Annotated in this window: 120 protein-coding genes, 4 tRNA genes and 1 pseudogene; 52 read left to right on the forward strand and 73 right to left on the reverse strand. The window is 69.2% G+C overall.

Annotated features, from left to right (window positions below):
- From H7I41_RS17575 to H7I41_RS17585, 3 genes and pseudogenes are all read left to right on the forward strand, one after another.
- Nucleotides 1-348: pseudogene (locus H7I41_RS17575) on the forward strand (WYL domain-containing protein); the annotation flags it as partial.
- 41 nt (nt 349-389) lie between these two features.
- Nucleotides 390-2,039, forward strand: coding sequence for a DNA repair helicase XPB (locus tag H7I41_RS17580; protein ID WP_264013892.1), 1,650 nt, complete (start codon nt 390-392; stop codon nt 2,037-2,039).
- A 71-nt stretch (nt 2,040-2,110) separates the two neighbouring features.
- A complete protein-coding gene (locus H7I41_RS17585) occupies nt 2,111-2,686 on the forward strand; it encodes a hypothetical protein (RefSeq protein ID WP_264013893.1) in 576 nt (191 codons plus the stop codon).
- 18 nt (nt 2,687-2,704) lie between these two features.
- Here H7I41_RS17585 and H7I41_RS17590 read toward each other — a convergent pair whose 3' ends face one another.
- The 4 genes from H7I41_RS17590 to H7I41_RS17605 all read right to left on the reverse strand — a co-directional run bounded on the left by H7I41_RS17590 (nt 2,705) and on the right by H7I41_RS17605 (nt 5,607).
- Nucleotides 2,705-3,049, reverse strand: coding sequence for a cupin domain-containing protein (locus H7I41_RS17590; protein ID WP_264013894.1), 345 nt, complete (start codon nt 3,047-3,049; stop codon nt 2,705-2,707).
- Between the two features lie 24 nt (nt 3,050-3,073).
- On the reverse strand, nt 3,074-3,961 hold the full coding sequence (locus H7I41_RS17595) for a DUF8017 domain-containing protein (RefSeq protein ID WP_264013895.1): 888 nt from the start codon (nt 3,959-3,961) through the stop codon (nt 3,074-3,076).
- A gap of 81 nt (nt 3,962-4,042) precedes the next feature.
- Entirely contained in the window at nt 4,043-5,032 is a 990-nt protein-coding gene (locus H7I41_RS17600) for an LLM class F420-dependent oxidoreductase (protein ID WP_264013896.1), read from the reverse strand.
- An 11-nt stretch (nt 5,033-5,043) separates the two neighbouring features.
- Nucleotides 5,044-5,607: a TetR/AcrR family transcriptional regulator gene (locus tag H7I41_RS17605; RefSeq protein ID WP_264013897.1), complete on the reverse strand. Its 564-nt coding sequence runs from the start codon at nt 5,605-5,607 to the stop codon at nt 5,044-5,046.
- Nucleotides 5,608-5,684: 77 nt separating this feature from the next.
- Here H7I41_RS17605 and H7I41_RS17610 point away from each other — a divergent pair, with 77 nt between their 5' ends.
- Both H7I41_RS17610 and H7I41_RS17615 read left to right on the forward strand, forming a co-directional pair.
- Nucleotides 5,685-6,896 (forward strand): FAD-dependent monooxygenase, encoded by a 1,212-nt coding sequence (locus H7I41_RS17610; protein WP_264013898.1) that lies wholly within the window; start codon nt 5,685-5,687, stop codon nt 6,894-6,896.
- A 49-nt stretch (nt 6,897-6,945) separates the two neighbouring features.
- On the forward strand, nt 6,946-7,371 hold the full coding sequence (locus H7I41_RS17615; protein ID WP_264013899.1) for a pyridoxamine 5'-phosphate oxidase family protein: 426 nt from the start codon (nt 6,946-6,948) through the stop codon (nt 7,369-7,371).
- A gap of 12 nt (nt 7,372-7,383) precedes the next feature.
- Here the strand turns inward: H7I41_RS17615 and H7I41_RS17620 are convergent, their stop codons facing one another.
- From H7I41_RS17620 to H7I41_RS17645, 6 genes are all read right to left on the reverse strand, one after another.
- Nucleotides 7,384-8,859 carry a class I adenylate-forming enzyme family protein gene (locus H7I41_RS17620; RefSeq protein ID WP_264013900.1) on the reverse strand — a complete coding sequence of 492 codons (1,476 nt, stop codon included), beginning with the start codon at nt 8,857-8,859 and terminating at the stop codon, nt 7,384-7,386.
- A 104-nt stretch (nt 8,860-8,963) separates the two neighbouring features.
- Nucleotides 8,964-11,108, reverse strand: a complete 2,145-nt coding sequence (locus tag H7I41_RS17625) for a 3-hydroxyacyl-CoA dehydrogenase NAD-binding domain-containing protein (protein WP_264013901.1) — start codon at nt 11,106-11,108, stop codon at nt 8,964-8,966.
- 4 nt (nt 11,109-11,112) lie between these two features.
- Entirely contained in the window at nt 11,113-12,324 is a 1,212-nt protein-coding gene (locus tag H7I41_RS17630) for an acetyl-CoA C-acetyltransferase (RefSeq protein ID WP_264013902.1), read from the reverse strand.
- Nucleotides 12,325-12,473: 149 nt separating this feature from the next.
- The gene (locus H7I41_RS17635) at nt 12,474-13,574 is read right to left on the reverse strand and encodes an alkene reductase (RefSeq protein ID WP_264013903.1); all 1,101 of its coding nucleotides are present in this window, start codon (nt 13,572-13,574) and stop codon (nt 12,474-12,476) included.
- A 60-nt stretch (nt 13,575-13,634) separates the two neighbouring features.
- Nucleotides 13,635-14,450 (reverse strand): helix-turn-helix transcriptional regulator, encoded by an 816-nt coding sequence (locus tag H7I41_RS17640; protein WP_264013904.1) that lies wholly within the window; start codon nt 14,448-14,450, stop codon nt 13,635-13,637.
- 33 nt (nt 14,451-14,483) lie between these two features.
- Entirely contained in the window at nt 14,484-15,224 is a 741-nt protein-coding gene (locus H7I41_RS17645) for an SDR family NAD(P)-dependent oxidoreductase (protein ID WP_264013905.1), read from the reverse strand.
- 101 nt (nt 15,225-15,325) lie between these two features.
- Here H7I41_RS17645 and H7I41_RS17650 point away from each other — a divergent pair, with 101 nt between their 5' ends.
- Nucleotides 15,326-16,510 (forward strand): pyridoxal phosphate-dependent aminotransferase, encoded by a 1,185-nt coding sequence (locus H7I41_RS17650; RefSeq protein WP_264013906.1) that lies wholly within the window; start codon nt 15,326-15,328, stop codon nt 16,508-16,510.
- Nucleotides 16,511-16,513: 3 nt separating this feature from the next.
- On the opposite strand, the gene H7I41_RS17655 is transcribed toward H7I41_RS17650, so the two are convergent.
- From H7I41_RS17655 to H7I41_RS17680, 6 genes are read right to left on the reverse strand one after another with little or no spacing between them, the layout of a single operon-like run.
- The gene (locus H7I41_RS17655) at nt 16,514-17,431 is read right to left on the reverse strand and encodes a TIGR03564 family F420-dependent LLM class oxidoreductase (RefSeq protein ID WP_264013907.1); all 918 of its coding nucleotides are present in this window, start codon (nt 17,429-17,431) and stop codon (nt 16,514-16,516) included.
- A 54-nt stretch (nt 17,432-17,485) separates the two neighbouring features.
- Nucleotides 17,486-17,929 carry an SRPBCC family protein gene (locus H7I41_RS17660; protein WP_264013908.1) on the reverse strand — a complete coding sequence of 148 codons (444 nt, stop codon included), beginning with the start codon at nt 17,927-17,929 and terminating at the stop codon, nt 17,486-17,488.
- 54 nt (nt 17,930-17,983) lie between these two features.
- Nucleotides 17,984-18,730, reverse strand: a complete 747-nt coding sequence (locus H7I41_RS17665) for an alpha/beta fold hydrolase (protein ID WP_264013909.1) — start codon at nt 18,728-18,730, stop codon at nt 17,984-17,986.
- A 33-nt stretch (nt 18,731-18,763) separates the two neighbouring features.
- Nucleotides 18,764-19,204, reverse strand: a complete 441-nt coding sequence (locus H7I41_RS17670) for an SRPBCC family protein (protein ID WP_264013910.1) — start codon at nt 19,202-19,204, stop codon at nt 18,764-18,766.
- Between the two features lie 6 nt (nt 19,205-19,210).
- Nucleotides 19,211-19,657, reverse strand: coding sequence for an SRPBCC family protein (locus H7I41_RS17675; RefSeq protein ID WP_264013911.1), 447 nt, complete (start codon nt 19,655-19,657; stop codon nt 19,211-19,213).
- 34 nt (nt 19,658-19,691) lie between these two features.
- Nucleotides 19,692-20,138 carry an SRPBCC family protein gene (locus tag H7I41_RS17680; RefSeq protein ID WP_264013912.1) on the reverse strand — a complete coding sequence of 149 codons (447 nt, stop codon included), beginning with the start codon at nt 20,136-20,138 and terminating at the stop codon, nt 19,692-19,694.
- Nucleotides 20,139-20,160: 22 nt separating this feature from the next.
- Here H7I41_RS17680 and H7I41_RS17685 point away from each other — a divergent pair, with 22 nt between their 5' ends.
- Both H7I41_RS17685 and H7I41_RS17690 read left to right on the forward strand, forming a co-directional pair.
- Complete coding sequence (locus tag H7I41_RS17685; protein WP_264013913.1) at nt 20,161-20,514, forward strand: UBP-type zinc finger domain-containing protein; 354 nt, start codon at nt 20,161-20,163, stop codon at nt 20,512-20,514.
- 52 nt (nt 20,515-20,566) lie between these two features.
- Nucleotides 20,567-20,734, forward strand: coding sequence for a hypothetical protein (locus tag H7I41_RS17690; protein ID WP_264013914.1), 168 nt, complete (start codon nt 20,567-20,569; stop codon nt 20,732-20,734).
- A 3-nt stretch (nt 20,735-20,737) separates the two neighbouring features.
- Here the strand turns inward: H7I41_RS17690 and H7I41_RS17695 are convergent, their stop codons facing one another.
- A complete protein-coding gene (locus H7I41_RS17695; RefSeq protein ID WP_264013915.1) occupies nt 20,738-21,721 on the reverse strand; it encodes an NAD-dependent epimerase/dehydratase family protein in 984 nt (327 codons plus the stop codon).
- Between the two features lie 90 nt (nt 21,722-21,811).
- Between H7I41_RS17695 and H7I41_RS17700 the strand changes: the two genes are divergently transcribed.
- Nucleotides 21,812-23,185: a WS/DGAT/MGAT family O-acyltransferase gene (locus tag H7I41_RS17700; RefSeq protein ID WP_264013916.1), complete on the forward strand. Its 1,374-nt coding sequence runs from the start codon at nt 21,812-21,814 to the stop codon at nt 23,183-23,185.
- A 3-nt stretch (nt 23,186-23,188) separates the two neighbouring features.
- On the opposite strand, the gene H7I41_RS17705 is transcribed toward H7I41_RS17700, so the two are convergent.
- The 6 genes from H7I41_RS17705 to H7I41_RS17730 form a co-directional block, all read right to left on the reverse strand.
- A complete protein-coding gene (locus H7I41_RS17705; protein WP_264013917.1) occupies nt 23,189-24,748 on the reverse strand; it encodes a phytoene desaturase family protein in 1,560 nt (519 codons plus the stop codon).
- Between the two features lie 129 nt (nt 24,749-24,877).
- Nucleotides 24,878-25,477: a TetR/AcrR family transcriptional regulator gene (locus H7I41_RS17710; protein WP_264013918.1), complete on the reverse strand. Its 600-nt coding sequence runs from the start codon at nt 25,475-25,477 to the stop codon at nt 24,878-24,880.
- Nucleotides 25,478-25,507: 30 nt separating this feature from the next.
- On the reverse strand, nt 25,508-26,110 hold the full coding sequence (locus tag H7I41_RS17715) for a TetR/AcrR family transcriptional regulator (RefSeq protein WP_264013919.1): 603 nt from the start codon (nt 26,108-26,110) through the stop codon (nt 25,508-25,510).
- Nucleotides 26,111-26,140: 30 nt separating this feature from the next.
- Nucleotides 26,141-26,214, reverse strand: a tRNA-Phe gene (locus tag H7I41_RS17720).
- A 39-nt stretch (nt 26,215-26,253) separates the two neighbouring features.
- A tRNA-Asp gene (locus H7I41_RS17725) sits at nt 26,254-26,330 on the reverse strand.
- A gap of 39 nt (nt 26,331-26,369) precedes the next feature.
- Nucleotides 26,370-26,442, reverse strand: a tRNA-Glu gene (locus H7I41_RS17730).
- A 120-nt stretch (nt 26,443-26,562) separates the two neighbouring features.
- Between H7I41_RS17730 and H7I41_RS17735 the strand changes: the two genes are divergently transcribed.
- Nucleotides 26,563-26,638: transfer RNA gene (locus H7I41_RS17735), tRNA-Lys, on the forward strand.
- Between the two features lie 6 nt (nt 26,639-26,644).
- On the opposite strand, the gene H7I41_RS17740 is transcribed toward H7I41_RS17735, so the two are convergent.
- Genes H7I41_RS17740 through H7I41_RS17760 form a run of 5 tightly spaced genes read right to left on the reverse strand, consistent with a single transcriptional unit; the run spans nt 26,645 to nt 30,209 of the window.
- Nucleotides 26,645-27,301, reverse strand: coding sequence for a cation efflux transmembrane domain-containing protein (locus H7I41_RS17740; RefSeq protein WP_264013920.1), 657 nt, complete (start codon nt 27,299-27,301; stop codon nt 26,645-26,647).
- Nucleotides 27,301-27,645 (reverse strand): ArsR/SmtB family transcription factor, encoded by a 345-nt coding sequence (locus H7I41_RS17745; RefSeq protein ID WP_264013921.1) that lies wholly within the window; start codon nt 27,643-27,645, stop codon nt 27,301-27,303. The genes H7I41_RS17740 and H7I41_RS17745 overlap by 1 nt, the downstream gene beginning before the upstream one ends.
- A gap of 51 nt (nt 27,646-27,696) precedes the next feature.
- On the reverse strand, nt 27,697-27,966 hold the full coding sequence (locus tag H7I41_RS17750; protein ID WP_264013922.1) for a hypothetical protein: 270 nt from the start codon (nt 27,964-27,966) through the stop codon (nt 27,697-27,699).
- 29 nt (nt 27,967-27,995) lie between these two features.
- Nucleotides 27,996-29,171, reverse strand: coding sequence for a serine/threonine-protein kinase (locus H7I41_RS17755; RefSeq protein ID WP_264013923.1), 1,176 nt, complete (start codon nt 29,169-29,171; stop codon nt 27,996-27,998).
- A gap of 33 nt (nt 29,172-29,204) precedes the next feature.
- Complete coding sequence (locus H7I41_RS17760; RefSeq protein ID WP_264014106.1) at nt 29,205-30,209, reverse strand: oxygenase MpaB family protein; 1,005 nt, start codon at nt 30,207-30,209, stop codon at nt 29,205-29,207.
- Nucleotides 30,210-30,280: 71 nt separating this feature from the next.
- Between H7I41_RS17760 and H7I41_RS17765 the strand changes: the two genes are divergently transcribed.
- The 5 genes from H7I41_RS17765 to phoU all read left to right on the forward strand — a co-directional run bounded on the left by H7I41_RS17765 (nt 30,281) and on the right by phoU (nt 36,400).
- Nucleotides 30,281-30,865 carry a TetR/AcrR family transcriptional regulator gene (locus H7I41_RS17765; RefSeq protein ID WP_264013924.1) on the forward strand — a complete coding sequence of 195 codons (585 nt, stop codon included), beginning with the start codon at nt 30,281-30,283 and terminating at the stop codon, nt 30,863-30,865.
- Between the two features lie 150 nt (nt 30,866-31,015).
- Complete coding sequence (locus H7I41_RS17770; RefSeq protein WP_264013925.1) at nt 31,016-32,011, forward strand: acyl-ACP desaturase; 996 nt, start codon at nt 31,016-31,018, stop codon at nt 32,009-32,011.
- Entirely contained in the window at nt 32,008-33,174 is a 1,167-nt protein-coding gene (gene dusB / locus H7I41_RS17775; protein ID WP_264014107.1) for a tRNA dihydrouridine synthase DusB, read from the forward strand. The genes H7I41_RS17770 and dusB overlap by 4 nt, the downstream gene beginning before the upstream one ends.
- Before the next feature lie 236 nt (nt 33,175-33,410).
- The gene (locus H7I41_RS17780; RefSeq protein ID WP_264013926.1) at nt 33,411-35,627 is read left to right on the forward strand and encodes an LCP family protein; all 2,217 of its coding nucleotides are present in this window, start codon (nt 33,411-33,413) and stop codon (nt 35,625-35,627) included.
- Between the two features lie 104 nt (nt 35,628-35,731).
- Nucleotides 35,732-36,400 (forward strand): phosphate signaling complex protein PhoU, encoded by a 669-nt coding sequence (phoU, locus tag H7I41_RS17785; RefSeq protein ID WP_264013927.1) that lies wholly within the window; start codon nt 35,732-35,734, stop codon nt 36,398-36,400.
- Between the two features lie 47 nt (nt 36,401-36,447).
- Here the strand turns inward: phoU and H7I41_RS17790 are convergent, their stop codons facing one another.
- From H7I41_RS17790 to H7I41_RS17835, 10 genes are all read right to left on the reverse strand, one after another.
- Nucleotides 36,448-37,185 carry a winged helix-turn-helix transcriptional regulator gene (locus tag H7I41_RS17790; protein ID WP_264013928.1) on the reverse strand — a complete coding sequence of 246 codons (738 nt, stop codon included), beginning with the start codon at nt 37,183-37,185 and terminating at the stop codon, nt 36,448-36,450.
- A 59-nt stretch (nt 37,186-37,244) separates the two neighbouring features.
- Complete coding sequence (gene pstB / locus H7I41_RS17795) at nt 37,245-38,021, reverse strand: phosphate ABC transporter ATP-binding protein PstB (protein WP_264013929.1); 777 nt, start codon at nt 38,019-38,021, stop codon at nt 37,245-37,247.
- 7 nt (nt 38,022-38,028) lie between these two features.
- Entirely contained in the window at nt 38,029-38,940 is a 912-nt protein-coding gene (pstA, locus tag H7I41_RS17800; RefSeq protein ID WP_264013930.1) for a phosphate ABC transporter permease PstA, read from the reverse strand.
- On the reverse strand, nt 38,937-39,983 hold the full coding sequence (gene pstC / locus H7I41_RS17805; RefSeq protein WP_264013931.1) for a phosphate ABC transporter permease subunit PstC: 1,047 nt from the start codon (nt 39,981-39,983) through the stop codon (nt 38,937-38,939). The genes pstA and pstC overlap by 4 nt, the downstream gene beginning before the upstream one ends.
- A 13-nt stretch (nt 39,984-39,996) precedes the next feature.
- Complete coding sequence (gene pstS / locus H7I41_RS17810; RefSeq protein WP_264013932.1) at nt 39,997-41,130, reverse strand: phosphate ABC transporter substrate-binding protein PstS; 1,134 nt, start codon at nt 41,128-41,130, stop codon at nt 39,997-39,999.
- 218 nt (nt 41,131-41,348) lie between these two features.
- The gene (locus H7I41_RS17815) at nt 41,349-41,771 is read right to left on the reverse strand and encodes an arsenate-mycothiol transferase ArsC (protein WP_308214632.1); all 423 of its coding nucleotides are present in this window, start codon (nt 41,769-41,771) and stop codon (nt 41,349-41,351) included.
- Entirely contained in the window at nt 41,764-42,882 is a 1,119-nt protein-coding gene (gene arsB, locus H7I41_RS17820; protein ID WP_308214633.1) for an ACR3 family arsenite efflux transporter, read from the reverse strand. Before arsB ends, H7I41_RS17815 begins: the two co-directional genes overlap by 8 nt.
- On the reverse strand, nt 42,879-43,256 hold the full coding sequence (locus H7I41_RS17825; protein WP_264013933.1) for an ArsR/SmtB family transcription factor: 378 nt from the start codon (nt 43,254-43,256) through the stop codon (nt 42,879-42,881). The genes arsB and H7I41_RS17825 overlap by 4 nt, the downstream gene beginning before the upstream one ends.
- A 63-nt stretch (nt 43,257-43,319) precedes the next feature.
- Complete coding sequence (mshD, locus tag H7I41_RS17830) at nt 43,320-44,222, reverse strand: mycothiol synthase (protein WP_264013934.1); 903 nt, start codon at nt 44,220-44,222, stop codon at nt 43,320-43,322.
- Nucleotides 44,219-45,001 carry a winged helix-turn-helix transcriptional regulator gene (locus H7I41_RS17835; RefSeq protein WP_264013935.1) on the reverse strand — a complete coding sequence of 261 codons (783 nt, stop codon included), beginning with the start codon at nt 44,999-45,001 and terminating at the stop codon, nt 44,219-44,221. The genes mshD and H7I41_RS17835 overlap by 4 nt, the downstream gene beginning before the upstream one ends.
- Nucleotides 45,002-45,167: 166 nt before the next feature.
- Here H7I41_RS17835 and lmeA point away from each other — a divergent pair, with 166 nt between their 5' ends.
- The 8 genes from lmeA (at nt 45,168) to H7I41_RS17875 (ending at nt 49,379) form a co-directional block, all read left to right on the forward strand.
- Nucleotides 45,168-45,965, forward strand: a complete 798-nt coding sequence (lmeA, locus tag H7I41_RS17840; protein WP_264013936.1) for a mannan chain length control protein LmeA — start codon at nt 45,168-45,170, stop codon at nt 45,963-45,965.
- Nucleotides 45,962-46,384, forward strand: a complete 423-nt coding sequence (locus H7I41_RS17845) for a thioredoxin family protein (protein WP_264013937.1) — start codon at nt 45,962-45,964, stop codon at nt 46,382-46,384. Before lmeA ends, H7I41_RS17845 begins: the two co-directional genes overlap by 4 nt.
- 20 nt (nt 46,385-46,404) lie before the next feature.
- Entirely contained in the window at nt 46,405-46,506 is a 102-nt protein-coding gene (locus H7I41_RS30430) for an Ms5788A family Cys-rich leader peptide (protein ID WP_372503763.1), read from the forward strand.
- Between the two features lie 86 nt (nt 46,507-46,592).
- On the forward strand, nt 46,593-47,048 hold the full coding sequence (locus tag H7I41_RS17855; protein ID WP_264013939.1) for a DUF4395 domain-containing protein: 456 nt from the start codon (nt 46,593-46,595) through the stop codon (nt 47,046-47,048).
- Between the two features lie 33 nt (nt 47,049-47,081).
- On the forward strand, nt 47,082-47,915 hold the full coding sequence (locus H7I41_RS17860; protein ID WP_264013940.1) for a sulfurtransferase: 834 nt from the start codon (nt 47,082-47,084) through the stop codon (nt 47,913-47,915).
- 5 nt (nt 47,916-47,920) lie between these two features.
- The gene (locus H7I41_RS17865) at nt 47,921-48,223 is read left to right on the forward strand and encodes a DUF1416 domain-containing protein (RefSeq protein ID WP_264013941.1); all 303 of its coding nucleotides are present in this window, start codon (nt 47,921-47,923) and stop codon (nt 48,221-48,223) included.
- 221 nt (nt 48,224-48,444) lie between these two features.
- Nucleotides 48,445-49,116, forward strand: a complete 672-nt coding sequence (locus H7I41_RS17870) for a heme-binding beta-barrel domain-containing protein (RefSeq protein ID WP_264013942.1) — start codon at nt 48,445-48,447, stop codon at nt 49,114-49,116.
- Nucleotides 49,113-49,379: a YajG family lipoprotein gene (locus H7I41_RS17875; protein ID WP_264013943.1), complete on the forward strand. Its 267-nt coding sequence runs from the start codon at nt 49,113-49,115 to the stop codon at nt 49,377-49,379. Before H7I41_RS17870 ends, H7I41_RS17875 begins: the two co-directional genes overlap by 4 nt.
- Before the next feature lie 10 nt (nt 49,380-49,389).
- Here H7I41_RS17875 and H7I41_RS17880 read toward each other — a convergent pair whose 3' ends face one another.
- From H7I41_RS17880 to H7I41_RS17895, 4 genes are all read right to left on the reverse strand, one after another.
- Complete coding sequence (locus H7I41_RS17880; protein WP_308214634.1) at nt 49,390-50,139, reverse strand: amino acid ABC transporter ATP-binding protein; 750 nt, start codon at nt 50,137-50,139, stop codon at nt 49,390-49,392.
- Nucleotides 50,136-50,978: an amino acid ABC transporter permease gene (locus H7I41_RS17885; RefSeq protein ID WP_264013944.1), complete on the reverse strand. Its 843-nt coding sequence runs from the start codon at nt 50,976-50,978 to the stop codon at nt 50,136-50,138. The genes H7I41_RS17880 and H7I41_RS17885 overlap by 4 nt, the downstream gene beginning before the upstream one ends.
- A complete protein-coding gene (locus tag H7I41_RS17890) occupies nt 50,975-51,829 on the reverse strand; it encodes an ABC transporter substrate-binding protein (protein ID WP_264013945.1) in 855 nt (284 codons plus the stop codon). The genes H7I41_RS17885 and H7I41_RS17890 overlap by 4 nt, the downstream gene beginning before the upstream one ends.
- A 314-nt stretch (nt 51,830-52,143) precedes the next feature.
- Nucleotides 52,144-53,019 (reverse strand): aminodeoxychorismate lyase, encoded by an 876-nt coding sequence (locus tag H7I41_RS17895; RefSeq protein WP_264013946.1) that lies wholly within the window; start codon nt 53,017-53,019, stop codon nt 52,144-52,146.
- Between the two features lie 34 nt (nt 53,020-53,053).
- On the opposite strand from H7I41_RS17895, the gene ygfZ reads away from it, so the two are divergent.
- Together ygfZ and H7I41_RS17905 are read left to right on the forward strand one after the other, a co-directional pair.
- Nucleotides 53,054-54,139 (forward strand): CAF17-like 4Fe-4S cluster assembly/insertion protein YgfZ, encoded by a 1,086-nt coding sequence (ygfZ, locus tag H7I41_RS17900; protein ID WP_264013947.1) that lies wholly within the window; start codon nt 53,054-53,056, stop codon nt 54,137-54,139.
- A 135-nt stretch (nt 54,140-54,274) separates the two neighbouring features.
- Nucleotides 54,275-54,460, forward strand: coding sequence for a DUF3073 domain-containing protein (locus H7I41_RS17905; RefSeq protein ID WP_264013948.1), 186 nt, complete (start codon nt 54,275-54,277; stop codon nt 54,458-54,460).
- A gap of 9 nt (nt 54,461-54,469) precedes the next feature.
- Here H7I41_RS17905 and purM read toward each other — a convergent pair whose 3' ends face one another.
- On the reverse strand, nt 54,470-55,543 hold the full coding sequence (gene purM / locus H7I41_RS17910) for a phosphoribosylformylglycinamidine cyclo-ligase (protein WP_264013949.1): 1,074 nt from the start codon (nt 55,541-55,543) through the stop codon (nt 54,470-54,472).
- Nucleotides 55,544-55,650: 107 nt separating this feature from the next.
- Here purM and H7I41_RS17915 point away from each other — a divergent pair, with 107 nt between their 5' ends.
- The gene (locus H7I41_RS17915; protein WP_264013950.1) at nt 55,651-56,097 is read left to right on the forward strand and encodes a cupin domain-containing protein; all 447 of its coding nucleotides are present in this window, start codon (nt 55,651-55,653) and stop codon (nt 56,095-56,097) included.
- 73 nt (nt 56,098-56,170) lie between these two features.
- The gene (locus H7I41_RS17920) at nt 56,171-57,151 is read left to right on the forward strand and encodes an NAD(P)H-binding protein (protein WP_264013951.1); all 981 of its coding nucleotides are present in this window, start codon (nt 56,171-56,173) and stop codon (nt 57,149-57,151) included.
- Nucleotides 57,152-57,154: 3 nt separating this feature from the next.
- On the opposite strand, the gene purF is transcribed toward H7I41_RS17920, so the two are convergent.
- Both purF and H7I41_RS17930 read right to left on the reverse strand, forming a co-directional pair.
- Complete coding sequence (gene purF, locus H7I41_RS17925; RefSeq protein WP_372503764.1) at nt 57,155-58,732, reverse strand: amidophosphoribosyltransferase; 1,578 nt, start codon at nt 58,730-58,732, stop codon at nt 57,155-57,157.
- Between the two features lie 130 nt (nt 58,733-58,862).
- The gene (locus H7I41_RS17930; RefSeq protein WP_264013953.1) at nt 58,863-59,255 is read right to left on the reverse strand and encodes a sterol carrier family protein; all 393 of its coding nucleotides are present in this window, start codon (nt 59,253-59,255) and stop codon (nt 58,863-58,865) included.
- Nucleotides 59,256-59,271: 16 nt separating this feature from the next.
- Here H7I41_RS17930 and H7I41_RS17935 point away from each other — a divergent pair, with 16 nt between their 5' ends.
- Nucleotides 59,272-60,477 (forward strand): MCE family protein, encoded by a 1,206-nt coding sequence (locus tag H7I41_RS17935; protein WP_264013954.1) that lies wholly within the window; start codon nt 59,272-59,274, stop codon nt 60,475-60,477.
- Between the two features lie 49 nt (nt 60,478-60,526).
- Entirely contained in the window at nt 60,527-60,943 is a 417-nt protein-coding gene (locus H7I41_RS17940; RefSeq protein ID WP_264013955.1) for a PPOX class F420-dependent oxidoreductase, read from the forward strand.
- 6 nt (nt 60,944-60,949) lie between these two features.
- Here H7I41_RS17940 and H7I41_RS17945 read toward each other — a convergent pair whose 3' ends face one another.
- Genes H7I41_RS17945 through H7I41_RS17965 form a run of 5 tightly spaced genes read right to left on the reverse strand, consistent with a single transcriptional unit; the run spans nt 60,950 to nt 67,252 of the window.
- The gene (locus tag H7I41_RS17945) at nt 60,950-61,573 is read right to left on the reverse strand and encodes an Rv0804 family intramembrane glutamic endopeptidase (RefSeq protein ID WP_264013956.1); all 624 of its coding nucleotides are present in this window, start codon (nt 61,571-61,573) and stop codon (nt 60,950-60,952) included.
- Entirely contained in the window at nt 61,573-63,339 is a 1,767-nt protein-coding gene (locus tag H7I41_RS17950; RefSeq protein ID WP_372503765.1) for an alpha/beta hydrolase, read from the reverse strand. The genes H7I41_RS17945 and H7I41_RS17950 overlap by 1 nt, the downstream gene beginning before the upstream one ends.
- The gene (purL, locus tag H7I41_RS17955) at nt 63,336-65,645 is read right to left on the reverse strand and encodes a phosphoribosylformylglycinamidine synthase subunit PurL (RefSeq protein WP_308214635.1); all 2,310 of its coding nucleotides are present in this window, start codon (nt 65,643-65,645) and stop codon (nt 63,336-63,338) included. The genes H7I41_RS17950 and purL overlap by 4 nt, the downstream gene beginning before the upstream one ends.
- A gap of 9 nt (nt 65,646-65,654) precedes the next feature.
- Complete coding sequence (locus H7I41_RS17960; protein WP_264013957.1) at nt 65,655-66,875, reverse strand: cation:proton antiporter domain-containing protein; 1,221 nt, start codon at nt 66,873-66,875, stop codon at nt 65,655-65,657.
- A 29-nt stretch (nt 66,876-66,904) separates the two neighbouring features.
- Nucleotides 66,905-67,252: a VOC family protein gene (locus tag H7I41_RS17965; RefSeq protein WP_264013958.1), complete on the reverse strand. Its 348-nt coding sequence runs from the start codon at nt 67,250-67,252 to the stop codon at nt 66,905-66,907.
- An 88-nt stretch (nt 67,253-67,340) separates the two neighbouring features.
- Between H7I41_RS17965 and H7I41_RS17970 the strand changes: the two genes are divergently transcribed.
- Together H7I41_RS17970 and H7I41_RS17975 are read left to right on the forward strand one after the other, a co-directional pair.
- On the forward strand, nt 67,341-68,162 hold the full coding sequence (locus tag H7I41_RS17970; RefSeq protein WP_264013959.1) for a DUF3137 domain-containing protein: 822 nt from the start codon (nt 67,341-67,343) through the stop codon (nt 68,160-68,162).
- On the forward strand, nt 68,159-68,761 hold the full coding sequence (locus H7I41_RS17975) for a LemA family protein (protein ID WP_264013960.1): 603 nt from the start codon (nt 68,159-68,161) through the stop codon (nt 68,759-68,761). Before H7I41_RS17970 ends, H7I41_RS17975 begins: the two co-directional genes overlap by 4 nt.
- Nucleotide 68,762: 1 nt before the next feature.
- On the opposite strand, the gene H7I41_RS17980 is transcribed toward H7I41_RS17975, so the two are convergent.
- Nucleotides 68,763-69,806, reverse strand: coding sequence for an amidohydrolase family protein (locus tag H7I41_RS17980; protein ID WP_264013961.1), 1,044 nt, complete (start codon nt 69,804-69,806; stop codon nt 68,763-68,765).
- Between the two features lie 51 nt (nt 69,807-69,857).
- Nucleotides 69,858-71,156 carry a M18 family aminopeptidase gene (locus H7I41_RS17985; protein ID WP_264013962.1) on the reverse strand — a complete coding sequence of 433 codons (1,299 nt, stop codon included), beginning with the start codon at nt 71,154-71,156 and terminating at the stop codon, nt 69,858-69,860.
- A gap of 51 nt (nt 71,157-71,207) precedes the next feature.
- On the opposite strand from H7I41_RS17985, the gene H7I41_RS17990 reads away from it, so the two are divergent.
- Both H7I41_RS17990 and H7I41_RS17995 read left to right on the forward strand, forming a co-directional pair.
- Nucleotides 71,208-72,233, forward strand: coding sequence for a Dyp-type peroxidase (locus tag H7I41_RS17990; protein WP_264013963.1), 1,026 nt, complete (start codon nt 71,208-71,210; stop codon nt 72,231-72,233).
- On the forward strand, nt 72,230-73,027 hold the full coding sequence (locus H7I41_RS17995; protein WP_264013964.1) for a family 1 encapsulin nanocompartment shell protein: 798 nt from the start codon (nt 72,230-72,232) through the stop codon (nt 73,025-73,027). Before H7I41_RS17990 ends, H7I41_RS17995 begins: the two co-directional genes overlap by 4 nt.
- Before the next feature lie 16 nt (nt 73,028-73,043).
- Here the strand turns inward: H7I41_RS17995 and purQ are convergent, their stop codons facing one another.
- From purQ to H7I41_RS18010, 3 genes are read right to left on the reverse strand one after another with little or no spacing between them, the layout of a single operon-like run.
- Nucleotides 73,044-73,721, reverse strand: a complete 678-nt coding sequence (gene purQ / locus H7I41_RS18000; RefSeq protein ID WP_264013965.1) for a phosphoribosylformylglycinamidine synthase subunit PurQ — start codon at nt 73,719-73,721, stop codon at nt 73,044-73,046.
- Complete coding sequence (gene purS, locus H7I41_RS18005) at nt 73,718-73,957, reverse strand: phosphoribosylformylglycinamidine synthase subunit PurS (protein WP_264013966.1); 240 nt, start codon at nt 73,955-73,957, stop codon at nt 73,718-73,720. Before purS ends, purQ begins: the two co-directional genes overlap by 4 nt.
- A gap of 35 nt (nt 73,958-73,992) precedes the next feature.
- Nucleotides 73,993-74,652: an ATPase gene (locus tag H7I41_RS18010; protein ID WP_264013967.1), complete on the reverse strand. Its 660-nt coding sequence runs from the start codon at nt 74,650-74,652 to the stop codon at nt 73,993-73,995.
- Between the two features lie 46 nt (nt 74,653-74,698).
- On the opposite strand from H7I41_RS18010, the gene H7I41_RS18015 reads away from it, so the two are divergent.
- On the forward strand, nt 74,699-75,361 hold the full coding sequence (locus H7I41_RS18015; RefSeq protein ID WP_264013968.1) for an MBL fold metallo-hydrolase: 663 nt from the start codon (nt 74,699-74,701) through the stop codon (nt 75,359-75,361).
- A gap of 13 nt (nt 75,362-75,374) precedes the next feature.
- Here H7I41_RS18015 and H7I41_RS18020 read toward each other — a convergent pair whose 3' ends face one another.
- From H7I41_RS18020 to H7I41_RS18035, 4 genes are read right to left on the reverse strand one after another with little or no spacing between them, the layout of a single operon-like run.
- Nucleotides 75,375-77,018, reverse strand: coding sequence for an FAD-binding dehydrogenase (locus H7I41_RS18020; RefSeq protein ID WP_264013969.1), 1,644 nt, complete (start codon nt 77,016-77,018; stop codon nt 75,375-75,377).
- Between the two features lie 37 nt (nt 77,019-77,055).
- The gene (locus tag H7I41_RS18025) at nt 77,056-77,760 is read right to left on the reverse strand and encodes a DUF2334 domain-containing protein (RefSeq protein WP_264013970.1); all 705 of its coding nucleotides are present in this window, start codon (nt 77,758-77,760) and stop codon (nt 77,056-77,058) included.
- Between the two features lie 59 nt (nt 77,761-77,819).
- Nucleotides 77,820-78,317 (reverse strand): glutathione peroxidase, encoded by a 498-nt coding sequence (locus H7I41_RS18030; protein WP_264013971.1) that lies wholly within the window; start codon nt 78,315-78,317, stop codon nt 77,820-77,822.
- 26 nt (nt 78,318-78,343) lie between these two features.
- Nucleotides 78,344-78,898 carry a TetR/AcrR family transcriptional regulator gene (locus H7I41_RS18035; protein ID WP_264013972.1) on the reverse strand — a complete coding sequence of 185 codons (555 nt, stop codon included), beginning with the start codon at nt 78,896-78,898 and terminating at the stop codon, nt 78,344-78,346.
- 90 nt (nt 78,899-78,988) lie between these two features.
- On the opposite strand from H7I41_RS18035, the gene H7I41_RS18040 reads away from it, so the two are divergent.
- Entirely contained in the window at nt 78,989-79,435 is a 447-nt protein-coding gene (locus H7I41_RS18040; protein WP_264013973.1) for a DoxX family protein, read from the forward strand.
- Here the strand turns inward: H7I41_RS18040 and H7I41_RS18045 are convergent.
- Both H7I41_RS18045 and H7I41_RS18050 read right to left on the reverse strand, forming a co-directional pair.
- Nucleotides 79,364-81,502, reverse strand: coding sequence for a S9 family peptidase (locus tag H7I41_RS18045; protein ID WP_264013974.1), 2,139 nt, complete (start codon nt 81,500-81,502; stop codon nt 79,364-79,366). The genes H7I41_RS18040 and H7I41_RS18045 overlap by 72 nt on opposite strands.
- Entirely contained in the window at nt 81,499-82,392 is an 894-nt protein-coding gene (locus tag H7I41_RS18050) for a phosphoribosylaminoimidazolesuccinocarboxamide synthase (protein ID WP_264013975.1), read from the reverse strand. The genes H7I41_RS18045 and H7I41_RS18050 overlap by 4 nt, the downstream gene beginning before the upstream one ends.
- Nucleotides 82,393-82,421: 29 nt before the next feature.
- On the opposite strand from H7I41_RS18050, the gene H7I41_RS18055 reads away from it, so the two are divergent.
- Both H7I41_RS18055 and H7I41_RS18060 read left to right on the forward strand, forming a co-directional pair.
- Nucleotides 82,422-83,039, forward strand: coding sequence for a hypothetical protein (locus H7I41_RS18055; RefSeq protein ID WP_264013976.1), 618 nt, complete (start codon nt 82,422-82,424; stop codon nt 83,037-83,039).
- Nucleotides 83,040-83,139: 100 nt separating this feature from the next.
- Nucleotides 83,140-84,000 carry a PDDEXK-like endonuclease domain-containing protein gene (locus H7I41_RS18060; RefSeq protein WP_264013977.1) on the forward strand — a complete coding sequence of 287 codons (861 nt, stop codon included), beginning with the start codon at nt 83,140-83,142 and terminating at the stop codon, nt 83,998-84,000.
- Here the strand turns inward: H7I41_RS18060 and H7I41_RS18065 are convergent.
- Genes H7I41_RS18065 through purB form a run of 4 tightly spaced genes read right to left on the reverse strand, consistent with a single transcriptional unit; the run spans nt 83,975 to nt 87,998 of the window.
- Nucleotides 83,975-84,898 carry a tellurite resistance/C4-dicarboxylate transporter family protein gene (locus tag H7I41_RS18065; protein ID WP_264013978.1) on the reverse strand — a complete coding sequence of 308 codons (924 nt, stop codon included), beginning with the start codon at nt 84,896-84,898 and terminating at the stop codon, nt 83,975-83,977. The two genes, H7I41_RS18060 and H7I41_RS18065, sit on opposite strands and share 26 nt — an antisense overlap.
- Complete coding sequence (locus H7I41_RS18070; RefSeq protein ID WP_264013979.1) at nt 84,895-86,112, reverse strand: cytochrome P450; 1,218 nt, start codon at nt 86,110-86,112, stop codon at nt 84,895-84,897. Before H7I41_RS18070 ends, H7I41_RS18065 begins: the two co-directional genes overlap by 4 nt.
- Before the next feature lie 18 nt (nt 86,113-86,130).
- Nucleotides 86,131-86,529 carry a hypothetical protein gene (locus tag H7I41_RS18075; RefSeq protein WP_264013980.1) on the reverse strand — a complete coding sequence of 133 codons (399 nt, stop codon included), beginning with the start codon at nt 86,527-86,529 and terminating at the stop codon, nt 86,131-86,133.
- Nucleotides 86,530-86,579: 50 nt separating this feature from the next.
- Nucleotides 86,580-87,998 (reverse strand): adenylosuccinate lyase, encoded by a 1,419-nt coding sequence (gene purB / locus H7I41_RS18080; protein WP_264013981.1) that lies wholly within the window; start codon nt 87,996-87,998, stop codon nt 86,580-86,582.
- 40 nt (nt 87,999-88,038) lie between these two features.
- Here purB and relZ point away from each other — a divergent pair, with 40 nt between their 5' ends.
- Entirely contained in the window at nt 88,039-89,775 is a 1,737-nt protein-coding gene (gene relZ, locus H7I41_RS18085; protein ID WP_264013982.1) for a bifunctional ribonuclease/(p)ppGpp synthase, read from the forward strand.
- Here relZ and H7I41_RS18090 read toward each other — a convergent pair.
- Nucleotides 89,772-91,208: an APC family permease gene (locus tag H7I41_RS18090; protein WP_264013983.1), complete on the reverse strand. Its 1,437-nt coding sequence runs from the start codon at nt 91,206-91,208 to the stop codon at nt 89,772-89,774. The genes relZ and H7I41_RS18090 overlap by 4 nt on opposite strands.
- 77 nt (nt 91,209-91,285) lie before the next feature.
- The gene (locus H7I41_RS18095; protein WP_264013984.1) at nt 91,286-91,897 is read right to left on the reverse strand and encodes a TetR/AcrR family transcriptional regulator; all 612 of its coding nucleotides are present in this window, start codon (nt 91,895-91,897) and stop codon (nt 91,286-91,288) included.
- Nucleotides 91,898-91,994: 97 nt separating this feature from the next.
- Here H7I41_RS18095 and H7I41_RS18100 point away from each other — a divergent pair, with 97 nt between their 5' ends.
- A complete protein-coding gene (locus tag H7I41_RS18100) occupies nt 91,995-92,900 on the forward strand; it encodes an alpha/beta hydrolase (RefSeq protein WP_264013985.1) in 906 nt (301 codons plus the stop codon).
- Here the strand turns inward: H7I41_RS18100 and purD are convergent.
- Complete coding sequence (gene purD, locus H7I41_RS18105; RefSeq protein ID WP_264013986.1) at nt 92,897-94,165, reverse strand: phosphoribosylamine--glycine ligase; 1,269 nt, start codon at nt 94,163-94,165, stop codon at nt 92,897-92,899. The genes H7I41_RS18100 and purD overlap by 4 nt on opposite strands.
- A gap of 106 nt (nt 94,166-94,271) precedes the next feature.
- On the opposite strand from purD, the gene H7I41_RS18110 reads away from it, so the two are divergent.
- The 3 genes from H7I41_RS18110 (at nt 94,272) to H7I41_RS18120 (ending at nt 97,716) form a co-directional block, all read left to right on the forward strand.
- Nucleotides 94,272-95,498, forward strand: coding sequence for a cytochrome P450 (locus H7I41_RS18110; RefSeq protein WP_264014112.1), 1,227 nt, complete (start codon nt 94,272-94,274; stop codon nt 95,496-95,498).
- Nucleotides 95,499-95,525: 27 nt separating this feature from the next.
- Nucleotides 95,526-96,122 carry a TetR/AcrR family transcriptional regulator gene (locus H7I41_RS18115; RefSeq protein ID WP_264013987.1) on the forward strand — a complete coding sequence of 199 codons (597 nt, stop codon included), beginning with the start codon at nt 95,526-95,528 and terminating at the stop codon, nt 96,120-96,122.
- A gap of 160 nt (nt 96,123-96,282) precedes the next feature.
- Nucleotides 96,283-97,716: an HNH endonuclease signature motif containing protein gene (locus H7I41_RS18120; protein WP_264013988.1), complete on the forward strand. Its 1,434-nt coding sequence runs from the start codon at nt 96,283-96,285 to the stop codon at nt 97,714-97,716.
- Here H7I41_RS18120 and H7I41_RS18125 read toward each other — a convergent pair whose 3' ends face one another.
- Genes H7I41_RS18125 through H7I41_RS18145 form a run of 5 tightly spaced genes read right to left on the reverse strand, consistent with a single transcriptional unit; the run spans nt 97,717 to nt 102,476 of the window.
- Entirely contained in the window at nt 97,717-98,943 is a 1,227-nt protein-coding gene (locus H7I41_RS18125; protein ID WP_264013989.1) for a hypothetical protein, read from the reverse strand.
- A complete protein-coding gene (locus tag H7I41_RS18130; protein WP_264013990.1) occupies nt 98,933-99,367 on the reverse strand; it encodes a carboxymuconolactone decarboxylase family protein in 435 nt (144 codons plus the stop codon). Before H7I41_RS18130 ends, H7I41_RS18125 begins: the two co-directional genes overlap by 11 nt.
- A gap of 2 nt (nt 99,368-99,369) precedes the next feature.
- The gene (locus tag H7I41_RS18135; RefSeq protein ID WP_264013991.1) at nt 99,370-100,230 is read right to left on the reverse strand and encodes an NAD(P)-dependent oxidoreductase; all 861 of its coding nucleotides are present in this window, start codon (nt 100,228-100,230) and stop codon (nt 99,370-99,372) included.
- Nucleotides 100,230-100,991 (reverse strand): SDR family oxidoreductase, encoded by a 762-nt coding sequence (locus tag H7I41_RS18140; RefSeq protein WP_264013992.1) that lies wholly within the window; start codon nt 100,989-100,991, stop codon nt 100,230-100,232. The genes H7I41_RS18135 and H7I41_RS18140 overlap by 1 nt, the downstream gene beginning before the upstream one ends.
- Before the next feature lie 15 nt (nt 100,992-101,006).
- Nucleotides 101,007-102,476 carry an aldehyde dehydrogenase gene (locus H7I41_RS18145; RefSeq protein ID WP_264013993.1) on the reverse strand — a complete coding sequence of 490 codons (1,470 nt, stop codon included), beginning with the start codon at nt 102,474-102,476 and terminating at the stop codon, nt 101,007-101,009.
- Between the two features lie 185 nt (nt 102,477-102,661).
- Between H7I41_RS18145 and H7I41_RS18150 the strand changes: the two genes are divergently transcribed.
- The 10 genes from H7I41_RS18150 (at nt 102,662) to H7I41_RS18195 (ending at nt 110,529) form a co-directional block, all read left to right on the forward strand.
- Nucleotides 102,662-103,273, forward strand: coding sequence for a TetR family transcriptional regulator (locus H7I41_RS18150; RefSeq protein ID WP_302912522.1), 612 nt, complete (start codon nt 102,662-102,664; stop codon nt 103,271-103,273).
- Nucleotides 103,270-104,478 (forward strand): cytochrome P450, encoded by a 1,209-nt coding sequence (locus H7I41_RS18155; RefSeq protein ID WP_264013994.1) that lies wholly within the window; start codon nt 103,270-103,272, stop codon nt 104,476-104,478. Before H7I41_RS18150 ends, H7I41_RS18155 begins: the two co-directional genes overlap by 4 nt.
- 27 nt (nt 104,479-104,505) lie before the next feature.
- On the forward strand, nt 104,506-105,369 hold the full coding sequence (locus H7I41_RS18160) for an SDR family oxidoreductase (RefSeq protein WP_264013995.1): 864 nt from the start codon (nt 104,506-104,508) through the stop codon (nt 105,367-105,369).
- Nucleotides 105,366-106,757, forward strand: a complete 1,392-nt coding sequence (gene cyp51 / locus H7I41_RS18165) for a lanosterol 14-alpha demethylase (protein WP_264013996.1) — start codon at nt 105,366-105,368, stop codon at nt 106,755-106,757. The genes H7I41_RS18160 and cyp51 overlap by 4 nt, the downstream gene beginning before the upstream one ends.
- A 6-nt stretch (nt 106,758-106,763) precedes the next feature.
- Nucleotides 106,764-106,970, forward strand: a complete 207-nt coding sequence (locus H7I41_RS18170; protein ID WP_264013997.1) for a ferredoxin — start codon at nt 106,764-106,766, stop codon at nt 106,968-106,970.
- 2 nt (nt 106,971-106,972) lie between these two features.
- On the forward strand, nt 106,973-107,512 hold the full coding sequence (locus tag H7I41_RS18175; protein ID WP_264013998.1) for a nuclear transport factor 2-like protein: 540 nt from the start codon (nt 106,973-106,975) through the stop codon (nt 107,510-107,512).
- A 93-nt stretch (nt 107,513-107,605) separates the two neighbouring features.
- Nucleotides 107,606-108,733: an NDMA-dependent alcohol dehydrogenase gene (locus H7I41_RS18180; RefSeq protein WP_264013999.1), complete on the forward strand. Its 1,128-nt coding sequence runs from the start codon at nt 107,606-107,608 to the stop codon at nt 108,731-108,733.
- Nucleotides 108,734-108,735: 2 nt separating this feature from the next.
- Nucleotides 108,736-109,173, forward strand: coding sequence for a nuclear transport factor 2 family protein (locus tag H7I41_RS18185; protein WP_372503766.1), 438 nt, complete (start codon nt 108,736-108,738; stop codon nt 109,171-109,173).
- On the forward strand, nt 109,169-110,032 hold the full coding sequence (locus H7I41_RS18190) for an SDR family NAD(P)-dependent oxidoreductase (protein WP_264014117.1): 864 nt from the start codon (nt 109,169-109,171) through the stop codon (nt 110,030-110,032). The genes H7I41_RS18185 and H7I41_RS18190 overlap by 5 nt, the downstream gene beginning before the upstream one ends.
- A gap of 92 nt (nt 110,033-110,124) precedes the next feature.
- On the forward strand, nt 110,125-110,529 hold the full coding sequence (locus tag H7I41_RS18195; RefSeq protein WP_264014000.1) for an HIT family protein: 405 nt from the start codon (nt 110,125-110,127) through the stop codon (nt 110,527-110,529).
- Nucleotides 110,530-110,532: the final 3 nt, after the last annotated feature.

Consider the following 110,532-nt stretch of genomic DNA (forward strand, 5'->3'; position numbering starts at 1 on the left):
GCGCGGGTGCCGACCGCCCCGCGCCGCCGGGTGTACCGGCCGGCGCCGACTCCGACGCCGCAGACGCTCGGCGCCATCGTCGCGGTGCTGCGCAAGGTCGCGGTCGCGCCGTTCGGGAACACGCGGCTGGACCCCGGCGTTGCGATAACGCAGTTGCAGGACGCCGCCCTGACCCAGACGTCGGTGGTGATCGGCTACGTCGACCCCGCCGGCATCGCGACCCAGCGGGTGGTCGCACCGATCAACGTGCGCGGCGGGCAGCTCACCGCCTACGACCCGGCATCCGGACGGGTACGCGAATTCGCCATCCATCGCGTCACCTCGGTGGTGTCGGCCGACAGCGAATAGACGCAGGATGATGGAGAAGATGACGCACCAGCGAGACCCGCATGACTGACGGCCCACTGATCGTCCAGTCCGACAAGACGGTGCTGCTCGAGGTCGACCACGAGCAGGCCGGGGCGGCGCGGGCGGCCATCGCACCGTTCGCGGAGCTCGAACGCGCCCCCGAGCACATCCACACCTACCGGATCACCCCCCTGGCGCTGTGGAACGCCAGGGCGGCGGGCCACGACGCCGAGCAGGTGGTCGACGCGCTGGTGTCCTTCTCCCGCTACGCGGTGCCGCAGCCCCTGCTGGTCGACATCGTCGACACGATGGCCCGCTACGGCCGCCTGCAGCTGGTCAAGAGCCCCGTGCACGGTCTCGTGCTGGTGAGCCTGGACCGTGCGGTGCTCGAAGAGGTGATGCGCCACAAGAAGATCGCACCGATGCTGGGCGCCCGCATCGACGACGACACGGTGATCGTGCATCCCAGCGAGCGCGGCCACATCAAGCAGCTGCTGCTCAAGATCGGCTGGCCCGCCGAGGACCTCGCCGGGTACGTCGACGGCGAGAAGCACGCCATCGATCTGCGGCAGGACGGCTGGGAGCTGCGCGACTACCAGGAGATGGCGGCCGACTCCTTCTGGGCGGGCGGCTCCGGGGTAGTGGTGCTGCCGTGCGGCGCGGGAAAGACGCTCGTCGGCGCGGCGGCGATGGCCAAGGCGGGCGCGACGACGCTGATCCTGGTCACGAATACTGTGGCGGGCAGGCAGTGGAAGCGCGAACTGATCGCGCGCACCAGCCTGACCGAGGAGGAGATCGGCGAGTACTCCGGTGAACGCAAGGAGATCCGACCGGTCACGATCGCGACCTACCAGGTGATCACCCGCCGCACGAAGGGTGAGTACCGCCACCTCGAACTGTTCGACAGCCGCGACTGGGGGCTGATCATCTACGACGAGGTGCACCTGCTGCCCGCACCGGTGTTCCGGATGACCGCCGATCTGCAGTCGCGGCGCCGGCTGGGGCTGACGGCCACGCTGATCCGCGAGGACGGCCGCGAGGGCGACGTGTTCAGCCTGATCGGGCCCAAGCGCTACGACGCGCCGTGGAAGGACATCGAGGCCCAGGGCTGGATCGCGCCCGCCGAGTGCATCGAGGTGCGGGTGACGATGACGGACAACGAGCGGATGCTCTACGCCGTCGCCGAACCCGAGGAACGCTACAAGCTGTGTTCCACCGTGCACACCAAGATCGCGGTGGTCCGCTCGATCCTGGAGAAGCACAAGGGCGAGCAGACGCTGGTGATCGGTGCGTACCTCGACCAGCTCGACGAGCTGGGCCGCGAACTCGACGCGCCGGTGATCCAGGGGTCGACCAAGACCGCCGAACGCGAGTCGCTGTTCGACGCGTTCCGGCGCGGCGAGATCTCCACCCTGGTGGTGTCGAAGGTGGCCAACTTCTCCATCGACCTGCCGGAAGCATCTGTGGCGGTGCAGGTTTCGGGCACCTTCGGCTCGCGGCAGGAGGAGGCGCAGCGGCTGGGCCGGTTGCTGCGACCGAAGCACGACGGCGGCGGCGCGGTGTTCTACTCGGTGGTCTCACGCGACAGCCTGGACGCGGAGTACGCCGCACACCGGCAGCGGTTCCTCGCCGAACAGGGCTACGGCTACATCATCAAGGACGCCGACGACCTGCTCGGCCCGGCGATCTGACGGCGCCGTGTCACCACGAGTTCCCCCGGTGACCACGCACCCGCCGCGCTGAGGCGATAGCCTCGACACCCATGACCGCACGACGGCGCGCTCGCGCTGCCTCGAACACCCCCGCCGTCAGGCTGGCGCTGGCCGGCCTCGCCGTCGGCTTCGGCGCCCTGGTCGCCGCGACACCCGCCGCCGCCCAGCCCGGGATGCCGCCGGTGCCGCCCGCACCCGCTCCGGGAGCTCCGGTTGCGCCACCGCCCCCGGGCGGCCCGCCGCCGGTGCCGCAGATGCAGATGCAGGATCAGAAGTACGGCAGCGGCGACGGCCCGCTGGGCTTCCTGCGCGATGCGTGGAACCAGGCGAAGAACCCGTACGGCGACCCCACGATGACCGCACCCGGTTCGACGGCCCCGCCGCCGGGCGCAGGCCCCGCGCCGGCGCTGCCGCCCGGCTACACCTCGATCAGCGACCCGGGGTCGTCCACCCCGGCTTCTCCCGCCGGGCCGAAGACGGGCGGACCGCCGCTGCCGGAGGGCTATTACCCGCTCGACGGGCCGCCGCCGCCCGGATACTTCGACGCGCCGCCGGCCCCCGCGCCGGGTCAGCCCGCGCCACCGGCGCCTGCGCCGATGCCCCCGAAGATCATCGCCGGGCAGTAGCCGCCGCAGGCCTCACGCTCAGGCGTGCGGCCCGACCGGTTTGACGACGGTCAGCAGGACCACCGAATCCTCGATGGCGTGCAGGCCGTGGCGGGTGCGGGGGATCACGATGTGGTCACCCGCCGAGCCCTCCCAGCCGGCCTCCTCGGTGCTCAGCCGCACCCGGCCGGTGACCACCTGGAGCGTCGCCTCGCCGGGGCTCTCGTGCTCGTGCAGGTCGCTGCCGCCGGTGAGCGCGATCAGGGTCTGACGCAACGCGTGTTCGTGACCGCCGTACACGGTGTGGGCGCTGCGACCGCTGCCGGTGGCGCGGGCGGTCTCGAGATGCTCGCGGGCCAGCGCGGTGAGTGAGATCTTCTCCATGCTCCGAATCGTGCCACCCGGGCGTCAGGTGTGCCGCAGAGTCGCGACGAGGTCGTCGATCAGTCGCGGACTCGGTGCGCCGGGGATGCCCTGATAGAGGGACACCACGAACACCACCGCTCCGTCCTGGCCGGGCACGTTGATGGCGACGACGCTGTGCACGGCCGAGGAGGCGCCGCACCCACCGGCGTCGATCCCGGTCACGGTGGCCAGGATCTGCAGCGCCGGCGTGGCGTCGAGGATCAGGCCGCGCGGATCGGTCAGCGTCACCTTCGGCACCCGCCCGCCGGCGGACGTGTAGATGTCGCGCACCAGTGCGGCCTTGTCGCGCACGGCACGGTTGAGGTCGCGGGGGTTCTTCGGGCTGTCGAGTCCGGACACGGCCAGCCAGTTGTCCGGGCACGTGCTGGATTCCAACTGCGCCGCGGCGCGAAGGATCTCGATGGGGCAGGCGTCGAACAGGCCGCCCTTGCACACCTTCTCCCAGCCCAGGCGCACGCCGCAGCCCTCGACGGTCCACTCCGGCGGCACGTCATAGGTGAGGCCGACGTTGCTGCTCACCGGTTTCCAGCCGGCGGGCGTCTGGGATCCCGGCAGCGCCGGCTCACACGGCGGTGGCGGCGGCGGGGTCGAGGGTGCGGGCAGGGCGGGCGGGAGCGGGGGTGCGCTGACCGTCGCCACCGTGGTGTCCGACGTCGGGGACCGGCGGGCGTCGACGGCGATGAGCACACCTGCGCCCAGCACCACCACCGCGGCAACGGCCGCCGCCAACCACCAGACCCGGCGCCGCCCCGGGGGCGGTCCACCGGGTGGCGGCGATTCGTCGGGATAGTCGACCGTGGTGCGCTCGACGTAGTCCGGAGGCCGCCCGTCGCCCTCGGGCGGCGGGAATCCCAGCGCCGGATAACTCACGCTGACCCCCTCACCGCCTTCTGAGAGCGAGCCTAACAGCGCGCCGCGACGTCACCCGGCGCCGAGAGCGGACGGGAGCGGCTAGCTCAGCGCCGGGATGACCTGCTGTTCGAACTTCTCGATGCCGGACCGGTCATAGGCGGCCTCGGGGAAGTAGAGGATCGCGTATTCACAGCCGAGATCGCGCATCCGCTTCAGCTTCTCGACAACCTGTTCGGTTGTGCCGGAGGCGGATTCGGGCGCGCTGACCGCCGACAGCATGCGATCGACGGACCCTGGGTCGGCCTTGGCCTGCTGCCTGGCGCGGATGCGCTCGATGCGGTCTTTCACGTCGGCCTCCGAATCGCCGATGACGGCGTTGAAGTTCGCCGAGCGGACGATCTTCCCGTAGTCGGTGCCGACGTCGCGGCAGTGCCCGGCGAGCACCTCGGACTTGTGCTCGAAGCCCGCCGGTTCGGAGGTGAAGTTGGTGTACTGCGCGTACTTGGCGGCGATGCGCAGTGTCACCTTCTCGCCGCCGCCCGCGATCCACAGCGGAGGGCCTCCCTGCTGCAGCGGGGTGGGCGCGACGATCGCGTCGTCGACCTTGTAGTACTTGCCCCCGAAGGTCACCCGGCCGTCGCGCCAGGCGTCGCGCATGATCTGCACGCCCTCGTCGAGCATGCCGAGGCGCTGCCCGGCCGTCGGGAAGCCGTAGCCGTAGGCCTCCCATTCGTGTTGGTACCAGCCGCCGCCGATGCCCATCTGCACCCGCCCGCCGGAGATGATGTCGGTGGTCGCCGCGACCTTGGCGAGGTACACCGGGTTGCGGTAGCCCATCGCGGTGCACATCTGGCCGAGCTTGATCCGGGAGGTGGTCGCCGCGTAGGCCGCCATCAGCGTCCACGCCTCGTGGGTCGCCTCGTCGGTGGGCACCGGCACGGTGTGGAAGTGGTCGTAGACCCACAGCGAGTCCCATGCGGTGCCGTCGGCGTAGGTGGCCAGGTCACGCATCACCTGCCACTGCTCGTCGGGTGCGATGCCGATCAGGTCGAGTCGCCAGCCCTGCGGGATGAACAGTCCGAAGCGCATGGCATCCGACTCTAGCGAGTCGGGCGGCCCCGCCCGGTCGACTTGCCAAGGGCGGCCAACGCACCCGTCACCGCCGCCTGGCGCAGCGCGTCCGCCGGCGCGTCGGGGAACTGCAGACAGCAGTCCTGCAGGCCGCCGAGCGCGATCACGGCCCGGGTCGCCTGCTCGAGCGTCTGGTCGGGCCCGAACAGGATCCGGCTCAGCCGTTCGCGCCAGGCCAGCATGCTGTCGATGAGGCCCAGGTCGGCGATGGTGCTGAGCTCGGAGACGATCAGCATGAGGTCGGCGCGGTGGGCGTACTGGAAGTCGAAGAACCCCTCCAGCACCTGGCGGGGCGTGATCTCCGGCCGCTCCTCGCATTCGCGCACATAACGGTCGCCGCGGTCGATGAGCGGCTGCACGATGCTGCGAACCAGGTCTTCACGCGATGAGAAATGGTGGTAGAGAGCAGGTTTGGTGATGCCGAGGCGCCCGGCGATGTCCTGCAGGCTGGTGCGCTGCACACCCTTGGCCGTGAACAGTTCGCGCGCCACGTCCTGGATCCGCTGCCGGGTGTCCGAACGGGGGCCGCTCACGTACCCACCCTAACTGACCGATCGTTAAGTAAGCTCATTGGCATCGGCTTACCGAACGTTCAGTAAGGAGAAGTGTCATGCGCGTACTCGTCTCCGGCGCGAGCATCGCCGGCCCCGTGGTGGCCTACTGGCTGACGCGCCAGGGCTTCGACGTCACGGTCGTGGAACGCGCGCCTGCGCTGCGCAAGACCGGCGGCCACGCCATCGACCTGTTCGGGCCGGCCATGGCGATCGCCGAGCAGATGGGAGTCCTCGACCGCGTCATCGACCACGCCACCGGCACCGGACGGCTGACCATGCACCGCGTCGGGGCGCGGCGGCCGACCCACATCGACTATCACAAGCTGTCGGCGGCCATCTCCGACCGGCACGTGGAGATCATGCGCGACGACCTCAGCGAGATCTTCTACGACGCGGGCCGCGCTGATGTCGAGTACCTCTTCGGCGACCACATCACCGCCATCACCCCTGACGGCGGGGTCACGTTCGCCCGCTCGGCGCCACGCGGATTCGACGTGGTCATCGGCGCCGACGGCCTGCACTCCGGTGTGCGACGCCTGGTGTTCGGCTCCGACGCCGGCCACACCGAGTTCCTCGGCGGCTACCTCGCTGTCGTATCGGTCCCGAAAGATTTTGTGCGCGCAGGCGAGTCGACCGGGTTCATCGACCTCGACCGCGTCGCGATGATCTACACCGCCGACCATCTCGAAGACGCCCGGGCGGTCTTCATCTTCAGGCCCGCCGCCGCCTACCACTACGACCACCGCGACCCGGCCGGTCAGAAAGAGCAGTTGCGGAGGCGCTTCGGCGGGATGTCGGGTCCCGTCGACCGTTGGCTGGCCGAGGTGGACCACACGCCGGCCTTCTACTTCGACGCGATCGACCAGCTGCAGCTGACGAGCTGGTCCCGCGGTCGGGTCACGCTGGTCGGCGACGCCGGATACTGTCCCGGCCCTGCCGTCGGAGGCAGCACCAGCCTCGCCGTCATCGGGGCATACGTCCTTGCCGGCGAGCTCGATCGCGCCGCCGGGGACCACACCGTCGCGTTTCCCGCCTACGAAGACGTCATGACCCCGGCGGTGATCGGCAGCCGGGCACTGGCGAAGAGAATGGCCGGCAGCATCCTGCCGTCGTCAGGTCTCGGAGTTCGGGCGCTGCTGGCCGCGGGGCGGCTCATCTCGGTGCTGCCCAGCCCCGTCGGCCGGGCATTGGCCGGGCTGGACGACCGCGGCGTCCGGTTCTTCGACTCGATCCGCGTTCCCGATTACCCGGCCCTCGTTACTCGCTGACTCAGTGAGCGCATCGAGGCTGTCGGTGGCCGTCGGTACCGTCGCGGTCATGGCCCTCAGCAGAGAAGAACGCGAACAGTTCCTGGCCGAGCCGCACGTCGCCGCGCTGTCGGTGAACGCAGGCGCCGGCCGTGGCCCGTTGACCGTGCCGATCTGGTACCAGTACCGCCCCGGTGGCGAGCCGTGGGTGCTCACCGGCGCCGGCTCCCGTAAGCACCGGCTCATCGAGGCGGCCGGCCACTTCTCTCTCATGGTCGAGCGGGTCGAGCCCACCACCCGCTATGTCGCCGTGGACGGCCCGGTCAGCCGCATCGAGCCCGGCACCGACGAGTTGATGGAGCAGGTCACCCGCCGCTACCTCTCCGGCGACGCCGCCGAGCAGTACCTGGCGTTCGCCAAAGAGAATCTCGGCGAGCACGTCGCCATCCACCTCACCCCCGAGCACTGGCTGTCGGCGGACATGGGCTCGTTCTGAGCCGGTGCGGCACTACGTGTTCGCGCGCACCGGCTGGTAGAGCGCCGCGACGTCGGGTAGCCGCACCTTCAGCGACGCTGTGCGCGGCAGCTCGTCGACCGCGAGGACGGCGACCGGCACGTGGTGCCTGGGCAACGACTCGCGCACCAGGTCCTGCAGTTCCTGCTCTGTCGGCACCGGCCGGCCCGGCGCGGGTTCGAACGCCGCGAACGGCACCTCCCCCAGCCGTGCGTCCCGCACACCGACCACGCATGCGTCCCGTACCCCGGAGTGCGACAACAACACCCGGCGCACCGTCTCCGGCAGCACCTTGAAGCCGCCGCGGATGATCGCGCCGTCGGTGCGGCCGTGCAGCGTGACGAAGCCGTCGGCATCCATCGACGCGACGTCGGTGGTGCGGATCCAGTCCGGCGTGATGACCGGGATGCGGGCCTCGAGCACGCCCTGCTCGCCGGCGGGCAGCTCGGCGCCGCTGTCCTGGTCGACGATGCGCACCTCGGTGTCGGGCAGCGGCCTGCCGACACTCTCCCGCTTGGTGTCGCCGTAGCGCGCCACCAGTTCCGGCGTCCACGCGCACACCGAGCCCGCGAATTCCGTTGCCCCGTACGCCAACTGCACCGGTATCCGGTACCGGCGCTCGAACTCGTCGCGGGTCTGCGGGTCGAGCGGGCCCGAGGCACTGATGATGTACTGCAGCGAGGACAGGTCCTCGGGGTCGACGTCGGCGTCCAGCAGCATCCGCACCACCGCGGGCTGCACACCCGACCGCGCGATGCGGTGCGTCCGCACGGCCCGCACCCAGGCGTCGACGCCGAACTTCTCGAGCAGCACGATCCGCCGACCGGTGTAGAAGCCGGTGATCAACTGACACACGCCGATTCCGCCGAACGGCCAGTAGGACAGCTCCGGTGGATCCTGCGGCGAGGCGAACCGGCCGCCGGTCACGCTGAACACCGTGCGCTCCAGCACCGTGGTGTCGATGGACTGCCGTTTCGGCGGGCCGGTCGTGCCGCTGGTGAGGATCTGCAGGCCCGCGCCGGCCCGGGTCGGGTGCGCACCACTCACCCGGGTCAGGCTGTCGACCATCTCGGCGCCGGGGGGTGAGATCGCCACTCCTGCACTGCCTGCGCGCGCGGCGGCCGCCAGCACCGGCGCCGTCCAGTCCTCGGCGTCGGCCACGACCGCGGCCAGGTCGAGCGACTCGACGTCGCGGGCGATCGCCTCCGGCGACTGGAAGGAGTAGATCATCGACACCCAGCGCCGGTCGGCGAGCAGGCCCGCGATGGTCGCCGCATGCCATGGCCGGTTGCGCACCACCAGGCCGACCGGGGCGTCGTGGCCCACGCCGGCGTCCCGCAGTGCGGCGGTCACCGCGTCGGCGTGCGCGACGATCTCGTCGCCGGTGTGCCACCTGCCCTCGAACTCCAGGCACGGCCCGGCGCCGTAGCCCCTCAGCCCTGCCGCGAACGTCTCGGTGAAGTCGGCCACGCCTGGAGGCTAACGCCGAGCAGACGCAGAATCCCCCGAAACCCAGCGGTTTCGGGGGATCCTGTGGGGGGCACCTCCCGCTTGCGGGGGCCTGCTCGGGAGAACTAGCTCAGCGACGCGGGCGGGTTGAACCGGTCGCCGTACTTGGCGGCCAGCTCCTTGGCCCGGGCCACGAAGGCCTCCTTGCCGACACCGCCTGCACCTTCGTAGCCGACGATGAACTGCGCCGAGCCACCGGTGTACGGCGGGAAGCCGATGCCCATGATCGAGCCGATGTTCGCATCGGCGGTGGTGGTGAGCACGCCTTCGTCGAGGCACTTCTGCGTCTCGAGCGCCTCGGCGAACAGCATCCGGTCGATCATGTCCTGCAGCGGCAGTTCGGTGCTGCCCGAGTTGAACGTCTCCTTCAGGCCCGGCCACAGGCCGACCCGCTTGCCGTCGACGTACTCGTAGAACCCGGCGCCCTTGAGGCGGCTGGGCCGCTCGATCTCGATCATCTTCTCGACGACTGCCTCGGCCGGGTGCGGCTCGTAGGTGCCGCCGGCGTCCTCCACACCCTTGCGGGTCGCGGTGGCGATCTTGTGCATCAGCTCGAGGTTGAGCTCGTCGGACAGCTGCAGCGGCGGTGCCGGGTAGCCGGCCTGCGAACCCGCCTGCTCGATGCTCGCCGGCGCGACGCCCTCGCCGAGCATGGCCAGCGCCTCGTTGACGAAGGTGCCGATGACGCGGCTGGTGAAGAAGCCGCGGCTGTCGTTGACGACGATCGGCGTCTTGCCGATGGCCAGCGTGTAGTCGAACACCCGGGCCAGCGCGTCGTCGGAGGTCTTCTCGCCCCGGATGATCTCCACCAGCGGCATCTTGTCGACCGGCGAGAAGAAGTGGATGCCGATGAAGTCCTCCTGGCGCTTCACGCCGGTCGCCAGACCGGTGATCGGCAGCGTGGAGGTGTTCGAGCCGAGCAGCGCGTTGGGCTCGACGATGTCCTCGATCTCCTGGAACACCTTGTGCTTGAGTTCCTGGCTCTCGAAGACGGCCTCGATGACGAAGTCGACGCCCTTGAAGTCGGCGGCGTCGGCGGTCGGCGTGATGCGGGCCAGCAGCTCCTTGGATTTCTCCTCGGTGGTGCGTCCCCGCTCGAGTGCCTTGGCCTCGATCTTCTCGGAGTAGTTCTTGCCCTTCTCGGCGGCCTCGATCGACACGTCCTTGAGCACGACGTCGTAGCCGGCCTTGGCCGAGACGTAGGCGATGCCCGCGCCCATCATGCCGGCGCCGAGCACGCCGATCTTGTTGATCTTGACCGGCTCGATGCCGTCGGGCCGCGAGCCGCCGGAGTTGATGTACTGCAGGTCGAGGAAGAACGCCTGGATCATGTTCTTCGCGACCTGGCCGGTGACCAGCTGGGTGAAGTAGCGGCTCTCGATGCGGCTGGCCGAGTCGAAGTCCACCTGCGCACCCTCGACCGCGGCGTCGAGGATCGCCCGCGGTGCCGGCATCGGCGCACCCTTGAGCTGCTTCTTCAGCAGCGCCGGGAACGACGGCAGGATCGCGGCGAGGCCGGGCGAGCTCGGGGTGCCGCCGGGCATCTTGTAGCCCTTCTGGTCCCACGGCTGGGTGTGGCTCTCCGGGTTGGCCTTGATCCACGCCTTCGCGGCGGGCACCAGCTCCTCGACGCTGCCCACGAGCTCGTCGACCAGGCCGGCGTCCTTGGCCTTGCCCGGCTTGAACCGGGTGCCCTGGCTGAGGATCTCCATGAACGCCTTCTGGATGCCGAACATCCGCACGGTGCGGGTGACCCCGCCGCCACCGGGCAGCAGGCCCAGGGTGACCTCGGGCAGGCCGATCTGCACGCCCTTGACGTCGGCGGCGATGCGGTGGTGACACGCCAGCGCGATCTCCAGGCCACCGCCGAGCGCGGCGCCGTTGATGGCGGCGACCACCGGCACGCCGAGGGTCTCCAGCTTGCGAAGGTCGGCCTTGACGGCCTCGACCATCTCGAACGCCTCGGCGGCGTTCTCGGGACCCAGGTTGATCATGCCCTTGAGGTCGCCACCGGCGAAGAAGGTCTTCTTCGCGCTGGCGATGACGACGCCGGTGATCGAATCCTTCTCGGCGACAAGCCGTTCGACGGCCTTGTTCATGGACTCTTGGTAGTGCTCGTTCATCACGTTGGCCGAACCGGTCGGGTCGTCCAGCGTCAGGGTGACGATGCCGTCGGCATCCTTGTCCCACTGAATGGTGTTCTCTGCCATGCTCTTAAACCCTCTCGATGATGGTCGCGACACCCATGCCGCCGCCGATGCACAGCGTGACGAGCGCCCGGCGCGCGTTGCGGCGCTCGAGCTCGTCGACCATGGTTCCGGTGATCATCGCGCCGGTGGCGCCCAGCGGGTGGCCCATCGCGATGGCGCCGCCGTTGACGTTGAGCTTCTCGTCGGGGATGTTCAGGTCCTTCTGGAACTTCAGCACCACCGAGGCGAACGCCTCGTTCAGCTCGAACAGGTCGATGTCGTCGACCGTCAGGCCGGCCCGGTCGAGCACCTTCTTGGTGGCCGGGGTCGGGCCGGTCAGCATGATGACCGGATCGGCGCCGCTGGTGGCGGTGGCCACGATGCGCGCCCGCGGGGTCAGGTTTTGGGCTTTCCCTGCGCCTTCTGAGCCGACGAGCACCAGCGCGGCGCCGTCGACGATGCCGGAGCTGTTGCCGCCGGTGTGGACGTGGTTGATCTTCTCTATCGAGTGGTACTTCTGCAGCGCCACATCGTCGAAGCCGCCCATCGCGCCGACGCCGTCGAAGGCGGTGCGCAGCTTGGCCAGGCCCTCGGGGGTGGTGTCCGGGCGCATGTGCTCGTCGTGGTCGAGGACGACGAGGCCGTTCTGGTCCTTCACCGGGATCACCGACTTGGCGAAGTAGCCGCCCGACCACGCGGCGGCAGCCTTCTCCTGGCTGCGCAGCGCGTAGGCGTCGACGTCCTCGCGCGAGAAGCCCTCGATGGTCGCGATGAGGTCGGCGCCGATGCCCTGCGGGACGAAGCCGATGCGGTAGTTCGTCTCGGGGTCGGTGGCCCATGCGCCGCCGTCGGAGCCCATCGGGACACGGCTCATCGACTCGACGCCGCCGGCGAGCACCAGGTCGTCCCAGCCGGAGCGGACCTTCTGCGCCGCGGTGTTGACGGCCTCCAGGCCGGACGCGCAGAACCGGTTGAGCTGAAAGCCACCGGTGGTCTCGGGCAGCTTGGCCACCAGCGCGGCGGTGCGCGCGATGTCGCCGCCCTGATCGCCGACGGGCGACACCACGCCGAGGATCAGGTCGCTGATCAGGTTCTCGTCGAGGTCGGGGTGGCGGCTGCGGAGCTCGTCGATCAGGCCGACGACCAGGTTGACGGGTTTGATCTCGTGCAGCGAGCCGTTCTTCCCCTTGCCGCGGGGAGTGCGGATCGCCTCGTAGATGAAGGCTTCTTCAGACATGAAGCGAAGCGTAACAGCCTAAACCAACCTGTTGGTTGGGCGGTCACCCTTTCCCGCGAACAGACGCAAATTTGCATGATCCGCCGCTCAGGAGTGCGGATCTACGGGGGGTACCTCCCGCTTGCGGGGGCCTGCTCGCCGAGAAAGTGTCAGGCGGTCTGGCGCTGCGCTTCCAGCGTCGGGTAGTCGATGTAGCCGACCGGCCCGGGGGCGTAGAACGTCGTCGGATCGGGCTCGTTGAGTTCGGCGCCGAGCAGCAACCGGTCGATCAGGTCCGGGTTGGCCAGGTAGGACCGTCCGACGGCGGCAGCGCTGATCGCACCCCAGTCGGCGAAGCTCTCCAGCTGGCAGAAGTCGGTACCGGTGTCGCGGCCGGTGTTCAGGACGAACGTCCCCGACCACAGCGCCCGCAGCGTGCCGAACAGCGGCGTGGTGGGGTCTACGAGCACATGCAGATAGGCGATGCCCAGCGGCGTGATGCGAGCGAGCAGCGCCTCGTAGGCGCTGACCACGTCGTCCTCACGCATGTCGCCCGCTGGATTCCCGGGTGAGATGCGCAGGCCCACCCGGCCCGCACCGATCTCGTCGACGACCGCCTCGACCACCTCGGCGGTCAGCCGGGCGCGGTTGGCGGCCGATCCGCCGTAGGAGTCGGTGCGCCGGTTCACGACGTCGGAGAGGAACTCGTGCAGCAGGTAGCCGTTGGCCGAGTGGATCTCCACCCCGTCCATGCCTGCGTCGACGGCCCGGCGGGCGGCGGCGCGGAACGACGCCACGATCTCACCGATCTCGTCGACCGCCAGTGCGCGCGGCACCGGCAGCGGCTTGCGGCCCTGGGGCGTGCGCGCGTCCAGCTCGGCGGCGACCGCCGACGGGCCCACCGTCTCGACGCCGCTGAGGTCCGGGTGGCCCATCCGGCCGACATGCCAGAGCTGGAGGAACATCTTGCCGCCCGCAGTGTGCACGGCCTCGGCGATCCCGGCCCACGCGTACTGCTGCCGGTCGGTGAACACGCCGGGGGTGTTCGGGTACGCCCCGCCCGCACCGGGTGACACCGCGGTGGCCTCGCTGATGATCAGGCCCGCCGACGCGCGCTGAGCGTAGTAGGTGGCCGCCAGGTCGGAGGGCGTGCCGTCGGCGTCGGCGCGGGATCTCGTCAGGGGCGCCATGAAGAGCCGGTTCGCGACCGGGGTGTCACCGACCTGGATCGGTGTGAGCAGCGTGGCGTCGGCAGCGAGTTGGAAAGTCACGCACGCAACAAGTGTCTCGGCACCGCGGTTCATTCCCCCGCGCGTGCAGGCGCTGATCGATCACGACGCCGCGGCCGCCTGATCGGCATCTCGGCGTGCTGCCGACACGACCGAGAACATGACGATGCTCTGATCTCGGTGCGGGTCCTGCAGCATGTCGCAGGCCAGAGTCAGGCGACCGAGTTCGGGATGATCCAGGCGCTTGATCATGTGCGTGACGGTGATGACCGTGGCGTCGTCCCAGAGCTCGGCGAACTCGGGGCTTCCCGCACGCAGGTCCGCGATCAGCCCCCGGGTCATCGGGTCCCGGGGGTAGCGGGCCACCGTGGCGCGCAGTTGGCCCACCACGATGCGCGAGAACTCCGCGCCCCCCGTCATCCCGTAGTGCGGCGGGACATCCGGTGGCGGCAGGAAATGCCGGCGCGCAATGTTGCGTTCGGCCGGCGGGATCGCGCCGAAGTCCTCCATGAGGACGACGGCCTCGGCATTCCACGCCAGCACGTCGTAGCGTGCACTCAGCACCATCGCGGCCGTCGTCCCGAGCCCTGCGACCAGCTCGGCGACGCTCGGGGTCACCTCCATGCTCGGCGCCTGCTCCAGCGGGACGCTGCGCCCGATCAGTTGGAACAGGTGGCGCCGCTCGTCGGCGTGCAGACGAAGCGCATCGGCGATGGCGGCCACCACCTGGTCGGACGGCGCGGACCCGCGGGCGCGTTCGACGTTCGTGTAGTGCTCGACGGATATGTGCGCCAGCTCGGCCACTTCGGACCGCCTCAATCCGGACGTGCGCCGACCCTGCGCGCTGAACCCGAAGTCGGCGGGCTCACGGCTCTCCCGGACCGCTCGCAAAAACCTGCCCGCCGCCTGTCCGTCCATTCTTCGATAGTGGCACGACCCTCGTGCCGCGCTTCACCACGAGACGAGCTCCGCCCGGTAGCTGAAGAACCGGCCGGTGGGCAGCACGGAGGCGAGCGCGAGCTCGACGATGCCGGCCGCCCCCTCTGCCGGATCTCCGGCCCCCTCCATGGGTCGGCCGCCGTTGAGATTGGTGGACCGGTAGCCCGGACTCACGGACACCACCGGGACATGTTCGTGGACAAGTTCTTTGGCGTAGAGCACGGTCAGCATGTCGAGCGCGCTCTTCGAGGCCTGATAGGCGGCCGCGGCCACCGAGCTGTAGGGCCAGTCCGGATCGTTGACCAGGCGCGTCGATCCCAATTCGCTGGACACGTTCAGAATTCGCGGCCGCGTCGAGGAACGCAGTAACGGCAGGAAACCGTTGGTCACCGCGGCGACCCCGGCCACGTTGGTGTCGTAGGTGCGCAGGAGTTCGGCGCGACCGACTGCGGACGCCGGCGATCCATCACCCGCGATCGCGGCGTTGTTGATCAGCATGTCGAGCCGCCCGTACGTGTCGCCGACATACCGGACAGCGGCACTGATCGTCTGGTCGTCGGTGACGTCGAGTGTCAGCGGGTCGACGGCGAGTCCCGCCGCCGCCAGCTCACCGGCGGCAGACGCGCCGCGCGCCGGATCGCGGGAGCCCAGCAGTACCCGTACGCCGGCACGGGCGAGCTGTTGCGTGACGTGGAAGCCGATGCCGGCGTTGCCGCCGGTCACCAGGGCGAGGGTGTCGTTGTTGTCGGTCATGACATCAGCACAGTGCAGCCGGGCGCGTACAGGGAGGCACGGGCTGTACCCCCACGCCGGGGAATACGCATCCGGCGATCGCACACCTAGGCTGGTCTGCCATGACGGTTTCGCGGCTGCGCCCCTTCGCGGTGACGGTGTTCGCCGAGATGTCGGCGCTGGCCGCCCGCATCGGTGCGGTCAATTTGGGCCAGGGATTCCCCGACGAGGACGGCCCGCCCGCCATGCTCGAGGCCGCCCGGGCCGCCATCGCCGACGGGGTCAACCAGTACCCGCCCGGCCTCGGCATCGCGCCGCTGAGGGAGGCGATCGCCGCGCAGCGCGAACGCCACTTCGGCACCGTCTACGACCCGGACACCGAGGTGCTCGTGACAGTCGGCGCCACCGAGGCGATCGCGTCGGCGGTGCTCGGCCTGGTCGAGCCCGGCTCCGAGGTGCTGCTGATCGAGCCGTTCTACGACTCCTACTCCCCCGTCCTCGCGATGGCGGGTTGTCACCGGGTCGCGGTGCCGCTCGCCCAGGTCGGTGACGGCTTCGCAATCGACGTCGACGCGCTGGGCCGGGCGGTGACACCCCGCACCCGGGCGCTGATCCTGAACTCGCCGCACAATCCCACCGGCATGGTCGCCGGCGACGCCGAACTGGCCGCCATCGCCGAACTCGCCGTCGCCCACGACCTTCTGGTGATCAGCGACGAGGTGTACGAACACCTCGTCTACTCGGACCCCCCTGGACGCACACACCTGCCGGTGGCCAACTACCCCGGGATGGCGGCGCGCACGATCACGATCTCCAGTGCCGCCAAGATGTTCAACGTCACCGGTTGGAAAGTCGGGTGGGCCTGCGGCCCAGCGGATCTCATCGCCGGGGTGCGTGCGGCCAAGCAGTACCTGACCTATGTCGGAGGTGCGCCGTTCCAGCCGGCGGTGGCCCACGCCCTCAACCACGAGGACGCCTGGGTGGCCGCGTTGCGCGATTCGCTTCAGGCCAAGCGTGACCGGCTCGGATCGGCGCTCGTCGACCTCGGCTTCGACGTGCACCCCAGCTCGGGCACCTACTTCCTGTGCGCCGATCCGCGTCCGCTGGGCTACACCGACAGCACCGCGTTCTGTGCGGAGCTGCCCGAGCGCGCCGGTGTGGCCGCGATCCCGATGTCCGCGTTCTGCGATCCCGCCGCCGCGCACGCCGACGCGTGGAGCCACCTGGTGCGGTTCGCGTTCTGCAAGCGTGACGACACCCTCGACGATGCGATCCGCCGGCTGCAGGTGCTGCGCCCCGGCGGTTGAGGTTCAGAGCGAGCCGGCCACCGACCACAGCGCCTCGCGGGCGCGGTCGTCCACCGGACCCACCGGCGCGAGCGCGACATCGGTGGCGCCCGCATCGAGGTAGCGGCGCAGCTGCCGCAGCACCGACTCGACCGGCCCGACCGCAGCGAGATCCGCTGCGCCGGAGACGTTCTCGCGTGCCAGGATCTTCTGATACGACGGGATCTCGTTGTAGAAGCCCAGTTCCGCGGCCACGGCCTCGTGCACGCTGCCGGGGTCGTCGGTCACGAACACCGGCACCATGGCGATGACGCGCGGTCGTGGCCTGCCGGCGTCGGCTGCGGCGCGGTTGATGGTGGGGACGATGAAGTCCGCGATGGTCCGCGGCCCGGCGAGGTAGGGCAGCGTCCCGTCGGCGAGTTCGCCGGTGACCTGCAGCGCCTTGGGTCCCATGGCCGCGACGTACACGGGCACCGCGGTGCCGCCCGCCACCGTCGCGGGCCACGCCGGGCTGGAGGTGATCGCCTCGCCGTGGAAGTCGACGGTGCCGGTGTCGAGCAGCGAACGCAGCACCGTGAGGTGTTCGCGCAGCCGGCCGACCGGGTCGGGCCATGTCGCGCCGAACGCCAGCCGCTCGGGTTCGTGGGCGCCGAGCCCGAGGCCGAGGCTGAAGTTGCCGTGCGCGGCGGCCTGCGCGGTCTGCGCCGCCGAGGAGATCAGCAGCGGATGCCGGGGGTTGATCGGCACCACAGACGTCCCGACGCCGAGGCCGGGTACCGCGGCGCCGATCAGGCCGGCCAGCGCGATGGCGTCGTGATCGACGCGCTGGGCCAGCCACACCTGCGTGACACCCGCCCGCTGCGCGGCGGTGGCCTGCGCCACGGCGTCGTCGACCGCGTTGGCGGCGTCGGAACGGGGATGGATGACTACTCCGGTCGGCATGTCATTGCCAACCGGGGCCGCCGTGCGCCCATTCCGTTCGGATCAGCGCGAGTTCTAGTCGGCGCGAGTTCTACTCAGCACCCGTCGGCGCAGCTGCTCGATTGCCGAGTCGAGCACGATCTTCTTCGCCCGCTTGATCAGGAATTCCGGGATGGGGGCAGACGGGTCGACGATCACGTCGAAGCGCACCCGGGTGCGGTCGCCCTCCGGGGTGAGGTTGTACTCGACGTGCTGGCCGCGCTGTTGGAAGGTGTCCGCGGCGTCCCACACCACCCAGCGGTCGCCCCAGTGGTATTCGAGCATCTCCTTGTCGGTGATCCCCATCAGGCGCAGCGTGGCCCGCACGTGGAACGGCCTGCCGTCGGGATGGCGGTCGAGCACCTCGACGTTCTTGTACACCGACGACCACGCCGGCAGGTCCTCGATGTCGGCGAGCACCTCCAGGATCGCCTCCGGGGAGGCGTCGATCACTGCTTCCTTGGACGCGCGAACGGCCATACCAGCAAATGTAGACCCGCGCGGCAAGGCAGGGTCGCGGTTCGGGCGACTGCGTCAGTCGAGCTCGTCCCAGAAGCCGGTGAGGGCGGCCGCCCCACGGGCCGGATCCTGCACCATCCACCAGTGCCCGAGGCCGTCGAGGACCTCGGTGCGGGCCCCGGCCCGGTCGGCGGCCCGCCCGCGCGACGGTCCGGGACGGGCGAAGGGGTCGTCGGTGGCGAGGATCGACAGGCCCGGGCGGGCCGCGGCTTTCTCCAGGTCGCGGCCGGCCTCCGCCATCGCGGGCTGGCGCGCCGAGCGGTACAGCAGCAGGATCGCGCGGGCCATCTCCGGCCCCTGCCCGGCGGCGATCTTCTCGCCCGTCTCCAGCGGTATGCCGAACGTGGCCATCCGCTCTGCGCGTTCGCGCACCGTTCCGCCGAGCAGTTCGTCGACCAGCTTCTCGCCCTCGCCCTCGGTCTGCCACACCTGCGCCATGTCGTGCCAGACGTAATCGGGGTCGAACAGCCCGAGGACGTCGCTGGCCCAGCTACGCACGAGCTCCGGGCGGTGCATCACCACGTTCACCACGTGGCCGCCGCCCCAGTCGTGACCGACGAGGTCGATCGGACCGTCGATACGCGTCAGCTCGTCTTCCAGCCAGTCCCGGTACGCCGTGAACGTCGCGGCGAAGCCGTCGGGAAGAGGGGCGCCGAAACCCGGGGGCGACAGTCGCACCACGTCGTCACGCCCCAGGGCGTCGACCAGTGGATCCCACAGGGCGTCGGTCTCCGGGTTTCCGTGCACCAGGACGATGGTCATGGCCCTGATCCTGGCACGGCGCGACGGCCGCGGTCAGGACTTCTTGATCTTCAGCACCCGCTTGCGCAGGCCTTCGGTGGCGGTGTCGAGCAGACCCTTGGCGCCCTTCTTGATCAGGAAGCCGGGCAGCGGCACCAGCGGGTCGACGGTGAGCTCAAACCGCACCTTGGTGCCGTCGCCGTCGGGGGTCAGGGTGTAGCGGGCGTCCTGGCCCCTCTGCTGCTTCGATTCCACGAGCGTCCAGCTGACCCCGTCGTCGTGCACGGTGTAGTCGAGCACCTGCTCGTCGCTGACGCCGACGATCTTCACGACCTGCCGCGAGCGTTTCGGCCTTCCCTCGTCGTCACGCTCGAGGATCTCGACCTCCTGGTGCGCCGACGACCATTCGGTCAGCGATTCGAGATCGTAGAGCACTTCCAGGATTTCATCCGGAGTCGCCTCGATGAGGATCTCGCGGGTCTCGGTGATGGCCATGGTGGGCTAGTTGCCACCCTTCTTCACTTTCAAAACCTGCTTGCGCAGTCCGTCGGTCGCGGTCTCCATCGCACCCTTGAGCGCCCGCTTGAGGATGAAGCCGGGGATCGGCACCGACGGATCCGCGGTCAGGTCGAACCGCAGCCGGATCTTGTCGCCTTCCGGGGTCAAGGTGTACTTGCCGTCTTGGGCCTTGAGCTGGCCGGCCGACACGAGTGTCCAGCTCGCGCTCGAGTCGGTCCAGGTGTACTCGACGACCAGTTCGTCGGAGATGCCCGCGGACTTCACCTTCATCTTCACCCGGTGCGGCCTGCCGTCGTCGTAGGCCTCGAGGACCTCGGCCTTCTGGTACTGGGGCGACCAGTCCGGGGTCGATTCGACATCGGCGATGACGTGGAGGATCTCCTCGGCGGTCGCTTCGACGAGCACTTCACGGGAATCGCTGACGGCCATGGCGTGACCATAGTCAGCGTGCCGGTGCGGCGGGTTACTTCCCCCGCTTCCGCACCGCGAGCACGCGTGAGCGCAGACCGTCGGTCGCCGTGTCGATCACGCCCTTGGCCGCCCGCTTGAGCATGAAGCCGGGCATCGGCATGACGGGGTCGACGGTCACCTCGAACCGCACCAGGGTCCGGTCGCCCTGCGGGACGAGGGTGTAGCGGGCGTCCTGGGAGCGCTGCCACGTCGAGCTGACCAGGGTCCAGCCGTAGCCGTCTTCGTGATAGGTCAAGGCGATCTCGGTCTCGTCGGTGATGCCGACGGTCTGCACGGTCGCCCTGCTGCGCAGCGGCCTGCCGCGGTCGTCGCGATCGAGCACCTCCGAGCTCTTGTGCGCGGGCGACCACTGCGGCAGCGATTCGAGGTCGAGCATGACATCGAGGATCTCCTCGACGCCGGCCTCGATGATCACCTCGCGACGCATCGTGACGGCCATCCGTTGACGATAGGCTGCGTGCATGACTGAAGCGGTCGATCCCGCGGTGCCGCCGAGCGGAACCGGTTGTGTGGAATGCGAAGCGGACGACGGCTGGTGGGTGCACCTGCGGCGCTGCGCGGCATGCGGACACATCGGCTGCTGTGACGATTCGCCCGCCCGGCACGCGTCCGCGCACTGGCGCGGCAGTGGGCACCCGATCATCCAGTCCTTCGAGCCGGGCGAGGACTGGTTCTGGAACTTCCAGACCGACGACTACTACGACGGCCCGGAACTCGCCGCGCCGCACAGCCGTCCGGCCGACCAGACGGTTCCTGGTCCGCGCGGCAGGGTCCCGAAGGACTGGGCCGAGCAGCTGCGCAACCGCCGGGACTGAAAGCGCAGGTGCGTACCGTTTCCGATGCCGGTGACCAGGGTATTCAGCGCCGGTGAGCAAGGAAAAGCCGGACACCAGCGAGACCGACAAGGGTTCCGATCAGGCCAAGGACGACGTCATCAGTGATCCCGCCGAGGGCGCCGATGACCGGGTCGACTGGTCCAGCGAGGGCGGTGCGACGCCCGGCGGTCCCGCCGACACCGGCGATCCCACCCAGTAGCCGTCACATGTAGGACTCGGCGAGTGCCGAAAGCGTTTCGGCAGCAGAATGTTTCGGCGTCCAACGCAGCTCGGTGCGCGCCCGCGTGGTGTCCATCACCACCGACGTGCGGCCGATGTGCAGCCATTCCAGCGCCGACGGCACGAAGGGCAGCCGCGCGACGATTTCCGACGCCGCCGACACCGTGACTCTGGGCACCCGCACCGGTCGCGCACCGAGTGCGTCGGCCACCTCGGACATCGACAGCACGCCGTCGCCGGCGATGTTGTACGCCCCCGGCGGCGCCGCACTCGTCGCGGCCAGCGCGATGGCGTCGGCCACATCGTCGTGGTGCACCAGTTGCAGCGGCGTGCCGGGGTCCGGGAACGGCGGTTTGAGCAACGGGAACATCTGTGTGGCGCGGCGGACCGGGCCGGGCAGCTGGTTCCAGGGCATCACCTCGGCCAGCGCGGGCGCGTCGGGACCGGCCACGATGCACGGACGCAGCACGAACACCTCGAGGCCGGAGCCGTCGGCGATCTCGGCCAGGGCGGCCTCGCAGGTCGCCTTCTGCTCGGAGTAGTAGTGCTCGGGCGAGCCGCGGGGCGGGACGTCCTCGGTGATCGGCACGGGGTTGTCGGAGTGGTAGCCGTAGGCCGCGACCGACGAGGTGTAGACCAGCCGGCGCGGCCGCTCGGCGGCCACCGTCGCCTCGAAGACGTTGCGGGTGCCCGCCAGGTTCACTCGCGCGCTCTCGGCGCGAGAGCCCATGATGATGAACGCCAGGTGCACCACCACGTCGGCGTCGGCCACCAACGCGTCGACGGCCGCCCGGTCGGTGATGTCACCCTGCCGGTACTCGGTCCGCGTCCACCCCCGCGCGGCCGGATCGAAGGGCCTGCGGGCCATCCCGATGATCCGCTCGACGTCGGGGTGGCGCTCCAGTGCGTCGACCGCCGACTTGCCGATCTCTCCGGTGGGGCCCGTGACAGCGACGCGAAGTGACATCCCCAGGTCTTTCCCAGCGCCCGATCCGGTGAAACGTTGAGAACCGGGCCCGCAGGGAATAGAAAGGACACCTACCTTCAGAGGAGTGCGATGAAGCTCATCTCGCCGACCGATTCGATGTTCCTGCTCGTCGAATCCCGCGAGCACCCCATGCATGTCGGCGGCCTGCAGTTGTTCGAGCCGCCCGACGGCGTCTCGGGTCCGGATTTCCTGCGCGAGATGCATCAGCAGATGGTCGAGCACACCGAGTTCCACCCGACCTTCCGCAAGCACCCGGGAACGCTGCTCGGCGGCATCGCCAACCTCGCATGGGCCGAGGACGACGAGGTGGACCTCGACTATCACCTGCGGCGGTCGGCACTGCCCTCCCCTGGCCGGGTGCGTGACCTACTCGAGTTGACGTCGCGACTGCACGGCACACTGCTCGACCGGCACCGGCCACTGTGGGAGGCCCATCTCATCGAGGGCCTCAACGACAACCGGTTCGCGGTCTACGTCAAGTTCCACCACGCGCTGATCGACGGGGTGTCGGCGCTGAAGCTCACCCAGCGCACGCTGTCCACCGACCCCGAGGACCCCGAGCTGAGGGTGCCGTGGCACCTGCCACGCAAGGAGCGCAAGGCCGAGCTGGAACAGCAGTCGTCGTCTCTGCTGCAGTCCCTTCGCAGCCGGGTGGGATCAGTTGCCGCCCTTGCGCCCTCGACCCTGTCGCTGGCCCGGTCGGCGCTGCTCGAGCAGCAGCTGCAACTGCCGTACGCCGCCCCGAGGACGATGTTCAATGTGCCGATCGGCGGCGCGCGGAGGATCGCGGCGCAATCCTGGCCCCTGTCGCGTCTGCGCGCCGTCAAGCAGGCCACCACCGGCGCGACCGTGAACGACGTCGTGCTCGCGATGTCCGCGGGGGCGCTGCGGGCCTATCTCGTGGAGCAGAATGCGCTGCCCGACGCGCCGCTGATCGCCATGGTCCCGGTGAGCCTGCGCACCGAGGAGGAGGCCGACACGGGCGGCAACATGACGGGCGTGATGTTGTGCAATCTCGCCACCGACACCGCCGACGCCGGCAAGCGCCTCGAGATCATCAGCACGTCGATGCGCAACAACAAGAAGGTCTTCACTCAGTTGCCTCGCGTGCAGCAGCTGGCGCTGTCGGCGTCGATGATCGCCCCCCTGGGCCTCGGCGCGGTGCCGGGGTTCGTGTCGGCCGCGCCGCCGCCGTTCAACATCGTGATCTCCAACGTGCCGGGCGCTCGAGAACCGTTGTACTGGCGCGGCGCGCGCCTCGACGGCAATTACCCGCTGTCGATCGCGCTGGACGGCCAGGCGGTGAACATCACGGTGGCGAACAACGCCGACAACCTCGACTTCGGGCTGGTGGGCGCCAGAGGCAGCGTGCCGCATCTGCAGCGTCTGCTCGGCCACCTCGAGGATTCGCTCAAGGATCTGGAGCGCGCGACCGGCGTCTGAGTCTCAGGCGTCGGCCAGCGCCTGCTTGGCGGCGTTGTAGCCGGGGACGAAGGTGATGCCGGGGCCGCCGTGGCAGCCGGCGCTGCCGAGGTACAGGCCGTGCACCGGAAGCGGTTGATCGACATGGCCTTTCGGGCCCGGGCGGTTGGGGCCCAGTTGCTCGGGGTGCACCAGGCCGTGGCAGTAGTCCCCGCCGGGGGCGCCGAACATCGTGCCCATGTGTTTGGGCGTGAAGGTGGTGTGCCGGATGATGCGGGTCTCGAAGTCGGGTGCGATACGGCAAATCTTCTCGATCACCCGCCGCCCCATCTCGGTCTTCATCTCGCCGTAGCCCGACTCCCCCTGTTCGACCGGGAACCACAGCGAGAACGCCGACGCGGCGTGCTTGCCCGCCGGCGCCAGCGTGGGGTCGTTGACCGAGGGGATCTGCAGCGCGATCGACGGGTCGGCGGGCACGACGCCGTGCCTGCAGTCCTCCCACTGCTGCTGCAGTTCCTCCGGGGTGCTGAAGATGCCGATGTTGGACTGCATGGCGGGGTCGTTGAGCAGTTCGTAGGGTGCGGCGAATTCCGGCGTGCCGTCGAGGGCGAAGTGCATCTGCAGGTAGCTGCCGCGGTGGTCGACGCGGGCGTACCTGGCGCGGATGTCGGCCGGTATCGCGGCGGGGTCGAGCAGTCGCGTCACCGTGAGGTCGGGCGCGACGGCGGACACCACCACCGGCGCGGTCAGCCGCGTGCCGTCCTCGAGGCGCACGCCGGCGACCCGGCCGTCATCCACCAAAATTTCGGCGACGTCGGCGCGCAATCTCACTTCGCCTCCGGCGGAGGTGAAAACGTCCTGCAGATGCGAGGTGAGCGCACCGATGCCGCCGCGCAGCTTCTTCACCAGCAGGGTGTTCTCGTCGGGAACGGCGAAGCCGTACGCGAGTGCCGCGGCGGTGCCGGGGGTGGCAGGCCCGCGGTAGGTGGTGTTGACCGCCAGCAGCGCCAGCATCCCGCGCAACGCACCGTGCTTCTCACGGTCGGGCAGGTAGCGGTCGAGCACGTCGGTGACCGACCCGAACAACAGGTCGGTGATAGTCGAGCGCTCGAATTCGTTTGTGGCACAGGCATACATCTCGTCGAGCGTCTTCGGGGGCCGGCCGGCCTCGAAGCGCCCCAGCGCGCGGGTCGGGGCCTGACTCCAGGCCATCAGGCCCGCCATGCCGTTGACCGCCTCGGCGCCGTGCACCTCGTTGAGGTGGGTCAGCAGTCGCATCGGGTCGGTGTAGTAGACGACCGGATCGTCGCCGACACCGCGCAGCGACACCGACATCACGTCGAGGTCCACGGTCGGCAGCGTGTCGAGACCGAGCTCGCGGCTCACCGTCGCGGCGGTGGGGATCTGTACCGAGCCGGCGATCTCGAACCGGTAGCCGTCGAAAAGCTCGACGGTGGAGGCCATTCCGCCGGCGTAGCGTTTGGCCTCCAGGCACACAGTGCGCAGGCCGGCGCGTTGCAGCAGCGCCGCCGCGGTCAGTCCGTTGTGGCCCGCGCCGACGACGATCGCGTCATGATCCGCCATCGGCTGAGGCTGACACGGCACCGCATGTTTTGTCAATATTGACGAAACTTTGGCGAGCGCCCGCTGGTTTTTGCACCCAGGGCTGCGATCGGCGTGGCATCACAGCCCTCAGCGCAGAAACGAGGGCCGTCAGTCGATGATGCCGCCGCGTAGCGACTCCAGCGCGGCGCGGCACAACCGGGCCAGCTCCGGCAGTGAGCGTGGCTCGCTGAGCATCCACATCTCCATCGCCCCGAACACCGCGGCGGCGATGCAGCGCGCCGTGACGGTGAGACGCAGCCGCTCGTCGGCGTCCGTGGGTGGCGGCCGGTCGCGGGCCAGGTGCTCCTCGACCGCCTCGGCGAAGTCCGCCTCGACCTGGCGGATGTGCCGCACGATGCGGCCCGGATCGAGTTCCTCGGACCGGAGTGCGGCGATCTTGGCGACGGCGTCGACGTCGTAGGGCGCCGCGAGGATCGCCGAATGCACCGAGTCGACCAGCGATTCAGCGGCGGAGCGGTCGGCCAGCGCGGCGCGGAACCACTGCAGCCCGGCGTCGTAGTCGGCGAACAGCAGATCGTGCTTGGACGCGAAGTGCCGGTAGAACGTCCGCAGCGACACCCCGGCGTCGGCCGCGATCTGTTCGGCCGAGGTGTCCTCGACGCCCTGGGCGAGGAAGCGCACGAGCGCGGCCTGGCGCAGCGCGTCGCGGGTGCGCTCGCTGCGGATGGTCTGAGCCGGCCGGGCCATGCCGGTAACGTACCCGCCTGCGCGCCGCGGTCAGGGCGTCGGCGTGAGCAGGGCGATCGACGCGTCGACGGCCTCCTCGGTGACGTCGCTCATCCGGCCGCCGTCCTCGACGGTGATGGCGGTCAGCTCGCGAAGCCCGCCGAGCAACATGATGACCCGTTGGCGCGACACGGGCCCGATTCCGGCGGCCCGGAAGCGGTCGGTGCCGCCGAGCGCCTGCACCATGTCGACGAAGTTGTCCATCACGTCGCGCTGCAGAACGCGCGCGGACGCGCCGAGCGACGGCATGTCGCGGATCCAGCTCAGCATCAGCGCCGGACGCGACTCCGCAGAGGCGATCCACGCCACGATCGCCTGACGCACCTGGTGCTGCCACGCAGTGGTCGGGTCGACGGCCGCCGAGATGCTGCGGATGTGCTCGTCGTTGGCGGCGGTGAGCAGCGCGACGAAACAGGCTTCGCGGTCTTCGAAGTGTTCGTAGAAGGTCCGGCGTGAGGTCCGGGCACGGCGGACGATGCCGGCGATGGTGGTCCTCTGGTATCCGTCCTCGGCGATTGACGCCTCGAGCGCGTCGAGCAACCGCTGCCGGAAGCCACCGGCGTCCTGCCGGCCGCTGTGCCGATCGGCGATCACTGCCTGTCCTTCGCATCCGCCCCTGCTGAGTGGCCAGGGCCGGGATCGAACCGGCGACCTTCCGCTTTTCAGGCGGACGCTCGTACCAACTGAGCTACCTGGCCGGAAGGCACCGGCCTGACGACCGGTATGCCTCGCCGTGATGGCGACCCTGACGGGACTCGAACCCGCGACCTCCGCCGTGACAGGGCGGCGCGCTAACCAACTGCGCCACAGGGCCTTGCTGCAGTGCCACACCGACGTCGCCGCCGGTGCGTCGTACCCCCTACGGGATTCGAACCCGCGCTACCGCCTTGAAAGGGCGGCGTCCTAGGCCGCTAAACGAAGGGGGCCAAGCCGAATCTCTTCGGGGTACTCACAACGCGGACGTTGTGAGCTTCGATAGCTTAGATTACCGGCTCCCGAATCCTCAAATGGGGCCCGTCAGGCCGCCCGGTATTGTGTTTCACCGCGCCCCTATAGCTCAGTTGGTAGAGCTACGGACTTTTAATCCGCAGGTCCCAGGTTCGAGCCCTGGTGGGGGCACCACGATCATCAGTCGCAGCAGTCGTCCCGGCCCGTGCCGCCGCCGACCGGTTGCGCACAGCATGTTTCACCTCGCCATGCGTTGACGCCCTCCCTGACCGCGATGACGGCGATCACCAGGCCGGCGATGGGGTCCGCCCACGACCACCCGAAGGCACTGTTGAGCACGAGTCCGACCAGCAGCACCGCCGACAGGTAGGTGCACAGCAGCGTCTGTTTCGAGTCGGCGACCGCCGACAGCGAGCCCAGTTCGCGACCCGCTCGGCGCTGCGCGTACGACAGCACCGGCATGACGATCAGGCTCAGCGCGGCGAGCACGATGCCCACCGTCGAGTGCCGCGCCTCACCGGCGCCCAGCAGCGCCCGCACCGCGTCGACGGTCACATACGTCGCCAGGCCGAAGAACGAGAACGCGATGATCCGCAGCGCGATCTTCTCGCGGGCCTCGGGGTCGCGGCCGGCGAACTGCCACGCCACCGCGGCCGCGGAGGACACCTCGATCACCGAGTCGAGCCCGAAGCCGACGAGCGCGGTGGACGACACCCGAGCGCCTTCGGTGATCGCCACGATCGCCTCGATGACGTTGTACGAGATCGTCGCGGCGACGAACAGCCGGATGCGTCTGGACAGCAGGTCGCGTCGAGCGTCGGTGAGCCGAGATGCCATCAGCGGCAACCACATCCGCACTCGCGACCGTCCGCGCCCGAACACCGGCAGGCGGGGTCGACGGCCAGCACCAGACCCATCAGGTCGGTCAGCGCATGCCCGATGCGGGGATCGGCGAGTTCGTAGCGCGCGCGACGGCCCTCGGGCACCGCCACCACCAGTCCGCAGCCGCGCAGACAGGCCAGGTGATTCGACAGGATCTGCCTGGACACTCCGATCTCATCGGCCAGGTCGGACGGATACCCGGGTGCCCGGTTCAGGCGCAGCAGGATGCGTGTCCGCGTGGTGTCGGACAGGGCGTGACCGAATCGGGCCAGCGCATCGGTGTGCTGCAGCGTCTCCACACCCCTGACAGTACAGCGGTTTCTGTACCAGGCGGGTGCGTCACGTCCCACCTACCTGACGTTGGGCCAATGCGAGCGCACAGACTTCACGAAGAGCACGATCCCGATCACCGCGATGCCGGCAAAGACACACGTGAGCACCATGTTCGTGGTCTCACCGCTGAAGCAGGTGCCGCCCCGGGTCCCGCTGCCACACGAGTAGGCGTCGTTCGGCTCGTCCCGTTCGAGCCACTTGTAGCCGAACACCCCCGCCAGCACCACGAACGCGACGATCCCCACCGACGCGAGGACGGCATTGAGCACGAAGCCGGCTTTGGTCACGGGCTCACGCTAACCCGGCACTCGCGGCGTCAGTCGTCGCCGTCGCCGTTGCCGTTGCGCTTGGGCTTCTTGCCCGGCCGGTCGAACGGCGGGCCCTGCTGGCCGGGCTCGACCGGCGCCACCGTGGTGGTGGTCGTCGTCGGCGGCGTGGTGGGTGTCGTGGTGACCGGCGGGCTCGTCGTCGCGGGCTGCGGCGGTGGATTCGACGACGTCCCCGCCTCGAACACCGCGAGCATCACGCCGAGCAGGAGCGCCGCGACCGCCGCACCGATCCACAGCAGCCTGCGGTCGGGACCCGATCGGCGGGGCGGCGGCACGGCGATCATCGAGGGCGGCGGCACCGGGGTGTCGAGCACCCGGGTGCCCATCGGTCCCGGCGGTCCCGCGGCAGCCACCGGCACGGTGCCGGCGAGTGCCGCACGCATCGCGCGGGCGTTGTGGAAGCGCAGTCCCGGGTCACGGGCCATCGCGCGTTCGATCACCGCGTCGAGCACCGGGTCGACGTCCGGCCGCAGCGAACGCAGCGGAGGCGGCTGCTCGTCCATGATCGCCCGGGCCAGTGCGCCCGGGTGTTCCGGCAGGAACGGACGCCTGCCGGCGAGTGCTTCGTAACCAACCACGCCGACCGCGTACAGATCGTCGGCCGGTGTGGCCGGGTGTCCCATCAACCGGTCCGGGCTGAGATAGGCCATCGTGCCGACGATCTGGCCGGTCATCGTCACGCCGGCCTCCGCGGTCTTCGCGATGCCGAAGTCGGTGACCTTGGCCTCACCCGACGGCGTGAACAGGATGTTGCCCGGTTTGATGTCGCGGTGCAGGACGCCTGCGTCGTGTGCGGCGGCCAGTGCGTCGAGGACGTCGTCGATGACCTTGCGCGCCATCGGCACCGGCAGCGGACCGCGGGCGATCTGATCGGCGAGCGAGAACCCGGAGAGCCGCTCCATCACGATGAACGGGATGCCGTTGTGTTCGCCGCTGTCGTGCACGGCGACGATGTGCGGATGGTTGAGCCCAGCGGCCGAGCGGGCCTCGGCCTCGAACCGGGTCCGGGTCTCGGGCTGTGACCCGAGCGCGGGGTGGATCAGCTTGATGGCGACCGCACGATTCAGACGGGTGTCCCAGCCGTCGCGAACCTCGGCCATGCCGCCCCGACCCAGGACGCCTCGCAGCTCGTAGCGGCCGCCCAGAATCTCGGGGGCCGTCATGGGATCAACCTAGCTGGCCGATCGACCGATGTGTCAGACCTCGGGGCAGTAGTGCGTCGACTTGCCGCGGCAGTCCAGGGGCGGCAGGTTCCGGGCCGGGGTGTGCACCAGCGGCGCGTCGGGCGTGATGCGGCCCCTGACGCGGTCCAGGCCTGCGCGCGCCCGCGGATGCATCCGTCGACGCTCGGGCACCAGCCGGAACACCTTGCCCACCGCCTCCCCGAGGCGGCGGTGCCACCACTCGTCGCGGGCCGACCACGTGTAGCCCATCAGGGCGCGCACCGGCGGGTCGTACAGGCCGACGGTGAACCAGACGAAGAACGGCGCCAACATCTTTCGCTGCAGCCGCCACATCCAGTCCGGCATCGCCGGCGCGAACGGCGGTTTGGGCAATTCGGTCAGGTCGAGCACAGCGCGCGCGGCGTAGTTGTTCTCGAGCACGTTGCGGCACATGTGATCCCAGTAGACCTGGAAGTCCTCCCACGTCGCCGGTACCGGCCGCATGCTCATGCCGTACATCCGGTACCACTCGACGTGTTCGTCGAACAGTTGACGCTTCTCCGCCTCGGTGATGCCGCCGCAGAGGCGTTCGGCGACGATGAGCGTGCCGACGAAGAACGTCGAGTGCGCCCAGTAGAAGACGTCGGGGTTCAGGGCGTGGTAGCGGCGGCCCTGGCCGTCGACGCCCTTGATGTCGGTGTGGTAGTCCCGCACCTCGGCTCCGGTGGCCGGCGCGCGGTCGCCGTCGAACACCACGCCGCCGATCGGGTACAGCGAGCGCAGCAGCCGCTGCCACCGCTCGCGGAAGAACGTCGAGTGCTCCTCGACCGCGGCGCCCAGCTGCGGGTGCATGTTCTGCATCGACCCGGCCCACGGTCCCTGCAGCAGTCCCCGCCAGTCGCCGAAGTACTTCCACGTCAGGGAATCGGGGCCGAGCGGCGAAGGCGGGGCGTCATAGCCGCCCGGCGCCACCGGGCAGCCGGTGGCCAGCGGCGATTCGCTGGTCAGCGGACTGGCCGCAGAAGTATCTTGAGTCACTGGTATCAGTCCCATCGACGCCAGAAGCCATTTTGACTACGCGTGTTGTCACATCGAGCATAGGGAGTGATGTGCCCTCCGGTCAACGACGCGGCCGCTGGTCGGGCGTTCCACTGCAGGATCGCCAGGCGCTGCGTCGCGACGACCTCGTCGCCGCCGGGGTGAAACTGCTCGGCAGTGCGGGCGGCCCGGCGCTGACCGTGCGGGCGGTGTGCCGGGAAGCCGGCCTGACCGAGCGCTACTTCTACGAGAGCTTCGGCGACCGCGACGAGTACGTCCGCGCGGTCTACGACGATGTCTGCGCCCGGGCGATGGCGGCCCTGACGAGCGCGGAGACGCCGCGCGATGCGGTGGAACAGTTCGTCGCGCTGATGGTCGACGACCCCGCCCGCGGTCGCGTGCTGCTGCTCGCGCCGGAATCGGAACCGGTGCTCGTCCAGTCGGGCGCGGAGTGGATGCCCAGTTTCATCGACCTGCTGCAGCGCAAGCTGACCAGGATCACCGATCCGGCGCTGCAGGCGATGGTCGCGACGGGACTGATCGGAGCGCTGACGGCGCTGTTCACCGCATACCTCGACGGAAGACTGAGGGCCAGCCGGGAGCAGTTCATCGACTACTGCGTCGACATGCTGCTCAGCCGGGTGGCCGAATACTGAGAACACTCGCCGCGAGCGGGTACACGAGCGGGAGTGACGCCGGAAATGCGACGCGGCGGTGGGCGACACCCGGTGCGGGCCAACTTGATGTCACCGAAGTACACAGATATATTGAGTGCAACCATCAGGTACAGATAACCGGAGGGGCCCATGGCGATCGACCTGACCGACCTGCACTTGCTCAAAGAGCTCGAGCCGGTCGTCGAGGCGAACCTCAACAGGCACTTGCGCATGCGCAAGGACTGGAATCCGCACGACTACATCCCGTGGTCGGACGGCAAGAACTACTACGCCCTCGGCGGTCAGGACTGGGATCCCGAGCAGTCCAAGCTGTCGGAGGTCGCCCAGACCGCGATGGTGCAGAACCTGCTCACCGAGGACAACCTGCCCAGTTATCACCGCGAGATCGCGATGAACTTCGGCATGGACGGCGCCTGGGGCCAGTGGGTCAACCGCTGGACCGCCGAGGAGAACCGGCACGGGATCGCGCTGCGCGACTACCTCGTCGTCACCCGCGCCATCGATCCCATCCAGCTCGAGGAACTGCGCGTCGAGCAGATGACCCGCGGCTTCTCCCCCGGCCAGAACGCCCAGGGCGACATGTTCGCGCACAGCCTCTTCGACTCCGTCATCTACGTGACGTTCCAGGAGCTGGCCACCCGCGTCTCGCACCGCAACACCGGCAAGGCCTGCAACGAGCCGATCGCCGATCAGCTGCTGGCGCGCGTCTCGGCCGACGAGAACCTGCACATGATCTTCTACCGCGACGTCAGCGAGGCCGGTCTCGCGATCGCGCCGAACCAGGCGATGAAGTCGCTGCACCGCGTGCTGCGCAACTTCAAGATGCCCGGCTTCACGGTGCCGGAGTTCCGGCGCAAGGCCGTCATCATCGCCGTCGGCGGCGTCTACGATCCGCGCATCCACCTCGACGACGTGGTGATGCCGGTGCTGAAGAAGTGGCGGATCTTCGAGCGCGAGGACTTCACCGGCGAGGCCGCACGGATGCGCGACGACCTCGGGGTGCTCGTCGAGGAACTCGAGGAGGCCTGCGTCAAGTTCGAACTCGCCAAGGAGAAGCGCCTCGAACGGGAGCGCAAGATGGCCGAGAAGCGCAACTCGAAGGTGCTTGCCTCATCAGCGTCCTGACCGAACACCGCGCGCCGGCCCGATCTGCACTTCAGATCGGGCCGTTCGCGCTGTCCAGCCCCGTCGTGCTGGCCCCGATGGCCGGCGTGACCAACGTCGCGTTCCGGACGCTGTGCCGTGAACTCGAGATCGCCCGCGCCGGGACGGTCAGCGGGCTGTACGTGTGCGAGATGGTGACCGCGCGGGCACTCGTGGAGCGCCACCCCGTCACGTTGCACATGACGACCTTCGCTCCGGACGAGTCCCCGCGGTCGCTGCAGCTCTACACCGTCGACCCGGACACCACCTATGCGGCGGCGCGGATGATCGCCGACGAGGGCATGGCCGACCACATCGACATGAACTTCGGCTGCCCCGTGCCGAAGGTGACCCGCCGGGGCGGTGGCGCCGCGCTGCCCTACAAGCGCCGGCTGTTCGGCAGGATCGTGGCCGCCGCGGTGCGCGCCGTCGAGGGCTCCGGAATCCCGGTCACCGTCAAGTTCCGCATCGGCATCGACGACGAGCACCACACCCACCTCGACGCCGGCCGCATCGCCGCGGAGGAGGGGGCGGCCGCGGTGGCACTGCACGCCCGCACCGCCGCGCAGCGATACTCGGGCACCGCGGACTGGTCGCAGATCGCCGCCCTGAAACAACATGTGACCAGCGTTCCGGTGCTCGGCAACGGCGACATCTTCGACGCCGATGACGCGCTGGCGATGATGTCGTCCACCGGCTGCGACGGCGTGGTCATCGGCCGCGGGTGCCTCGGCCGTCCCTGGCTCTTCGCGGAGCTGTCCGCGGCCTTCGCCGGACGGGAGATCCCGGTGCCGCCCACGCTGGGCGAGGTCGCCGCGATCGTCCGCCGCCACGGCGAGCTCCTCGCCGATCACTTCGGTGAGGACAAGGGCATGCGCGACATCCGCAAGCACGTCGCCTGGTACCTGCACGGTCTTCCCGCCGGCGCCGACCTGCGACGCGGGCTGGCCCTGGTCAAGACGCTGGCCGACCTCGACCGGCTGCTCGACGAGCTGGATCCCGATGTCCCGTTTCCCGCCACGGCGACCGGACCCCGTGGCCGGCAGGGGTCACCCGCGTCGGTGACACTGCCGGAGGGCTGGCTGGCCGACCCTGACGACTGCACCGTCCCCACCGGCGCGGACGTCATGCATTCAGGCGGCTGAGCAGGGCCGGAAGTGTCGCGCGAGGCGCCGTTGTAGCGCGTTCGTGACAATTCGAGACGAACCTGTCACCCGCTCCGACTGGCTCACTCACAGGTTGTCTCAGTACGATGTGGGTCTTGCTGTGATGGCTCCAGTCACGGAGCCGATCTCGATGCTGCTGCGAGGCATGTGGCATTGCACAAGCCGGCTGGGCGCGACGCGCCGGCGGGTTCACGGAGTCGGAGGCCGATGAGGACATGAGTGACGGCGACAACGCCACTCCTGGCCGTCGGCGGGCGCCGGACCCGGCCCCGGATCATGACGCGGACAACCAATGGCTTACCCGAACTCCCCGGCGATCCCTCGGCGCCGCGCCGTGGGAGCGCAGCGACCGGCACCCCGTCACGCCCGCGGCCGCCGATGAGCCCGACGACGAGGCGGCCGACGAGCCGAGCGGTAGCCACACCGACGGCGGCCTGACGGTCGCCGACCTCATCGCCAAGATGGCCGGAGAGGGCACCGGCGGACGCCGCGCGCGGCGCCACCTCGCCGAGCCCGAGCCCGAACCCGAGGCGCCGCCCGCACCGCCGACCGAGATCATCGACGTGGTCCCGCCGGCCGAGCCGCCCGCACCGCCGACCGAGATCATCGACGCCGTCCCTGCCGAACCCTACGAGCAGTACGAGGACTACGAGTCCTACCAGCCCTACGGCGGCTACGAGGCCGTGGCCGCCGACGGTGGCGCCCGCCCGTCGGATCCGGACCGGCAGGACACCGAGATCATCCCGCCCGTACCGTCCGCGTACGACGACGACATCCCCGACCTCACGTCCTCGCGGGTGCCGCCGTCACGGATCGGCCGGCGTTCGGTGGGCGCGCCGGGTGACGAACCGCACCGCCGCAGACGGGTGATGCTGGCCGGCCGGACCGCCGCCGCGCTGCTGGCGGCCTTCGCGCTCGTGCTGACCGGTGGCGCGTGGCAGTGGCAGTCGTCGAAGAACAACAGCATGAACAAGGTGTCGGCGCTGGACCGGGATTCGCGCGACATCATCGACGCCAACGCGCAGTACGGCGACGAGAACTTCCTGATCGTCGGCGTGGACAGCCGGATCGGCCAGAACAGCGACATGGGCGCCGGCGACACCGAGGACGCGGCGGGCGCGCGCTCGGACACCGTGATGCTGGTTAACATCCCCGCCAACCGGGAGCGGGTCGTCGCGGTGTCATTCCCGCGCGATCTGTCCATCGAGCCGATGGAGTGCGAGCCGTGGAATCCCGAGACCGGCGCATACGGACCGATCACCGATGAGAACTCGCCGATGTACGGGCTCGAGGAGGCGTGGACCGAGACCAAGCTGAACTCCGCGTACGCCGTCGGCGGGCCGAAGTGCCTGGTCAAGGTCATCCAGAAGCTCTCCGGGCTGTCGGTCAACCGGTTCATGGCCGTCGACTTCGCCGGCTTCGCCAAGATGGTCGACGCGATCGGCGGCGTCGAGGTCTGCAGCACCACCCCGATCGAGGATTACGAGCTGGGCACGGTACTGCCGAACGCGGGCCGCCAGATGATCGACGGACACACCGCGCTGAACTACGTGCGCGCCCGCCAGGTCACCACCGAGATCAACGGCGACTACGGCCGCATCAAGCGCCAGCAGCTGTTCCTGTCGTCGCTGCTGCGGTCGCTCATCAGCAAGGAGGTGTTCTTCTCGCTGAACAAGCTCAACGACGTGGTGAACAAGTTCATCGACGACACCTATGTCGACAACATCGGCACCCGTGAACTGGTCGACCTCGGCCAGTCGATCCAGGGGGTGTCCGCCGGCCGGATCAGTTTCGTCACCGTGCCCACGGTCGGCTATGCCGACGACTACGGCAACGAGGTGCCGCGCGAGGACGACATGAACGCCCTGTTCGACGCGATCATCAACGACAACCCACTGCCCGGGGAGAAGAACGCCGACAACACTCCGGTGCCGGGCACTCCTGAGTCGGCCACCCTGACCCCCGAGTCGAGCACCGCGGCGCCCGAGCCGGCACCGGCGACCGACCCGGGCCGGCTGGTCAACGCCGTCACCACGGATCCGGCGCAGGTCACCGTCCAGGTGTCGAACTCGACCGGTCAAACCGGCCTCGGCGCCACCGCCGCCGACGAGCTGCAGGCGCACGGGTTCAACGTCACCACCCCCGACGACTACCCCGACTCGCTGTCCTCGACGACCGTGTTCTTCGCACCGGGCAACGAGCAGGCCGCGGCCACGGTCGCCTCGTCGTTCACCAACGCCACCGTCGAACAGGTCACCGGTCTCGGTGACACCGTGCAGGTGGTGCTCGGCTCGGACTTCAACACCGTGAACGCGCCGACACCGAGCGGGTCGCCCGTGCAGGTCCAGGTGGTGCGGGGCACGAGCACCTCCCCGTCGCACCTGCCCGAGGATCTCGCCGTCACCAACGCCGCCGACACCACCTGCGAATAGCGGCTTCGTTAATCGGACAACAGCACGTCCGGGCGGTTGTCATTCACCTGTCGTTCATTGTCCGCGTCGTGACGCGTGACCTGCTCAACCTCTAGGCTTGGCCCATGCGAACCGCGTACCACGAACAGTTGGACTCCCTGACGAGGCAGCTCGGCGAAATGTGCGGCCTGGCGGGTACGGCGATGGAACGCGCGACCCAGTCCCTGCTGCAGGCCGATCTGGTACTTGCCGAACAGGTGATCAGCGACCACGAGCAGATCGCCGCCCTGAGCGTCCGCGCCGAGGAGTCCGCGTTCGTGCTGCTGGCGCTGCAGGCCCCGGTGGCTGGTGACCTGCGCTCGGTCGTCGGCTCGATCCAGATCGTCGCCGACGTCGACCGGATGGGGGCGCTGGCCCTGCACGTCGCCAAGATCGCTCGCCGACGCCACCCGCAGCATGTGCTGCCCGAGGAGGTCAACGGCTACTTCGCCGAGATGGGCCGCGTCGCAGTCGAACTCGGCAATGCCGCGCAGGAGGTTCTGCTCACCCGCGATCCGGAGAAGGCCGCCCGCATCCAGGAGGAAGACGATGCGATGGACGACCTGCACCGGCATCTGTTCACGGTGCTGATGGACCGCGAGTGGAAGCACGGCGTGACACCCGCCGTGGACGTGACCCTGCTCAGCCGGTTCTACGAGCGCTTCGCCGACCACGCCGTCGAGGTGGCGCGCCGGGTCATCTTTCAGGTCACGGGGACCTATCCGACCGAGGAGCAGATCCCCACTCCGCGCTGAGGTCTGCCGGCGGGCACCCGCGTCGTGCTGACCCCCGACCCGGCGATTCAGGCCGAGATGGACGGCGCCAGACGGTAGCCGGCACCGCGGATGGTGCGGATGAACTCGCCGTGTTCGGGATCGTGACCGAGCTTCTCGCGCAGTCGTCGTACGTGCACGGCGACGGTGTTGGTGTCGGCGGGATGGCCCCAGACTGCGCGGCTGATCTCGTCGCTGCTGGCCACTCGTCCGCGGCGTTCGATGAGGTACACCAGGAGCTCGAGTTCACGCTGGGTCAACTGGACGTCGCGCCCGCGGACGCGGGTCTCGTAGCCGTCCCGGTCCACCTCGATCGGGCCGGCCGTGTAGACCTGCTGATCCCGCCGGGGTTCGTGGAATCCGTTGAACGCGAACGGCGCGATCGTGTTGATGTCGTACGGACGGACGATGAGCGCCGAGGCGCCCGCGGACAGCGCCTGACGCGTGAGCTCATCGGCGCTGGGCGCGCCGATGAGGATCGGCAGGTTCCATCTGTTGCGCACCGCCCAGGTGATCCGGGCCGCATCGACGGTGCTGGTCCGCGCCGCCAGCACCAGCACATTGGGCCGTTCGACGCCGATGGCCAGCAGCGCCTCGGCGCCGTCGTCGCACCAGGTGGTCTCGATGCCGATCTTCGCCGCGTCGTCCATCAGGTGCGCCGCGACACCGGCGTCGGTGTCGACCAGCATCAGCGTCCCACGGGTGGGCGGGACGGCGGCGCGATGCCGCCCCAATCCCACCTCGGTCCGCCGCACCTCAATCGTCACGCGTCATCGCCTGGCCGGTCACTTTGTCGCCCCCTCGCGCGACGTGCATGCAGCGACCGTCAGCCGAAGCGGCCCGAGATGTAGTCCTCTGTCGCCTTCTGGGTCGGATTGGAGAAGATCTTCTCCGTGTCGTCGACCTCGACCAGCTGGCCGGGCTTGCCGGTGGCCTCGAGGTTGAAGAACGCGGTCTGGTCGCTGACCCGGGCGGCCTGCTGCATGTTGTGGGTCACGATCACGATCGTGTAGTCCTGCTTGAGCTCGGCGATCAGGTCCTCGATCGCCAGCGTCGAGATCGGGTCGAGCGCCGAACACGGCTCGTCCATCAACAGCACGTCGGGCTGCACCGCAATGGCGCGGGCGATGCACAGCCGCTGCTGCTGGCCACCGGACAACCCGCCACCCGGCTTGTCGAGCCGGTCCTTGACCTCGTTCCACAGGTTCGCGCCCTTGAGCGAACGCTCGGCCACCTCGTCGAGGGTCTTCTTGTTGCGCGTTCCCTGCAGCTTCAGCCCGGCCACCACGTTGTCGCGAATCGACATGGTGGGGAACGGGTTCGGACGCTGGAACACCATGCCGATGGTCTTGCGGACGCTCACCGGGTCGATACCCGAGGCGTAGATGTCCTCACCGTCGAGCAGCACCGAACCCTCGACGCGGGCGCCGGGGATCACCTCGTGCATCCGGTTCAGGGTGCGCAGCACGGTCGACTTCCCGCAGCCGGACGGCCCGATGAAGGCCGTGACGCTGCGCGGCAGCACCGCGAGACCCACGTTGGACACGGCATGGAAGCTGCCGTAGTAGATGTTGAGATCCTTGAGATCCAGGCGCTTGGCCATGAGGCTCCTAAACTCTGTTCCGCGTGAGGTATCGGTTGATGAAGGCAGCGCCGAGATAAAGAGCCGCGATGATCAGGATGAGGGTCAGTGCGGCGCCCCAGACCCTGAGTGCGCCTGCGGCTTCCGGGTTGATCAGTTCGGTGTAGATCAGCAGGGGCAGCGACGCCATGTTGCCCTCGAAGGCGTCGAAGTTGATCGACCGGCTGTAGCCGACGAGCACCAGCACCGGAGCCGTCTCACCCATGACCCTGGCCAGGGCGAGCAGGATGCCGCTGATCATCCCGGGCAGCGCCGTGGGCACCACGACGCGCATGATGGTCTTCCACTTGGGAATACCCAACGCGTAGGACGCTTCTCGCAATTCGTCGGGAACGAGCTTGAGCATCTCCTCGGTGTTCCGTACGACCACGGGCAGCATCAGCAGCACCAGGGCCAGCGAAACGGCGAAGGCACTCTGCTCGAAGCCCAGCGTCGCGATCCACAGCGCGAAGACGAACAGCGCGGCCACGATCGACGGCACACCCGCGAGGATGTCGACCATGAACGTGGTGATCTTGGCGAACCGGCCTCGGCCGTACTCGACCAGGTAGACCGCGGCCATGACGCCCAACGGCACCGAGAGCACGGCTGCGATGGCCGCCTGGATCAGCGTGCCGTAGATCGCGTGGTACACGCCGCCCGCGAACTCTTCGGGCAGCACTCCGGCCAGGGAGTTGGTCCACCATGTCGACAGGGTCATCGCGCGGACGCCCTTGGCCAGCACGGTGTAGATCAGCCACACCAACGGGACCATCGCGATCACGAACGACGCGGTGAACAGCGTTGTCGCGAGGCCGTTCTTGAGCTTGCGACTGGTGCTGAGCGGGTGGAAGGTCGGGGCCTTCACCGGCTGGTCGAGCGCTGACGTCGTTGCGGTCATCCTCCGCTAACCCTTCCGCCGGCCGCTGCCCGGGCCAGCGCGTTGACCACGAAGGTCAGCGCGAAGAGCACGAAGCCGGCGGCGATGTAAGCACCTGTGGGCAGCGGCGCACTGAATTCAGCGGCTGCCGAGGCGATCTTGGATGCGAATGTGTAGCCACCGTCGAACAGCGACCAGTGGCCGGCCTGCGCCGCGGTGCGCAGGATGATCAGGATCGCGATCGTCTCGCCGAGCGCGCGGCCCAATCCCAGCATCGACGCCGCGATCATGCCGCTTCGGCCGTAGGGGAACACGGTCATCCGGATGACTTCCCACTTCGTGGCGCCGAGTGCCTGCGCAGCCTCGACATGGCCACGCGGGGTGAGTGCGAAGACCTCGCGGGTGACCGAGGTGATGATCGGCAGGATCATCACCGCCAGCACGATTCCCGCCGTGAATATCGTTCCGCCGCCCGCGAGCGACACGTTGCCCTGGGAGAACAGGAAGAACCAGCCGAGGCTGTCGTTGAGGAAGGTCGCCACCGGGCTCAGCCACGGTGCGAGCACGAAGATGCCCCACAGACCGAAGACGATGGACGGCACGGCCGCCAGCAGATCGACCAGCATCCCGAACGGTCGCGCCAACCGCTTGGGCGCGTAGTTCGTCAGGAACGCCGCGATCCCGATCGCGATGGGCACGGCGATGATCAGGGCGAACACCGAGCTGAGCACGGTCACCATGAACAGGTCGCGGATACCGAAGCGCAGGTTGCTCGAGTCGCTGGTGAGGAACTCGGTGCTGGTCAGGAAGTTCGCCTGATTGGCCTGCAGTGAGGGAATCGCCTTGATGATCAGGAAGAGCGCCATCAGCGCGATCGCACCGATGATGGTGGCGCCGGCCGCGATCGCGATGGACTTGAAGACGGTGTCGCCCCAACGTCCTTCGCCCTGCCTCAAGGCCGATCCCTTCCGGTTCTTCGTTGGCTTCTCGGGCGTGTGCCCGCCCTGCTGTGGGCTCGTCGTCTCCGACGAGCCCACAGCGGTCGAGTCTGGTGTGACAGCCATTGTGTTGTGGTTACTACGCCGTCGCGTTGATGGCGTCGACAGCCTCGGTCAGCCGCGTCTTGAAGGCCTCGGGAACCGGGATGTAGCCGTTGTCTTCGAGGCCCTTCTGCCCGTTGCCCAGTGCCGAGTTCAGGAACGCCTTGACCGCGGTGGCCACCTCGGCGTCCGGGTACTTCGAGCACACGATCTCATAGGCCGCGAGCATGATCGGGTAGGACCCGGCCTCGGTGGGCTTGTAGAACGACGCGGTGTCGAGGACCAGGTCGTTCCCGTCGCCCTTGAACTTGACGCCGTCGATGGCCTTGCCGGCCGTCTCCGTGCTCAGCTCCACCGGCTCGGGACCGGCCGACGTGATGATCTTGGCGATCGAGAGGTTCTGCGACTTGGCGAACGACCACTCGTTGTAGGTGATCGAGCCCGGCGTGCTCTTGATGGCCGCCGAGGTGCCCTCGTTGCCCTTGGCGCCCTCGCCGACACCGCCGGCGAAGGACTTGCCCGCACCCTTGCCCCAGGAGCCGTCCGACGCCGCATCCAGGTACTTCTGGAAGTTGTCGGTCGTGCCCGACTCGTCGCTGCGGAAGATCACGTTGATCGGATCGGCAGGAAGGGTGGCGCCCGAGTTCAGCGCCGCGATCTCCGGTGCGTTCCAGGTCTTCACCGCGCCGTTGAAGATCTTGCCCAGCGTCGGTCCGTCCAGCACCAGGCCGTCGACGCCGGGGACGTTGTAGGTCACGGCGATGGGTCCGAAGACGGCGGGGAGGTTCCACGCTTCACTGCCACCGCAGCGTTCCTTGGCCTTCTCGACCTCGCCCTTGTCCGCGCTGAGGGGAGAGTCGGAGCCGCCGAAGTCGGTCTGGCCGCCGAGGAACTCCGACACGCCGGCACCCGATCCGCTCGAGGTGTAGTTCAGCGTGAAGCCGGGGCAGTCCGTCTCGTAGGCGTTGATGAACCGCGTCATCGCGTTGGCCTGCGCGCTCGAGCCGCTCGCCTTCAGCGCTTCCTTGCCGCCGCACTCACCGGCGGCCTGCGAACCGGATTCGCCGGATCCCGATCCCGAAGAGGTGTTGTTGTCGCTGCCACACGCCGACAGCAGCAGGGCACCGGCGGCCAGCAGGCCGAGCGCAGCACCAGAACGATTCGCCTTCACGAAGCTCCTTCTAGAGATCACGGGTGGACGCTGGCCGTCGCCGGCGCGTCAAGCAGACCCATTGCTGCTCGGCTGTGAACCTAAAGGGACGCCATGAATGAATTACCTACGCATGGTGAACGGAAAATGAACCACACCGGCGACGTCCGCCACTTTTCACACCTCGTTGACAGGATCGAACGCATCCGGCCCCGCCGACCGACGGTTTCCGGCCGTGATCAGTCGCGTTGACACAGCCGGGCCTTCAGTTCGTCCACCCGGGCAGCGATGTCGTCGCGCACGAGTCGCATCCGTTCGATGCCGTCGATGCCCCGCTCGGACGGCTCGTCGGTGTCCCAGTTCTCGAACCGCGTCCCCGGCACCGGGTCGACCTCAGCTTCCCGACCGAGTGTGACGACCAGATCGACCTTCTCGACCAGATCCGGGTCCAGCGCCTTCGGCGTCTGATCGGTGATGTCGACGCCGACCTCCGCGAGCACCTCTGCGGACAGCGCGTTGATCTCACCGCCAGGCCTGGTGCCCGCCGAGTACACGTCGACGGAATCCGCTGCGACCTTGCGCATGAGCCCCGCGGCCATCTGCGACTTGCCGCCGTTCTTCACGCACACGAACAGCACCGCCGGCTTCGCGTGTTCAGCCACGTGGCACACCCTTCTTCACGACGTCTGCTGCATCCCCAGCGGTGGGTGACGAGAACCGGCGCCGCAACGCCAGTGAGACGTACACCAGGGCGACGAGCACCGGAACCTCGATGAGCGGACCGACGACGCCGGCGAGGGCCTGCCCGGACGTCGCTCCGTAGGTAGCGATCGCCACAGCGATGGCGAGTTCGAAGTTGTTGCCGGCCGCGGTGAAAGCCAGGGTGGTGGTTCGCGCGTAGCCCAGGCCGATGGCCGCGCCGAGCAGATATCCGCCGCCCCACATCACCGCGAAGTACACCAGCAGCGGCAGGGCGATCCGGGCCACATCCATTGGGCGACTGGTGATCTGCTCCCCCTGCAGGGCGAACAGGATGACGATCGTGAAGAGCAGACCGTAGAGCGCCCACGGCCCGATCGCCGGCAGGAACTTCGTCTCGTACCAGTCCCGCCCCTTTGCCCTCTCACCGAACCGGCGCGAAAGATAGCCCGCCAGCAGCGGAATGCCGAGGAAGATGAGCACCGACTTGGCGATCTCCCATGGCGACGTGGAGATGGTGGCCTGTACGAGCCCCAGCCAGCCCGGCAGCACCGACAGGTAGAACCAGCCCAGCACTGCGAACATGATGACCTGGAAGACGGAGTTGAGGGCGACCAGCACGGCCGCTGCCTCGCGGTCGCCACAGGCCAGGTCGTTCCAGATGATCACCATGGCGATGCACCGGGCGAGGCCGACGATGATCAGGCCCGTCCGGTACTCCGGCAGGTCGGGCAGCATGAGCCAGGCCAGCGCGAACATCAGCGCAGGCCCGAAAACCCAGTTCAGGACGAGGGAACTGATGAGGAGGCGACGATCGCCGGTGACGGTGTCGAGGCGGTCGTAGCGCACCTTGGCCAGCACCGGGTACATCATGATCAGCAGTCCGAGCGCGATGGGCAGCGAGACGCCGTCGATGGCGACGTGCCCCAGCGCGGTGTTCAGTCCGGGGACCCCGCGGCCCAGCAGCAGGCCCGCGGCCATCGCGAGGCCGATCCACAACGGCAGGAATCGGTCCAGGGTGGAGAGCTTGCCGACGACGTCCGGGGTGTCGGCGGACGCAGCGGTCCTCGTCACGCGGTGGCTCCAGCCGCCGAGTGCACCGGGCCGGCGGCGAACAGGGCCGCCAGACCGTGCAACGCCTCGGGCGCCACGGCGTAGTACACCCACGACGCGCGGCGTTCCGACGTGAGCAGTCCGGCGTCGCGCAGCACCTTCAGATGGTGCGAGACGGTCGGCTGTTTGACGTCCAGGCCGTCGGAGATGTCGCAGACGCAGGCCTCGCCGTTGGCGCGGCTGGCGATGGCGCTGAACAGTCGCAGGCGCACGGGATCTGCCAGAGCCTTGAGAGTGGCGGCCATCGCGGTGGCGGCGTGCGCCGTCAGCGGCTCGCGCAGCAGCGGCCCGACGTCACAACATTCCGCCGGTTCGGCGGGCACCTGATTCGACATTCATCGATATTGACACTGATCGAATCAGCAGGCAATCGAAGACCAGATGAACGAGTTCAGAGGTCAGGAACCCGAGACCCCGGCGGCGTACGCGACGTCGACGCTGTGGACGTCGAAGCCGAGCTTGCGGTAGGTGTTCACCGCCGCCGCGTTGTCCGCCTCGACGTAGAGCATGACCGTCGGTTGCGCGCTTCCCGACAGCCGCTTCGCGAGGTGGTGCAGACCCGTCAGCGTGAGGGTCGCGCCGAGTCCGCGACCCTGGGCCGATGGGTCGACGCCGACGACGTACACCTCGCCCAGATCCCCGTCGTGAATTTTCGTCCAGTGGAACCCGAGCAGTTCGCCGGTCGCGTCGTCCCGACCCAGGAACAGCCCGTCCGCGTCGAACCACGGTTCGCCGCGGCGCTCGGCGATGTCGGCACCGGTCCAGCCGCCCTGCTCGGGATGCCAGGCGAAGGCGGCGTTGTTGACGCGCAGCAGGTCGGCGTCGTCGGCCGGTCCGGAGTAGGTCGTGACACTCACGCCCTGCGACGTCATCGGCGCGGGCAGATCGCGCAGCGAACGGCGCATCTGCAGCAGTTCGCGGCGCACCACCAGTCCGAGTGATCGGGCGGTCGCCCGGGCGGGTTCCAGATTGCCGTGCGCCCAGACCCTGGCGTCCTCACCGCCCGCGGCCAGACCGGCGGTCGCCAGTTGCGATCCGATGCCACGCCGGCGCGCCGGTGGATCCACCACCAGTTCAGCCATCGCGGGGGTGCCCTCGGAGGCAGGAGCCAGGTTCAGATAGCCCACGATGTCGTCGCCGTCGACGGCCACCAGGTGACGTGTCCGGTCGGCGGCCAGTTCCCGCAGCACCTGATCCCCCACCGGCGCAACGCCGTCCACGGTCGTGGCGGCGTGGATGAGCGCGCGGATGCGGTCCCGGTCGGCCGCGGAGAGGTGACTGCGCCAGTCGAGGTCGGTCACTGGGTTCGGAGGGGATCCACGAACGACTCGGGCACGCTGTCCGGGGCGTGCGCGTAGTCGTCCTCCTCGTCGTCGTCGGGCAATTCCGCGCCGGGCGCGGGCGGCCGACCGCGCGCGGGCCGTACCGCCTTGTAGCCGACGTTGCGCACGGTGCCGATCAACGACTCGTACTCCGGGCCCAGCTTGGCGCGCAACCGGCGGACGTGCACGTCCACGGTGCGGGTGCCACCGAAGAAGTCGTACCCCCACACCTCCTGCAACAACTGGGCGCGGGTGAACACCCGGCCTGCGTGCTGGGCGAGGTACTTCAGCAGCTCGAATTCCTTGTAGGTGAGGTCGAGCGGCCGTCCACGCAGGCGTGCCGTGTAGGTGCCCTCGTCGATGACGAGCTCACCGAGGCTGACCTTGCCGACGTTCTCCTGGTTGGCCATGCCGCCGCGGCGCCCGACGAGCAGGCGGAGCCGGGCGTCGATCTCGGCCGGACCGGTGCCCGGCAGCAGGATCTCGTCGAGCCCCCACTCGTGGTTCACCGCGACCAGGCCGCCCTCGTTCACCACGGCGACGACGGGCACCGACGTCCCCGTGGTGCCCAGCAGCCGGCACAGGCCGCGCGCGGCGGCGAGGTCGGTGCGTGCGTCGACGATCGCGACGTCGGCGGTGCCTGCTTCGAGCAGAGCGGACACCTCGGTCGGCGCCGAGCGGACGTTGTGCGCGAGCAGCGCCAATGACGGCAGGACCGACTCAGGGTGCGGATCGACGGTCAAGAGAAGTAGGTCCACAGGCCCTCCAGCGTCCCCGGGGTGCAATCAACTCCTGCGGTGATCTCCCAGATTCATGCCTGACATATCGCCGTTACCGGCTGTTAGTCACGTAACGATACCGCGCCACCTGCGGATCAGCCGCGCCAAGCGGTACGCGCCGGTCGAGGTAGGCCAGAATGTCCAGGTGCGCAGGCTGCTGATCGGACTGGGAGCGACGCTGACCGCCGTGGTCGTCGCCGCCGTCGGTGTCGACTTCGGCGCCGCCATCTACGCCGAATACCGACTGGCCAGGGCGGTGCGCAGCGCCGCGGACCTGGAGTGGGACCCGTCGGTGGCGATTCTGGGCTTCCCGTTCGCCACCCAGGCGATGGACCGGCACTACGACGAGGTCGAGATCCGGGCCAGTGGCGTTGATCACCCGGTGGTCGGCAAGGTCTCGCTGGAGACCACCCTGCACGACATCGGCCTCGGCCAGGCGTCGTGGCTGGTCCGGCCGCAGGCCCCGCTGCCGGTCGGCAAGGTGGAGAGCCGCATCATCATCGACTCCACTCACGTCGGACGCTTCATGGGCATCCCCGACCTGCTGGTGGAGGCGCCGTCCCGGGAGACCAACGACTCCACCGGCGGCACCACCGAGTCCGGCATCTCGAGCAACCGGGGCCTGGTGTTCACCGGCACCCCGAAGTCGGCGGGCGTGACCGAGCGGGTCAGCGTGTCGGTCGACCTGTCCCGCCCGGACGGCGATCAGAGCACCCTGGTGCTGACGGGCACCGGAGTGCTCACCGGTCCGGGCACCGCCGACCAGGAGGTGCCCGAGGACAAGGTGGCTGCCGTACTGGCCGCGTTCAGCACCACGATGCCGGGTCAGGAGCTGCCGTTCGGCATCGCGCCGACCAGCGAGGGCGCCCGCGGCTCGGACATCATCATCGAGGGCATCGCCGAGGGAGTAACGATCGCGCTGGAGGAGTTCACCCGGTCATGAGCACAGAGTGGGCGGTGGTCATCACCGTGCTGATCGCCGTGTTCGGCCTGGCCTTCGTCGTCGGCCGGCTGATGTCGATGCGCGCCGGGATGCTGAAGGGGGCCGATGCCGCGGCGGACGTCGACACCTCAGACCTCGGGTTGTCGGGCACCGGTCCGACCATCGTGCACTTCAGTGCGGTGTGGTGCGGCCCGTGCGCCGCGGTGCGCAAGGTGGTCAATCAGGTGTGCGCGGAGCTGCCTTCGGTCGCGCACGTCGAGATCGACATGGACGCCAATCCGGCGGCGGCCCGGCGGCTTTCGGTGCTGTCGTTGCCCACGACGCTGATCTTCGACGCCGACGGCAGGCCGCGGTACCGCACGACGGGTGTGCCGAGGGCGGCTGACCTGCGTTCGGCGCTCGAGCCGCTGTTGGCTTGATCACCCTGTCATTGGGTAAGATGACCGACGTGTTCGCCCGCCTCGAGCTTGTGCTCACCAAGCGCCGCGCAGTTGATCTGTGCCGCGTCGCGGGTTGTTGCTGTTGTTGTTGTAGCTGCTGAGCGTCGTCGCGTCGTCGCGCGCCCGCTCGGAGCAGGCCTTCGTGGCATGCCCGTGACCAGCCCAACCGTGCAACAGGAGCAGATTCATGACCATCACACCGGACCACGTGGACGTGCGCGGACCCCGGTTCGTCGCGTGGGTCACCACGGCCGTGCTCGTGGTGACCGTGTTGTCGGCCGCGGTCGATGAGACCGCTGCCGCCGTCCTGCTCGCCGCGCAGGCCGCGGTGTTCGCGATCGGTGCGGTCCGCGGCCCGCGCAGCCATCCGTACGGTGTGCTGTTCGCCCGGTTCGTCGCACCGCGCCTCGGTCCGGTGACCGACACCGAGCCGGTGCCGCCGCTGAAGTTCGCCCAGGTCGTCGGCCTGGTCTTCGCCGTGGTGGGGGTGGCCGGCTTCGCCCTCGGCCTTTCGCCGCTGGGTCTGACCGCGACGGCCTTCGCGCTGTTCGCGGCGTTCCTCAACGCGGCCTTCGGCATCTGCCTGGGCTGCCAGCTCTACCCGCTCGCCGTACGTCTCCGCCGCAGTCCCGCTCACTCCTGATCGAATTCACAAGCAACCGAAGGGATCTCATCCATGGCACGCTCCGACGTCCTGGTCACCGCAGACTGGGCCGAGAGCAATCTCGACGCGTCGAACATCGTCTTCGTCGAGGTTGACGAAGACGTCTCGGCCTACGACGGCGGTCACATCCAGGGCGCCGTCAAGCTCGACTGGAAGACCGACCTGCAGGATCCGGTGCGGCGCGACTTCGTCGACGCCGCGCAGTTCTCCAAGCTGCTGTCCGACCGTGGCATCGGCAACGACGACACCGTGGTGCTCTACGGCGGCAACAACAACTGGTTCGCCGCCTACGCCTACTGGTACTTCAAGCTCTACGGCCACCAGGACGTCAAGCTGCTCGACGGCGGCCGCAAGAAGTGGGAGCTCGACGGTCGCCCACTGTCGACCGAGCCGGTCAACCGCGCCGCCACCACGTACACCGCGCAGGCGCCGGACACCAGCATCCGTGCCTTCCGCGACGAGGTCATCGAGGCCATCGACAGCAAGAACCTGGTCGACGTGCGCTCCCCCGACGAGTTCTCCGGCAAGATCCTCGCGCCGGCGCACCTGCCGCAGGAGCAGAGCCAGCGGCCGGGGCATATCCCCGGCGCCATCAACGTTCCGTGGAGCAAGGCGGCCAACGAGGACGGCACGTTCAAGTCCGACGAGGACCTGGCGAAGCTGTACGCCGAGGCCGGACTCGACGGCAGCAAGGAGACCATCGCCTATTGCCGCATCGGCGAGCGTTCCTCGCACACCTGGTTCGTGCTGCGCGAGCTGCTGGGCCACCAGAACGTCAAGAACTACGACGGCAGTTGGACGGAATACGGTTCCCTCGTGGGAGCCCCGATCGAGTTGGGAAGTTGATTGATATGTGCTCTGCACCGAAGCAAGGGCTGACGTTGCCTGCCAGTGTCGACCTCGAGAAGGAGACCGTGATCACCGGCCGCGTGGTCGACGGATCCGGTCAGGCGGTCGGCGGTGCCTTCGTGCGGCTGCTGGACGGCTCCGACGAGTTCACCGCCGAGGTCGTCGCGTCGGCGACCGGTGACTTCCGGTTCTTCGCCGCACCCGGCACCTGGACCCTGCGCGCGCTGTCGCCCGCGGGCAACGGCGACGCCAGCGTCGCCCCGTCCGGCGCCGGCATCCACGAGGTCGACGTCAAGGTCGCCTGACCTCTCTGGCTTGTAGGCGCGAGCGCGCGTGGCTTCCTGTGGCACGCCGCTGAAAGTGAGCCATCACGCACGCTCGCGCCCGCCCGCGGCTTCATTGCGCGGGCACCAGACGGTTAGACTCGCATCGTGGTGCTGTTCTTCGAACTCCTCCTGGTCGCCTGCACCGTGGTGATCACCTGGTTCGCGCTGTACGCGGTGTATCGCCTCATCACCGACGAGTCGTGAGCTCCCCCGACGGCCCCGAGGACCTCACCGGTTCGATCTTCGGTTCGGGCGACAGGGCGGTGGCTGCGGCGGCGCAACGCGCCAGAGAGACGGCGCCGCGCAACATCCCGGTGTTCGCCGATCTGCCGCTGCCGACCGACACGGCGAATCTGCGCGAAGGTGTGGATCTCAACGAGGCGCTGCTCGCACTGCTGCCGCTCGTCGGCGTCTGGCGCGGTGAGGGCGAGGGCCGCGGCGCGGGCGGCGACTACCGCTTCGGCCAGCAGATCGTGGTCAGCCACGACGGCGGCGACTACCTGAACTGGGAAGCGCGCTCGTGGCGGCTCACCGAGACCGGCGACTACGACCGGCCCGCGCTGCGCGAGACCGGGTTCTGGCGGTTCGTCCCCGACCCCGCCGACCCGTCGGAGTCTCAGGCGATCGAACTGCTGCTGGCCAATTCCGCCGGCTACGTCGAACTCTTCTACGGACGCCCCCGCAATCAGTCGTCGTGGGAGCTGGCCACCGACGCCCTGGCGCGCAGCAAGTCCGGTGTGCTCGTCGGCGGCGCCAAACGGCTCTACGGCATCGTCGACGGCGGCGACCTGGCGTACGTGGAGGAACGGGTGGACGCCGACGGCGGGTTGGTGCCACACCTGTCCGCCCGGTTGTCTAGATTCGTCGGATGACGCGCCGCCTCGGAATCTGTCTCGGTACCGGAATCACCGCAATCGCCCTGCTCGCCGGGTGCTCGTCGGAGAGCGCCCCGTCCCCGGACCCGTCGACCTCCCAGGCGCCGAGCGGGCACGGCACCTTCGCCGAATGTCTTTCTGCACATGACGTTCCCGCGCCGCCGGGGCCCGTCGCGGGGCCACCGCCCGGAGTGGACGCCGCGAAGTGGAAGACCGCCATGGACGACTGCTCGACGTTGGCGCCCGGCCCCGCAGGCTGAGCGCGCCCCGTCACCCGCGCCGGACCCGGGCGAGGAACTCCCGGGTGCGCGCGTGTGTCGGGTCGGTGAGCAGTTGTTCGGCAGGCCCGGATTCGACGACGACCCCGCCGTCGAGGAAGCACACCGTGTCGGCGACCTGGCGGGCGAAGCCCATCTCGTGGGTGGCCATCAGGATGGTGCGGCCCGCGGCGGCGAGTTCCCCGACCAGATCGAGCACGTCGCCGACCAGTTCGGGATCCAGCGCGCTGGTGATCTCGTCGAGCAGGAGCAGCCGCGGCTCGTAGGCCAGGGCGCGTGCGATCGCGACGCGCTGCTGCTGACCGCCGGACAGTGTGTCGGGATAGCAGTCGGCCTTGTCCGACAACCCGATTCGGTCCAGCAGCTCACGGCCGCGGCGGTCGGCCTCCCGGCGTTCGGCGCGGTGCACCACCCGTGGGCTGAGCGTCACGTTGGCCAGCGCGGTCATGTGCGGAAAGAGGTTGTAGGACTGGAACACCATGCCGATCGCCCGCCGGGCGGCGTCGGCATCGACGCGGGGGTCGCTGATGTCGCGGCCGTCGAGCAGGATCTGCCCGTCGTCGATCTCCTCGAGCAGGTCCACACAGCGCAGCAGCGTGGACTTGCCCGAGCCGGACGGCCCGATGAGCACCACCACCTGGTGCTCGCAGACGTCGAGGTCGATCCCGTCGAGCACGGTCCGCCCGTCGTAGCTCTTGCGCAGGCCTCGGATCGACAGCACCGTCGCCGGAGCGGCGCTCACACCGCCCCCTGGCGGGTCGCGGCGCGTCGGGCCACCCAGTCGGCGAGCCGCGCCGACGGCACGGCCAGCGCGACGAACAGCAGCCCGGCCACCACGTACGGGGTGAAGTTGTAGGTGGAGGCGGACTGGATCTGCGCGGCACGCACCGCGTCCACCGCGCCGAGCACCGAGATCAGCCCGCAGTCCTTCTGCAGCGCGACGAAGTCGTTCAGCAGTGCCGGGGTGACGCGCCGGACCGCCTGCGGGAGCACCACAAGGCGCATGGTGCGGCGGTAACCGAGTCCGAGCGAATTCGCGGCCGCGAGTTGCGACGGGTGCACCGACTCGATGCCCGCGCGGAACACCTCCGCGACGTAGGCCGAGTACACCAGGACCAGCGCCAGCCCGCCGAGCAGTACGGGATCGTTGGGCACGCCGTTCAGCCGCAGCCCGGGCAGGCCGAATCCGACCAGGTAGAGGCAGATCAGCAGCGGCAGGCCGCGGAACACATCGACGTACCCGGTCGCCATGGCGCGCACCGGGAACCACACCGGCCCACGGGATGCCCGCAGCAGGGCCAGGGCGAGACCGACGATGAGCACCAGCACCGTCGCCACCGCGAGCACCCGCAGGTTCAGCCAGAGACCGGAGAGCACCGCGGGCAGGCTGTCCCAGCCGATGCGCAGGTCGAAGAACGACTCACGGACCCGCGGCCAGCCCGGTGCGTTGGTCACGACCACCAGCAGCACCGCCGCGAACACGGCCGTGGACAGCAGCGCCACCAGCGTCGAGCGGCGGGCCCTGCTGCGGCGGAACGCCTGCCGGTCGAGCAGCGGCGAGGCGACGACGGGTGGTCTCACGGAAGGAACGGCGCCGCGCCCGGCCCGGCCAGCCACTCCTTCTGGAGCCGGAACAGCACGCCTTCGTCGCCGAGCTGGTCGACGGCCTGTGACACACACGCGGTCAGGGCGCTGCCCTTGTCCAGCACGATGCCGAACTGTTCGGCGTTGCCGGGCTCGGACGGCAGCTGGCCGATGATCTTCGAGTCGGCCAGTTCCATCTGCACCGCGAATGCGGTCGGCAGGTCCAGCGCCAGCGCGTCGATCTGTCCACTCACCAGTGCGGCCTTGGCGTCCTCGTTGTTGTTGTACACCGAGACCTCCGAGCCGCCGCTGACCTTCTCGGCGGCCTCGTAACTGGTGGTGCCCACCTGGGCGCCCAACCGGACGTCACGCAGCCCCTCGAGCGTGGTCACCGACGCCGCGGGCGACGACGGCAGCGTGATGAAGGCCTGGGTGACATCGAAGTACGGCGAGGAGAAGTCGACGGCCTGCTTGCGCTCGTCGGTGATGGAGAACTCGGAGAGGTTGGCGTCGAAGTTCTTGGGCCCCGGCGCGATGGCGGAGTTGAACGGCACCCGCTCCCACCGCACGTCCTCTTTGGTGTAGCCCAGCTTCCCGGCGACGGCGTAGGCGACGGCCGCTTCGAAGCCCTGGCCGTTCGCCGGATCGTCGTTGATGAACCACGGCTGGTAGGCCGGTTGGTCGGTGGCGAAGGTCAACACCCCTTCGGTCAGTGTCGGCAGGGCGTCCTTCTGGCATGTCTGCGCCGCAGGAGTCGATGGTGCGGATTCGTCGGCGGGGGCGCAGGCGCTCAGCACGGCCAACGCGGTCAGTGCGGGCCCGGCCACCAAGATCGGAAATGTGCGCATGGCCGCGATCTTCGCCTACTCGGTCCGGCGGCGCCACCGCCGCCCCTGCGCTGGAGATGTCTCCAGACATGGAGCGGCCCCCGAGCCAAGGATCCACAGCTGGACGGACCGAGGGGCTCGGGGGCCGGGTGACTGCGGGGAATTCGCCAGCGCGCGCAAGTAGTTTCGCCGAACGGCGGTCCCCCTTGGTGCTGCTAGCTCGCAGCCACCTCACATGTCCATAAGTCATTCAAAATGTCGGACCACCTCCCTTCCTGTGTACGAGCGACCATACCCACGGCCCGGCTACCCGACAAGCAATTTTCGTTTCGCGCTCAGCGATCACAGACGATCGCCGCGTCGACGAGCCCGGACACCTCGGCGGCCAACGGCGACGGCGGCAACGGCCTGCCGTCGAGCGTGTGAACGCGGGCGGCGAGCGTGATGCTGGAGATCAGCCAGACACCTTGCGCCGCAGCCAGATCCGCGGGCCGCAGTGCGCGGTAGTCGCAGTCGAAGCCCTTGTTGCGGGCGACCTCGAACAGCGCCTGCGCGGTGGTGCCGCGCAGGATCGGATACCAGGGCGGCGGGGTGAGCAGCACCGGGTTGTCCGGCTCGCCCGCGGCGATCACCACCGTCGAACGCGGCCCCTCGAGCACGAAGCCGTCGGAGCTCACGAAGATGACGTCGCCGGCGCCGTGGCGCTCGGCGTGCCGCAGCGCGGCCATGTTCACCGCGTACGACAGCGTCTTGGCGCCCGCGAGCAGCCACGGCAGGTCCGCCGCGCCCGCAGGAAGCCCGCGGTCGAGCAGCATGGCGGCCACCCCCTCGCGGCGTGCCACGGCCACCCGGGCGGCAAGTGCGCCGACGGTGGCGTAGGCCGTGGGCTCCGAACCGCTCTCCCGTCCGCGGCTGTACACCAGCCGCAGCACGCCTTCGCCCTCGTGATCGGCCGTCCAGTGCGCCGTCGCCGCGGCGACCGCTGCGCGCCAGCGGTCCAGGTCCGGCGCCGGCAGGTCGGTCATCTTCGCCGACTGCGTCAGCCGGGCCAGGTGCGCCTCCAGCAGGCACGGCGCGCCGTCGCGGATGAGCAGCGTCTCGAAGATGCCGTCGCCGCGCACGGCGGAAAGGTCGTCGGCGTGCAGCAGCGGCGCGTGCGGATCGTGCCGCGTGCCGTCGAGGGTCACCACGACCGAGGGTTGGCTGCCCATGGCCGGTTAGCCTAGCGCTCGTACAGTTGACGGTATGTCCGCAGTTCCCGCGCCCGAAGGCAGTCCCGACGCCGGCGCCGTCTGGCATCACGGTGATCCGTTCGGCGAGCAGCGCGCCGCCGCGCACGACGCCGTCGTGGTGGACCGCTCGCACCGCGGCACACTCACCCTCACCGGCGCCGACCGCCGCAGCTGGCTGCACAGCATCTCCACCCAGCACGTCAGCGAGTCCTCCGACGGCGCGGTCACCGAGAACCTCAGCCTCGACGGCCAGGGCCGCGTCGAGGACCACTGGCTGCAGTCCGAACTGGCAGGCACCACGTACATCGACACCGAGCCCTGGCGCGCGGAGCCGCTGCTGGCCTACCTGCGCAAGATGGTGTTCTGGGCCGACGTCCAAGTCGAGCCCGCCGATCTGGCGGTGCTGTCGCTGCTCGGCCCCGCGGTGGGCGACACGCCGGTGCTCGACGCGCTCGGCCTCGATTCGCTACCGGCGGAATCGACGGCGGTTTCACTCGACGGCGGTGGATTCCTGCGCCGGCTGACCGCCCGCGATCTCGAGATCGACCTCCTTGTGCCGCGCGAACGGACCGCTGATTGGCGGGCCCGGCTGACCGCGGCGGGGGTGCGCCCGGCCGGCGTGTGGGCCTATGAGGCGCTGCGCGTGGCGGCCGGACGGCCCCGCCTCGGCCTGGACACCGACGAGCGCACCATCCCCCACGAGGTGGGGTGGATCGGTGGTCCCGGCGTCGGCGCCGTCCACCTGGACAAGGGCTGCTATCGCGGCCAGGAGACCGTCGCCCGGGTGCACAACCTGGGCAAACCGCCCCGGATGCTGGTGCTGTTGCAGCTGGACGGGTCGAGCGACCGGCCGGCGACGGGCGATCCGGTGCTGGCCGGCGGGCGTGCGGTCGGCCGGCTCGGGACGGTGGTCGATCACGTCGACGAGGGACCCATCGCGCTGGCGCTGCTGAAGCGGGGGCTGCCTGTCGACACCGCACTCACCACCGGCGGTGCGGGCGACGTCGCCGCGGTGATCGATCCGGCCTCCGTGCCGGCGGCCGACGTGACCGGAGCGGGACGGCTTGCCGTCGAGCGCCTCCGGGGCGGCGCGCGGTGAGGGTGGTCACCCAAGGCAGGGCCTACCAGCAGACCGCAGCCGGGCACGGTAAAGTGACCGCAGGACAATAAACACACTCAGATCGGAGCCGCCTGCTCGCTGGGCCGCTCCGTTATTGCGCGAGGGGGTCCCCCCATGGGCCGCGGCCGGGCGAAGGCAAAGCAGACCAAGGTTGCACGTGAGCTCAAGTACAGCTCACCGCAGACCGACTTGAAGCGGCTCCAGCAGGAGCTGGGCGGGTCGAGCTCTCCTGGAAACAGCGACGGGTACGAACCTGAGGACCCTGGAATCTACGTCGAAGACGACGACTGGCGGCCCTAGCCCTCTCGCTCAGAACCGCGGGTGCTGACCCACCAGATGCGCCCGCGGTTCGTCCTTACCGGCCTTCTTGACGGTGCCGAGCGTCCAGCAGTCGAGATGGCGGGCAGTCAGGATGGCCAGCGCGCGGTCGGTGTCCTCCGGCGCGACGACGGCCACCATGCCGATTCCCATGTTGAAGGTCTGTTCCATCTCGGCGCGGTCGACGCGGCCGCGCTGGGCGATCATCTGGAACACCGGGGCCGGCGTCCAGGTGCCGCGGTCGAGTTCGGCCGACAGGCCGTTGGGCACGACGCGTTCCAGGTTTCCCGCCAGTCCGCCGCCGGTGATGTGGCAGAACGTGCGGACCTGGCTCTCGGCGGCCAGCGCCAGGCAGTCCTTGGCGTAGATGCGTGTGGGTTCGAGGAGCTCTTCGCCGAGCGTGCGGCCGAACTCCTCGACGTGACCGGCGAGGTTCATCCGGTCGATCTCCAGCAGCACCTTGCGTGCCAGTGAGTAACCGTTGGAGTGCAGCCCCGATGAGCCGAAAGCGATGATGACGTCGCCCGGTTTCACCCGGTCGGGCCCCAGCACGTCGTCGGCCTCCACGATGCCGACGCCGGTGGCCGAGATGTCGTAGTGGTCGGGCGCCATCAGGCCCGGATGCTCGGCCGTCTCACCGCCCAGTAGAGCGCAGCCGGCGATCACACAGCCGTCGGCGATGCCGGACACCAGTTCGCTGACGCGTTCGGGCACCGTGCGGCCGACGGCGATGTAGTCCTGCAGGAACAGCGGTTCGGCGCCGCAGACCACCAGGTCGTCGACGACCATGGCGACCAGGTCGAGCCCCACGGTGTCGTGCTTGTCCATGGCCTGGGCGACGGCGAGTTTGGTGCCCACCCCGTCGGTCGACGAGGCCAGCACCGGTTCGCGGTACCCGCCGCGCAGGGCGAACAGCCCGGCGAAACCACCGAGGCCGCCACGTACCTCGGGCCTGGTGGCCTTCGCGGCGTAAGGCTTGAACAGTTCGACGGCGCGGTCACCGGCTTCGATGTCCACCCCGGCCGACGCGTAGGAGATGCCGTGTTGTTCGGCGCGATCGGTCATCGAAGGAAAGGCTACCGGTACCAGCCGCGGCACGGTACGCGCCTCGGATCATCGCTGCCTGCGCGTTTCCGCTCCGGGCAGCCCGGGGTGTGACAGCGTGACCCGGCATGGACAACTTTCGCCGTTCGGCGCTCGCCGCGGCGGTGTCGGTGCTCACCGCGTCGGCCCTGGCAGCACCGGCCGCGGCTACCCCGCCGCGGGACACTGACGGCGTCGTGACCTGGGAGATGACCGACGGCGCCGCCCCGACCGGGACCGATTACATCTTTCGCAGGATCACCATCGCCCCTGGCGGCAGCACCGGCTGGCACTCCCATCCCGGCCAGCTCTTCGGCACGGTCAAGGAGGGCATCCTGATGCACAACCGGGCCGACTGCACGATGGACGGCCTCTACGTGGCGGGCCAGGACATCGCCGAGAAGGGCGGTCCGGGGTACGTCCACATCGGCCGCAATGTCGGGCCGACGCCCCTGGTGCTGGAGATCCTGTACATCAACCCGGCCGGCGCGCCGCTGTCGGAGGACGCACCGGATCCGGGTTGCGGGTTTGCCTGACCCCTGAAACGGTCATCCGGCGGCGTACCGGCTTCGAATACCTGGAGACGTTGACGAGAGATGGAGACCGTGGGTGCCTGCTGAACAGATCCGCTGCCTGGTGACCGGCGCCACCGGTTACATCGGTAGCCGCCTGGTGCCTCGACTGCTCGACGAGGGCCGTCAGGTCCGCGCCATGGCCCGGACACCGGAGAAGCTGGACGACGCGCCGTGGCGCGACCGCGTCGAGGTGGTGCGCGGCGACCTCACCGATCCCGACTCCCTGGTGGCCGCGTTCGAGGGCATGGACGTCGTCTACTACCTGGTGCACTCGATGGGCTCGTCGAAGGACTTCGTCGCCGACGAGAAGCGTTCGGCGTCCAACGTGGTGGCCGCGGCGAAGAAGGCCGGTGTCACGCGGATCGTCTACCTGAGTGGCCTGCATCCCAAGAACGTCGAGTTGTCGCGTCACCTTGCGTCACGTACCGAGGTCGGTGACATCCTCATCGCCTCCGGCATCGAGACCGTGGTGCTGCAGGCGGGCATCGTCGTCGGCTCGGGTTCCGCGTCGTTCGAGATGATCCGCCACCTCACCGACCGCCTGCCCGCCATGACCACCCCCAAGTGGGTGCACAACAAGATCCAGCCCATCTCGATCGACGACGTCCTGTACTACCTGACCGAGTCCGCCACTGCCGAGATCCCGGAATCACGGACCTGGGACGTCGGCGGACCCGATGTCCTGGAGTACGGCGACGCGATGCAGGTCTATGCGAACGTCGCGGGTCTCCGGAAGAGATTCATCGTCGTGATGCCGTTCCTGACGCCGTCCATCGCGAGTTGGTGGGTGGGTCTGGTGACCCCGATCCCGTCCGGTCTGGCCCGGCCGCTGGTCGAGTCGCTGGCGCACGACGCGGTGATGGCGGAGCACGACATCGACGCCGTCATCCCGCCGCCACCGGGCGGTTCGATGTCCTACCGCGAATCGGTGACCGAGGCGCTGCAGCAGGACGGCACCGCGTCAACCGGCGGGCGGCGCCACCTGGTGAAGTTCAGTCCGACTGCGCCGCAGTAGAACTCAGGGGCGACGAACGGCCGAGGCGTTGTCGTTCTCGATCGACAGCGGCAGCCCGTTGCGTGCGGCCGTGGCCAGCATGTGTTCGATGACGTTCTTGCCCAGTGCGGTCTCACCCGGCAGCTCGATCGGGTACTTGCCGTCGAAACACGCCGAGCACAGCCGCGATGCGGGCTGTTCGGTCGCCGCGATCATGGCCTGCTGGGAGATGTAGCCGAGGCTGTCGGCGCCGATCGCCCGGCGGACGGCTTCGAGTGTCTCGTCCTCGTCCTCGACGGCGTTGGCGATGAGCTCCGCGGGGGTGGCGAAGTCGATGCCGTAGAAGCACGGCCATTTCACCGGCGGTGAGGCGATCCGCACGTGCACCTCGAGCGCACCCGCCTCGCGCAGCATCCGGATCAGTGCGCGCTGCGTGTTGCCCCGCACGATGGAGTCGTCGACGACGATCAGCCGCTTGCCGCGGATCACTTCCTTGAGCGGGTTGAGCTTGAGCCGGATACCCAGCTGCCGAATCGTCTGCGACGGCTGGATGAAGGTGCGGCCCACGTAGGCGTTCTTCATCAGGCCCTGGCCGTAGGGGATGCCGGAGCCCTGCGCGTAGCCGACTGCGGCGGGCGTCCCCGATTCGGGAACACCGATCACCAGGTCGGCCTCGACGGGCTTCTCGGCGGCCAGCCGGCGGCCGATCTCGACGCGGGTGCCGTGCACGGACCGGCCGCCGATGACGCTGTCCGGCCGGGCGAGGTAGACGTACTCGAAGACGCAGCCCTTCGGCGTCGGGTTGGCGAACCGGGTGGAGCGCACCCCGTCGGCGTCGATGGCCAGCAGTTCGCCCGGCTCGATGTCGCGGACGAACGATGCGCCGACGATGTCGAGCGCGGCGGTCTCGGACGCCACCACCCACCCGCGGTCCAGCCGGCCCAGCGACAGCGGGCGCACGCCGTAGGGGTCCCGGGCGGCGTAGAGGGTGTTCTCGTCCATGAACGTCACGCAGAACGCGCCGCGGACGGTGGGCAGCAGTGCCAGCGCGGCCTGCTCGAGCGTGGAGTCGGCCGCGCCGTGGGCCAGCAGCGCGCCAAGGATGTCGGAGTCCGTGGTGGCCGCGCCGGGTGTGCGGGGGTTGATCAGCCCCGCGTCGCGGGCGCGGGCGGCGAGTTCGGTGGTGTTGACCAGGTTGCCGTTGTGGCCGAGCGCGACACCGGTGCCCGCCGCGGTGTTGCGGAACACCGGCTGGGCGTTCTCCCAGGTGGTCGACCCGGTGGTGGAGTAGCGGCAGTGGCCGATCGCGACGTGGCCGTCCATGGCGGCCAGGGTCTGCTCGTCGAACACCTGACTGACCAGGCCCAGATCTTTGAAGACCAGCACCTGCGAACCGTCCGCGACGGCGATGCCCGCCGCCTCCTGGCCGCGGTGCTGCAGGGCGTAGAGGCCGTAGTAGGTGAGTTTCGCGACGTCTTCGCCCGGTGCCCAGACACCGAAAACGCCGCACTCTTCCTTGGGGCCCTCTTCGGGCTCGAGGTCTGTCTGGCCGGTCACGTTAGGGGCTGCTCCGTGGGGGCGTTGGGTGACATGACCGAGCATACGGTCACAGGCGGGTGTTCGAGGAATCGCGGCGGCAGTGTCGCCGGTGAATCTCGGAGGTACAACACCGTCGCAGCCGCAGGTCATTCCCGGGTCGCTGTCCACCGAACGCCGTCGCTGTGTGGCGAAGCTAACCCTCGAGCGTGACCACCGGAAGCCACTGCGCGATCTCCCCGGCCCGCGAACCCGACAGCGTGATGTCGTGCGCGCTCGCCGCGGCGTCGACGGTTGTGAGCCCCGTCGCCAGCCGCAGCCAGGTCCGCCCGTCGGTCTCGACGACGTTGGGCGGGTTGCCCCGGGTGTGGCGGGGGCCGGAGATGCACTGCACCGCAACGAAGGGCGGGACGCGTACTTCGACGCTGGCGCCGGGCGCCGAAGCGGCGAGGGTGCGGGCGGTGAGGCGCACCGCCTCGGCGAGCTCGGTGCGCGACGGTTCCGGCCCGGCGGCGTCGCGCAGCCAGTCGGCGACCGCCACGACGGCGGCGCGGGTCTTTGCCGGATCGGGACTACGACGGGTGGCCATATCTTAGGGTCGCAAAGTGATTGATCTTCACCACCACCCGCCGTACAAAACGGCGGGCGCGGTGTTGATCGCACTGATGGTCGTCGTCGGCGTGCTGTTCTCTTTCCAGTTCCGTGGCGCGTTCACACCGAGGGCCGAGCTGACGGTGGTGTCGTCACGCGCGGGTCTGGTGGTCGATCCGGGGTCGAAGGTGACGTTCAACGGGGTCGAGATCGGCAGGGTCACCGGTATCGGCACCGTCGCCACCGACGACTCCCAGCAGGCGCGGCTGTCGCTGGACGTCGATCCCCGCTACCTGGGGCTCATCCCGGCCAACGTGGTGACCGACATCAACGCGAGCACGGTGTTCGGCAACAAGTACATCGCCTTCAGCTCACCGGCCGATCCTGCCGCGCAACGCCTTTCGGACGGTGGCGTGGTGGTGGCCTCGTCGGTGACCACCGAGTTCAACACGGTGTTCGAGACGGTCACCGCACTGGCCGAACAAGTCGACCCGATCAAACTGAACCAGACGCTGAGCACGACGGCGCAGGCGCTGACCGGGCTCGGCGACCGGTTCGGCGGCTCCCTGACCGACGGCAACGCCATCCTCGACGACCTCAACCCCCGGATGCCGCGGCTACGCGAGGACGTCACGAACCTCGCCGACCTCGCCGACGTCTACGCCGACGCCTCGCAGGACCTGTGGGACGGCCTCGACGGAGCCGTGGTGACCGCACGTGCGCTGAACGACCGGCGTGCCGACGTGGACGCCGCCCTGCTCGCGTCCATCGGGTTCGCGAACACCGGGGGCGACGCCTTCGAGCGGGCCGGCCCGTATTTCGTGCGGGTGGCCGAGGATCTGGGGCCGACGGCCAAGCTGCTCGACGACTACCGCGGCATGATCTTCTGCACGGTCCGCAACTATCACGACGTCGCTCCGGAGATCCAGCGCACCCTCGGCGGCGACAACGGGTTCTCACTGCGGTCGGCGGGTGCCCCCACGGGTGCGGGCAACCCGTACATCTATCCCGACAACCTGCCGCGGGTGAACGCCCGCGGCGGCCCGGGCGGCCGGCCGGGGTGCTGGCAGAAGATCACCCGCGAGCTCTGGCCGATGCCATACCTGGTGATGGACACCGGATACAGCATCGCCCCGTACAACCACCTGGAGATCGGCCAGCCCTTTGCGATCGACTACGTGTGGGGCCGCCAGTTCGGCGAGCTCACCATCAATCCCTGACTGTCGGTGTGTTGACATCAAGTTGCGTTGAGGTTCTACGTTGGCGGGCATGACGTTCAAGCCGCACGAGATCGCATTCCTGCGTGACGCCGACCTGGGTCGGCTCGCCACCGTTCAGTCCGACGGCACCCCGCAGAACAGTCCGGTGGGGTTCACCTACAACGACGAACTCGGCACCATCGACATCGCCGGCTACCGGATGTCGCGCAGCCAGAAGTTCCGCAACATCGCCCACCACCCCGGCGTGGCGTTCGTGGTCGACGACATCTACTCCCGCGACCCGTGGCGGGTGCGCTGCCTGGAGATTCGCGGCACCGCCGAGCAGGCGCAGGCCGGGCCGGCCGGCTCCGGCGACGGGCTCGGCCCCGCGATCATCCGCGTGCATCCCCGCCGCATCATCAGCTTCGGCATCGACGACACCGAGACCGCGCCGCACGACCTCGTCGCCGACAGCCGCGACGTCTGATTCTCATCACGCGGTTCGCCGCAGGATCACCAGCGCGGCGACGGCGCCCGCCTCGTTGACCGCGAAGTGCGCCAGCATCGGCGCGGCGATGCTGCCCGAGCGTTCCGCGAGCAGGCCGAAGATCCAGCCGGCCAGCCCGGTCGCCACGACAACGGCCGCCACCGGCTGACCGGCTGCCCGCGCGTCGGCGATGTGCGACAGCCCGAACGCCGCGGACTGCAGCAGCCGCCCGCCGTCCGGCCCGAATGCCTCTGCGGCGAGCGTGCCGAGGGCGGCGCGAAACGCGGTCTCCTCGGCCCACACCGTGCCGAGCGGGATGCGCAGCAGCAGCCAGCGCACCGGGCGGTCGGGCACCTTCTGGCCCGCCATCGCCGAGCGCACAGCGGGCAGCACGGTGGCCGTCCCGACGGCCGCCGCCACGACAGCGACCACGGCCGAGCCATGGCGCAATCCGGTCCGGAGCTCGGGCGGCCGCAGGCCGAGCGGTGCGCGCGTCAGCCGCACCAGCGCGGTGCCGAAGGCGGCCTGCACCAGCGGATGCCAGCGCGCCGGTAGCCGCGGGCTCACCAAACCCTTGAGGGTGACGAGTGTGACGGCGAGCGCCACCGCCCGGAAACCGCGCCGCGACACTAGTATTCGGGCCCGTCGGCCGCGGCGGACTTCTCCAGGGCCAGCCGGATGCGTGCGGTGTCCTCGGCGGTCCAGCCGTCGGGCGGCGCGACGGCAGCCCATCCGTCGAGCACCGAGTCACCGTAATTGTGGCCGTGCCCGCCCGGCACCCCCGACGCGTTCGTCATGTCGGCGCCGACCTGCCAGAAGGTGACAATCGGGTACCAGCGCATCGACGCGGTGCGGTCACGGCCCGGCGCCTCCCTCAGCCAGTCCGGCCGGGAGAACAGCAGATCCGGTGACCACCACACGATCGGATCCGACGGGTGTTGCAGGAACAGCACGCGGGTGCCCTCCCACGGGTCAGCGGTGTCCTGCGCGATCTCCTGCGGACCGGTCGCCTCGGAGAACCGGACGGTGCGCCCGTTGTCGTAGCGCGGGGCGACCTCCGGCGTGCCGGGATCGCGCCGCTCGATGATGGCGCGCCACAGGGGGCTGGCGTTGGGCGGGCCCACCCAGAGCACCGACGAGAAGCCCATCCTGGCGATGTCGGGCAGCCACGCGAACGCGCCCTGGCCGCCCATCGATCCGAGACTCTCGCCGTAGAGCACCAATTCGGGTCGCCGGTCCGCGGGGCGCCGTTCCCAGCGATCGTGGATCGCGTCGATCATCAGCCGGCCGGTGTCGATCGACTTCTGCCGGTCACCCAGGAACGAGATCCAGCTCGGCAGGTAGGAGTACTGCATCCCGACCATCGCTGTGTCGCCGTTGTACATCAGCTCCAGCGACCGCGCGGCCACCGGGTTGATCCACCCGGTACCGGTGGTCGGGACGATCACCAGCAGCTGCCGGTCGAAGGCGCCGGTGCGCTCGAGTTCGGAAAGCAGCAACGCGACCCGCTGCTCGTCGGTGTCGGCCGACTGCAGCCCGGCGTACACCCTGATCGGCTCCAGCGCCGGGCGCCCGTTGACGGCTTCGAGCTCGTCGGCGTTCGGCCCGGACGCGACGAAGTTGCGGCCCTGGAAGCCAAGGGAATCCCACGACGCGAAGGATTCCGGGCTGCCCGAACGCTGCGGTTGGGTGGGCGCCACGATGCCGTCGCGGGTGGTGGTGTTCTGTGGCTGGAACACCCGGTTCGCACCGGCCAGGAAGCCGCGCAGCAGCACGCCGTTGATCAGCGTGATGACCAGCACCACGACGATGGCGGTGCCGATGAACAGCGCCACCTCCTGATGCAGGTGCCAGCGCCTGATAAAGGTCCGGGCAAGCGCTTTCACCGCGTCGAGCAACACCCGGGTGACCGCGACGCAGGCGGCGCCGACGAGCACGGCGACGATCAGCGTGCGCGAATGTCCCAGTGTGGTCGGACCTTCCACGCCGGTCACGGCCGAAACCTGCCGCTGCCACGCCGCGGCGGGAACGAGCATCGCCACGCTGGCGGCGATCGCCAGTACCACCGTCAGCCCCTTGGCCCAGTACAGCACGCGCTGCGGCGGCGGCCAGCGACGGGAATGACGAAACACGAAGCGGTGCAACATCGTCGCGGTGAACACGCCGATCCCGTAGCCGATGGCGCCGTTGATGCCGCCGATCAGTCCCTGGAACAGCCAGTCCCTCGGCAACAGTGACGGCGTCAGCGACAGGCAGAAGAACAGCGCACCGAAACCGATCCCGACGAAGTCGAGCCGGACCAGGCTCCAGGCCCAGATCAGCAGCGGGTGACGCGTTCGGCGTTGTTCCCCCTCGGCGAGTCGCTCGCCGGTACGGTCGTCGGTCGGCGCACTCACCCGAACAATCCGGGGAGCACGCCCTCCGACGTGCTGCGCAGCTCCGCGAGGGACACGCTGAATTGGTCCTGCACCTCGACGGCGTCGCTGCCGTCGTCCACCACGCCGATGCGGGTGGCGGGCAGGCCGCGCGCCTCGCACATCGACCGGAACCGGCTCTCCTCGGTGCGCGGCACGGCGACCAGCACCCTGCCCGCCGACTCGGAGAAGAGGAACGTGAACGGACCTGTGCCGCTCTGGAAGCCGTCGGGAAGAATGACGCGGCAACCGGTTTCGCCCGCCAGCGCCGCCTCGACCACGGCCTGGATCAGTCCGCCCTCGGAGAGGTCGTGGGCCGCGGAGATCAGGCCGTCGCGCGATGCGGCGGTCAGCACCTCGCCGAGCAGCTTCTCCCGGTCGAGGTCCACCTGCGGTGGCGTGCCGCCGAGGTGGCCCGCGGTGACCTGCGCCCAGATGGAGCCGTCGAACTCGTCGCGGGTCTCGCCGAGCAGGATCAGCGTCTCTCCGGGCTCGGTGCCGAGGCCGGTGGGGATGCGGCGCTTGACGTCGTCGATCACGCCGAGCACGCCCACCACGGGGGTGGGCAGGATCGGGGTGCTGCCGGTCTGGTTGTAGAAGCTGACGTTGCCGCCGGTGACGGGGATGCCCAGTGCGGCACACCCGTCGGCGAGCCCGCGGACCGCTTCGGAGAATTGCCACATCACGCCGGGGTCCTCCGGCGAGCCGAAGTTGAGGCAGTTGGTCACGGCGACGGGGGTCGCGCCGGTGACTGCGACGTTGCGGTAGGCCTCGGCGAGCGCCAGTTGCGCCCCCGCATAGGGGTCGAGCGCGGTGTAGCGGCCGCTCGCGTCGGTGGAGACCGCGACGCCGCGGCCGGTGGCCTCGTCGATGCGCAGCACACCGCCGTCGGCGTGTTCGGCGAGCACGGTGTTGCCGCGCACATAGCGGTCGTACTGCTCGGTGATGTACGCGCGGCTGCACAGGTGCGGGCTGCCCACCATGGCCAGCAGGGTGGCGCGCAGTTCGTCACCGGTCTGCGGCCGGGGCAGTCCGGCGGAGGTGTCGGCCGTCAGCGCGTCCTGGCTGTCGGGCCGGGCCAGCGGGCGCTGGTAGACCGGACCCTCGTGCGCCACGGTGCGCGGCGGGACGTCGACGACGGTCTCACCGTGCCAGGTGATCTCCAGCCGGTCGCCGTCGCTGACCTCGCCGATGACCGTGGCAAGCACCTCCCACTTGCGGCACACCGCCATGAACGCGTCGACGTTGTCGGGGGTGACCACCGCGCACATGCGTTCCTGCGACTCGCTGGAGAGCACCTCCGCCGGTGTCATGTTCTTCGCACGCAGGGGCACGCGGTCCAGCTCGATGCGCATGCCACCATCGCCGGCCGATGCGAGTTCGGATGTGGCGCAGGACAATCCGGCGCCGCCGAGGTCCTGGATGCCGACCACCAGACCGGCGGCGTACAACTCGAGGCAGCACTCGATGAGCACCTTCTCCATGAAGGGGTCGCCGACCTGCACGCTGGGCAGTTTCTTGCGTCCGGGCCCCGATCCCTCGTCGCCGCCGAACGTCTCCGACGCCAGCACCGACACCCCGCCGATGCCGTCCAGGCCGGTGCGCGCGCCGAACAGGATGATCTTGTTGCCGGTGCCCGATGCGAAGGCCAGATGCAGATCCTCGGTGCGCATCGCGCCGACGCACAGGGCGTTGACCAACGGGTTGCCTGCGTAGGAGGCGTCGAAGACCGTTTCGCCGCCGATGTTCGGCAGGCCGAGCGAATTGCCGTAGCCGCCGATGCCGCGCACCACACCGTCGAGCACCCGGCGGGTGTCGGGGGCGTCGGCCGCGCCGAAGCGCAGCTGGTCCATCACCGCGACCGGGCGGGCGCCCATCGCCATGATGTCGCGCACGATGCCGCCGACGCCGGTGGCCGCCCCCTGATAGGGCTCCACGTAAGAGGGGTGGTTGTGCGACTCGACCTTGAACGTGACCGCCCAACCGTCGCCGATGTCGACCACGCCGGCGTTCTCGCCGATGCCGGCCAGCATCCCGGCGCGCATCTCGTCGGTGGTCGTCTCGCCGAAGTAGCGCAGATGCACCTTCGAGGACTTGTAGGAGCAGTGCTCGCTCCACATCACCGAGTACATCGCCAGCTCGGCGTCGGTGGGCCTGCGGCCGAGTATCTCGCGGATCCGCTGGTACTCGTCGTCCTTGAGGCCCAGTTCGCGGTGGGGCTGGGGTTGGTCGGGGCTGGCTGCCGCCCGCTCGACGGTGTCCAGTGTGGGTCCGACCTCCTGCGTCACGGGGACAGTTTAGTCGCCCGGGGCACTGTGCTCCCGATCACCGCTCCGCACGTGCGCGCGTGCCGCCGCTGGAGCGCCCAGTCCGTGCAGCACCACGCTGCCCAGCACAGTGATCACCATCGCCAGCAGGACCTCGTGTTCGGCCGTGTCGGAAAGCGTGTTGAAGGCCAGCAGACCGAAGACGATGGACGTGGTGCCGCGGGGGCCGAGCGCACCGAGCAGCCACCGCTCGCGCCACGTCGGTCGCGAGCCGAGCAGGCCCAGCAGCATCGGCACCACCCGCACGACGGTCAGCGCCAGCACGCAGAACACCACCATGCCGATGGACACCCCGGACTGCAGCGCCACCACCGCCGCGGCGCCGAACACGAACCACATCCCGACGGCGAGCAGGAAGCCGACGTCGTCGACCAGTTCGAGTTCGCGACCGATGTCGGCCGAGTGCCGCAGGGTGCGCAGTGCCAGGCCGCAGACGAAGGCCGCCACGAAGCCGTTACCGTCGACGCCAAGGCTGAGCCCGAACGCCATCAGCGGCGCGGCCACCAGCAGCCACCGTTTGGAGTGGTCGGTCATCAGCCCGTGACGGTCGGCGCGGTTGGACAGCAGAGCCAGCGCCGCCCCGACGGCGAGGCCGACCAGGATGGCTTTGATCGCCTGCGGCACCGCGGATCCCAATGCCGCGAGCGGGTTCTCGGCATCGCTACCCTCACCGGCGAGCACCAGGGCGAAGATGAAGATCGGCGAGACGATGCCGTCGTTGTAGCCGGCCTCGACGTTGAGCAGGTTGCGCACCCGTTCGGGGATCCGACGGTCCCGCAGGATCGACGTGGCGGGCGCGAAGTCGATCGGCACCACGATGCACGCGATGATCAGCAGCACCGCCCAGGACAGCCCCGGCAGCAGCCACAGCCCGAGCAGAAGGGCGGCGCCCAGGCTCAGCGGCATCACGATGAACAGCACCCGAAGCGCCGACCGGGGTTCGCGGCCGAAGAGGCCGCCGCGCACGTCGGTGGCGTCGACGAACAGCAGGATGGCGAGGATCACCTCGGCGATGTGCTCGGCGGCGTCGGTGTTCAACGACGCCGCGACCTGGTCCTGGGTGGCGAAACCGACCGCGATGCCGGCGAGCACCAGCACCATCGGGGCCGTCAGCCGCCAGGACTCCAGCCGCCGGGCCAGCAGCGACCAGCCGGCGAGCACCACGGAGACGGCGATCAGTGACGGCAGCACGGCGCGATCATTTCACCGCCCGTGGACGCTCATCCCTCCGCGACGCAGAACGCGTTGCCCGCGGGGTCGGCCAGCGTCACCCAGCGGAACTCGTCACCGAAGTTGTTCCGGCCCGTCTCCGTCGCGCCGAGGCCGACCAGCCGCGCCACCTCCGCCTCCATGTCGCCGGCGGTGAAGTCGAGATGCACGCGATTCTTGCCCGGTGTCGGGTCCGGTACCCGCTGGAACCCGAGTCGCGGTCCGTCCGGGCGGATGACGACGACGAACTCGCCCGGCGCGAACGGTGTCACCTCCCCATCGACGGCCTGCGCCCACCACTGCGCCAACCCGTCCGGATCGTCGCAGTCGAACGTGATCATCTCCACCGCAAGTGCCATGGCCCCAGACCTTAGGCCGCCCCGCCGACATCCGGGTCGGCCGGAATTGGTGCCCGTGGCGTCGCCGCACCGCTCTTACGATCGATCCATGCCGCCGGCCACTTTCGACCACCCGCTGCCGTACCGGTCGGCCATCCCGGCGCAGCGCGGGCTCAACGTGCTCACCGCCGGCACCTTCGTGGCGCTCGTCGCCGTGCAGTTCGCGTGGTGGCCTGCGCTCTTCGGCTCCATCCTGCCCAGCGTGACCGTCGCGTTGGCGACGCCGCTGCTGGCCCTCGTGCCGAGCGGGATGATCATCGCGGGGCTCCGCCGCCGGGAAATGCGGGCGTGGTCGCGCGCGCACGGGTTCGTCCATCACCGCAGACCCGACTGGCCGGTGCCGCAGTTCGACGTGGCGCCGTTCACCGTCGGCCGGGCCCGCCGGCGGCGGGTCGCCGACGGGATGACGGGCACGGTGGGCCGGCACCCCGCCTGGTTCATCCACTACACCTGGTGGAACAACAACTGGTTCACCGTGACCAGCCACTTCCGCAACGTCTTCGCGCTGACCCTGCCCCGGGCGCTGCCCGCGCTCAGCATCGGACCGACCATCGACCCCGGCGCGGGCAGCACGGTGCCCTTGGAGTCGATCGACTTCAACGACGTGTGGGCGGTGGCGACCCGAGACGAACGGTTCGCCCGCGCCGTCATCACGCCGGCGACGATGGACCGGCTGCTGGCGCTCGATCTCCCGGTCACCGCCAACACCCGCATCTCCATCGTCGGCCGTGAGCTGTTGGCCATCAGCATCGGCGGCAACCGCGGCTCCGACATCACCCGCATCTACACCGCGCTGCGCATCATCGCCGACGGCATCCCGCCCTACGTGTGGGACGTCTGGTCGGTCTCGGACCAGGAGGCGCACACATGAGCTGGCTGTGGTGGGCCGTGCTCGGCCTGGTCGTCGTGGTGCTGGTGAGCTGGCCGATCGCCACTTACAACCGGCTGGTGTCGATGCAGCAGACCGTCGTCGAGTCCTGGCGCGGTATCGACATCGAACTGACCCGGCGCTGGGAGTTGGTCCCCCGCCTCGCCGAGGTCGCCCGGTCCTACGCGCGGCACGAGGCCACCGTGCTGGCACAGCTCGCCGCGCTGCGGACACCGGCACGGCTCGACGACGACCCGTCCGGTGCACTGCAGGAGCTCAACGACCGCGTCATCGCCGACGAGACACGGGCCCAGGACGCACTCGCGGGGGCGTTGACCGGCCTGCGCGCGCTGGCCGAGGCACACCCGGATCTGCTTGCTTCGCAACACTATTCAGAATTGATGACCGCGCTGCGGGACACCGATGACCGGATCGCGGCGGCCCGGCGCCTCTACAACGGCAACGTGTCGCGGTACAACGCGAAGCTCAGGTCGTTCCCGGGCAGGGTGGTGGCCGGCTGGGCGGGGATGACGACGGCCGACCTCTGGGTGATGGCCGACCCGGCGCACGGTGAGCTGCCGCCGCTGGGCCTGCGCGACTGAGTCAGCCCGCCGAGATCCGGTACGTGCGCCGGGCATTGTCGCGCAGCACGGCGTCCTCGTCGAACCCGTCGCCCAGGACCTCGCGCAGCATCCAGATGCTGTCCGGCAACCACACATTGGGCTTGTCGATCGGATAGTTCGAAGCCCAGAACGAGCGCTGCGGCCCGAACACCGAATACAGGTGGGCGATCAGCGGTGCGGCGAGGTCACGCAGTCGTTCGCGCGGCACAGCTCCGGCGCCCAGCACCGGCATGCCGAGGCCGCCGAGCTTGGCGACGACGTTGGGCAGCGCGGCAAGTGCGGCGATGTCGTCACGCCAGCGGGCCAGGATGTCGCTGCGCTCGGCTCCGGTGGTGCCGGTCTGCCGGCCGCGCGGGCCGAGCGCACCCACCGGCGTGGCGAAGTGGTCGAGCACGAAGGTGGTCTGCGGGTACTCGCGGGCGAGCGTCGCCGCGTCGGGGAGCTGGTGGCTGTAGACCCAGATGTCGAAGGTGAGGCCACGCTCGGCCACCGCCGCGAACCCACGGAGGAACGACGGCTCGGCGAGCAGGTGCGCCGAGGGCGTCCAGTCCATCACGCCGGGGTCGTCGTGGTGGGCGGCCAGGCAGCGCACGCCCCGCACGAGCGGGCTCGCCTCGAGGTGGGCGTCGAGCACTCCGGCCACACCGGGCTCACCGGGGTCGGCGTGCACCACGATCGCGCCGAGGGAAGGTGCGCCGTCGCGGCCGAACGGCAGCGCCGCGATCCACCGCGTCTCGTCGACCGCGCCGAGCGGTTCCTTCGACTCCCAGCCCGCCTGGACGTGGACGACGGTGCGCACGCCGGCGGCCGCCGCGTCGTCCCGGTAGTCCTCGGGCAGGTACCGGTCGAACAGGTACCGCGCATCGCCGACGAACTCGCGGTTGCTGCGCGGGAACACCCGGACCAGCGCCGGCATCACCAGCGGCGCGCGGCGCACCACCTTCGCGACCGCCGACACCTTGCGCGGGGTGGTGAACGGGTCCCACTGGTGGATGTGCGCGTCCACCACGCCTCGTGCGGTCACGGGTTTCACTGTGGCGCGCCGACGCCGCATCGGCAGCCGAATCCGCGGAAATCAGGCAGGCGCCAGGAACGCCTGCAGCGCCGCCGAATACGCCGCGACGTCATGCGCGCCCATCAGCTCGCGCGCCGAGTGCATCGCGAGCTGGGCCGCACCGACGTCGACGGTCGGGATGCCGGTGCGCGCAGAGGTCATCGGGCCGATGGTCGACCCGCACGGCAGGTCGGCCCGGTGCTCGTAGCGCTGCAGCGGGACGCCGGCCTGATCGCACGCGAGCTGGAATGCCGCGGCGGTCCGGCTGTCGGTGGCGTAGCGCAGATTCGGCTGGACCTTGAGCACGGGTCCGGCGTTCACCTCGATCAGATGCAGGGGTTCGTGGCGCTCGGGGTAGTTCGGATGGGTGGCGTGCGCCATGTCGCCGGAGGCCACCATCGATCCCGACAGCCGGCGCAGCAGGTCTTCGCGCGCGCCGCCGGCCGCCAGCGTGATCCGTTCCAGCACGGTCGGCAGCAGGTCGGACTGCGCGCCGTGATCCGACGTCGACCCCACCTCCTCGTGGTCGAACAGCGCGAGCACCGGCACGGCGCGGCCGGCCGCGGTGGTGGCGAGGAAGGCTTCCAGCCCGGCGTAGCAGGTGCCCTGGTTGTCCAGCCGGGGCGCACTGACCAGATCCTCGGTCGCGCCGACGAGCCGCGAACCCGCGAGGTCGTGGGTCATCAGGTCCGCGGCGAGCACATCGCCGGCCGCCACGCCCGCACGGTCGGCGACGTACTCGAGGAACGACCGGGTTCCGCTCCCCACGCCCCACACAGCGTTCAGGTGTCGCTGCGGGTCGAGGGTGACGCCCTTGCGGTCGTCGGACAGGTGGATCGCCAGCTGCGGCACCCGCAGGATCGGTTCGTCGACGCGCACCAGCACGTCCTGCACGCTGGAACCTCTCCCCGAGTCGCGTCGCTCCTGCACGCCCCCGTCGCCGCGCACCGAGAGCCGGCCACTCACGCCGAGGTCGCGGTCCAGCCACGAGTTCAGCCAGGCACCGCCGTAGGGCTGCAGCGCCACCACCTGCCAGCCCGACACGAAGCGGTCCGGATGCTGCTTGACCCGCAGGTTGGGGCTGTCGGTGTGGCCGCCGACGATGCGGAACGGCGCACCGGGATCCTCACCCGCCCGCCACGCGACCAGTGACCCCGCCCGCACCGTGAAGTAGTCACCCGGATCGGCCGGCCAGGCGTCGGACTCGGCCAGTTCGGTGAAGCCTTCGGCCCGCAACCGTTCGGCGACGGTGACGCAGACGTGGAACGGCGACGGCGAGGCGTCGATGAACTCACAGAGGTGCTGGGGGCTAGCTGCCATCTTTCAAGTTTGACGGGCGATTTCACTGATCTTGACGCTAGGGTCCACGTTGTGCCCGATCCGCTGCCACAACCGGTGCTGGCGCCGCTGACTCCGGCGGCCGTGTTCCTGGTCCTCACCGTCGACGACGGCGGCGAGGAAACGGTGCACGACGGGCTCGCCCACATCTCGGGGCTGGTGCGTTCCATCGGTTTTCGCGATCCCAGCAAGCGGCTGTCGGTGGTGGCCTCGATCGGGTCGGACGCGTGGGACCGGTTGTTCTCCGGTCCCCGGCCCGCCGAGCTGCACCCCTTCGTCGCGCTGCACGGTCCGCGGCACGACGCCCCCGCGACGCCCGGCGATCTGCTGTTCCACATCCGCGCGGAATCGATGGACGTGTGCTTCGAACTGGCCACCAAGCTGGTCGAGGCGATGGCCGGCGCCGTCACCGTCGTCGACGAGGTGCACGGCTTCAAGTTCTTCGACAACCGGGACCTGATGGGCTTCGTCGACGGCACGGAGAACCCGGACGGCCCGCCGGCGCGCAGCGCGACGCAGATCGGGGACGAGGACCCCGATTTCGCCGGCGGCTGCTACGTGCACGTGCAGAAGTATCTGCACGACATGGGGTCGTGGAATGCTTTGCCGGTCGGCGAGCAGGAGCGGGTGATCGGCCGCACCAAGCTCGACGACGTCGAACTGGGCGACGACGCGAAGCCCGCGAACGCGCACATCGCGCTCAACGTGATCACCGACGACGCGGGCAACGAGCTCAAGATCCTGAGGCACAACATGCCGTTCGGCGAGATCGGCCGTTCCGAGTTCGGCACCTACTTCATCGGCTACTCGCGGACCGCCGCGGTGACCGAGCGGATGCTGCGCAACATGTTCATCGGCGATCCGCCCGGGAACACCGACCGCATCCTCGACTTCTCCACCGCCGTGACGGGCGGCATGTTCTTCTCCCCGACGATCGACTTCCTCGACGACCCACCGCCGTTGCCCGGCGCGGCCGCCGTCCCGGCCGCGCCTCCCGCGCCGTCCCCCGCCTATGCCGGTTCCCTGTCGATCGGCAGCCTGAAAGGACAGTCCCGATGAACAACCTCTACCGCGAGCTGGCACCGGTCACCGACGGGGCATGGGAGCAGATCGAACAGGAGGCGACCCGAACGTTCAAGCGCCACATCGCCGGTCGTCGCGTCGTCGACGTGAGCGAGCCGGGTGGCCCGGTCACCGCGGCGATCAGCACCGGCCATCTGGTCGACGTGACGTCACCGGGCGACGGCGTGTTCGCGCATCTGCGCGACAGCAGGCCGCTGGTGCGGCTGCGGGTCCCGTTCACGGTGTCGCGCAGCGCGATCGACGACGTCGAACGCGGTTCGCAGGACTCCGACTGGGATCCGGTCAAGGATGCCGCGAAGAAGCTGGCGTTCGTCGAGGACCGCGCGATCTTCGAGGGCTATCCGGCCGCGTCGATCGAGGGCATCCGCGGCTCGAGTTCCTGCCCGAACCTCAAACTGCCCGCCGATCCGCGGGAGATCCCCGACGTCATCACCCAGGCGCTGTCGGAACTGAGGCTGGCCGGCGTAGACGGCCCGTACAGCGTGCTGCTGTCGGCCGACGTGTACACGCAGGTGAGCGAGACGACGGTGAACGGCTATCCGATCCGCGAGCACCTCAACCGGCTCGTCGACGGCGACATCATCTGGGCGCCGGCCATTGACGGGGCATTCGTGTTGTCCACCCGCGGTGGGGATTTCGATCTGCAGCTCGGCACCGACGTGTCGATCGGATACCTGTCGCACGACGCCGACACCGTTCAGCTGTACCTGCAGGAGACGCTGACGTTCCTCTGCTACACCGCCGAGGCGTCGGTCGCTCTGACGGCCTGAGCCGGTCGCGAGGCGCTCAGGCCGACGCGAGCACGGCGTCCAGCGCCGAGTAGAACAGGCCGAGGCCGTCGTCGGACGGGCCGGTCAACGCCTCGGTCGCATGCTCGGGGTGCGGCATCAGGCCGACGACGCGGCCGTCGGCCGAGCTGACGCCCGCGATGTCGCGCATCGAGCCGTTCGGGTTGTCCCGGTAGCGGAACACCACCCGGCCCTCGCCCTCGAGTTCGTCGAGGGTCTTCTCGTCGGCGACGTAGCGGCCCTCCCCCGACTTGAGCGGTACCAGGACGTCGGCGCCCTGCTCGAAGCGGGTGGACCACGCCGAGGACGTCGAGGCCACCTCCAGCCAGATGTCGCGGCACACGAAGTGCAGTCCGGCGTTGCGGGTGAGCGCACCGGGCAGCAGACCCGCCTCGCACAGGACCTGGAAGCCGTTGCAGATGCCGAGCACCGGCAGCCCCTCGCGGGCCTCGCGGACCACCTCACCCATCACCGGGGCGAACTTCGCGATCGCGCCCGCGCGCAGGTAGTCACCGTAGGAGAAGCCGCCGGGCACCACGACCGCGTCGACCCCCTTGAGGTCGGCGTCGGCATGCCACAGGCTGACCGCCTCGGCGCCGGAGAGCCGCACCGCGCGGGCGGCGTCGATGTCATCGAGGGTGCCGGGGAATGTGATGACCCCCACACGTGCCGTCATGCCTGCTCCCTGCTGACCGACCAATCCTCGATCACCGTGTTCGCCAGCAGGGATTCGGCGATCTCGGCGATCGTCTCGTCGGTCACGCTGTCGTCGACCTCGAGTTCGAACCTCTTGCCCTGCCTGACATCTGACACTCCGGCGATGCCGAGGCGACCGAGCGCACCGACGATCGCCTGGCCCTGCGGATCGAGGATCTCCGCCTTGGGCATCACATGCACCACCACCCTTGCCACGGGACAACTGTACCGGCGTGGGTGGCGCAGCCGCCCTACCGGCACGAGTCGATGTAGGCGACGCACAGCGGGGCGGCCATCGCGTCAAGGACATCGGCGTCCGCGATGGCCGGCCACGGGCGGGCCTGCCGGCCCGTCGACCACAGCGCCAGCTCGCTGATCGTGCCGCTGCGCGGGTCGACCAGCAGGTATTCGTGCAGCGTCGGTCCGGCTGCGTCGCTGATCACCGCGGCTTTGCGCTCCGGTTCGGCGGTGGTCAGCGACGGCGAGGTGTGCGGGGCGGTCAGCTGGCACCGGCGCAGTGCGGCGACACCCGCGTCGTATACCTCGGTCGCCGTCTCACCGGCCCGCCAGGCCTCCCCGCGCCAGTGCATCACCTGCGCCTGCAGGTGCCACATGCCGTCGGGCGAGGTCACGACGGCGCGGGACGCCACGGCGTAGGCGCGTGCATCGTCGACCGGTGGCGAGGCGCACGCCTCTTCGAACCGGAACAGTGGCGCCGTCACAGGGGTGGCGACGGCGCCGAGTTCGGGCCATCGGTAGGCGTCGTGCAGCGGGATCGAGCTCGGGGCGATCCAGGCGGACTGCGGAATCCGGTCGCAGAACGGCGGGCAGTCCAGCGGGGCGGCGTCCCCATGAGCGGGCGCGAACGCCAACCCACAGCCGGCCAGCACCGCCGCCAGCAGAATTCGCATCGAGAACCCCCGCGCTCACGCCCCGCCCGAGCGCCACAATATAGGCATGCAACTGACGCATTTCGGCCATTCCTGCCTTCTCGCCAGCTTTTCCGCCGGATCCGGTGAATCCGCGGCCGAGACGACCGTGCTCTTCGACCCCGGCACGTTCTCCCACGGCTTCGAGGGCATCACCGGCCTGTCGGCGATCCTGATCACCCACCAGCACCCCGACCACGCCGACACCGAGCGGCTGCCTGCCCTGCTGGAGGCCAACCCGCAGGCCGCCCTCTACGCCGACCCGCAGACCGCCGAGCAGCTGGGCGAGCCGTGGCGGGCCGTGCACGTCGGCGACGAGTTCGGCATCGGCCACCTGCAGGTACGCGGCGTCGGCGGCAGGCATGCCGTGATCCATCCGGAGATCCCGGTGATCGACAACATCTCCTACCTGCTCGGCGACGGCGATCACCCGGCCCGGCTCATGCATCCTGGTGACGCGCTGTTCGTGCCCGGTGAGCCGGTCGAGGTACTGGCCACCCCGGCAGCGGCACCGTGGATGAAGATCTCCGAGGCGGTCGACTACCTGCGGGCGGTCGCGCCGGCCCAGGCGGTGCCCATCCACCAGGCGATCATCGACCCGAGTGCGCGCGGCATCTACTACGGCAGGCTCTCGGAGATGACCGACACCGATTTCCGTGTGCTCGAACCGGAGAACGGCACCGCGTTCTGACCTGAGCAGAGCCTCAGGCGATGTCGCGGGCGGCGCCGCGGCCGGCGGCCCGGCCGGAGAAGATGCAGCCGCCCAGGAAGGTGCCCTCCAGCGAGCGGTAGCCGTGCACGCCGCCGCCGCCGAAGCCCGCCGCTTCGCCGGCCGCGTACAGCCCCGGGTAGGCCGACCCGTCAGCGGTCAGCACGCGGGAATCGAGGTCGGTCTCCAACCCGCCCAGCGACTTCCGGGTCAGGATGTGCAACTTCACCGCGATCAGCGGCCCGGCCTTCGGGTCGGTGAGGCGATGCGGGGCGACCACCCGGCTGAACCGGTCGCCGAGATACGCGCGGGCTCCGCGGATCGCGGTGATCTGGCTGTCTTTGGTGAACCGGTTCTCCACCTCGCGGTCGCGGGCGGTCACCTCAGCGGCCACGGCGTCGTATTCGAGCGGCACCACGGCGGGCACGCCGTTCATCGCGGCGACCAACTCCCGCAACGAGTTCGCGCTGACGAAGTCGACGCCCCGGTCGACGAAGGCCTGCACCGGGGCCGGTGCGCCCGGTCGCACCCTGGCCAGCACCTGCCGCACGCTTCGGCCGGTGAGGTCGGGGTTCTGCTCCTGCCCCGACAGCGCGAACTCCTTCTCGATGATCCGCGCGTTGAGGATGAACCAGGTGTAGTCCTGCCCGGTGGTGCAGATGTGTTCCAGTGTGCCGAGGGTGTCGAAGCCCGGGTACAACGGCACGGGCAGCCGTTTCCCGTTGGCGTCCAGCCACAGTGACGACGGGCCGGGCAGGATCCGGATGCCGTGCAGCGGCCAGATCGGGTCGTAGTTGGTGATGCCCTCGGTGTAGTGCCACATGCGGTCGGCGTTGATCACCCGCGCCCCGGCGGCCTCGGTGATGCCGATCATCCGCCCGTCGACGTGGGCGGGCACACCGCTGATCAACTGTTCGGGCACCCGACCCATCCTGGGCGGCCAGTTCTTCCGCACCAGGTCGTGGTTGCCGCCGATGCCGCCGCTGGAGACGATCACCGCCGACGCGCGAAACTCGAACTCGCCGATGTTGTTCCGTGACGACGGCGCTCCCCGCACCGCGGTCGACGGTTCGAGGACGGCGCCCCGCACGCCGGTGACGGCGCCGCCCTCGACGATCAACTCGTCGACGCGGTGCCGGTGCGCGAACCGCACCGCGCCCGGGGCCGCACGCAGCCGCCGCTCGAACACCTCGACGATCGCCGGGCCGGTGCCCCACGTGACGTGGAAGCGCGGCACGGAGTTGCCGTGCCCGGTGGCGCCGTAGCCGCCCCGCTCGGCCCACCCGACGAGCGGGAAGGTCTGCAGTCCGCGGGCCCGCAACCAGCTGCGCTTCTCCCCCGCCGCGAAGTCGACGTAGGCGTGCGCCCACTGCCGCGGCCAGTGGTCCTCGGGCCGGTCGAAGCCGGCCGAGCCCAGCCAGTCCTGCAGTGCGAGTTCGTGGCTGTCGCGGATGCCGAGCCTGCGCTGTTCGGGGCTGTCGACGAAGAACAGCCCACCGAACGACCAGTACGCCTGACCACCGACGTTGGCGGCGTTCTCCTGGTCGACGATCAGCACGCGCCGGCCCCGCTCGACGAGCTCACAGGCCGCGACCAGACCGGCCAGGCCGGCTCCTACGACGATGACGTCAGCGTCCACAGGACGCTACGTTAGCCCTGCCCGCTGTGCGCGGAGCTCAGGCGGCTTCGGTGAGCGCCACGGGCGGCGTCCAGCTGTAGACCGCCGGTGCGCACCGGTGCATGAGCGCGAGGTCGACGGCGTCCAGCACGGCCTGCCGCGGACCGGGACGGTGCAGCTGTTTGGCCGACACCGCGAGCCGGACCATGCCACCGCGGCGGGCGGTGCGGTCGGCGGTGAGCACCAGCGTGCGGCACCACCACGGTTCGGTGAGGAAGCCGGCGCCGATGCCGACGACGCGGGCGCGCACGGTGGTCTGCCGCACCAGATCGGTGATCCCGGTGAGGCCGGCCATCAGACGGAAGCCGTTGCGGGGCAATACGGTCACTGTGCCCTGCGAGACGGTCCAGCCGGGGGCGGCGAACAGCCGGGTGCGCAGACCGAGGTGTTCGAGCACCCGGTCGGCACCCATCAACCGCAGGTTGGCCTCGTGCGCGGGCAGGGTGGCGAACTCGCTGCGGCGCTGCTTGGTCGCGGCCTCGTCGAAGCCGTGCAGCACGATGGCGGCGCCGTCCGCGCGGCGTTCTGTCAGCCAGCCCACCGTCCGCTCGTCGCGGTCCAGCCGGTAGCCCCCCTTGAGGCGGGGGGCCACCAGGAACGACGACGGCACGTTGCGCGCGTCGAGTTCGGCGCAGAACGAGGCGACGTGGGGCAGCGTGCGTTCGCTGATATGGGCGATCGAGACGATCAGTTGTCCAGCCACATGTGCAGTGTGGCAACGCCAGGTGTCGTGACGGTTGCCGACACGTGGGCGGGAGTTGTCTATCGCGGCAAGACCGCTTCGATGGCGGTGATGATCTCCGGTGCGTCCGGCTCGGTGCGCGGACGGAACCGGTTGACCACCGAGCCGTCGGGTGCGATGAGGAACTTCTCGAAGTTCCACTGGATGTCACCGGCCTCGCCGCCGGCGTCGGGTGTCTTGGTCAGCTCGACGTAGAGCGGATGCCGGTCCGGCCCGTTGACGTCGGTCTTGGCCAGCAGCGGGAACGTCACGCCGTAGTTCTGCGAGCAGAAGGTCTGGATCTCCTCGGCACTGCCGGGCTCCTGGCCCATGAACTGGTTGCAGGGCACGCCGATGACGGTCAGGCCGCGCCTGCCGTACTCCTGGGCCAGCCGCTCCAGAGCGCTGTACTGCGGAGTCAGACCACATTTCGAGGCGACGTTCACCACGAGCACCGCGCCGTCGGTGATCTCGGCGAGGTTGGTGGGGGTGCCGTCGAGGGTGGTCAGCGGGATGTCGGACAGCGACGCGTCAGCCATGTCCGCACGCTACCGCAGGCCCTGGGTCAGCGACCGAACAGCATCGTGGCGGTACGGCGGGCGGTGGCGATCGGATCGGCGTCGGTGTCGACGGCCTGGTTGAGCCAGAGCAGCGAGAAGCCGTGCACCAGCGACCACGCGGCGAGCGCGGCGGCTTCGGGATCGGCCTCGGCACGGTCGTCGGCAAGGGTGCCGACGCCGCGGGCCAGCTCGGCGCCCGCGGCGGCCTGGGCACCGGCGAGGTCGGCGTCGGCCGCGTCGAACAGCGACTTGTCGAACATCACCGCGTAGTGGCCGGGATGGCTCAGCGCGAAGCCGACGTAGGCCAGCGCCGCGTTGACGAAGTCCGGTCTGGCCTGCTCGAGCGCCGAGGTGAGCAGCCGGAACCCCTCCGTGGCGAGCGCGGTGAACAGTCCGCGCCGGTCGGTGAAGTGATGAGCGGGCGCCGCGTGCGACACCCCCGCCTCGCGGGCCAGTTCGCGAAGCGACACCGCGTCGGCGCCGCGCTCGGCGACAAGGTCCGCGGCGTGGCCGAGGATCACCGCCTTGAGGTCACCGTGGTGGTAGGTGCGCTTGCTCATTCGGCCAGTCTAGCCCACATCTTGACACTGACTAGTTAACGACTACCCTCATCTTGACACTGACAAGTTATAGTTCGGAGGAGGCTCGCGATGGCGGTGCTGATGGCGCTGGCGCTGGGCACTGTGGCAGCGCGGACGGCCGGCTGGCTCGGCGTCGACCACCTCGACACCTGGCCCCGGGCCGTCGCCGTCGGACTGGCGTTGATGTTCACGATGACCGGGGTGGCGCACTTCGTCCCCGGCATGCGCCGGGACATGATCGCCATCGTGCCGCCGCGGCTGCCGGCACCCGGCGTGCTCGTGACGATCACCGGCGTGCTGGAGCTGATCGGCGCGGCTGGGCTGCTGTTCCCGCCGACGAGGGTCGCCGCGGCGGTGTGCCTGTTCGTGCTGATGCTGGCGATGTTCCCCGCCAACGTCCGTGCGGCGAGGATGCCGGACCCGCCGAAGTCGATGACGTCGCGGTTAGACGTTCGGACCGCTGAAGAAGTTGTCTACCTCGCCGCTGCCGTAGTGGTCGCGGTCGGCGGTGGCTAGCACCCACGCGTACTGGAACGCGGCCTCCTTCCACCGCTCGTAGCGTCCGCTGATCCCGCCGTGGCCGGCGCTCATCTCGGTCTTCAACAGCACCGGGTTGGCATCGGTCTTGGTGTACCGAAGCGCGGCAACCCATTTCGCGGGCTCGACGTAGAGCACCCTGGTGTCGTTCAGCGACGTCATCGCCAGGATCGGCGGGTAGTCCCTGGCCACGACGTTCTCGTACGGCGTGTACGACTTCATGTAGAAGTAGATGTTCTCGTCCTCGATCGGGTTGCCCCACTCGTCCCACTCGGTCACCGTGAGCGGCAGGGCCGGATCGAGGATGGTGGTCAGCGCGTCGACGAACGGCACCTGCGCGAGGAATCCGGCGAACAACTCCGGCGCGAGGTTGGCCACCGCGCCGATCAGCAGACCGCCCGCGCTGCCGCCGAGGCCCACCAGATTCTCCGGCCGCGTGACGTCGGTGGCGATCAGATGCCGTGCCACCGAAATGAAATCGGTGAACGTGTTGCCCTTCTCCAGCAGCTTGCCGTGCTCGTACCACGACCGGCCCAGCTCGCCGCCACCACGGACGTGCGCCACCGCGAACACCATTCCCCGGTCCAGCAGCGACAGCCGTGCGATGGAGAAGCGCGGATCCTCGCAGGACTCGTACGCGCCGTAGCCGTACAGCAGCGTCGGGGCCGGGAACTGCAGACCCGCCCGGTGCACGATGGAGATGGGCACCCTGGCGCCGTCGGGAGCGGTCGCCCAGTCCCGCCGCTCGACGTAGTCCTCGGGCCGGTAGTCGCCCAGCACGGGTTGCTCGCGCAGCAGGACGCGCTCACCGGTGGGCAGGTCGATGTCGTACACCCGCACCGGGGTGACGAACGACGTCGCCGCCACCCGGAGTCTGGGAGCGTCCCAGTTCGGGTTGGCGCTCAGCCCCGCCGACGTCAGCTCGGTGTCGAAGGTGATCTCCTCGGCGCGGCCGTATCCGCCGTCGGCGGTCAGCGGCCACAGCTCGATGCGGGGCAGCGCCTCACTGCGGTAGCTGACCACGAGGTGACGCGCGAAGGCGTCCACCCCGTCGAGGCGGACGTCCTCGCGGTGCGGGATCAGCGTGCGCACCGCGGTCGGGTCGGTGACGGGCGCTTCGACCAGCTCGAAGTTCTCGGCGCCGTCGTTGTGCAGGATCAGGAAGCGGTCGTCGCCACCCACCACGGCGTGCTCGACGGAGTACTCCACCGAGTCGCGGCGCGGCCACACGACGACGAATTCGGCTTCCGGGTCCGCAGCGTCGGCGTAGCGCACCTCTGAGGTGACGGCGCTGCCTGCCGCGATCATCAGGTACCGGTCGCTGCGGGTGCGCCCGACTCCGAGCCAGTACTTCTCATCCGCCTCGTGATACACGCGCTCGTCGGGCAGCCCGGCGCCGAGGCGATGACGCCACACCGTGTCCGGACGCCACGCGTCGTCCACCGTCGTGTAGTAGACGGTGCGGTTGTCCGCCGCCCAGGTGGCACCCGCCCCGATGCCGACGACGGTGTCGTCGTACTGCTCGCCGGTGCGTAAGTCCCGGAACCGCAACGTGTACCGCTCGTCGCCGACGGTGTCGACGGAGTAGGCCAGCACATTGCCGTCCAGGCTGATCGTCGCGGCGCCGAGGGCGAAGTAGTCGTGCCCCTCGGCTTCGGCGTTCTCGTCGAGAAGCACCTGCTCACCGGGGATCTCGGTGTTCTCGTCGAGGACCGGGGGTGTCCAGTCGTCGGGGTCACCGATCGGGCAACGGCAGTGCACCCCGTACTGCTTGCCCTCGAAGCTGCGCCCGTAGTACCACCAGTCACCGCGGCGGGTGGGCACCGACAGGTCGGTCTCCTTGGTGCGGGCCTTGATCTCGTCGAAGATCCTCTGCCGCAACGGCGCCAGGTCGGCCGTCATGTGATCGGTGTAGGCGTTCTCGGCCTCGAGGTGCTCGATCACCTCGGCGTCGTCCTTGTCGCGCAGCCACTCGTAGTGGTCGAGAAAGACGTCGCCGTGGAATTCCCGGCGGTGTTCGACGCGCTTGGCCTGCGGTGGATTCACGCGCCGGGACCGATCCACGCGTCGAATTGCAGGCCCGAGATGCGTTCGTAGGCTTCGAGGTAACGGGCGCGGGTGGCCGCGACGACGTCGGGGGGTAGCGGCGGCGGTGGCGCGTCGCCTGCCCGGTCCCAGCCCGACTCCGGCCCGGTCAGCCAGTTGCGGACGAACTGCTTGTCGAAGCTTGACTGCACCTCGCCCTCGCGGTGATCGTCGGCGCGCCAGTACCGCGAGGAGTCCGGAGTGAAGACCTCGTCGGCGAGCACCAGGGTGCCCTGCCTGTCGACGCCGAACTCGAATTTGGTGTCAGCGATGATGATGCCCTTCGTCAATGCGTGCTCGGCGCCCCTGGCGTACGTCCGCAGGGTGTGGTCGCGCAACTGTTCCGCGCGTTCGGCGCCGACGCGTGCGACGGTGTCGTCGAACGTGATGTTCTCGTCGTGCTGGCCCAGTTCGGCTTTGCTCGCCGGGGTGTAGAGCGGCTCGGCGAATCTGCTGGCCTCGGTCAGCCCCTCCGGCAGTGCGATGCCGCAGACGGCGCCGGTCCTGCGGTAGTCGACGAGGCCCGACCCGGTCAGGTATCCGCGGGCCACGCATTCCACCGGCAGCATCTCGAGCTCGTGCACCACCAGCGCGCGGCCGAGCACCTCGTCGGGGATCCGCTCGTCGTCGGGCGGGCCTGCGAGGTGGTTCGGCCCGTCGAGCAGGTCGAAGAAGAACACGCTCATCGCCGTCAGGATGCGGCCCTTGTCGGGAATGTCGCTGTCGAGCACGTGGTCGTAGGCGGAGATGCGATCGGTGGCCACGAACAACAGGTGGTCGTCGTCGATGCGGTAGAGCTCCCGGACCTTGCCGCTGGCCAGATGGCGGTAGTCGGTCAGAGCAGGGCGCATCGGGCCAGACTATCTGCTGGGATCGGGGCATGAGCTCTCGCTACCTGCCGTACGCCACCACGCCCGTCCGTCTGCTGTGGCAGCTGATCAGCGACATCGCCATCGCCGCCTGGACCGTGGTGTGGGTCCTGGTGGGCATGGCGGTGCACGCGGCGGTGAGCACCATCGCCGAAGTCGGCCGCCAGGTGAACACCGGCGCCAACGGCGTCGCGGACAATCTCAACTCCGCGGGCGACAACGCCGACGACTTCCCGCTCGTCGGCGATGCGCTGGCCAAGCCGCTGCGGGCGGCCAGCGAGGCGGCTCTCGACATCGCAGGCGCCGGCCAGAGCCTGGACGACACCGCGTCGTGGCTGGCGTGGGTGCTGGCGCTGGCGGTCGCCTCGCCGCCGATCCTGGCCGTCGCGATGCCGTGGCTGTTCCTGCGCCTGCGGTTCTTCCGCCGCAAGTGGACGGCCGTCACGCTGGCCAGGACGCCGGCCGGCGAGCAACTGCTGGCGCTGCGGGCGCTGGCCAACCGGCCGCTGGCCAAGCTCGTCAGCGTCGACGACGATCCCGTCGGCGCGTGGCGCAGCCAGGACGCCGTCGCGATCCGCGGGCTGGCGGCCCTGGAACTGCGCGCCGCAGGCATCCGCGCCCACCTCTAGATCCCAGTGATTTCGGCGCGCTGACGTTCGCTCAGCGATCGAGACCGCGCCGAAATCGCGGAGGTGAGAACCGTTCGCGGCGGCTCACCGTCTGACGATCATGATCGACGACTATCTGCGCCGCCACGACGGCGTCATCACGCTGGCTCAGGCGGGTCGGGCGGGACTCGACGAACAGGCCGTACGGCGACGGGTCAGATCCGGGCACTGGCGACGCTGCTCACCGGGTGTGTACTTCGTCGACGACCGACCTTTCACCGACGCCGCCCGCATTCGGGCGGCGGTATGGGGCCTCGGCACGCGTGCGACGGCCAGCGGACTGGCCGCCGCGTGGTGGCAGGGCCTGACCCAATTCGCGCCCGAAGTCGTCGAAGTGACCGTGCCGCGAAACAGCCACGGCCGGAGCCGCCCCGGCGTCCGACCGCGGCGACGTGATCTGCGACCGGTCGACGTCGTCGAGCGGCGCGGACTGCAGGTCACCGCGTTACCCCTCACCGTCGTGGAGGCGGCCGTACGACGTGGCGGCGGCCCGAAGATCCTCGACTCGTCACTGCAGCGCCACGTCGAACTCCGCGGCCTGTGGACCGCACATCTGCGCAACAAGGGCCGACACGGTTCGCCGGCCGCCCGTCGCCTCCTCCAGGTCGCCGATGACGGCGCCCGTTCCGAAGCCGAGCGATTGCTCATCCGACTGCTCAAGGCGGCACGCATCACCGGCTGGAAGGCGAATCATCCGGTCGCCGGGTACCGCGTCGACGTGGCATTCCCGAACGCGAGAGTGGCCATCGAGGTCGACGGCTTCGCCTTCCACTCCGACAGTGACGACTTCCACGCCGATCGGGTACGTCAGAACGCGATATCGCTCGCAGGCTGGCAGGTGCTCCGCTTCACGTGGCTGGACCTGACGGAACACCCACAGCGGGTGATCGCCACGATCAATCACGCGATTTGGGCGCGCTGACGATCGGCGGGCGAACGAAAGCGCGCCGAAATCGCAGAAAGGTGAGCAGCCAGACCGCCAGGGCGATCCAGAACGCGATCGCCGACACCACATCGAGCCATCGCCACCCCGTCTCCCGGTACATCGCGAAGGTGGCCGAGGCGTACATGCCCAGCGGGAAAACAGCTGGCCACGCCCGCACCCGCCGCCACCCGACGCTGAGCAGCGGGACGATCCACAGCGTGGCGAGCACCCACGTCCCGATCGTCACATGTCTCACGGCGTCCGCGAACGGTCCGGGCGGCAGCGCGTGGTGCAGGTGGTCGCCGGCCAGCGTGGACACCGCGAGCCCGCCCATCAGGATCCAGTGGTCGGGAGGGACATCGCGTCGCATGGCCGGGTCGGCGCCGATCCGCCAGACGACCAGCGACGTCATCACCAGATACCAGCACAGCGCGAGCAGCCAGAATGCAGTACCCCAGAACAGGATTCCGAGTGCGACGAACACGATGGCCAGTCCCGCGGTGGCGACGCTGACCAGTTCCCATGCGCCGTGCGCACGGCCCCGCAGGCCGGTCCACCGCAGGCGCCACACCCTGCTCACGACGATCGGCATCAGCGACACCCAGCCCAACAAGGCCATCGTGCCGAGCACCCATACGGCCGCCTCGTGGTCGGAGAAGCGGGCGGCCAGCACCGCACATGCCGCCACGAATGTCAACAGCCCGACGGCCGTGTCGATCTCGCGCAGATCCCAGCCGTCGCGCCGCCTGCTCATCGCGGCGAGAAACATCAGCACCGGCAGCGCGACCGCCGCGAGCACCGCCAGCCCGGCACTGACGCGGTCGTAGCCATGATCGGCCGCCGCGATCGAGACGATCCCGGTCGCCATCACCGCCGCGAACGCATCGGGCCTCACGGGCTCAGCTCGACCACCAGGTGCCGGATACCGGTGTGCCGGTTGCTGCGGGTCCATTCGACGGGCTCGGCCACCCGCACACCGGCGAAGCGACGAAGCAGCTCCTCGAACAGCACACGCAGCTCGAGCCGCGCCAGGTTGGCTCCGAGGCAGTAATGCACCCCGTATCCGAAACCGAGGTGCGGGTTGGGTTTACGGGTGATGTCGAAGGTGTCGGGATCGGTGAACGCCGCGTCGTCGCGGTTCGCCGAACCCTCCCACACCTGCACCTTCTGGCCGGCCTCGATCGCGCATCCACCCAGTTCGACGGCACGGGTGGCGGTCCGGCGCTTCGACGGCGACGGCGACGTCCAGCGCACCATCTCCTCGACCGCCGACGGCAGCAGCGACGGGTCGGCCCGCAGCGCCGCCAGTTGTGCGGGGTGCTCGGCGAGCGCGAGCAGTCCACCGGCCACCGCGTTGCGGGTCGTCTCCGCGCCCGCGCTGAACAGCAGGCTGAAGAACAGGTACAGCTCGAGGTCGGAGAGCCCCTCGTCGAGCGCCGCATTGGCCACCACGGAGAGCATGTCGTCGGTCGGCTCGGCACGCTTGGCGGCGATGAGTTCCATTCCGTAGGTGTACATCCGCGTCCCGGCGTCCTCGGCGGTCAGCTGACCGACCTCGGCGGTGCGGGCCCGGCCGAAGTCGAACTGCGGCTCGATCGCCTCGAACAACCAATGCCGTTCGCTCTCGGGTACTCCCAGCAGAATGCAGATCATCTGCATCGGCAGTTCCGCGGCCACGTCGACGACGAAATCGAAGGGCCGGCCGGACACCACCGCGTCGAGCAACCCGCGGGCCCGTGCCCGCAGGTCGTCCTCGACCAGGCGGATCATCCGCGGCGTGAGCCCCGAGCTCACCAAGCGGCGGATCTGGGCATGCCGTGGGTCGTCCATCATGTTGAGCACCTGGCCTGCGACGGCCAGGTCCTGCAGCAGGGTGCCGCCGTAGGGCCGGTCGCCGCCGGTCACCGACGAGTAAACCGCTGGATCACGGAGCACCGCAAGCGTTTCGGCGTGGGTGGCGACCGACCAGAAGCCCTCGCCGTCAGGGGTGTGCTCTGTGGGTTCGTGCCAGTAGACGGGGGCCTCGCGGCGATGCACCGCGAACAGGTGATGCGGGAAGCCGTCGGCGAAATTGTCGAGATCGGTGAGATCGATGTCCGCGAGCCGCACCCTTACAGGATGTCGTGCCTACCGGAATGGCGGGTGATATTGCGGCGCTGAAGCGAAGTGCTGGGGCTGCGAGGCCCAGAACTCCCGCACCATTCTGGCCTCACGCTTGAGCACCGAGAGCGCGAGCAGATTCCGCACGATCGCCAGAGGGTTGAAGAAGACCATCGACAGGATGCCCCACCAGCCGAGCAACAGGCAGTGCAGGAGGCTCTTCATGATCCTGGCGTGACATTGGGCGTAGCTGCCGGTGAAGGTGGAGTCCTGTGCGAACCACAGCACCACGACGCCGGTGTGCCTCACCGTTTCCACCTGGTACTGCTGCTCCCCCGGCACTATGTGCGTGCGCCCGTTGTGCGTGTACACCGCCTGTCCGTACCCCGGATGCGGCGGCTGCGGGTAACCGTGCGGCTGCGTCATGGATCCATCTTCCGCCACCCGGCGGACCCCCCGGTGCACCAATTCGGCGGCTAGAGAATGGCGCCCGAGGTGTACTTCGCCGCCTCCGGGTATCGGCCGACGAGGTCGTCGACCGCCCCGGCGACGCGGTCGACCTGATCGCCCGCCGCGCCGGTGAAGGCCTGCTTGTCGGCCAGCGCCGCGTCGAGCGCGGGCCGGTCGAGCGGCAACCGCGGGTCGGCGGCGAGACGGTCCAGCAGATCCGGTTCCTGCCCCTTCTCCCGCATCGCCAGCGCCACTGTCACCGCATGCTCCTTGATCACCTCGTGCGCCGTCTCGCGGCCCACCCCCGCACGCACCGCCGCGATGAGGATGCGGGTGGTGGCCAGGAACGGCAGGTACCGGTCGAGCTCACGCTGGATCACCGCGGGGTAGGCCCCGAACTCGTCGAGCACGGTCAGGAAGGTCTCGGTCTGCCCGTCGATCGCGAAGAACGCGTCCGGCAGCGCGACCCGGCGCACCACCGAACAGAACACGTCACCCTCGTTCCACTGGGCACCGGCCAGTTCGGCGGCCATCGACGCGTATCCGCGCAGCACCACCTGCAGCCCGTTCACCCGCTCGCAGGACCGGGTGTTCATCTTGTGCGGCATCGCCGATGACCCGACCTGGCCCGGTGCGAAGCCCTCGGTCACGAGTTCGTGGCCCGCCATCAGCCGGATCGTGTGCGCCAGCGACGACGGGCCCGCACCGACCTGCACCAGCGCGGAGATCACGTCGTGGTCGAGGGAGCGCGGGTACACCTGCCCGACGCTGGTGAAGATCTCGCTGAAACCCAGGAACTCGGCGACCCGCCGCTCGAGGTCGGCGAGCCGGGCGGTGTCGCCGTCGAACAGGTCGAGCATGTCCTGCGCGGTGCCCATCGGCCCCTTGACGCCCCGCAACGGATACCGGTCGATCAACTCGCGCAGGCGCGTCAGCGCGACGAGCATCTCCTCGGCCGCGGAGGCGAATCGCTTGCCCAGCGTGGTGGCCTGCGCGGCGACGTTGTGGCTGCGGCCCGCCATCACCAGGTCGCGATAGCTGACGGCGCGCTCGGCCAGCCGGGCCACCACCGCCACACCGTGGGCGTGCACGAGTTCCAGCGATCGCCGGATCTGCAACTGCTCGACGTTCTCGGTGAGGTCCCGGCTGGTCATGCCCTTGTGCACGTGCTCGTGGCCGGCGAGGGCGTTGAACTCCTCGATGCGGGCCTTCACGTCGTGGCGCAGCACCCGCTCGCGCTCCGCGATGGACGTCAGGTCGACCGTCTCGAGCACCCGCTCGTAGTCGGCCACCACGCCGTCGGGCACGTCGACGCCCAGCTCCGCCTGGGCACGCAGCACGGCGAGCCAGAGCCGTCGCTCGGCGACGATCTTGGCCTCGGGCGACCAGATCGCCACCATCTCGTCACTGGCGTACCGATTGGCCAGCACGTTGGGGATCGTCACGAACAGACAGCTTACGACCCGGATAGGGCAGGCTGACCCCATGTACTTCGTCGGACTCGACCTCGCCTGGGGCGAGCGGAACCGGACGGGCGTCGCGGTCGTCGACGCGGACGGCCGGCTGAGGCACATCGGCGCCGCGCAGGACGACGGGAGCATCCTCGCGGCGATCGGTCCCTACGTCGGCGGCGACTGCATCGTCGCGATCGACGCCCCGCTGATCGTGACGAACCCGACGGGCAACCGGCCCTGCGAAGCCGCACTCAACCGCGATTACCGGGCCTTCCAGGCCGGCGCCCACCCGTCCAACACCGCGAAGCCGGAGTTCGCGAACGGCACCCGCGGCGCACGCCTGGCCGCCGCGATGAATCTCGATCTCGATCCGTTCTCCACCGGGCGGCGCCGGGCGCTGGAGGTGTATCCGCATGCCGCGTCGGTGGCGCTGTTCCGCCTCGGCAGAACCCTGAAATACAAGGACAAGCGCGGACGCAAGTTCGAGAAGATGCAGTCGGAACTGCTCAGGCTGATCGCACTCACCGAGGGGCTCGCGAACGCCGACCCCGCGTTGCACGTCGCCGAACACGACGATTGGCAGCGCCTGCGACAGTCGGTGGAGTCCGCCACCCGCAAGAGCGAACTGCGGCGGGCCGAGGACCCGGTCGACGCGGTGCTGTGCGCCTACGTCGGGCTCTACTCGGTGCGCAGGCCCGGTGACGTCACCGTCTACGGCGACGCGGACACCGGCCACATCCTCACCCCCTCGCTGCCTGCAGGACTGGCACCGCAAGCGGCGCAACCGATTCCGGACGTCGTTCGGGCGGCCATCGCGCACTACGAGGCCCGCAGGCCCGGCCTGGTCACCGCCACCGATCACTATCTGAGGCTGGTCACCTCGCTTCTCGACGACGCAGGCATCAACTATCTGAGCGTGACCGCGCGCACCAAGACCGTCGAATCCTTCGCGGCCAAGGCCGAACGTGAGGTCGACGGGCAGCGACTCTTCGGCGACCCGCTGGCCGAGATCACCGACCAGATCGGGCTGCGCGTCATCACGTACCTGCGCGAGGACGTCGACGCCGTCGCCACTCTGCTCACCGACGAGATGCGCCTGCTCGACGACCGCGACATGGGCCTGCAGACGGCGCGGGAGGGCCGGTGGGGTTATGCCAGCAGGCACCTGCTGGTCGGCGTGGAGGGCCAGCAGCAGCCGGCGTCGATCCAGGTTCGCACGGTGCTGCAACACGCGTGGGCCGAGTTCGAGCACGACATCCGTTACAAGGGTTCGATTCCCGCCGAGCACGTTCCGGACCTCGACCGGCGGTTCACGCTGGCGGCCGGTCTGCTCGAACTCGCCGACCGCGAGTTCACCGCGATCCGTGAGCGACTGCGCGTCTCGTTGTCCGACGACGAGATGGCGGCCGAGGAGTCCGGCCAATCCGCCGATCCCCGGATCGCCACCGCGGTGCTGGCGACGTACCTCGGCAACCGGTACGCCGAGGCCGGCTGGTCACGCACCGACCACTACGGCTGGATCTCCGGGCTGCTGCTCGAACTCGGCATCACCTCGCTCGACGAGCTGACCGCGCTCCTCGACGGGGTGGACGCCGAAACGATCGACAAGGCGATGGGTTACCGCTACCCGGCCGGTGCGGTACGCCGACTCGACGACGCGCTGCTGGCGATCTTCCGGGAACGCTATCTGCGACTGCACGGCAACGCCCACCGGGTGGAGCTGTTGCAGAACCGGCTCAAGCGGCTCTCGGGCGGTACGGACTCCTAGTCGGGTGGCTTCCCCAGGTGCGGATCCTTGATGCCGGCGTCGCGGATACCGAGCTGACGGTTGATCAGCATGGTGATGAAGAAGAGCACGACACCGATGGCGACCAGGATCAGGGCCAGAATGTACTGCTGGGTGGGCCTGCCCGAGAACGGCAGCACCAGGTACAGCGACGCCACGAAGCCGACGATCGGCAGCGCCGTCGGGGTCTTGAAGTGCCCACCCGACGCTTGGACATCGCGCCTCAACACCAGCACCGCGACGTTGACCATCGCGAACACCGCGAGCAGCAGCAGCGACGTGGTGCCGCCGAGGATCGAGATCGCGCTGCTGTTGGCGAACGCCGTCACGTAGAAGATCAAGCCGAAGGCGATCAGCGTGGTGAACAGGATCGCCACCCACGGGGTGAGGCGCCGGGGATGCACCGTGCCCAGCACCGGCGGCAGCACGTGCTGGCGGGACATGCCGTAGATCAATCTGCTCGCCATCAGCATGTTGATCAGCGCGGTGTTCGAGACGGCGAACATCGAGATGTACGGCAGGATCGTCTCGATCGGCAGGCCGGGCGCGCCGGCCTTGACGACCTCCACCAGCGGGGTGTCACTCGCCTCCAGCACGCCGACCGGCACCAGCGCGACGGCGACGATCGCCACGACGACGTAGACCACACCGGCGATCGCGAGCCCCGACAGCAACACCTTGGGGAAGATCTTCACCGGGTCCTTGGTCTCCTCGGCCATGTTGACCGAGTCCTCGAAGCCCACCATCGCGAAAAATGCCAGCGAGGTGGCGGTGGTGACGGCCAGGAACACGTTCTTGTCCTGTGCGGTCTCGAAGGCCACCACCCGGGAGAAGTCGACGTCTCCGCCGCCGCCGGTGAAGGCCCACAGTCCGACGAAGATGACCAGCAGCAGGCCGGTGATCTCGATGATCGTCAGGACGACGTTGAGTTTGACGCTCTCACCGACACCGCGCAGGTTCACCATGGCGATCAGGGCCATGAAAAGCAATGCGACGACGACGATCCCGACTTTACCGAGGCTCCACTGGAATGCGTCATCGAGCACGGTGTCGAGGTTCGCCGCGAAGAAGCGGGACGCGGTAGAGGCCGAGGTGATGCCCGAACACATCACCACGAAAGCCACCAGGAAGGTGACGAATTGGATGCCGAAAGCCTTGTGGGCGTAAAGCGCAGCGCCGGCCGCCTGCGGGTACTTGGTCACCAGTTCGAGATAGCTGAACGCGGTCACGGTGGCGATGAGGAAGGCGACGAGGAACGGGACCCACGCGGCGCCACCCACTTCGGCGGCCACGTCACCGGTGAGCGCGTACACGCCGGTGCCGAGGATGTCACCGACGATGAACAGCAACAGCAGGCCTGGGCCCATGACGCGCCGTAACTGCGGTTGCTCCTCGACGGTTTCGGTCTGACTCATGGGCTCCTCCGTGACGGTTGGTGCCCACCATCATGAGTCAGCGGCGACCGCCACGCAGCGTCATCCGGATTATTCGGTCAGTCGATGGGGGCCAGCACGTCGATCACGTCGACCAGGGTGGCCCTCGCCGTCGCACGGGGCCCGTCGCCGTCGCCCACCAGCGCCGCGACCACCGCCCCGTCCACGGCGCACACCAGCGCGGTGAGGAATTCGGATCGCACGGTCCGGCCGGATCGCTCGACCACTTCGACGACGGCATCGGTGCGCTGCTGCAGGATTCGGCGTTGCACATCCCGCAGGGCGGGCTGGCGGGCGCAGGCGATGTAGCGCTCGTACCGCGAGATCAGTTCGTCGGAGCCGAAGGTGCCCGGCGACTCGCCGACGAGCAGATCCACCAGCACCTCTGCGGTCGATTCCGCGCCCCGGCGCCGGCGGGACAGGACGGCGACCCGCTGCTGCAGTTCGTCGGCCTCCCGGAGGCCGACGTGTTCCACAGCCTTGGTGACGAGGTCGTCGAGGGAGGAGAAATAGTAGGTCGTCGACGCCAGCGGCAGGCCCGCCCGGCGCGCCACCGCCCGGTGCCGCACCGCGTCGAAGCCCCCTTCGCACAGCAGGTCCGCGGCGGCGCTGACCAGCGCATACCGTCGCCTCTCTCCCTTGGGAGTGACCGCTGCCGTCACGCCTTGCATGCTGCCAGTCACAGCGGAACGACATCGCGGTTTCGGCCAATCATCAGGCTTTGTTCAGGGAAGTCGGTCGCCGGCCGGCGGGTCCGGCCGCGATGGCATGATGGCCCGCATGCCTGACGTCAGCCGCCGCGCGGTGCTGCGCCTGGGACTGGGCGCGGCCGCCGGCGCGGCAGGCGCCTACGCACTCGGCTCGACGGTGAACACCACGCCGGCCGGTGGGCCGTCGGTGGCCATGACGAGCGCGGGCGCTCCGCTGGCACCGCCGCCCCCGCTGCAGCCGCCGCCCACCGCGGCCCCCACCTACGTCACCGGTTCGTTCGTCTCGGCCGCCCGCGGCGGAGTCGAGACCAACTGGGCGATCGCCCGTCCGCCGGGGCAGTCCGGGCCGCTTCGACCCGTGATCGCGCTGCACGGTAAGGGCGCCGACGCCGCCGAGGTGATGGCGGGCGGCGTGGAACAGGGCCTGGCCCAGGCCGTCGACGCCGGCTTGCCGCCGTTCGCCGTCGTGGCGGTCGATGGCGGCGGGAGTTACTGGCACAAGCGGACTTCCGGTGAGGACTCGGGCGCCATGGTGCTCGACGAGCTGTTACCCATGCTGGGAACGATGGGCCTCGACACCTCGCGGGTCGGCTTCCTCGGGTGGTCGATGGGCGGTTACGGCGCCCTGCTGCTCGGCGCCCGCCTGGGCCCGGCGCGCACGGCGGCGATCTGCGCGGTGAGCCCCGCGCTGTGGACCTCGGCCGGGGCGGCGGCGCCGGGCGCATTCGACGGCGCAGACGATTACTCCGCCAACAGCGTGTGGGGTCTGCCCGCGCTCGCCGACATCCCGATCCGCATCGACTGCGGCGACGGCGACCCGTTCTACGCGGCGACCAAGCAGTTCATCGCGCAGCTGCCGAGCCCGCCCGCGGGCGGCTTCTCGCCGGGCGGACACGACGGTGGGTTCTGGAGCTCGCAGTTGCCCGCCGAGATCGCCTGGATGGCACCGCTGCTCGTCGCCTAGAGCGCGATCCGGCCTTCGGCGGCGGCGAGTCCGATGTCGGTCCGGAAGTGGCTGCCGGGCAGGCGAACCGACTCGATCAGGCGATAGGCCGCGGCGCGGGCGGCCGACAGGTCCTCACCGGTGCCCACCACCGACAGCACCCGACCGCCGGACGAGACGACGGCGCCGTCGTCGCGGCGCGCGGTACCGGCATGCAGCACGCCGTCGGCCTCCGACCCGGTGATCGCGTCGCCGACCCGCGGTCGGCCGGGGTAGTTCTCGGCCGCGAGCACCACCGTCACCGCCGCGCCCTCTTGCCAGCGCAGTTCGCCGAAGCCGGCCAGCTGCCCGGTGGCGGCGGCGCGCAGGAGCTGACCCAGCGGGCTGTCCAGCAGCGCCAGCACCGACTGCGTCTCGGGGTCGCCGAATCGGCAGTTGAACTCGACCACCGCCGGCCCGCGGGACGTGATGGCCAACCCGGCGTACAGCAGCCCGGAGAACGAGCTGCCTCGTCGTACCAGTTCCGCGGCAACGGGTTTGACGATGTCGTCGACGATCTGCGTTGTGACCTCGTCGGGCAGCCACGGCAGCGGCGCGTAGGCGCCCATGCCGCCGGTGTTGGGTCCGCTGTCGTTGTCACCGACGCGCTTGAAGTCCTGTGCGGGCAGCAGGGGTACGACGGTCTCGCCGTCGACGACGCAGAACAGCGACACCTCGGGGCCGTCGAGGAAGGACTCGAGCAGCACCGGATGGCCGGCGTCGAGCAGACCGGCGGCGTGCGCGCGCGCGGCGTCGCGGTCGGCCGTCACCACCACACCCTTGCCGGCGGCCAGTCCGTCGTCCTTGACCACCCACGCCGGATCCCCCGCCGCCGGCCCGAACCGGTCGAGCGCCTCGTCGAGGCGAGCGGGGGTGTCCACGATCTCGCTCGTGGCGGTGCGCACGCCGGCGGCGGTCATCACGTCCTTGGCGAACGACTTCGAGCCCTCGATGCGGGAGGCGTCCTTGGTCGGCCCGAAGCAGTCGATGCCTGCCGCACGCACCGCGTCGGCAACGCCGAGCACCAATGGCACTTCCGGACCCACCACCACCAGGTCGGCGCCGATGCGTTGCGCCAGTTTCGTCACCGCCTCGCCCGAGGTCACGTCGACGTCGTACTGGTCGGCGATGACCGCGGTGCCGGCGTTGCCGGGCGCGACGGCCAGGGTCTCGACCTCCGGGTCGCGACGCAGCGCGAGCAGCAGGGCGTGTTCGCGGGCGCCGGATCCGATCACCAGGACGTGCACAGTCGACAACCCTAACGCGCCCGACCGGGCATACACTTGACAGCAGAGTGTATGGTCGTGGGGAACGTGGCCCGCGTCACACAAGGAGGTATTCGCCGTGACCACCATGGAGAGCCGCTGTCCGTTCGGACCGGGGTACGACTTCACCGACCCCGACGTCCTGCTCAAGGGCATACCGGTCACCGAATTCGCCGAACTGCGCCGTACGGCGCCGGTGTGGTGGAACGAGCAGGCCGAGTCGATCTTCGACGACGGCGGCTACTGGGTGATCAGCAGGCACGAAGACATCAAGTCGATCTCGCGCAACGGCGACCTGTGGTCGACCAACCGCAAGGGCGCGGTGATGCGGCTGCCCGAAGGGGTCACCAGCGAGCAGCTCGACCTGACCAAGGCGCTGCTGATCAACCACGACGCCCCGGAGCACACCCGGCTGCGCAAGATCGTCTCGCGGCTGTTCACGCCGCGGTCGGTCGCCGCGCTGGAGGAGCGGCTCGCGGTGGCAGCCCGCGAGATCGTCAGCGCCGCAAGAGAACGAAACTCCGGCAATTTTGTCGACGACGTCGCGATGCCGCTCCCGCTGCAGGCCATCGCCGACCTGATCGGCGTGCCGGAAGCCGACCGCGAGCGGCTCTTCGGTTGGACGAACTCGATCATGAACACCGACGATCCGGACTTCGACTCGGACCCGACGACCGCCAACGCCGAGTTGATGGGTTACGCCTACACGATGGCCGAGGAGCGCAGGCGCTGCCCGGCCGACGACATCGTCACCCGGCTGATCGAGGCCGACATCGACGGCGAGTCGCTCGGTGACGTCGAGTTCGCGTTCTTCGTGATCCTGCTGGCGGTGGCGGGCAACGAAACCACCCGAAACGCCATGACACACGGCATGAATGCGTTCTTCGAACACCCCGACCAGTGGGAGCTGTTCAAGCGCGAACGGCCGAACACCGCGGTCGACGAGATCGTCCGCTGGGCCACCCCGGTGCACTGCTTCCAGCGCACCGCCCTCACCGACGTCGAGCTCGGCGGCGTGACGATCCGCGAGGGGCAGCGCGCCGGCCTGTTCTACAGCTCGGCCAACTACGACGAGGACGTCTTCGACAACCCCTTCCGCTTCGACATCCTGCGCGACCCGAACCCGCACCTCGGCTTCGGCGGCAACGGCGCACACTTCTGCATCGGCGCGAACCTGGCCCGCATGGAGATCAAGCTGATCTTCAACGAGATCGCCGACCAGATACCGGACATCGCGAAGCTGGCGGAGCCGCAGCGGCTGCGGTCGGGCTGGATAAACGGGGTGAAAGACCTACAGGTCAGCTATCGCGGCTGAGCGCACCGGCTGACGTACCATCGGCCCATGCGCACCCACGGCTGGTCAGGCGCGGCGCCCGCGTCCGACGAGGAGGCCGTCGCGCGCATCCTCGCCGCGGCGGGCAGGGCGATCGACGAGCGCGGCGCCGACATCAGCATCGCCGACGTGGCCCGCACCCTTGGCGTCACGCGGCAGACCGTGTACCGGTACTTCCCCAGCACCGATGCGCTGCTCGTCGAGGCGGCGGTGCACGCGGCCGCCGACTTCCTCGAGCGGCTCGCGACGCACCTGCAGGGCATCACCGATCCGGTCGAGGCGGTCACAGAGGCGATCGCCACCGCACTGGAGTGGCTGCCCAAGGACAAGCACATCGGCCTGCTCGTCACGCCGGGCCGGGCCGACGCCCACAGCGAGTCGGTGACCTCAGACGTCGCCCAGCAATTCGCGAACGCGATGCTGCGCCGGTTCGACGTCGACTGGACCGGCCTGGGCTACACCGACCACGAACTCGACGAACTCGCCGAACACCTGCTGCGGATCATCCAGTCGTTCGTCGTCGACCCCGGCCGGCCGCCCCGCACGGGCGAGGACCTGCGCGCCTATCTGCGCCGCTGGGTGGGCGGCGCGGTCGCGCCGCGCTAGCTTCCGTCGTTGCTCAGACGGCGCCGCGGGCGTCCGCCGATACCCTCGAAATAGTCTGCCCCCCAGGCGTTTCAGTAGTCACGGCACGTCTCGAAATGTCTTCGAGAGCTCACATGAAACACGTCGCCATTCTCTTACTCTTCGAACATACCTTCGAACCATGACGTCCGGCCCGATCCGTGAAGCGCTCACGGCGCTGCGTGCCGCTTACGACGCCCTGGCCGACTGTGACGTCGAAACGCTCACCCGCACCGAAATTCTCGAGGTCCTCGACGAGGTGCAGACGCTCGGCTGCCAGCTCCCGAGCCAGAACCACCGTCTGCTGGCCCGCCTGCAGGCCGAGTCGACACCGCGGGAACTCGGTGCCAAGTCATGGCGTGACGTAATCGCGATCCGGTGGCGCATCTCCACCGAGGAGGCCAACCGCCGGCTCACCGAGGCGGCACTACTGGCGCCCCGGCGTGCCCTCACCGGAGCGCCGCTGCCACCGATGCTCGTCGCGACCGCCACCGCACAGCGACTCGGATTCATCACCCCGGAGCACGTCACGGTGATCCGTCACGCGATGAAGCGCATGCCTGGCTGGGTCGATACCGCCACCCGCGCACGCATCGAAGTCGACTGGGTGCGCCACGCCGTCGGGTCGGGCCCCAAAGAACTCCAGGACCAGACCGCACGGACGCTGTTCCTGCTCGACCAGGATGGGCCCGCCCCGGACGACGAGGAGCGCGCCCGTCGCAGGGGGCTGTCCAAGGGCAGGCAGCAGCACGACGCAATGACCGAGATGAAGGCGAACCTCACCCCCGAAGCCTGGGCCGTGTGGGAGGTCCTGTTCGCGCGATACGCAGCACCCGGCATGTGCAACCCGGCAGACGTCGCCCCGTGCACGTCCGGCACACCGACGCAGGCGCAGATCGACGGCGACACCCGCAGCATCGAGCAACGCCGCCACGACGCCTTCGAGTTCATCGGTCGCACTGCCCTCGACAAGAGCGAACTCGGCCAGCTCAACGGCCTCCCGACCGCGATCATCGTGCGGGCCACGCTGCAGGAGCTGCGCACCCTGGCCGGCATCGGCGTCACCGGTGGCGGCACTGCACTCCCGATTGCCGACGTCCTACGGATGGCAGCGCAGGCCAACGCCACCAACTACCTCGCCGTGTTCGACGACGCCACCGGAGCCACACTCGACCTGTTCAGAACCCGGCGGACTGCCTCGGTGGCGCAACGCTTTGCGCTGATCGCCCGCGACGGTGGCTGCACCAAACCCGGCTGCACGGTGCCCGCCTACGGCGCCCAGGTCCACCACGCAGCGAAGGATTGGACCGCCGGCGGCGACACAAATGTCGACGACCTCGGCCTGGCGTGCGGGCCGGACAATCGCGCGGTCGGCCCCGGCGGTTGGACCACCCTGCTCAACGACCGGCACGAAGTCGAATGGATACCCCCGGCCGGACTCGATACCGGACAGAAGCGCACCAACGACTACCACCACCCCGAGAAACTGCGGCTACCACTCGAGGGGGACGACGCGCGGCCGGCTGCCGAGGACGAACCCGGTAGACCGGAACCACCCGGCAACACAGCGGCCTAGCTACACGACGGTGAGCGGCAGCGACTTTCGCTCCTCGAACTCCCACGTCGCCCCGCCACTGAACTTGGTGACAGCGACCTCGCCCAGCTCCTTCGCGGGAGTGTCGGTCTCGACGAAGCGCACCGTCCAGTCACTCTCGGTGCCGGAGACCTCCGCGCGCAGATGCGGGTCGACCGCCGTGGCGATCGCCTGCAGCGGCTTGTCCGAGACCGGCGACACCAGGGAGATCCAGGACTCGTCCTCGTGGGCTGGCGAGGGTCGCACATGCACGAATCCCGGGTCGATGTCAGCCCACACGTAGGCGGCGGGATTGAGCAACGGGTGCAACTCGAGCACCCGCAGCGCGCCCTTGACGTCACTGGACAGCTTGAGCGCCTTGTGGATTCGTTCGGCCGCGACCCCGGCGATGCCGATCAGCTGTTTGGTGCGGATCGACCGCGCCAGCGCGGCATCGTCCTTCGCCCGGGCCTCGACCGCCAGCTTGAACGAATACACGAGCAGGTGCATCTGCAGGCACACCTCGTCGGCGATCCGCACGAGCGCGGAATGCGAGAACGCGCCGAAGTCGACGTCGGCCAGCAACGGCCCCGAATAGTCCGCCCGGCCCTCGTCATCGCGGTCGATCGGGTCCAGCTCGGTGTGGTGCGCGTGGGTGGCGGCGACGATGTCCATCGCGGGGATGAACGGCACCTCCGGGTAGGACTCGTCGATGATCACCGTCCATCGGCAGTGCGGATGCTGATCGGCGGATGCCCTCGGCGGCCGGTGGATCGGCCGCACCTGAGCCTTGCGGTTGGTGGCCAGCGCGGTGGCGTCGAACGTGGGGTCCTCGATGTCGTGGCACATCCCGTGGACGTAGTCCTCGCCCATCGGCTCGACGTCGAGCAGTGCGCCGCAGTGATTCAGGTAGAACTCGCCGTGCCACCGGTCGTGCACGACGTACCGGAAGTCCATGAACTGCGGCGGCGCACCGATGTCGAGTTGCAGACCCTTGAAGAGGGTGAAGATGTCGACACCCTCGTAATCCAACGCCTTCTGCATCCGCCTGGTGTACAGCGGACTCGACGCCGCCCACTCCTCGATGGCGATCTGCAACATCTCCTCGCGTCCCCATGCGCTGATGCAGTGCGCCATTCCGGACCGGTCGATGAGCTGGCCGATCAACAGCAGCTCGGGCACCAGGACGGCGAGTTCTTCGCGCGACAGCGCGGCGTACCTACTCATCATCGAGCTTGCTTCCCGAGTGCATGTTCAGCGCGGCGTTGACGTTGGCCTTCTTGTCCTCGCCTTTCTCGGCGGACTTCTTGCGCTGCTTGGCCACCTTCGTCACCACACCGTCGAGCTTCGATCCCAGCGGGAAGCCGAGATAGTGGGTGAGGAAGATCGCCATCTCCTTGAGCTCGTCCTCGGTGAGCTCCTCGTTGGCGATCGCGGCGTTGGCCTGTATCTCCGCCAGATCCGAGATGCCAAGGGCCGTCACGACAGTCAGCGTCATGATCCGCTTGTCGCGCATCGACAGTCCCGGACGGGTCCAGATCGTCCCGAACAGGTGGTCGGCGGTCAGCGCGAAGTACTCGCCGGGCATGTCCGGCATCTCCCAGCCGTAGACCTCGTTCATCTTGTCGAGGCCCTTGCGGCGCAGTTCGTCCATGCTCACCCCTCCGTGCTGGACTCGACGTGCGGGACGCCGAGCCCGTCGGCCAGATTGTCCAGTGCCACCCGCGCCAGCGGAAGGTCGACCGAGACCGCCTCCCCCAGCGCGAGAGCGAGGCTGAGATCCTTCTCCCCCAGGCCGCGGGCATGCAGAAACGGCTCGTAGAGGAAGTGGTCGTGATCGAGGGGGCGCATGTCGTCGCGCACCATGATCGCGCCGGCGCCACTGGTCAGCGCATCGGTGTGACGCACCACCCGGCCGAGCTGCTGCAGGTCGATGCCTGCCTGCTCGGCCAGTCTCATCGCCTCGCACGCCGCCGCGTACGAGGTGAAGGTCAACATGTTGCGCGCCAGCTTCATCCGCGTCCCGGCGCCTGGCGCACCGGCGTGGATCACCATCGAGGCGAACTGCTTGAACGCCGGCTTGATGCGTTCGTACACCTCGCGGTCGGCGCCCACCATCACCGCGAGCTCGCCCTTGCCTGCGGCCGCCCCGCCACCGCTGACCGGCGCGTCGACGATGTGGATGTCCTGCGGCCGGAGTTGCTCGGCCAGTTCGACGGCGGTCTCGGGGCTGATCGTCGAGTGGATCGCGATGACGGTTCCCGGCTTCGCGTGCTCGGCCAGCTCGGCGACCACCTCGCGCACCTGCGCGTCGTTGAGCACGGTGACACTGATGATGTCGGCGCTCGCCACGTCGGCCACGCTGTCGGCCACCGATGCGCCGGCCTCGACCAGCGGGGTCATGGCGTCGGTGCGCACGTCGAACACGGTCAGCCCGCCGGGCCACTCGACCAGCCGGGCGGCCATCGGCGCGCCCATGTTGCCCAGGCCGATGTAGCCGTACTTGGGATCACTCATCAGCGGATGATCTGTCCGCCGTCGACATTGAAGATCTGGCCCGTGACCCACTTGGCCTGATCCGACAGCAGGAACAGGCACATCCCGGTCAGGTCGTCCACTTCGCCCATGCGGGACAACGGGATTCCCTTGACGATGTCGGCGACCATCTCCTGCGGAGTGGTGGTGCGGTTGGCCTCGGTGTCGATGGGTCCCGGCGCGATCGCGTTGACGCGGATGTTCTGGCCGCCCAGTTCGGTGGCCAGCTGCTGGGTGAGGCCGTTGATGCCGACTTTGGCCAGGCCGTAGAAGTTCGAGTACAGCCACGCCGCGGTCGACGACTGGTTGACGATCGCACCGCCGCCGCGCTTGGCCATCTTGCGGTACACCGCCCGGGTGCACACCAGCGCGCCGTCCATGTTCACGCTCATGAACTTCTTGTAGTAGTCCCAGTCGACGGTGATCAGGAAGTCCAGCTTCATCCCACCGAAGATGGCCGCGTTGTTCACCAGGTAGTCGATGCCGCCGAACTCCGACAGTGTCTGCGCCGCCATTTCTTTCGCGGAGTCCGGGTCGGAGACGTCGACACGCACCGCGAGCGCGTTGCCGCCCTCGCCCTTGATGCCGTCGGCCACCTTCGCAGCGCCCTCGGTGTTGATGTCGGCGACGACGACCGCCGCGCCCTCACGTGCCAGCGCCTCGGCGTACGCCTGGCCGATGCCGCCGCCGGCACCGGTGACGATCGCCACCTTCTCCTTGAACTGATCTCCGTAGAGTCCCATTCCGGCCTCCGCTTTCTACTTCGCTGCCTTGGCGATCGCCTTGATCTCGAGGTATTCCTCGAAGCCGGCGAGGCCCATTTCCCGGCCGATGCCGGACTGCTTGTAACCACCGAACGGCATGTCCGCCGAGTACCAGACTCCGCCGTTGATGTTGACGGTTCCGACGCGCAGCCGGGCGCCGATGCCCGCGGCGCGGTCCTCGTCCGCCGAGAAGACGGTGCCGGACAGGCCGTAGGGCGAGTCGTTGGCGATGCGGACGGCGTCGTCGTCGCCGTCGTGGGCGATCACCGTCAGCACCGGCCCGAAGATCTCCTCGCGCGCCACCTTCGCACTGTTGCCGAGGCCTGCGATCACCGTCGGCTCGATGAAGAAGCCGGTGTCACGGTCGGCGGGACTGCCACCGCCGCAGGCGAATCGGCCGCCCTCGGCGATCGCCGAGTCCAGGTAGCCCTGGATCCGGTCGCGCTGGCGCGCCGAGATCACCGGCCCGCAGATGGTGCCCGGCTTGTTCGGATCGCCCGGCTTCAGTCCGCCCATGGTCGCGGCGGCCGCCTCGACGGCCTCGTCGTACCGGGCGCGGGGAACCACCAGCCGCGTGGTGATCGCGCAGCCCTGGCCGGCGTGCATCGACGCGGTGAACGCCGCCATCGAGCACGCGCCCGCCAGGTCGGCGTCGTCGAGCACCAGGAACGCCGACTTGCCGCCCAGCTCGAGGAAGACCTTCTTCAGCGTGGCCGCGCCGTCGGACATCACGGCCCGCCCGGTGTTGGTCGACCCGGTGAACGACACCATGTCGACGCGCGGATCCTTCGAAAGCAGCGCGCCCACCGCGTGGTCGCTCGAGGTGATGATGTTGACCACGCCCGGAGGGAAATCGGTGTGCTCGGTGATCAGCTCGCCGAGCACCGCCGCCGCCCATGGTGTGTCGGGCGCGGGCTTGAGCACCAGCGTGTTCCCCGCCGCCAGGGCCGGGCCGACCTTGGCGAGGTTGATCTGGTGCGGGAAGTTCCACGGCGTGATGGCGCCGACGACGCCGATCGCCTCCCTGGCGATCGTGCGGTGGGTCTTGATGCCCATCGGCGACGCGACACCCAGATCGGACGTCCACTCGTAGCCCTGCGCGGTGTCGGCGCAGAAGCTGAGGTCCTCCACCGGACCCTCCAGCTGCGCCGCCGCGGTCAGCATCCGCGGCGCGCCCACCTCGGCGATGGTGAGGTCCCGCAGTTCCTCGACGTGGTCGCGCATCGCCTGCTGCAGCTGCCGGATGCACCGGACGCGCAGCTCGACGTCGGTCGACCAGCCGGTGTCGTCGAACGCCCGGCGGGCGGCCTCGATGGCCGCACCCATGTCCTCGGCCGTCGCGTCCGCCGCGACACCGAGCGTCTCCTCGGTGGCGGGGTTCACCGTGGCGAACGTGCCGCCGCTGCCGGTCACCAACTTGCCGTCGACCAGCAGCCGACTCTCTCGATCGCCCAGCAGCGTCATCCGCACTCCCGTCTCGTCACTGGACAACTGTCCGGCGCTGTTCTGTCGAACCATAGCCTTCGGCCCAACCGCCCCGCAAGGCCGGGCCACCTGCGGCTCCGCCGTCACCTCCGAAAAGCACATGCGCACGGCCAATTTGCGGCTCCGGCTTGCCTCGCGGTGCGGACGTCGGATAACTTGGACATGTGTCCAGTGATGCAGTGGTCGCGATCACAGACGGCAGCTCGCCGGCCGACGTGGTCAAGGCGCCGCGCAACCGCCGGCAGGAGGAGACCTTTCGCAAGGTGCTCACCGCCGGGGTCGAGATGCTGCGCGAGTCGTCGTATGCGGATCTGACCGTCCGTGCCGTGGCGGCGCGGGCCAAGGTGGCGCCCGCCACCGCCTACACCTACTTCTCTTCGAAGAACCACCTGATCGCCGAGGTCTACCTCGACCTGATCAAGAAGGTGCCGTTCTTCACCGATGTGAACGAGCCCATGCAGGCCCGCGTCGCGCAGGCGCTGCGGGCGATGGCGCTGACGGTGGCCGACGAGCCCGAGGTGGCCGCGGCGTGCACCACCGCACTGCTGACCGGCACCGACCCGACCGTCCGTCAGGTGCGCGACCGCATCGGCGCCGAGATCCACCGCCGCATCCGTTCCGCGGTCGGCCCGGACGCCGACCCGCGTGCGGTCGCGGCCCTGGAGATGACGTTCTTCGGCGCGCTGGTCAACGCGGGCAGCGGCGCCTTCACCTACCACCAGATCGCCGACCGGCTGTCCTACGTCGTCGGCCTCATCCTCGGAGAAGACAAGTGACCGTTTCTGACGTCGTACTGGACCCGTACGACTACGACTTCCACGAGGATCCGTACCCGTACTACCAGCGCCTGCGCGACGAGGCGCCGCTGTACCGCAACGAGGCCCTCGGATTCTGGGCGCTGTCGCGCCACACCGACGTGCTGCAGGGCTTCCGCAACAGCACCACGCTGTCGAACAAGTTCGGCGTGTCACTGGACCCGGCGTCGCGCGGACCGCACGCCGCCAAGACCATGTCCTTCCTCGCGATGGACGACCCGGCGCATCTGCGATTGCGCACCCTGGTCTCCAAGGGCTTCACCCCGCGCCGCATCCGCGAGCTGGAACCGCGGGTCACCGAGATCGCGGTGCAGCACCTCGACGCGATGATGGAGAAGGCCGACGGCAACGCGACCGTCGACTACGTCAACGAATTCGCGGGCAAGCTGCCGATGGACGTCATCTCCGAGCTGATGGGGGTGCCGCAACCCGACCGCGACCAGGTCAGGGCGTGGGCCGACGGAGTGATGCACCGCGACGACGGCGTGACCGACGTGCCGCCGGAGGCGATCGAGGCCTCGATCAACCTGATCGTCTACTACCAGGAGATGGTCGCCCAGCGCCGGAAGAACCCCACCGACGACCTGACGACGGCGCTGCTGGAGGCCGAGATCGACGGTGACCGGCTCACCGACGACGAGATCCTCGGCTTCATGTTCCTGATGGTGATCGCGGGCAACGAGACCACCACCAAACTCCTTGCCAACGCCGCGTTCTGGGGGCACAAGAACCCCGACCAGCTCCAGCCGGTCTACCAGGACGAGTCCCGGATCCCGCTGTGGGTCGAGGAGACGCTGCGCTACGACACCTCCAGCCAGATCCTGGCCCGCACCGTCGCCGGTGACCTGACGCTGTACGACACCACCATCCCCGACGGCGACGTGCTGCTGCTGCTGCCCGGATCCGCGCACCGCGACGAGCGGGTCTTCGAGAACCCCGACGACTTCGTCATCGGCCGCGAGATCGGTTCGAAGCTGATGAGTTTCGGCTCCGGCGCGCATTTCTGCCTCGGCGCCCACCTGGCTCGCATGGAAGCGCGCGTCGCGCTGGCCGAGCTCTTCAAACGAATCCGCGGATACGAGGTCGACGAGGCCAACGCCGTCCGCGTCCACTCGAGCAATGTCCGCGGATTCGCCCACCTGCCCATGACCCTCCAGTCCCGCTGACAAGCCCGCCCGAGAGGCTCACGTTCCATGCCACGTTTTGCTCCACTTCCCGAACGCCGACCCGCCATCGTGGCCGGCGCCTCCTCCGGCATCGGTGAGGCCACCGCCATCGAGTTGGCCGCCCGCGGATTCCCCGTCGCGCTCGGCGCTCGCCGGGTGGAGAAGCTCGAGGACCTGGTCGGAAAGATCAACGCCGACGGCGGCGAAGCGGTCGGCTTCCACCTCGACGTCACCGACCCCAATTCGGTGAAGTCGTTCGTGACGCAGTCGATCGACGCACTGGGCGACATCGAGGTGCTGGTCGCCGGTGCCGGTGACACCTACTTCGGCAAGCTGGCCGAGATCAGCACCGACGAGTTCGAGTCGCAGCTGCAGATCCACCTGGTCGGCGCGAACCGGCTGGCCGCCGCGGTACTGCCCGGCATGCTCGATCGCCAGCGCGGAGACCTCATCTTCGTGGGATCCGATGTGGCACTTCGGCAGCGGCCGCACATGGGCGCCTACGGCGCCGCCAAGGCCGCGCTGGTGGCCATGGTGAACAACTACCAGATGGAACTCGAGGGCACCGGCGTACGCGCCTCGATCGTCCACCCCGGGCCGACCAAGACGTCGATGGGCTGGAGCCTGCCCGCCGACAAGATCGGGCCCGCGCTCGAGGACTGGGCCAAGTGGGGCCAGGCCCGCCACGACTACTTCCTGCGCGCGTCGGATCTCGCGCGCGCCATCACCTTCGTGGCCGAGACACCGCGCGGCGGATACATCGCCAACATGGAGCTCCAGCCCGAAGCACCGCTGGCCGACGCGCCCGCAGACCGTCAACAGCTGAAGCTCAACGAGGAGAATCTGGCCGGCGGGCAGGAGCGAAGCGACATGGGAATGGACCCGGCATGACCACTGCGATCGTTCCCCGCGTCTCGGGCGGCGAAGAGGAGCACGGCCACCTCGAGGAGTTCCGCACCGATCCGATCGGGCTGATGTCGAGGGTGCGGCAGGAATGTGGGGATGTCGGCTGGTTCCAGCTCGCCGACAAGCAGGTCGTCATGCTGTCCGGATCCGAGGCCAACGAGTTCTTCTTCCGCTCCAGCGACAGCGAGCTCAACCAGGCCGAGGCCTACCCGTTCATGACACCGATCTTCGGCGAGGGCGTGGTGTTCGACGCCGACCCCGAACGGCGCGCGGAGATGCTGCACAACACCGCACTTCGCGGTGAGCAGATGAAGGGCCACGCCGCCACCATCGAGAACGAAGTCAAGAAGATGATCGCCGGATGGGGCGACGAAGGCGAGATCGAACTACTCGACTTCTTCTCCGAGCTCACCATCTACACCTCGACGGCCTGCCTGATCGGGTTGAAGTTCCGCGAGCAGCTCGACAGCCGGTTCGCCCACTACTACCACCAGCTCGAACGCGGCACCGACCCGCTGTGCTACGTCGACCCCTACCTCGACATCGACAGCTTCCGCATCCGCGACGAGTCGCGGGTGAAACTCGTTGCGCTGGTCCAGGAGATCATGGACGGACGCATCGCGAACCCGCCCGCGGACAAGGCCGATCGCGACCTGCTCGACGTGCTGGTGTCGATCAAGGACGACGACGGCAACCCGCGCTTCACCGCCAACGAGGTGACGGGGATGTTCATCTCGCTGATGTTCGCGGGCCACCACACCAGCTCGGGCACATCGGCGTGGACGCTGATCGAACTGATCCGCCACGCCGATACCTACGCCGAGGTGCGGGCAGAGCTCGACGACCTCTACGCCGACGGCCAGGAGGTGAGTTTCCACGCGCTGCGCCAGATCCCGAAGCTGGACAACGTGGTCAAGGAGACACTGCGCCTGCATCCGCCGCTGATCATCCTGATGCGGGTCGCGCAGGACGAGTTCGAGGTGAAGGGCTTCCCGATCCACAAGGGTGACTTCGTCGCGGCGTCACCGGCGATCTCCAACCGGATCGCCGAGGACTTCCCCGACCCCGACGCGTTCAACCCCGATCGCTACAACAAGCCCGAGCAGGCCGACGTCGCCAACCGATGGACATGGATTCCCTTCGGCGCCGGCAAGCACCGCTGCGTCGGTGCGGCGTTCGCGCAGATGCAGATCAAGGCGATCTTCTCGGTGTTGTTGCGCGAGTGCGAGTTCGAAATGGCCCAGCCCGCGGAGAGCTACCACAACGACCACTCGAAGATGGTCGTGCAGCTGGCCCAGCCGGCAAAGGTGCGCTACCGCAAGCGCGCCGCCGGCGGGCAGGAGCGAAGCGACCGGGGAATCGGGAAGGCCTGATCCGCCATGGGTTGCTATCGAGTCGTGCTCGACGAGGACCTGTGCCAGGGCCACGCGATGTGCGAACTGGAGGCTCCCGACGTGTTCACGGTGCCCAAACGCGGCGTCGTCAAGATCCTGGACCCCGAACCACCCGACGAGCTCCGCGATGCCGTGGAGCTGGCTGTCGACATGTGCCCTACCCGAGCAATATCCATCGAAGAGAAGGACTGACAATGGCGTCACGCGAACAGCTCGAGAACTGGGTCGAGCGCTGGCTGCAGGCCAACAAGGACGCCGAGAAGGCCGGCGACTGGAAACCGTTGGCCGAGTTCTACACCGACGACGCGACCTACGGCTGGAACATCGGGCCGAAAGAGGACGTGATGTGCGTCGGTAAGGACGAGATCCGCGACACCGCACTCGGTCTGGAGATGGAGGGCCTGGAGAACTGGTACTACGAATACCAGAAGGTGCTCATCGACGAGAAGCAGAACGAGATCGTCGGCTTCTGGAAGCAGATCGTCAACAAGGGTGACGGCACCCAGGACGAGATCTACGGCATCGGGGGCAGCTGGTTCCGGCTGAATGACGATCTGAAGATCGAGTGGCAGCGCGACTTCTTCGACTTCGGCCATGTGCAGAAGATGTTCATGAAGCTCATCGAGTCCGGCGACCTCACCGCGACCATGCAGAAGCGCATCGAACGCAGCCTGGCCGGCGAGAAACTGCCTGGCTACTACCCCCTCGGCAACGCGCCGGTCCCGATCTGGTGACTCCCGGCCAAGCAGTTGCTTGGGGGCGGGTGTGACGCACCTAACTAATGCCTCTAGTCTGTGCTCACCGGCTCTATTGGAAGGCAGCTTTTGATGAAGACAAAAGGCGCTCTCATCTGGGAGTTCAACCAGCCGTGGTCGATCGAGGAGATCGAGATCGGAGACCCCGTCAAGGACGAGGTCAAGATCCAGATGGAAGCGTCGGGCATGTGCCATTCCGACCACCATCTGGTCACCGGTGACATCCCGATGGCCGGTTTCCCGGTGCTCGGCGGCCACGAAGGCGCGGGCATCGTCACCGAGGTCGGTCCGGGAGTCGAGGACATCGCGCCCGGCGATCACGTGGTGCTGTCGTTCATCCCGTCGTGTGGCAGGTGTCCGTCGTGTCAGGCCGGGCTCCGCAACCTCTGCGACCTCGGCGCCGGGCTGCTCGGCGGCCTCGCGGTGTCCGACAACACCCATCGCATCCACGCCAAGGGCCAGCCCGTCATCCCGATGACGCTGCTCGGCACGTTCAGCCCGTACATGGTGGTGCACAAGAGCTCGGTCGTGAAGATCGATCCGTCCATCCCGTTCGAGGTGGCCTGCCTGGTCGGCTGCGGCGTCACCACCGGCTACGGCTCGGCGACCCGCACCGCGGACATCCGCCCGGGTGACGACGTCGCCGTGATCGGCGTCGGCGGTGTCGGCATGTCGGCGCTGCAGGGCGCCGTCAACGCAGGCGCGCGCAACATCTTCGTGATCGAGCCGGTGGAATGGAAGCGCGACGCGGCGCTGAAGTTCGGCGCCACACACACCTATCCGGACCTCGAGTCCGCATTCGCCGGCATCGCCGAAGTCACCTGGGGCCTGATGGCCAAGAAGGTGATCGTCACGGTCGGCGAGCTGAAGGGCGCCGACGTCGACAGCTACGTCAACCTCACCTCCAAGGGCGGCACCTGCGTGCTGACCGCGATCGGCAGCCTGCTCGACACCAACGTCACGCTGAACCTGGCGATGCTGACGCTGATGCAGAAGAACCTGCAGGGCACCATCTTCGGTGGCGGCAACCCGCACTACGACATCCCGCAGCTGCTGTCGATGTACAAGGCGGGCAAGCTCAACCTCGACGACATGATCACCCGCCAGTACCAACTCGAACAGATCAACGACGGGTACAAGGACATGCTCGAGGGCCGCAACATCCGCGGCATCATCCGCTACACCGACGCGGACCGCTGACCGTGGGCACCGACACCGCCCAGCAGACGCCGGTGGTGACCGCGTCGGAGTCGTCGTGGCGCTGCGTGCAGGCCGGCGACAAGGACGGCTGGCTGGCCCTGATGGCCGACGACGTGGTGCTCGAGGACCCGATCGGCCAGGCGGTCACCAACCCGGACGGCAACGGGGTGCGGGGCAAGCAGGCGGTGTCGGAGTTCTTCGACGCCAACATCGGTCCCAACCAGCTGACCGTCACCCGGGAGGCGACGTTCGCGTCGAGTTCCCCGACGGAGATCGCCTACATCCTGGTGCTGCGCACCCGCTTCCCCAACGGCTTCGTCGCCACGGTGCGGGGCGTCTTCACCTACCGGGTGAACGACGACGGCCTGATCACGAACCTGCGCGGCTACTGGAACTTGGAGGACTCGATGGAGTTCAGCCAGGAGGGCGAGGGCGATTAGCGCCGGCCCGCTCGACGGGCGTGGCGCGGTCGTCGTCGGCGGCTCGCGGGGTGTGGGCCTCGCGGTGGCCTCGCTGCTCGCCGCGCACGGCGCGGGAGTGGTGCTCAACGGCCGAGATCGCGACGCGGTTACCACTGCGGCGCAGGGCATCCCGGGTGCGCACGGTGTCGCCGGGTCACCCGCGGACCCCGAGGTGGCCGACGCACTCGTCGAGGCGTGCGTGCAGGAGTTCGGCCGCATCGACATCCTGGTGAACTGCGCAGGCACCGCCGAGCCGCCCGGGTCGTCCATTCTCACGGTGACCAGCGGGGAGTTCCGCGAGCTGCTCGACGCACATCTCGGCACGGTGTTCGAGACGTGCCGGGCCGCCGCGCCGCGGATGGTCGCCCAGGGCGGCGGCGCGATCGTCAACACGAGTTCGTTCGCATTCCTCGGCGACTACGGCGGCAGCGGCTATCCGGCCGGGAAAGGCGCGGTCAACGGGCTCACGCTGGCGATCGCCGCGGAACTCAGGGGGAAGGGCGTCCGGGCGAACGTGGTCTGCCCGGGGGCGAAGACCAGGCTCTCGACCGGTCCGGAGTACGAGGCGCACATCGCCGACCTGAACCGCCGTGGCCTGCTCGACGACGTCAGCATGCAGGGCGCGCTCGACGCCGCGCCGCCGGAGTACGTCGCCCCGGCCTACGCCTACCTGGTCAGCGACCGGGCCCGCGACATCACCGGCCGGATCTTCATAGCCGCAGGCGGGTTCATCGGCGAATTCGCCCGGCCCTCACCCGGTTTCATCGGCTACCGGGACCACCATGATTCGCCGCCGTGGACCCTCGACGAGTTGGACGCGCTGATCTCCGCACGTTGACCGCCGACAGTACGGTTGTTGACGGTTCTACTCGCGTTTTGCGTCAACAACCGTAGCCTCGGCGGCGTTGGCGATCTGGCATGCTCGTCCCCATGGCGACCGTCTTCACCAAGATCATCAACGGAGAACTGCCGGGCCGATTCGTCTACGAGGACGACGACATCGTCGCCTTCCTCACGATTCAGCCGATGACGCCGGGCCACACGCTCGTGGTCCCCCGCGCCGAGATCGATCAGTGGCAGGGCATCGAACCCGCGGTCTTCGGTCGCGTGATGGAGGTGGCGCAGCTGATCGGCAAGGCCGTCATCAAGGCGTTCCCCGCCGAGCGCGCCGGGCTGATCATCGCCGGCCTCGAGGTGCCACACCTGCACGTGCACGTCTTCCCGGCCCGGGATCTCGCGGACTTCGGCTTCGCGAACGTCGACAACAATCCCTCGCCGGAGTCGCTCGACGACGCTCAGCGCAAGATCAAGGCGGCGCTCGCCGAACTGACCTGAGGC

The sequence above is a fragment of the [Mycobacterium] manitobense genome (assembly GCF_025821665.1).
In the GTDB taxonomy this organism is placed as follows: Bacteria; Actinomycetota; Actinomycetes; order Mycobacteriales; family Mycobacteriaceae; genus Mycobacterium; species Mycobacterium arseniciresistens.

What these genes read in the sequence shown, in the direction of transcription:
- H7I41_RS17965 (WP_264013958.1), bottom strand. Translation starts at nt 67,252, where the DNA reads ATGGCACTTGCGGTGGAGATGATCACGTTCGACTGCGACGATCCGGAC.
- H7I41_RS18135 (WP_264013991.1), bottom strand. Translation starts at nt 100,230, where the DNA reads ATGAGTGATCCCAAGTACGGCTACATCGGCCTGGGCAACATGGGCGCG.
- H7I41_RS18015 (WP_264013968.1), top strand. Translation starts at nt 74,699, where the DNA reads ATGCAACTGACGCATTTCGGCCATTCCTGCCTTCTCGCCAGCTTTTCC.
- H7I41_RS17585 (WP_264013893.1), top strand. Translation starts at nt 2,111, where the DNA reads ATGACCGCACGACGGCGCGCTCGCGCTGCCTCGAACACCCCCGCCGTC.
- H7I41_RS17665 (WP_264013909.1), bottom strand. Translation starts at nt 18,730, where the DNA reads ATGACCATCGTCCTGGTGCACGGAAACCCGGAGACCGACGCCCTGTGG.
- H7I41_RS17695 (WP_264013915.1), bottom strand. Translation starts at nt 21,721, where the DNA reads ATGTCACTTCGCGTCGCTGTCACGGGCCCCACCGGAGAGATCGGCAAG.
- H7I41_RS17705 (WP_264013917.1), bottom strand. Translation starts at nt 24,748, where the DNA reads ATGGCGGATCATGACGCGATCGTCGTCGGCGCGGGCCACAACGGACTG.
- H7I41_RS17985 (WP_264013962.1), bottom strand. Translation starts at nt 71,156, where the DNA reads ATGGCAGCTAGCCCCCAGCACCTCTGTGAGTTCATCGACGCCTCGCCG.
- H7I41_RS17970 (WP_264013959.1), top strand. Translation starts at nt 67,341, where the DNA reads ATGCCGCCGGCCACTTTCGACCACCCGCTGCCGTACCGGTCGGCCATC.
- H7I41_RS17995 (WP_264013964.1), top strand. Translation starts at nt 72,230, where the DNA reads ATGAACAACCTCTACCGCGAGCTGGCACCGGTCACCGACGGGGCATGG.
- H7I41_RS18180 (WP_264013999.1), top strand. Translation starts at nt 107,606, where the DNA reads ATGAAGACAAAAGGCGCTCTCATCTGGGAGTTCAACCAGCCGTGGTCG.
- H7I41_RS17890 (WP_264013945.1), bottom strand. Translation starts at nt 51,829, where the DNA reads ATGCGCACATTTCCGATCTTGGTGGCCGGGCCCGCACTGACCGCGTTG.
- H7I41_RS17580 (WP_264013892.1), top strand. Translation starts at nt 390, where the DNA reads ATGACTGACGGCCCACTGATCGTCCAGTCCGACAAGACGGTGCTGCTC.
- H7I41_RS18060 (WP_264013977.1), top strand. Translation starts at nt 83,140, where the DNA reads ATGATCGACGACTATCTGCGCCGCCACGACGGCGTCATCACGCTGGCT.
- H7I41_RS17675 (WP_264013911.1), bottom strand. Translation starts at nt 19,657, where the DNA reads ATGGCCGTCAGCGATTCCCGTGAAGTGCTCGTCGAAGCGACCGCCGAG.
- H7I41_RS17905 (WP_264013948.1), top strand. Translation starts at nt 54,275, where the DNA reads ATGGGCCGCGGCCGGGCGAAGGCAAAGCAGACCAAGGTTGCACGTGAG.
- H7I41_RS17680 (WP_264013912.1), bottom strand. Translation starts at nt 20,138, where the DNA reads ATGGCCGTCACGATGCGTCGCGAGGTGATCATCGAGGCCGGCGTCGAG.
- H7I41_RS18175 (WP_264013998.1), top strand. Translation starts at nt 106,973, where the DNA reads ATGGCGTCACGCGAACAGCTCGAGAACTGGGTCGAGCGCTGGCTGCAG.
- H7I41_RS17895 (WP_264013946.1), bottom strand. Translation starts at nt 53,019, where the DNA reads ATGGGCAGCCAACCCTCGGTCGTGGTGACCCTCGACGGCACGCGGCAC.
- H7I41_RS18075 (WP_264013980.1), bottom strand. Translation starts at nt 86,529, where the DNA reads ATGACGCAGCCGCACGGTTACCCGCAGCCGCCGCATCCGGGGTACGGA.
- H7I41_RS17640 (WP_264013904.1), bottom strand. Translation starts at nt 14,450, where the DNA reads ATGGACGGACAGGCGGCGGGCAGGTTTTTGCGAGCGGTCCGGGAGAGC.
- H7I41_RS18090 (WP_264013983.1), bottom strand. Translation starts at nt 91,208, where the DNA reads ATGAGTCAGACCGAAACCGTCGAGGAGCAACCGCAGTTACGGCGCGTC.
- H7I41_RS18170 (WP_264013997.1), top strand. Translation starts at nt 106,764, where the DNA reads ATGGGTTGCTATCGAGTCGTGCTCGACGAGGACCTGTGCCAGGGCCAC.
- H7I41_RS17700 (WP_264013916.1), top strand. Translation starts at nt 21,812, where the DNA reads ATGAAGCTCATCTCGCCGACCGATTCGATGTTCCTGCTCGTCGAATCC.
- H7I41_RS18035 (WP_264013972.1), bottom strand. Translation starts at nt 78,898, where the DNA reads ATGAGCAAGCGCACCTACCACCACGGTGACCTCAAGGCGGTGATCCTC.
- H7I41_RS17975 (WP_264013960.1), top strand. Translation starts at nt 68,159, where the DNA reads ATGAGCTGGCTGTGGTGGGCCGTGCTCGGCCTGGTCGTCGTGGTGCTG.
- H7I41_RS17915 (WP_264013950.1), top strand. Translation starts at nt 55,651, where the DNA reads ATGGACAACTTTCGCCGTTCGGCGCTCGCCGCGGCGGTGTCGGTGCTC.
- H7I41_RS18030 (WP_264013971.1), bottom strand. Translation starts at nt 78,317, where the DNA reads ATGGCTGACGCGTCGCTGTCCGACATCCCGCTGACCACCCTCGACGGC.
- H7I41_RS17645 (WP_264013905.1), bottom strand. Translation starts at nt 15,224, where the DNA reads ATGACCGACAACAACGACACCCTCGCCCTGGTGACCGGCGGCAACGCC.
- H7I41_RS18040 (WP_264013973.1), top strand. Translation starts at nt 78,989, where the DNA reads ATGGCGGTGCTGATGGCGCTGGCGCTGGGCACTGTGGCAGCGCGGACG.
- pstC (WP_264013931.1), bottom strand. Translation starts at nt 39,983, where the DNA reads ATGGCTGTCACACCAGACTCGACCGCTGTGGGCTCGTCGGAGACGACG.
- H7I41_RS17825 (WP_264013933.1), bottom strand. Translation starts at nt 43,256, where the DNA reads ATGTCGAATCAGGTGCCCGCCGAACCGGCGGAATGTTGTGACGTCGGG.
- H7I41_RS18100 (WP_264013985.1), top strand. Translation starts at nt 91,995, where the DNA reads ATGATGGCCCGCATGCCTGACGTCAGCCGCCGCGCGGTGCTGCGCCTG.
- H7I41_RS17600 (WP_264013896.1), bottom strand. Translation starts at nt 5,032, where the DNA reads ATGCGCTTCGGACTGTTCATCCCGCAGGGCTGGCGACTCGACCTGATC.
- H7I41_RS17860 (WP_264013940.1), top strand. Translation starts at nt 47,082, where the DNA reads ATGGCACGCTCCGACGTCCTGGTCACCGCAGACTGGGCCGAGAGCAAT.
- H7I41_RS17710 (WP_264013918.1), bottom strand. Translation starts at nt 25,477, where the DNA reads ATGGCCCGGCCGGCTCAGACCATCCGCAGCGAGCGCACCCGCGACGCG.
- H7I41_RS17930 (WP_264013953.1), bottom strand. Translation starts at nt 59,255, where the DNA reads ATGGCCACCCGTCGTAGTCCCGATCCGGCAAAGACCCGCGCCGCCGTC.
- phoU (WP_264013927.1), top strand. Translation starts at nt 35,732, where the DNA reads ATGCGAACCGCGTACCACGAACAGTTGGACTCCCTGACGAGGCAGCTC.
- H7I41_RS18055 (WP_264013976.1), top strand. Translation starts at nt 82,422, where the DNA reads ATGAGCTCTCGCTACCTGCCGTACGCCACCACGCCCGTCCGTCTGCTG.
- H7I41_RS17660 (WP_264013908.1), bottom strand. Translation starts at nt 17,929, where the DNA reads ATGGCCGTTCGCGCGTCCAAGGAAGCAGTGATCGACGCCTCCCCGGAG.
- pstA (WP_264013930.1), bottom strand. Translation starts at nt 38,940, where the DNA reads ATGACCGCAACGACGTCAGCGCTCGACCAGCCGGTGAAGGCCCCGACC.
- purQ (WP_264013965.1), bottom strand. Translation starts at nt 73,721, where the DNA reads ATGACGGCACGTGTGGGGGTCATCACATTCCCCGGCACCCTCGATGAC.
- H7I41_RS17865 (WP_264013941.1), top strand. Translation starts at nt 47,921, where the DNA reads ATGTGCTCTGCACCGAAGCAAGGGCTGACGTTGCCTGCCAGTGTCGAC.
- purF (WP_372503764.1), bottom strand. Translation starts at nt 58,732, where the DNA reads ATGCTCGGTCATGTCACCCAACGCCCCCACGGAGCAGCCCCTAACGTG.
- H7I41_RS18095 (WP_264013984.1), bottom strand. Translation starts at nt 91,897, where the DNA reads ATGCAAGGCGTGACGGCAGCGGTCACTCCCAAGGGAGAGAGGCGACGG.
- H7I41_RS17740 (WP_264013920.1), bottom strand. Translation starts at nt 27,301, where the DNA reads ATGGCATCTCGGCTCACCGACGCTCGACGCGACCTGCTGTCCAGACGC.
- H7I41_RS18145 (WP_264013993.1), bottom strand. Translation starts at nt 102,476, where the DNA reads ATGACGCTGCTGGGCGATCGAGAGAGTCGGCTGCTGGTCGACGGCAAG.
- H7I41_RS17845 (WP_264013937.1), top strand. Translation starts at nt 45,962, where the DNA reads ATGAGCACAGAGTGGGCGGTGGTCATCACCGTGCTGATCGCCGTGTTC.
- H7I41_RS18140 (WP_264013992.1), bottom strand. Translation starts at nt 100,991, where the DNA reads ATGGGACTCTACGGAGATCAGTTCAAGGAGAAGGTGGCGATCGTCACC.
- H7I41_RS18125 (WP_264013989.1), bottom strand. Translation starts at nt 98,943, where the DNA reads ATGATGAGTAGGTACGCCGCGCTGTCGCGCGAAGAACTCGCCGTCCTG.
- H7I41_RS18050 (WP_264013975.1), bottom strand. Translation starts at nt 82,392, where the DNA reads ATGCGCCCTGCTCTGACCGACTACCGCCATCTGGCCAGCGGCAAGGTC.
- H7I41_RS17685 (WP_264013913.1), top strand. Translation starts at nt 20,161, where the DNA reads ATGACTGAAGCGGTCGATCCCGCGGTGCCGCCGAGCGGAACCGGTTGT.
- H7I41_RS18160 (WP_264013995.1), top strand. Translation starts at nt 104,506, where the DNA reads ATGCCACGTTTTGCTCCACTTCCCGAACGCCGACCCGCCATCGTGGCC.
- cyp51 (WP_264013996.1), top strand. Translation starts at nt 105,366, where the DNA reads ATGACCACTGCGATCGTTCCCCGCGTCTCGGGCGGCGAAGAGGAGCAC.
- H7I41_RS17625 (WP_264013901.1), bottom strand. Translation starts at nt 11,108, where the DNA reads ATGGCAGAGAACACCATTCAGTGGGACAAGGATGCCGACGGCATCGTC.
- H7I41_RS30430 (WP_372503763.1), top strand. Translation starts at nt 46,405, where the DNA reads ATGACCGACGTGTTCGCCCGCCTCGAGCTTGTGCTCACCAAGCGCCGC.
- H7I41_RS17670 (WP_264013910.1), bottom strand. Translation starts at nt 19,204, where the DNA reads ATGGCCATCACCGAGACCCGCGAGATCCTCATCGAGGCGACTCCGGAT.
- ygfZ (WP_264013947.1), top strand. Translation starts at nt 53,054, where the DNA reads ATGTCCGCAGTTCCCGCGCCCGAAGGCAGTCCCGACGCCGGCGCCGTC.
- H7I41_RS17610 (WP_264013898.1), top strand. Translation starts at nt 5,685, where the DNA reads ATGCGCGTACTCGTCTCCGGCGCGAGCATCGCCGGCCCCGTGGTGGCC.
- H7I41_RS17650 (WP_264013906.1), top strand. Translation starts at nt 15,326, where the DNA reads ATGACGGTTTCGCGGCTGCGCCCCTTCGCGGTGACGGTGTTCGCCGAG.
- H7I41_RS18110 (WP_264014112.1), top strand. Translation starts at nt 94,272, where the DNA reads ATGGAGAGCCGCTGTCCGTTCGGACCGGGGTACGACTTCACCGACCCC.
- H7I41_RS18130 (WP_264013990.1), bottom strand. Translation starts at nt 99,367, where the DNA reads ATGGACGAACTGCGCCGCAAGGGCCTCGACAAGATGAACGAGGTCTAC.
- H7I41_RS18115 (WP_264013987.1), top strand. Translation starts at nt 95,526, where the DNA reads ATGCGCACCCACGGCTGGTCAGGCGCGGCGCCCGCGTCCGACGAGGAG.
- H7I41_RS17755 (WP_264013923.1), bottom strand. Translation starts at nt 29,171, where the DNA reads ATGACGGCCCCCGAGATTCTGGGCGGCCGCTACGAGCTGCGAGGCGTC.
- H7I41_RS17940 (WP_264013955.1), top strand. Translation starts at nt 60,527, where the DNA reads ATGACGTTCAAGCCGCACGAGATCGCATTCCTGCGTGACGCCGACCTG.
- purM (WP_264013949.1), bottom strand. Translation starts at nt 55,543, where the DNA reads ATGACCGATCGCGCCGAACAACACGGCATCTCCTACGCGTCGGCCGGG.
- H7I41_RS17630 (WP_264013902.1), bottom strand. Translation starts at nt 12,324, where the DNA reads ATGTCTGAAGAAGCCTTCATCTACGAGGCGATCCGCACTCCCCGCGGC.
- relZ (WP_264013982.1), top strand. Translation starts at nt 88,039, where the DNA reads ATGTACTTCGTCGGACTCGACCTCGCCTGGGGCGAGCGGAACCGGACG.
- H7I41_RS17770 (WP_264013925.1), top strand. Translation starts at nt 31,016, where the DNA reads ATGGCGATCGACCTGACCGACCTGCACTTGCTCAAAGAGCTCGAGCCG.
- H7I41_RS18195 (WP_264014000.1), top strand. Translation starts at nt 110,125, where the DNA reads ATGGCGACCGTCTTCACCAAGATCATCAACGGAGAACTGCCGGGCCGA.
- H7I41_RS17855 (WP_264013939.1), top strand. Translation starts at nt 46,593, where the DNA reads ATGACCATCACACCGGACCACGTGGACGTGCGCGGACCCCGGTTCGTC.
- H7I41_RS17655 (WP_264013907.1), bottom strand. Translation starts at nt 17,431, where the DNA reads ATGCCGACCGGAGTAGTCATCCATCCCCGTTCCGACGCCGCCAACGCG.
- H7I41_RS17615 (WP_264013899.1), top strand. Translation starts at nt 6,946, where the DNA reads ATGGCCCTCAGCAGAGAAGAACGCGAACAGTTCCTGGCCGAGCCGCAC.
- H7I41_RS17590 (WP_264013894.1), bottom strand. Translation starts at nt 3,049, where the DNA reads ATGGAGAAGATCTCACTCACCGCGCTGGCCCGCGAGCATCTCGAGACC.
- pstB (WP_264013929.1), bottom strand. Translation starts at nt 38,021, where the DNA reads ATGGCCAAGCGCCTGGATCTCAAGGATCTCAACATCTACTACGGCAGC.
- H7I41_RS18010 (WP_264013967.1), bottom strand. Translation starts at nt 74,652, where the DNA reads ATGCGAATTCTGCTGGCGGCGGTGCTGGCCGGCTGTGGGTTGGCGTTC.
- H7I41_RS17780 (WP_264013926.1), top strand. Translation starts at nt 33,411, where the DNA reads ATGAGTGACGGCGACAACGCCACTCCTGGCCGTCGGCGGGCGCCGGAC.
- H7I41_RS17875 (WP_264013943.1), top strand. Translation starts at nt 49,113, where the DNA reads ATGACGCGCCGCCTCGGAATCTGTCTCGGTACCGGAATCACCGCAATC.
- H7I41_RS18120 (WP_264013988.1), top strand. Translation starts at nt 96,283, where the DNA reads ATGACGTCCGGCCCGATCCGTGAAGCGCTCACGGCGCTGCGTGCCGCT.